Annotated in this window: 114 protein-coding genes (1 of these 114 cut by a window edge); 57 read left to right on the plus strand and 57 right to left on the minus strand. The window is 35.5% G+C overall.

Going from position 1 to position 115343, the window contains the following annotated elements:
- The 3 genes in view from IV494_RS06710 to IV494_RS06720 are tightly spaced (at most 49 nt apart) and all read left to right on the plus strand, a layout consistent with a single transcriptional unit that may run on beyond the window.
- Window positions 1–907: the 3' portion of a serine hydrolase domain-containing protein gene (locus IV494_RS06710; RefSeq protein WP_196079362.1), read on the plus strand. The gene continues 740 nt to the left of window position 1, outside the view; 907 of the gene's 1647 nt are visible here — the last part of the coding sequence; its start codon lies beyond the left edge, outside the window; the stop codon is at window positions 905–907.
- Window positions 908–956: 49 nt separating this feature from the next.
- Window positions 957–1481, plus strand: coding sequence for a hypothetical protein (locus IV494_RS06715; RefSeq protein WP_196079363.1), 525 nt, complete (start codon window positions 957–959; stop codon window positions 1479–1481).
- Window positions 1444–2076, plus strand: coding sequence for a pentapeptide repeat-containing protein (locus IV494_RS06720; RefSeq protein ID WP_230379925.1), 633 nt, complete (start codon window positions 1444–1446; stop codon window positions 2074–2076). Before IV494_RS06715 ends, IV494_RS06720 begins: the two co-directional genes overlap by 38 nt.
- Window positions 2077–2332: 256 nt before the next feature.
- Here the strand turns inward: IV494_RS06720 and IV494_RS06725 are convergent, their stop codons facing one another.
- Window positions 2333–2851, minus strand: coding sequence for an SRPBCC family protein (locus tag IV494_RS06725; protein WP_196079364.1), 519 nt, complete (start codon window positions 2849–2851; stop codon window positions 2333–2335).
- A gap of 235 nt (window positions 2852–3086) precedes the next feature.
- Here IV494_RS06725 and IV494_RS06730 point away from each other — a divergent pair, with 235 nt between their 5' ends.
- Window positions 3087–3500 (plus strand): fasciclin domain-containing protein, encoded by a 414-nt coding sequence (locus IV494_RS06730; protein ID WP_196079365.1) that lies wholly within the window; start codon window positions 3087–3089, stop codon window positions 3498–3500.
- A 484-nt stretch (window positions 3501–3984) separates the two neighbouring features.
- On the opposite strand, the gene IV494_RS06735 is transcribed toward IV494_RS06730, so the two are convergent.
- Complete coding sequence (locus tag IV494_RS06735; protein ID WP_196079366.1) at window positions 3985–4161, minus strand: histone H1; 177 nt, start codon at window positions 4159–4161, stop codon at window positions 3985–3987.
- 206 nt (window positions 4162–4367) lie between these two features.
- On the opposite strand from IV494_RS06735, the gene IV494_RS06740 reads away from it, so the two are divergent.
- The 19 genes from IV494_RS06740 (at window position 4368) to IV494_RS06830 (ending at window position 21766) form a co-directional block, all read left to right on the plus strand.
- Window positions 4368–5435 (plus strand): Gfo/Idh/MocA family oxidoreductase, encoded by a 1068-nt coding sequence (locus IV494_RS06740; RefSeq protein ID WP_196079367.1) that lies wholly within the window; start codon window positions 4368–4370, stop codon window positions 5433–5435.
- Between the two features lie 52 nt (window positions 5436–5487).
- Window positions 5488–6546, plus strand: a complete 1059-nt coding sequence (locus IV494_RS06745) for an alkane 1-monooxygenase (protein ID WP_196079368.1) — start codon at window positions 5488–5490, stop codon at window positions 6544–6546.
- A 304-nt stretch (window positions 6547–6850) separates the two neighbouring features.
- A complete protein-coding gene (locus IV494_RS06750) occupies window positions 6851–8077 on the plus strand; it encodes a SecDF P1 head subdomain-containing protein (RefSeq protein ID WP_196079369.1) in 1227 nt (408 codons plus the stop codon).
- An 81-nt stretch (window positions 8078–8158) separates the two neighbouring features.
- Entirely contained in the window at window positions 8159–8866 is a 708-nt protein-coding gene (locus tag IV494_RS06755; RefSeq protein ID WP_196079370.1) for an SH3 domain-containing protein, read from the plus strand.
- Window positions 8867–9040: 174 nt separating this feature from the next.
- Window positions 9041–10183 (plus strand): vWA domain-containing protein, encoded by a 1143-nt coding sequence (locus IV494_RS06760; RefSeq protein WP_196079371.1) that lies wholly within the window; start codon window positions 9041–9043, stop codon window positions 10181–10183.
- A gap of 81 nt (window positions 10184–10264) precedes the next feature.
- Window positions 10265–11719, plus strand: coding sequence for a sigma 54-interacting transcriptional regulator (locus tag IV494_RS06765; protein WP_196079372.1), 1455 nt, complete (start codon window positions 10265–10267; stop codon window positions 11717–11719).
- A gap of 424 nt (window positions 11720–12143) precedes the next feature.
- Entirely contained in the window at window positions 12144–12650 is a 507-nt protein-coding gene (locus IV494_RS06770) for a hypothetical protein (protein ID WP_196079373.1), read from the plus strand.
- A gap of 64 nt (window positions 12651–12714) precedes the next feature.
- Window positions 12715–13206 (plus strand): phosphate ABC transporter permease, encoded by a 492-nt coding sequence (locus IV494_RS06775; RefSeq protein ID WP_196079374.1) that lies wholly within the window; start codon window positions 12715–12717, stop codon window positions 13204–13206.
- A 93-nt stretch (window positions 13207–13299) separates the two neighbouring features.
- Window positions 13300–13752 carry a hypothetical protein gene (locus tag IV494_RS06780; protein ID WP_196079375.1) on the plus strand — a complete coding sequence of 151 codons (453 nt, stop codon included), beginning with the start codon at window positions 13300–13302 and terminating at the stop codon, window positions 13750–13752.
- Window positions 13753–13790: 38 nt separating this feature from the next.
- The gene (locus tag IV494_RS06785; RefSeq protein ID WP_196079376.1) at window positions 13791–14411 is read left to right on the plus strand and encodes a hypothetical protein; all 621 of its coding nucleotides are present in this window, start codon (window positions 13791–13793) and stop codon (window positions 14409–14411) included.
- 43 nt (window positions 14412–14454) lie between these two features.
- Complete coding sequence (locus IV494_RS06790) at window positions 14455–14718, plus strand: DUF3781 domain-containing protein (RefSeq protein WP_196079377.1); 264 nt, start codon at window positions 14455–14457, stop codon at window positions 14716–14718.
- 145 nt (window positions 14719–14863) lie between these two features.
- Window positions 14864–15178: an HPF/RaiA family ribosome-associated protein gene (locus tag IV494_RS06795; RefSeq protein ID WP_196079378.1), complete on the plus strand. Its 315-nt coding sequence runs from the start codon at window positions 14864–14866 to the stop codon at window positions 15176–15178.
- A 103-nt stretch (window positions 15179–15281) separates the two neighbouring features.
- Window positions 15282–15848 (plus strand): DUF421 domain-containing protein, encoded by a 567-nt coding sequence (locus IV494_RS06800; protein ID WP_196079379.1) that lies wholly within the window; start codon window positions 15282–15284, stop codon window positions 15846–15848.
- Window positions 15849–16098: 250 nt separating this feature from the next.
- The gene (locus IV494_RS06805; protein WP_196079380.1) at window positions 16099–16989 is read left to right on the plus strand and encodes a tetratricopeptide repeat protein; all 891 of its coding nucleotides are present in this window, start codon (window positions 16099–16101) and stop codon (window positions 16987–16989) included.
- 19 nt (window positions 16990–17008) lie between these two features.
- Entirely contained in the window at window positions 17009–17641 is a 633-nt protein-coding gene (locus IV494_RS06810) for a DoxX family membrane protein (protein WP_196079381.1), read from the plus strand.
- 51 nt (window positions 17642–17692) lie between these two features.
- Entirely contained in the window at window positions 17693–19153 is a 1461-nt protein-coding gene (locus IV494_RS06815) for an FAD-dependent monooxygenase (RefSeq protein WP_196079382.1), read from the plus strand.
- A gap of 194 nt (window positions 19154–19347) precedes the next feature.
- Window positions 19348–20202, plus strand: coding sequence for a phosphoribosyltransferase-like protein (locus IV494_RS06820; RefSeq protein WP_196079383.1), 855 nt, complete (start codon window positions 19348–19350; stop codon window positions 20200–20202).
- Complete coding sequence (locus IV494_RS06825; protein ID WP_196079384.1) at window positions 20199–20513, plus strand: hypothetical protein; 315 nt, start codon at window positions 20199–20201, stop codon at window positions 20511–20513. The genes IV494_RS06820 and IV494_RS06825 overlap by 4 nt, the downstream gene beginning before the upstream one ends.
- A gap of 170 nt (window positions 20514–20683) precedes the next feature.
- The gene (locus IV494_RS06830; RefSeq protein WP_196079385.1) at window positions 20684–21766 is read left to right on the plus strand and encodes a reverse transcriptase family protein; all 1083 of its coding nucleotides are present in this window, start codon (window positions 20684–20686) and stop codon (window positions 21764–21766) included.
- A 73-nt stretch (window positions 21767–21839) separates the two neighbouring features.
- Here IV494_RS06830 and IV494_RS06835 read toward each other — a convergent pair whose 3' ends face one another.
- The 3 genes from IV494_RS06835 to IV494_RS06845 all read right to left on the minus strand — a co-directional run bounded on the left by IV494_RS06835 (window position 21840) and on the right by IV494_RS06845 (window position 24306).
- The gene (locus IV494_RS06835; protein WP_196079386.1) at window positions 21840–22289 is read right to left on the minus strand and encodes a KTSC domain-containing protein; all 450 of its coding nucleotides are present in this window, start codon (window positions 22287–22289) and stop codon (window positions 21840–21842) included.
- A 248-nt stretch (window positions 22290–22537) separates the two neighbouring features.
- Entirely contained in the window at window positions 22538–23263 is a 726-nt protein-coding gene (locus tag IV494_RS06840; RefSeq protein ID WP_196079387.1) for a sterol desaturase family protein, read from the minus strand.
- Between the two features lie 119 nt (window positions 23264–23382).
- On the minus strand, window positions 23383–24306 hold the full coding sequence (locus tag IV494_RS06845; RefSeq protein WP_196079388.1) for a mechanosensitive ion channel family protein: 924 nt from the start codon (window positions 24304–24306) through the stop codon (window positions 23383–23385).
- Window positions 24307–24517: 211 nt separating this feature from the next.
- Between IV494_RS06845 and IV494_RS06850 the strand changes: the two genes are divergently transcribed.
- The 4 genes from IV494_RS06850 (at window position 24518) to IV494_RS06865 (ending at window position 29604) form a co-directional block, all read left to right on the plus strand.
- On the plus strand, window positions 24518–25747 hold the full coding sequence (locus IV494_RS06850) for a serine hydrolase domain-containing protein (protein ID WP_196079389.1): 1230 nt from the start codon (window positions 24518–24520) through the stop codon (window positions 25745–25747).
- A 278-nt stretch (window positions 25748–26025) separates the two neighbouring features.
- Window positions 26026–27321, plus strand: coding sequence for a tyrosine--tRNA ligase (gene tyrS / locus IV494_RS06855; protein ID WP_196079390.1), 1296 nt, complete (start codon window positions 26026–26028; stop codon window positions 27319–27321).
- Between the two features lie 108 nt (window positions 27322–27429).
- Entirely contained in the window at window positions 27430–28182 is a 753-nt protein-coding gene (locus tag IV494_RS06860) for an acyl-CoA desaturase (RefSeq protein WP_196079391.1), read from the plus strand.
- A gap of 234 nt (window positions 28183–28416) precedes the next feature.
- Window positions 28417–29604, plus strand: coding sequence for a threonine synthase (locus IV494_RS06865; protein WP_196079392.1), 1188 nt, complete (start codon window positions 28417–28419; stop codon window positions 29602–29604).
- Between the two features lie 125 nt (window positions 29605–29729).
- On the opposite strand, the gene IV494_RS14860 is transcribed toward IV494_RS06865, so the two are convergent.
- Together IV494_RS14860 and IV494_RS06875 are read right to left on the minus strand one after the other, a co-directional pair.
- Entirely contained in the window at window positions 29730–31106 is a 1377-nt protein-coding gene (locus IV494_RS14860) for a leucine-rich repeat domain-containing protein (RefSeq protein ID WP_317192995.1), read from the minus strand.
- The gene (locus IV494_RS06875; RefSeq protein ID WP_196079394.1) at window positions 31107–31547 is read right to left on the minus strand and encodes a leucine-rich repeat domain-containing protein; all 441 of its coding nucleotides are present in this window, start codon (window positions 31545–31547) and stop codon (window positions 31107–31109) included.
- Window positions 31548–31904: 357 nt separating this feature from the next.
- Between IV494_RS06875 and IV494_RS06880 the strand changes: the two genes are divergently transcribed.
- Entirely contained in the window at window positions 31905–32231 is a 327-nt protein-coding gene (locus tag IV494_RS06880; RefSeq protein ID WP_196079395.1) for a hypothetical protein, read from the plus strand.
- Window positions 32232–32411: 180 nt separating this feature from the next.
- Here IV494_RS06880 and folK read toward each other — a convergent pair whose 3' ends face one another.
- The 5 genes from folK to IV494_RS06905 all read right to left on the minus strand — a co-directional run bounded on the left by folK (window position 32412) and on the right by IV494_RS06905 (window position 35846).
- Window positions 32412–33173, minus strand: a complete 762-nt coding sequence (folK, locus tag IV494_RS06885; RefSeq protein WP_196079396.1) for a 2-amino-4-hydroxy-6-hydroxymethyldihydropteridine diphosphokinase — start codon at window positions 33171–33173, stop codon at window positions 32412–32414.
- Window positions 33174–33239: 66 nt separating this feature from the next.
- The gene (locus IV494_RS06890; protein ID WP_196079397.1) at window positions 33240–33959 is read right to left on the minus strand and encodes an SDR family oxidoreductase; all 720 of its coding nucleotides are present in this window, start codon (window positions 33957–33959) and stop codon (window positions 33240–33242) included.
- 79 nt (window positions 33960–34038) lie between these two features.
- Window positions 34039–34707, minus strand: coding sequence for an FAD-binding oxidoreductase (locus tag IV494_RS06895; RefSeq protein WP_196079398.1), 669 nt, complete (start codon window positions 34705–34707; stop codon window positions 34039–34041).
- A 108-nt stretch (window positions 34708–34815) separates the two neighbouring features.
- Window positions 34816–35286 carry a plastocyanin/azurin family copper-binding protein gene (locus tag IV494_RS06900; RefSeq protein WP_196079399.1) on the minus strand — a complete coding sequence of 157 codons (471 nt, stop codon included), beginning with the start codon at window positions 35284–35286 and terminating at the stop codon, window positions 34816–34818.
- Window positions 35287–35288: 2 nt separating this feature from the next.
- Entirely contained in the window at window positions 35289–35846 is a 558-nt protein-coding gene (locus IV494_RS06905) for a DUF4142 domain-containing protein (RefSeq protein WP_196079400.1), read from the minus strand.
- A 326-nt stretch (window positions 35847–36172) separates the two neighbouring features.
- Between IV494_RS06905 and IV494_RS06910 the strand changes: the two genes are divergently transcribed.
- Both IV494_RS06910 and IV494_RS06915 read left to right on the plus strand, forming a co-directional pair.
- The gene (locus IV494_RS06910) at window positions 36173–36811 is read left to right on the plus strand and encodes an alpha/beta hydrolase (RefSeq protein WP_196079504.1); all 639 of its coding nucleotides are present in this window, start codon (window positions 36173–36175) and stop codon (window positions 36809–36811) included.
- A gap of 63 nt (window positions 36812–36874) precedes the next feature.
- The gene (locus IV494_RS06915; RefSeq protein ID WP_196079401.1) at window positions 36875–38239 is read left to right on the plus strand and encodes an alpha/beta hydrolase-fold protein; all 1365 of its coding nucleotides are present in this window, start codon (window positions 36875–36877) and stop codon (window positions 38237–38239) included.
- A 73-nt stretch (window positions 38240–38312) separates the two neighbouring features.
- Here IV494_RS06915 and IV494_RS06920 read toward each other — a convergent pair whose 3' ends face one another.
- Window positions 38313–38768 (minus strand): Lrp/AsnC family transcriptional regulator, encoded by a 456-nt coding sequence (locus IV494_RS06920; RefSeq protein WP_196079505.1) that lies wholly within the window; start codon window positions 38766–38768, stop codon window positions 38313–38315.
- Between the two features lie 158 nt (window positions 38769–38926).
- Between IV494_RS06920 and IV494_RS06925 the strand changes: the two genes are divergently transcribed.
- From IV494_RS06925 to IV494_RS06935, 3 genes are all read left to right on the plus strand, one after another.
- The gene (locus IV494_RS06925; RefSeq protein ID WP_196079402.1) at window positions 38927–40129 is read left to right on the plus strand and encodes an aminotransferase class I/II-fold pyridoxal phosphate-dependent enzyme; all 1203 of its coding nucleotides are present in this window, start codon (window positions 38927–38929) and stop codon (window positions 40127–40129) included.
- Between the two features lie 365 nt (window positions 40130–40494).
- Window positions 40495–41121 carry a hypothetical protein gene (locus IV494_RS06930; RefSeq protein WP_196079403.1) on the plus strand — a complete coding sequence of 209 codons (627 nt, stop codon included), beginning with the start codon at window positions 40495–40497 and terminating at the stop codon, window positions 41119–41121.
- A gap of 6 nt (window positions 41122–41127) precedes the next feature.
- Window positions 41128–42528, plus strand: a complete 1401-nt coding sequence (locus IV494_RS06935) for an L-type lectin family protein (RefSeq protein ID WP_196079404.1) — start codon at window positions 41128–41130, stop codon at window positions 42526–42528.
- A 62-nt stretch (window positions 42529–42590) separates the two neighbouring features.
- Here the strand turns inward: IV494_RS06935 and purE are convergent, their stop codons facing one another.
- From purE to IV494_RS06950, 3 genes are all read right to left on the minus strand, one after another.
- Window positions 42591–43091, minus strand: coding sequence for a 5-(carboxyamino)imidazole ribonucleotide mutase (gene purE / locus IV494_RS06940; protein ID WP_196079506.1), 501 nt, complete (start codon window positions 43089–43091; stop codon window positions 42591–42593).
- 157 nt (window positions 43092–43248) lie between these two features.
- The gene (locus IV494_RS06945; protein ID WP_230380007.1) at window positions 43249–44415 is read right to left on the minus strand and encodes a BaiN/RdsA family NAD(P)/FAD-dependent oxidoreductase; all 1167 of its coding nucleotides are present in this window, start codon (window positions 44413–44415) and stop codon (window positions 43249–43251) included.
- Between the two features lie 142 nt (window positions 44416–44557).
- Entirely contained in the window at window positions 44558–45028 is a 471-nt protein-coding gene (locus IV494_RS06950; RefSeq protein WP_196079406.1) for a CYTH domain-containing protein, read from the minus strand.
- Window positions 45029–45219: 191 nt separating this feature from the next.
- Between IV494_RS06950 and IV494_RS06955 the strand changes: the two genes are divergently transcribed.
- Both IV494_RS06955 and IV494_RS06960 read left to right on the plus strand, forming a co-directional pair.
- Window positions 45220–46119, plus strand: a complete 900-nt coding sequence (locus IV494_RS06955; RefSeq protein ID WP_196079407.1) for a DMT family transporter — start codon at window positions 45220–45222, stop codon at window positions 46117–46119.
- Window positions 46120–46250: 131 nt separating this feature from the next.
- On the plus strand, window positions 46251–47240 hold the full coding sequence (locus IV494_RS06960; protein WP_196079408.1) for a YpdA family putative bacillithiol disulfide reductase: 990 nt from the start codon (window positions 46251–46253) through the stop codon (window positions 47238–47240).
- 178 nt (window positions 47241–47418) lie between these two features.
- Here the strand turns inward: IV494_RS06960 and IV494_RS06965 are convergent, their stop codons facing one another.
- Complete coding sequence (locus IV494_RS06965; protein WP_196079409.1) at window positions 47419–48531, minus strand: 5-(carboxyamino)imidazole ribonucleotide synthase; 1113 nt, start codon at window positions 48529–48531, stop codon at window positions 47419–47421.
- 2 nt (window positions 48532–48533) lie between these two features.
- Window positions 48534–49085: a DUF1543 domain-containing protein gene (locus IV494_RS06970; RefSeq protein WP_196079410.1), complete on the minus strand. Its 552-nt coding sequence runs from the start codon at window positions 49083–49085 to the stop codon at window positions 48534–48536.
- A gap of 109 nt (window positions 49086–49194) precedes the next feature.
- On the opposite strand from IV494_RS06970, the gene IV494_RS06975 reads away from it, so the two are divergent.
- Window positions 49195–50025, plus strand: a complete 831-nt coding sequence (locus IV494_RS06975; RefSeq protein WP_196079411.1) for a sulfite exporter TauE/SafE family protein — start codon at window positions 49195–49197, stop codon at window positions 50023–50025.
- Entirely contained in the window at window positions 50025–50402 is a 378-nt protein-coding gene (locus IV494_RS06980) for a DUF1634 domain-containing protein (RefSeq protein WP_196079412.1), read from the plus strand. The genes IV494_RS06975 and IV494_RS06980 overlap by 1 nt, the downstream gene beginning before the upstream one ends.
- 315 nt (window positions 50403–50717) lie before the next feature.
- Here the strand turns inward: IV494_RS06980 and IV494_RS06985 are convergent, their stop codons facing one another.
- The 8 genes from IV494_RS06985 to IV494_RS07020 all read right to left on the minus strand — a co-directional run bounded on the left by IV494_RS06985 (window position 50718) and on the right by IV494_RS07020 (window position 58477).
- Window positions 50718–51689: a chorismate-binding protein gene (locus IV494_RS06985; RefSeq protein ID WP_196079413.1), complete on the minus strand. Its 972-nt coding sequence runs from the start codon at window positions 51687–51689 to the stop codon at window positions 50718–50720.
- 47 nt (window positions 51690–51736) lie between these two features.
- Window positions 51737–52153: a PaaI family thioesterase gene (locus IV494_RS06990; RefSeq protein WP_039353505.1), complete on the minus strand. Its 417-nt coding sequence runs from the start codon at window positions 52151–52153 to the stop codon at window positions 51737–51739.
- 30 nt (window positions 52154–52183) lie between these two features.
- Window positions 52184–52750: a 1-acyl-sn-glycerol-3-phosphate acyltransferase gene (locus IV494_RS06995; protein WP_196079414.1), complete on the minus strand. Its 567-nt coding sequence runs from the start codon at window positions 52748–52750 to the stop codon at window positions 52184–52186.
- A 354-nt stretch (window positions 52751–53104) separates the two neighbouring features.
- Window positions 53105–54826: a PspC domain-containing protein gene (locus IV494_RS07000; protein WP_196079415.1), complete on the minus strand. Its 1722-nt coding sequence runs from the start codon at window positions 54824–54826 to the stop codon at window positions 53105–53107.
- Window positions 54827–54830: 4 nt separating this feature from the next.
- Window positions 54831–55202 (minus strand): PadR family transcriptional regulator, encoded by a 372-nt coding sequence (locus IV494_RS07005; protein ID WP_196079416.1) that lies wholly within the window; start codon window positions 55200–55202, stop codon window positions 54831–54833.
- A 303-nt stretch (window positions 55203–55505) separates the two neighbouring features.
- A complete protein-coding gene (locus IV494_RS07010) occupies window positions 55506–57104 on the minus strand; it encodes a T9SS-dependent choice-of-anchor J family protein (protein WP_196079417.1) in 1599 nt (532 codons plus the stop codon).
- 156 nt (window positions 57105–57260) lie between these two features.
- A complete protein-coding gene (locus IV494_RS07015; RefSeq protein ID WP_196079418.1) occupies window positions 57261–57563 on the minus strand; it encodes a chaperone modulator CbpM in 303 nt (100 codons plus the stop codon).
- Entirely contained in the window at window positions 57560–58477 is a 918-nt protein-coding gene (locus IV494_RS07020) for a DnaJ C-terminal domain-containing protein (RefSeq protein ID WP_196079419.1), read from the minus strand. The genes IV494_RS07015 and IV494_RS07020 overlap by 4 nt, the downstream gene beginning before the upstream one ends.
- Window positions 58478–58634: 157 nt before the next feature.
- Here IV494_RS07020 and IV494_RS07025 point away from each other — a divergent pair, with 157 nt between their 5' ends.
- Complete coding sequence (locus IV494_RS07025; RefSeq protein WP_196079420.1) at window positions 58635–59285, plus strand: hypothetical protein; 651 nt, start codon at window positions 58635–58637, stop codon at window positions 59283–59285.
- A gap of 89 nt (window positions 59286–59374) precedes the next feature.
- Here the strand turns inward: IV494_RS07025 and IV494_RS07030 are convergent, their stop codons facing one another.
- The 10 genes from IV494_RS07030 to IV494_RS07075 all read right to left on the minus strand — a co-directional run bounded on the left by IV494_RS07030 (window position 59375) and on the right by IV494_RS07075 (window position 69832).
- Entirely contained in the window at window positions 59375–61885 is a 2511-nt protein-coding gene (locus IV494_RS07030; RefSeq protein ID WP_196079421.1) for a M1 family metallopeptidase, read from the minus strand.
- A 41-nt stretch (window positions 61886–61926) separates the two neighbouring features.
- On the minus strand, window positions 61927–62151 hold the full coding sequence (locus IV494_RS07035; RefSeq protein WP_196079422.1) for a hypothetical protein: 225 nt from the start codon (window positions 62149–62151) through the stop codon (window positions 61927–61929).
- A gap of 2 nt (window positions 62152–62153) precedes the next feature.
- Entirely contained in the window at window positions 62154–63476 is a 1323-nt protein-coding gene (locus IV494_RS07040; protein ID WP_230379927.1) for a serine hydrolase domain-containing protein, read from the minus strand.
- A gap of 102 nt (window positions 63477–63578) precedes the next feature.
- On the minus strand, window positions 63579–64499 hold the full coding sequence (locus tag IV494_RS07045) for a hypothetical protein (RefSeq protein WP_196079423.1): 921 nt from the start codon (window positions 64497–64499) through the stop codon (window positions 63579–63581).
- Window positions 64499–65293, minus strand: coding sequence for a thymidylate synthase (locus tag IV494_RS07050; protein ID WP_196079424.1), 795 nt, complete (start codon window positions 65291–65293; stop codon window positions 64499–64501). The genes IV494_RS07045 and IV494_RS07050 overlap by 1 nt, the downstream gene beginning before the upstream one ends.
- A 77-nt stretch (window positions 65294–65370) precedes the next feature.
- The gene (locus IV494_RS07055) at window positions 65371–65811 is read right to left on the minus strand and encodes a GreA/GreB family elongation factor (RefSeq protein ID WP_196079425.1); all 441 of its coding nucleotides are present in this window, start codon (window positions 65809–65811) and stop codon (window positions 65371–65373) included.
- Between the two features lie 127 nt (window positions 65812–65938).
- The gene (locus IV494_RS07060) at window positions 65939–67285 is read right to left on the minus strand and encodes an alpha-amylase family glycosyl hydrolase (RefSeq protein ID WP_196079426.1); all 1347 of its coding nucleotides are present in this window, start codon (window positions 67283–67285) and stop codon (window positions 65939–65941) included.
- Window positions 67286–67399: 114 nt separating this feature from the next.
- Window positions 67400–67981, minus strand: coding sequence for an IS1096 element passenger TnpR family protein (locus IV494_RS07065; protein ID WP_196079427.1), 582 nt, complete (start codon window positions 67979–67981; stop codon window positions 67400–67402).
- Between the two features lie 129 nt (window positions 67982–68110).
- A complete protein-coding gene (locus IV494_RS07070) occupies window positions 68111–69145 on the minus strand; it encodes a sensor histidine kinase (RefSeq protein WP_196079428.1) in 1035 nt (344 codons plus the stop codon).
- A gap of 9 nt (window positions 69146–69154) precedes the next feature.
- Window positions 69155–69832, minus strand: coding sequence for a response regulator transcription factor (locus IV494_RS07075; protein ID WP_039353546.1), 678 nt, complete (start codon window positions 69830–69832; stop codon window positions 69155–69157).
- Window positions 69833–70014: 182 nt separating this feature from the next.
- Between IV494_RS07075 and IV494_RS07080 the strand changes: the two genes are divergently transcribed.
- Window positions 70015–72804 carry an outer membrane beta-barrel protein gene (locus IV494_RS07080; protein ID WP_196079429.1) on the plus strand — a complete coding sequence of 930 codons (2790 nt, stop codon included), beginning with the start codon at window positions 70015–70017 and terminating at the stop codon, window positions 72802–72804.
- A gap of 29 nt (window positions 72805–72833) precedes the next feature.
- Complete coding sequence (locus IV494_RS07085) at window positions 72834–74264, plus strand: hypothetical protein (protein WP_196079430.1); 1431 nt, start codon at window positions 72834–72836, stop codon at window positions 74262–74264.
- Window positions 74265–74404: 140 nt separating this feature from the next.
- Here the strand turns inward: IV494_RS07085 and IV494_RS07090 are convergent, their stop codons facing one another.
- From IV494_RS07090 to nadE, 3 genes are all read right to left on the minus strand, one after another.
- Window positions 74405–74710, minus strand: coding sequence for a barstar family protein (locus tag IV494_RS07090; RefSeq protein WP_196079431.1), 306 nt, complete (start codon window positions 74708–74710; stop codon window positions 74405–74407).
- A gap of 110 nt (window positions 74711–74820) precedes the next feature.
- Complete coding sequence (locus tag IV494_RS07095) at window positions 74821–75345, minus strand: ribonuclease domain-containing protein (RefSeq protein ID WP_196079432.1); 525 nt, start codon at window positions 75343–75345, stop codon at window positions 74821–74823.
- Between the two features lie 106 nt (window positions 75346–75451).
- On the minus strand, window positions 75452–76243 hold the full coding sequence (nadE, locus tag IV494_RS07100) for an NAD(+) synthase (RefSeq protein ID WP_196079433.1): 792 nt from the start codon (window positions 76241–76243) through the stop codon (window positions 75452–75454).
- 94 nt (window positions 76244–76337) lie between these two features.
- On the opposite strand from nadE, the gene gldB reads away from it, so the two are divergent.
- Window positions 76338–77318: a gliding motility lipoprotein GldB gene (gene gldB, locus IV494_RS07105; protein ID WP_196079434.1), complete on the plus strand. Its 981-nt coding sequence runs from the start codon at window positions 76338–76340 to the stop codon at window positions 77316–77318.
- Window positions 77319–77435: 117 nt separating this feature from the next.
- On the plus strand, window positions 77436–77762 hold the full coding sequence (gene gldC / locus IV494_RS07110) for a gliding motility protein GldC (RefSeq protein ID WP_039353668.1): 327 nt from the start codon (window positions 77436–77438) through the stop codon (window positions 77760–77762).
- A gap of 85 nt (window positions 77763–77847) precedes the next feature.
- Here gldC and IV494_RS07115 read toward each other — a convergent pair whose 3' ends face one another.
- Window positions 77848–79302, minus strand: coding sequence for a GLUG motif-containing protein (locus IV494_RS07115; protein ID WP_196079435.1), 1455 nt, complete (start codon window positions 79300–79302; stop codon window positions 77848–77850).
- Between the two features lie 197 nt (window positions 79303–79499).
- On the opposite strand from IV494_RS07115, the gene IV494_RS07120 reads away from it, so the two are divergent.
- The 3 genes from IV494_RS07120 to IV494_RS07130 all read left to right on the plus strand — a co-directional run bounded on the left by IV494_RS07120 (window position 79500) and on the right by IV494_RS07130 (window position 81724).
- A complete protein-coding gene (locus IV494_RS07120; protein ID WP_196079436.1) occupies window positions 79500–80639 on the plus strand; it encodes a cystathionine gamma-synthase in 1140 nt (379 codons plus the stop codon).
- 69 nt (window positions 80640–80708) lie between these two features.
- Entirely contained in the window at window positions 80709–81215 is a 507-nt protein-coding gene (locus tag IV494_RS07125; protein ID WP_196079437.1) for a DinB family protein, read from the plus strand.
- A 131-nt stretch (window positions 81216–81346) separates the two neighbouring features.
- Window positions 81347–81724, plus strand: coding sequence for a YchJ family protein (locus IV494_RS07130; protein WP_196079438.1), 378 nt, complete (start codon window positions 81347–81349; stop codon window positions 81722–81724).
- Between the two features lie 101 nt (window positions 81725–81825).
- Here the strand turns inward: IV494_RS07130 and IV494_RS07135 are convergent, their stop codons facing one another.
- Together IV494_RS07135 and IV494_RS07140 are read right to left on the minus strand one after the other, a co-directional pair.
- Window positions 81826–82071, minus strand: a complete 246-nt coding sequence (locus IV494_RS07135) for a VF530 family protein (protein WP_196079439.1) — start codon at window positions 82069–82071, stop codon at window positions 81826–81828.
- Between the two features lie 73 nt (window positions 82072–82144).
- Window positions 82145–83164, minus strand: a complete 1020-nt coding sequence (locus tag IV494_RS07140) for an LLM class flavin-dependent oxidoreductase (protein WP_196079440.1) — start codon at window positions 83162–83164, stop codon at window positions 82145–82147.
- A gap of 144 nt (window positions 83165–83308) precedes the next feature.
- Between IV494_RS07140 and IV494_RS07145 the strand changes: the two genes are divergently transcribed.
- The gene (locus tag IV494_RS07145) at window positions 83309–83857 is read left to right on the plus strand and encodes an L-threonylcarbamoyladenylate synthase (protein WP_196079441.1); all 549 of its coding nucleotides are present in this window, start codon (window positions 83309–83311) and stop codon (window positions 83855–83857) included.
- A 344-nt stretch (window positions 83858–84201) separates the two neighbouring features.
- Here IV494_RS07145 and IV494_RS07150 read toward each other — a convergent pair whose 3' ends face one another.
- Both IV494_RS07150 and IV494_RS07155 read right to left on the minus strand, forming a co-directional pair.
- Window positions 84202–86343, minus strand: coding sequence for a S9 family peptidase (locus IV494_RS07150; protein ID WP_196079442.1), 2142 nt, complete (start codon window positions 86341–86343; stop codon window positions 84202–84204).
- 110 nt (window positions 86344–86453) lie between these two features.
- Window positions 86454–87149 carry a phosphatase PAP2 family protein gene (locus tag IV494_RS07155; protein WP_230379929.1) on the minus strand — a complete coding sequence of 232 codons (696 nt, stop codon included), beginning with the start codon at window positions 87147–87149 and terminating at the stop codon, window positions 86454–86456.
- A gap of 112 nt (window positions 87150–87261) precedes the next feature.
- Here IV494_RS07155 and IV494_RS07160 point away from each other — a divergent pair, with 112 nt between their 5' ends.
- On the plus strand, window positions 87262–87771 hold the full coding sequence (locus tag IV494_RS07160) for a YceI family protein (protein WP_196079443.1): 510 nt from the start codon (window positions 87262–87264) through the stop codon (window positions 87769–87771).
- Between the two features lie 73 nt (window positions 87772–87844).
- Here the strand turns inward: IV494_RS07160 and IV494_RS07165 are convergent, their stop codons facing one another.
- Window positions 87845–88456 carry a hypothetical protein gene (locus IV494_RS07165; protein ID WP_196079444.1) on the minus strand — a complete coding sequence of 204 codons (612 nt, stop codon included), beginning with the start codon at window positions 88454–88456 and terminating at the stop codon, window positions 87845–87847.
- A gap of 15 nt (window positions 88457–88471) precedes the next feature.
- The gene (locus IV494_RS07170; protein WP_196079445.1) at window positions 88472–90100 is read right to left on the minus strand and encodes an acyl-CoA carboxylase subunit beta; all 1629 of its coding nucleotides are present in this window, start codon (window positions 90098–90100) and stop codon (window positions 88472–88474) included.
- A gap of 356 nt (window positions 90101–90456) precedes the next feature.
- Here IV494_RS07170 and IV494_RS07175 point away from each other — a divergent pair, with 356 nt between their 5' ends.
- From IV494_RS07175 to IV494_RS07190, 4 genes are all read left to right on the plus strand, one after another.
- Window positions 90457–91344 carry a DMT family transporter gene (locus IV494_RS07175; protein WP_196079446.1) on the plus strand — a complete coding sequence of 296 codons (888 nt, stop codon included), beginning with the start codon at window positions 90457–90459 and terminating at the stop codon, window positions 91342–91344.
- Window positions 91344–92426, plus strand: a complete 1083-nt coding sequence (locus tag IV494_RS07180) for a putative type IX sorting system protein PorV2 (RefSeq protein ID WP_196079447.1) — start codon at window positions 91344–91346, stop codon at window positions 92424–92426. Before IV494_RS07175 ends, IV494_RS07180 begins: the two co-directional genes overlap by 1 nt.
- A gap of 113 nt (window positions 92427–92539) precedes the next feature.
- Window positions 92540–93340, plus strand: coding sequence for a hypothetical protein (locus IV494_RS07185; protein ID WP_196079448.1), 801 nt, complete (start codon window positions 92540–92542; stop codon window positions 93338–93340).
- A 57-nt stretch (window positions 93341–93397) separates the two neighbouring features.
- A complete protein-coding gene (locus IV494_RS07190) occupies window positions 93398–93958 on the plus strand; it encodes a ribosomal protein L7/L12 (protein ID WP_230379931.1) in 561 nt (186 codons plus the stop codon).
- Between the two features lies 1 nt (window position 93959).
- On the opposite strand, the gene uvrC is transcribed toward IV494_RS07190, so the two are convergent.
- Both uvrC and IV494_RS07200 read right to left on the minus strand, forming a co-directional pair.
- A complete protein-coding gene (gene uvrC, locus IV494_RS07195; protein WP_196079449.1) occupies window positions 93960–95750 on the minus strand; it encodes an excinuclease ABC subunit UvrC in 1791 nt (596 codons plus the stop codon).
- Window positions 95751–95851: 101 nt separating this feature from the next.
- Window positions 95852–97699 carry a hypothetical protein gene (locus IV494_RS07200; RefSeq protein ID WP_230379934.1) on the minus strand — a complete coding sequence of 616 codons (1848 nt, stop codon included), beginning with the start codon at window positions 97697–97699 and terminating at the stop codon, window positions 95852–95854.
- A gap of 158 nt (window positions 97700–97857) precedes the next feature.
- On the opposite strand from IV494_RS07200, the gene hutH reads away from it, so the two are divergent.
- Window positions 97858–99348, plus strand: a complete 1491-nt coding sequence (hutH, locus tag IV494_RS07205) for a histidine ammonia-lyase (protein ID WP_196079450.1) — start codon at window positions 97858–97860, stop codon at window positions 99346–99348.
- A gap of 106 nt (window positions 99349–99454) precedes the next feature.
- Here hutH and IV494_RS07210 read toward each other — a convergent pair whose 3' ends face one another.
- From IV494_RS07210 to IV494_RS07220, 3 genes are read right to left on the minus strand one after another with little or no spacing between them, the layout of a single operon-like run.
- The gene (locus IV494_RS07210) at window positions 99455–100453 is read right to left on the minus strand and encodes an MlaD family protein (protein WP_196079451.1); all 999 of its coding nucleotides are present in this window, start codon (window positions 100451–100453) and stop codon (window positions 99455–99457) included.
- A gap of 3 nt (window positions 100454–100456) precedes the next feature.
- Window positions 100457–101209: an ABC transporter ATP-binding protein gene (locus IV494_RS07215; protein ID WP_196079452.1), complete on the minus strand. Its 753-nt coding sequence runs from the start codon at window positions 101207–101209 to the stop codon at window positions 100457–100459.
- A 3-nt stretch (window positions 101210–101212) separates the two neighbouring features.
- Window positions 101213–101995 (minus strand): MlaE family ABC transporter permease, encoded by a 783-nt coding sequence (locus IV494_RS07220; protein ID WP_196079453.1) that lies wholly within the window; start codon window positions 101993–101995, stop codon window positions 101213–101215.
- Window positions 101996–102201: 206 nt separating this feature from the next.
- Between IV494_RS07220 and IV494_RS07225 the strand changes: the two genes are divergently transcribed.
- The 3 genes from IV494_RS07225 to IV494_RS07235 all read left to right on the plus strand — a co-directional run bounded on the left by IV494_RS07225 (window position 102202) and on the right by IV494_RS07235 (window position 107159).
- Window positions 102202–102600: a hypothetical protein gene (locus IV494_RS07225; protein ID WP_196079454.1), complete on the plus strand. Its 399-nt coding sequence runs from the start codon at window positions 102202–102204 to the stop codon at window positions 102598–102600.
- A gap of 182 nt (window positions 102601–102782) precedes the next feature.
- Entirely contained in the window at window positions 102783–105221 is a 2439-nt protein-coding gene (locus IV494_RS07230) for a PIG-L family deacetylase (protein ID WP_196079455.1), read from the plus strand.
- A gap of 273 nt (window positions 105222–105494) precedes the next feature.
- Window positions 105495–107159, plus strand: a complete 1665-nt coding sequence (locus tag IV494_RS07235) for a sodium:solute symporter (protein ID WP_196079456.1) — start codon at window positions 105495–105497, stop codon at window positions 107157–107159.
- A 45-nt stretch (window positions 107160–107204) separates the two neighbouring features.
- Here the strand turns inward: IV494_RS07235 and IV494_RS07240 are convergent, their stop codons facing one another.
- The 4 genes from IV494_RS07240 to IV494_RS07255 all read right to left on the minus strand — a co-directional run bounded on the left by IV494_RS07240 (window position 107205) and on the right by IV494_RS07255 (window position 112141).
- Complete coding sequence (locus IV494_RS07240) at window positions 107205–108290, minus strand: response regulator (protein WP_196079457.1); 1086 nt, start codon at window positions 108288–108290, stop codon at window positions 107205–107207.
- A 6-nt stretch (window positions 108291–108296) separates the two neighbouring features.
- The gene (locus IV494_RS07245; RefSeq protein WP_196079458.1) at window positions 108297–110543 is read right to left on the minus strand and encodes a sensor histidine kinase; all 2247 of its coding nucleotides are present in this window, start codon (window positions 110541–110543) and stop codon (window positions 108297–108299) included.
- Complete coding sequence (locus IV494_RS07250) at window positions 110522–111760, minus strand: DNA cytosine methyltransferase (protein ID WP_196079459.1); 1239 nt, start codon at window positions 111758–111760, stop codon at window positions 110522–110524. Before IV494_RS07250 ends, IV494_RS07245 begins: the two co-directional genes overlap by 22 nt.
- 180 nt (window positions 111761–111940) lie before the next feature.
- Entirely contained in the window at window positions 111941–112141 is a 201-nt protein-coding gene (locus tag IV494_RS07255; RefSeq protein ID WP_090079727.1) for a helix-turn-helix domain-containing protein, read from the minus strand.
- A 301-nt stretch (window positions 112142–112442) separates the two neighbouring features.
- On the opposite strand from IV494_RS07255, the gene IV494_RS07260 reads away from it, so the two are divergent.
- The gene (locus IV494_RS07260) at window positions 112443–113174 is read left to right on the plus strand and encodes a hypothetical protein (protein WP_196079460.1); all 732 of its coding nucleotides are present in this window, start codon (window positions 112443–112445) and stop codon (window positions 113172–113174) included.
- Window positions 113175–113191: 17 nt separating this feature from the next.
- Here IV494_RS07260 and IV494_RS07265 read toward each other — a convergent pair whose 3' ends face one another.
- Together IV494_RS07265 and IV494_RS07270 are read right to left on the minus strand one after the other, a co-directional pair.
- The gene (locus IV494_RS07265; RefSeq protein WP_196079461.1) at window positions 113192–113542 is read right to left on the minus strand and encodes a hypothetical protein; all 351 of its coding nucleotides are present in this window, start codon (window positions 113540–113542) and stop codon (window positions 113192–113194) included.
- A gap of 66 nt (window positions 113543–113608) precedes the next feature.
- Window positions 113609–114475, minus strand: coding sequence for a DUF2911 domain-containing protein (locus IV494_RS07270; RefSeq protein WP_196079462.1), 867 nt, complete (start codon window positions 114473–114475; stop codon window positions 113609–113611).
- Window positions 114476–114912: 437 nt separating this feature from the next.
- Between IV494_RS07270 and IV494_RS07275 the strand changes: the two genes are divergently transcribed.
- Complete coding sequence (locus IV494_RS07275) at window positions 114913–115308, plus strand: hypothetical protein (RefSeq protein WP_196079463.1); 396 nt, start codon at window positions 114913–114915, stop codon at window positions 115306–115308.
- The last annotated feature ends 35 nt before the right edge of the window (window positions 115309–115343 follow it).

The following is a 115343-nucleotide window of genomic DNA, read 5'->3' on the forward strand; positions in this document are numbered from 1 at the left end:
AGACGTCACAAGCATTGTCGTTATTAAAAATAATCAACTTTTAGTGGAAGAATATTTTAACGGCGCGACCAGAAATACGCTTCACGACACAAGATCTGTGGGAAAATCATTTGCTTCAACAATATTGGGATTTGCGATAAAAGACGGTTACATTAAAAACGAAAACCAGACTTTAAAAGATTTTTACAACCTCAAAAAGTTTAAAAACTACGCTCCGGAAAAGGAAAATATTACCTTAAAAGATTTGCTGACGATGAGTTCAACTTTTGAAGGTTCCGACATCGATTCTGATTCTCCCGGAAACGAAGAAAATATGTATCCAACTGAAAACTGGGTCAATTTTACGTTAGATCTTTCCATTGATAAAACAAAGGTTGCAGAAAAAAGATGGGATTATTTCACCGCCGGAGTTGTACTTTTGGGCGATATCATTAATAAAAAAGTTCCGGATGGTTTAGAAAAATACGCCGACAAAAAATTATTTCAACCACTCGGAATCACAAATTATAAATGGCAACTGACTCCGCAAAAAGTCGCAAATACAGCAGGAAGTTTACAAATGCGCGCGCTGGATCTTGCGAAATTCGGACAATTATATAAAAATGCCGGAGTTTGGAAAGGCAAGCAAATTCTGCCAAAAGACTGGGTCGCAAAAAGTTTATCACACCAAATAATCATTTCTGAAAATGAATTTTACGGCTATCTTTTCTGGAATAAAACGTACAAAATAAATGGTAAAAACTATGAAGTGTATTACTCCAGCGGAAATGGCGGCAACCGGATTTTTATTTTCAAAGATGAGCGGATAGTCATCGTAATTACCGCAACTGCTTACAACACGCCAAACGGAGAAAAACAGGTAGAAAAAATGATGGAAAATTATTTGATCCCGGCAGTCGCTCAATGATCAAAAATTTTTAACCTCAACACTAAAATAATTTCCTAATTTTAATATCATGAAAAACTTACAATCCGTATTAATATTTAGTTTTACAATTTTGGTCGCAACAACTTTCAGCGCTCAAATTAATTCTAAAAATATAGTCAAAGACTTTGCAGAAGCCTGCGGAAACTGGCAAGGTTCCTTAACTTACCTCGATTATTCCTCCGGAAAACCTTTCACCATGCAAGCCGATCTGGAAATTGCGAGAATTGGAAAAAGCAATCAATTTATTTTTTCAAATCGCTATCCGAAAGAATCAAACGCGAATTCGAGTGATACAATTACCATTTCGAAAGATGGAAAACACATGAACCATGAATTGGTTATTTCGAGAAAAAAACTTTCAAATAAAAATATCGAGATCATTACCACAGAATCGGGGAAAGACGGCAACGACAATAAGCCGGCAACGATAAAACACATTTACACCCTTGGAAAAAATACTTTTGTCAATAAAAAAGAAGTTCAGTTTGAGGGCGAAAAAAACTGGATAAAACGGCATGAATATTCTTACACCAAAAATATCGCAAAAGAGTAATTCAGATTTTTTCTTTCTTAACTTTGCAGCCATTATGCAAGACCAAACCTTCGACAAAACAGACTTTACAAAAAATCCTTTAGAGAAAGGCGAATATGAAAACTGTACGTTCAAAAACTGCAATTTCAGCGAAAATAACCTTTCCGATTTCAAATTTTTAGAATGTGATTTCATCGATTGCAACTTAAGTTTAGCGCAAATTAACGACACTGCTTTCCGAAATATATCCTTTAAAGACTGCAAAATGCTCGGACTGCAATTTGAACGGTGCAACCAGTTCAATCTTTCATTTTCGTTTCAAAACTGCCAGTTAAATCATTCCTCTTTTTTTCAAATGAACCTTCGGAAAACGGTTTTCAAAGACTGTCAATTACGGGAGATCGAATTTTCAGAAGCCGATTTGAGCAACGCCAGTTTTATAGACTGCGATTTATCACAAACAATTTTTCAAAACACGAATCTCGAAAAAGCGGATTTTCGCAGCGCTTTTAATTATACGATCGATCCCGAAAACAACCGTTTGAAAGGTGCAAAATTTTCTTCTGCAGGCATTTCCGGACTTTTAGAAAAGTATCAGATCAAGATCGAGAATTAATTTTTTTATTTGGCCACCTTTTTCCATTCTCCACTCCCACTTTTTTTTCCTCACCAAAACCATCTTCAAAAGAAAGGAATCGTTCCAGGAAAAAAAGAGTTCCGTTCAGGCTGGGGCGGAGATTTTCGCCAGGAAACAAGACTTTTGCAGTACTATTTTAATCCTACAATTGAAGAAATTTTTTTTCAAAAAAAAACAAAAGTAAAATACAAATTAAGTAACTTTCTAAAGCTGTAAACTTTCCGATAAATAAAAATTATCGTTCCAGATTTTCCTTTAAACTCTCTAAGCTCGATGCAATATCATTTCCGATCAACTTTTCCAGATCAACAAAATAGATGATGATGTTTAAAGGAAATGGATAAACACTGCTGAAAGTCCAGGTCACTCTTGTTTCACTTTCATTGAGTGCAGTTAACTTAATCGAAGCTACCGACTTTAAGGGAAGTGGTTTTGTGAATTGAATATTGCATCGAATTTCTTCTCCTTCGATGATTTTTGAAATAGTTTGCATGCCCGTTCCAATGCTGTTTATTTTGCTTTTCCAGGTATAGGTAAAACCAACTTCGCCATCGGTTCCACTGTATGATTTTATGTTGTCCGGATCTTTTTTGTTGTAGTAACTGTATTCGTTTTGATTTTTCAGGAATTTAATGTAGCTGAAAACTTCTTGCTTTGGTTGAGCAATTGTTATTTCCCGAACAATCTGATACTCTTTTTTCAAGTAAATCCCTAAAACAATTAGGGCAATAACAATAACTAACAAGATGATCATAATTTTATTTATAAATTAAAAAAATGCTTTAAACTCATTTAAATATCGCGGCTGAAATTTCATCATTCGGAGCACCAAAAAAAAGAGCTAATTTCAATGTTCTCATTTAAAATTTTACCGTTTATGGATTGAACCTTTCTATTATAAATATAAAGGAAAATATACCATTTTATAATAATTAGTATGTAAATTTACCAAATGAGAAAACGAATTCTCAATTAAAAATATTATTATAATGGACAACGTAATGAAAAAAGACATCGTAGCAATCGCAAGTTCAGACTGTAAAACACTTGCTGCTGCAGTAACAGCTGCAGGTTTAGTAGAAACCTTACAAAGTGAAGGACCATTTACAGTTTTTGCACCTACCGATGCTGCTTTTGCAGACATTCAGTCAAGTGTAGACACTTTGCTAAAACCAGAAAACAAAGCGGAACTTGCGAAAGTTTTAACTTACCATGTTGTAAGCGGAAAAGCACACGCAGCAGATTTATCAGACGGACAGGAATTAACAACCGTACAGGGAGGAAAATTACTTGTAAGCATTAAAGACGGAAAAGTAATGATCGGAAATGCAACAGTTACAGCTGCCGATATCGAAGCTTCAAATGGAGTAATCCACGTTATTGACACCGTATTATTACCATAGCATTTAGCTTTTGTAAAAATTGGAACAAAGCCTCACCTCATCGTGAGGCTTTGTTTTTTTTGATTCTATAGTAGAATATTTCTCAAATTCTACAGTCGCTTTCTTCCAAGATCTTTGGCTACGAATAATAATTTTAAAATTCAGGAAAATTAATTTGAAAAACGACCAAAATTAATTCTGCATTTTAAACTTTGGTATTTTACAAGTCTCTTAGACATTCATTTATATTTGAAGCAACAATATTTTGTCTTTGAAGCGAATCAAGTCGTTCTTTCCACTTTAACTTTAGTTTCACTCCATTTCGAAAAAGTTTGCATTTACAAAATGAAAGCATGGTAGAAATCATTGATCAAGCGCCAAAAATAAAGGCTCCCGTTTAAAAAACGACAGCCTTTATAATGAAAATATAAGGTTAGAGTGATTAGAAAACGCTTACTAACCTATTTAAAAAGTTTCTTTATTTAAAAAAGAATCAATCAAAAAATTATTTTTTTGACTCTTCGATAGAAACTTTTCTAAATTCTTTTAATAATTTTTCAAGTTCCAAAGTTGCTTTTCTAGCTCTTGCTCCTGCAGCTTTCACTCCTTTTTCTGATAATGAAGTTGATTCAGTTGTAAATGTTTCAAATTCAGCGTTGATTTTTTCGATTAGGTCTTTCATAATAGTATATTGTAAATTTAGATTTCAAAAATACAATTTTATACGGATATACCAAGGTTTGGGGAAATAATTATTAAAATAAATCAGACTTAAACATTCTAGAAATTTTCATCTTCATTTTGATCTAGAATTTTAAATCTTTTTTTTAGAAAATCACAATCCGCAGATCATCAATTTTATAAATATATTTGTTAAAAATATAGATCATGCAACTCGTAAAAGTGGGACTTTGCGCCTTTGGGATGAGTGGAAAAGTTTTTCACGCGCCGTTTTTAAAAGAACATCCGGGATTTTTCATGGCGGCAATTGTAGAAAGATCAAATCAGAAATCCAAAACAAAATATCCGGAAACTACCATCTTCAGATCGGTAGAAGAAATGCTCCAAAATGCAGATATCACACTGGTCGTAGTTAACACACCGGTTCAAACCCATTTTGACTATGTAAAAAAAGCTTTGGAAGCCGGTAAAAATGTCATTGTCGAAAAACCTTTCACCGTAGATGTTTCGGCAGCTGAACAACTGGTTCAGTTGGCAAAAGAAAAAGATCTGTTTCTGAGCGTTTATCAAAACCGCAGATTCGACCGCGATTATCTTCAGGTTCAAAATATTTTGGAAGATGGAAAACTCGGAACTTTAAAAGAAGTCGAGATCCGATTCGACCGTTTCCGAACCGAACCGAGTGCAAAAGAACATAAAGAAAATCCACTGCTAAAAGGTTCGGGCGCGCTTCATGATCTCGGTTCTCATCTCATCGATCAGGCGACACAGCTTTTTGGCTTTCCCGAAAAACTTTTTGCCGATGTATTTTCTATGAAAGGAAAAGAATTTGCAAACGACTATTTTGAAATTATCCTTTACTATAAAAATAATTTGCGCGTTCGTTTAAAATCTTCCGTCTTTAGCAAAGAAGCCCATTACGCTTATATTCTCCACGGTGACAAAGGAAGTTTTCTACAGGAAAGAACCGATGATCAGGAAAGCGAATTGGTTTCCGGCGCCATTCCAACTTACAATGAAGAGTGGACAAAACCTTTAACGGAATATGATGGAATCCTTAATTATTTAAACAAAGATTTCGAGACCGAAAGAATTCTCACTTCAAGCGAACCTGGAAATTACATGAATTATTACCAGGATATTTATGAGCACATCGTTTTCGGCGCAGACTTACCTTCGCCTGCAACGGAAATTATTCAGAATATGAAAATCATTGAAGCTGCATTTGAAAGTTCACGAGAAGAAAAGGTTATTTTTTTGAATAATAATATTTAAGGCAAAATTATTCTACCGTTTTTCCTTAGATTTGATTAGCAAAACTAAGATCATGAATATAAAAGCTTTCAAATATTTGTCGCCTTTGATCATTTATATTTTAGCCTGGATTTCATTTACTCAATCGGGTTGGTTCGTTTGGATTCCACTTCTTTATGTCTGGATTTTAATCCCGATAATCGAATTATTTTTTAAACCTGACGAAAAAAATCTGAGTGCAACAGAAACAGAAATTGCAAAAAAAGATTCGACTTACGATTATATGCTTTACATCATTGTAGTTTTTCAATACTTCTCGCTTTTTAAATTTTTGTCTGTTATTTCTACACCCAATTCGCCGACTTTCGATGTGATTGGTAGAATTTTCACGATGGGATTATTGTGTGGTACATTTGGAATCAATGTCGCGCATGAGTTGGGGCACCGAAAAAATAAAATGGAACAATTCTTCGCGAAAGCTTTATTACTAACTTCCCTTTATATGCATTTTTTCATTGAGCATAACAAAGGACATCACAAAAATGTATCTACACCAAAAGATCCGAGCAGCGCACGAAAAAATGAAATTTTATATTTCTTTTATTTCCGCACAATTATTTTTTCTTATCTCTCAGCTTGGGAAATTTCCACGAAAGAAATACTTAAAAAAGGAGCTTCAAAATGGAGTCTTAAAAATGAAATGCTCCAGTTTCAAATCATCCAGATCGCATTCGTTATCTTAATTTATTTTGCATTTGGCGGATTGGCTACACTCTATTTTCTGGCAGCTGCAATCATCGGTATTACGCTTTTGGAAACCATTAATTATATTGAACATTACGGTCTGAGTCGCAAAGAAACAACCAGCGGAAATTATGAACGCGCAATGCCAAAACATAGCTGGAACAGTAATCATGCATTAGGAAGATTGATGTTGTTCGAACTAAGTCGTCACAGCGATCACCATTATTTAGCGAGCAAAAAATACCAGATTTTAGATCATCATGATGAAGCGCCACAATTACCGACAGGTTATCCCGGAAGTATGATTTTAGCGCTTTTTCCACCCGCTTGGTTTTATGTGATGAACCGGAAAATAAAAAATTTAGAAAATAATTCTCCAATTTCTTGACGAACTCTTGATAAGGAGCAAGAAGAAAATCTTTTCTTTTCAAGCATTTTCCCGCTTTCCGCTGTATCTTTTTCTCCACTTCGTTACGAAAAAGGATGCCGCTGCAATCGTGGCTAAAATAAAAAGTATTTTGTTTTGCAAAAGGATCAAAGTGTAAATAGATAGAAATTAATTCAAACGCTATTCTCCAAGTTTTACTATCTTTTGCTTTCCAAATTTAAACAGGTTGAAAAATTAGGAGTGATGAACAAGTGCGATCAATCTCAACAAAATTATTAATAGTATTCATCGAAAAACTTAAAATATGACAAAAAAATATGTGCTGTTCATCATTCTAACTTTCTTTCTCTCCAAAACAAATGCGCAGTTTGTGGGTTATTATAATTTACACGACGGCGTTGTCGACATGCCCAATTCGTCCGTCGCGGTTCTAGAAAATAACGAATTTTACTTTTTCTACTATGCAGGATATAAATCCGGAACGTGGAAAAAAACTGATAAAAATACGATCGAGCTCACCGAAATAAAGGCCGATTCCGAACCACTCAAAATTTACGCAAAAGGTGGAAAAGTAACAAAAGACCTCAAAATTAATGTTATCAATTTAAGCAGTTCTTACGCGAGGATCGGTTTTTCAAAAGATGCCGTAATTCCGCAGGAAATGAAACCGGTATTTAATGATGGAGTTAATTGCTTAGGTGATCATTATGTCATCACTAAAAAGAAAGACGGTAATAATTATTTAACCATTACCATTCCTACAAATCCTAATTTCGGACACGAAAAAACCATATATCCTTACGCAGCATTGATTTACACATTTCCTTTAGCTAAGAAATACAGTGTTTTTACGGTGATTCCCGATCCGGATGCTTTACAGGAAAAACTGGTTTTTACCCTGGAGAAAAAAAATGAAAAATATAGATTCAATGACCGTAAAGATTTAGAAAAGGAAGAGATAACACCTGAAATCCTGAATGCAGTAAGTACGGTGAAAAAAACCAATCCTGGTGTTCGCGACAACAGCGATTTAGGTGAATTGATCAAGAACAGTTCCGACTCAAAGACAAGTCAGAATGAGTCTAAACTACAACCCTATTTTACAAAATATTGTCCAGGCGACGAACCCGAAATTGCGGCTGCAAAAATTGAAAACTCAGAAAAACAAACACCAACAACAAGATCAAATGGGATTTATGCCGTTCTTAACTACGTAAAATACAACTACAATGTCTCAAAATATATACTGGCAAAAGAAGCCAGTGTTACTCCAAAAGATTTTCAAAGCGTAGAAAAAATAAAACCAAATTACGGCGGAACTGAACTGCAGATCACCTTTACCAAAGCCGGAGCATTAAAATTTGCCGCATTCACTAAAACAAACATTAATAAACCCATCGCCATTGTGATCAATAAATTCATCGTTTCGGCACCTATAATTCAGTCTGAAATTTCTGGTGGAAAAGCAAACATTGCCGGAAAATTTACCGAAAAAGAAATTGATGAATTAATTAAGAACCTGAAAAAATAATCAAATCAATTTTATCCGATTATATAGGACATACTTAAAAATACAACCTGATTTAGAAAAACAGAAATCACAATTTTGAAAATGAAAAAATTATTGCTGTGTCTTACCATTTTCATCTTCGTTCAAAATTTTGCGCAATTCGCTAAAATTGTTGATAAAGATGGTTCTGTAAATGTGAGAAATGCTGCAAATGTTAAAAGCAAAATCGTCGGAAAAATAAAAACAGGCGAAATTGTTTATATTTTCAATAAGGGAGATGATTATGGCAATTGGCTCATCGTAGATTATAAAGAACCAAACGGAAATCTGCTCACAGGCTATATTTACCAGTCGAGAATTAAACGCATCAGCAGTTATGAAGAAATTCCTTCGACCGTTACTAATGAAAATGGAGTTGAATTTATTTTGCGAGACATTCATGCAAAGATCAAGTCTGAAAAATTCAATTATCAATCTCATAAAAAGTATTTTACAAAAACGAAATACGGTGGAGTTGAAATTGAGGATAAATATAAAAAACAGCAAATTTGGGGAACCGATGGCACCATTCCAACAACGCACTACACCTCAATATCTGTAGAAATTGCTAAGCAAAAAATAGAAGTTCCAGAAAGGGAGATCGAAAACTTATTCAATATCAACAATGATAATGCAAACTGCTACTATGATATTGAAACGAAAACATTATATATTTCAGCGATGAATTCCGATGGTGCCGGAACTTATGAAGTACTTTTCATTCTAAAAAATGGCGCTTATGTTGGTCGTAAAATTTATAATTCTGATTAAATAAGCACTTATCAAATTTTAAAATAAAGACGGTCAAAACGCAAAATAAAATTGTTTTTCTGCGTTTATTCTATTGCTCGATTTACATCATAATGATAAGATTTTTCTATGCAGCAAAGCTTCATTTTGGAATGATATTTCTATACCTTGCAGTCAATAAATGAGAGACCGACAATGACGAATAAAGAATTAAATTTCACCAAAGGCTTTAAATTCACCAAATATACTCCCGAAGAAATTTCCCATTTCAATCGGGTTTTTGATGTTTTTAAAGATCTCCTCACGCACACTTCCGGCGATATTGAAGAAGCTTTCGAATGGCTGGAAATGCTCGATAAAGAGTATGATATTTTTACCGACGAATATACCCTCGAAAATTTTGAAGAAGATCTGAAAAAACGCGGCTATATTAAAGAAGAGGACAAAGACAAGGATGGAAACACCGGAACCGGCAAGGGAAAAAACATTCTCACCGCCAAACTCGAAGCAGCCTTAAGAGAATTCGCACTGGATCAAATTTTCGGGAAACTTAAAAAAAGCGGTATCGGAAATCACAACACTAAAAAAGTGGGCGTTGGAGACGAACGTGATGGAGAAAACCGTACTTTTCAATATGGCGACGATCTTTCCACAGTGAACATGACTGAAAGTTTGAAAAATGCCCAGATCAACAATGGGATTTCAGATCTGCATTTAACTGAAGATGACCTCATCGTAGAAGAAACAAAACACAAAGCCCAAATGAGTACGGTTTTGATGATCGACATCAGTCACTCCATGATCTTATACGGCGAAGACCGAATTACTCCCGCGAAAAAAGTCGCGATGGCGTTGGTAGAATTGATCAAGCGAAAATATCCGAAAGATTCCATCGATATTATTGTGTTTGGAAATGAAGCGTGGCCCATTAAAATTAAAGATCTACCCTATCTAAAAGTCGGACCTTATCATACGAATACCGTTGCAGGATTAGAATTAGCCATGGATATTCTGCGCCGAAAAAGAAATACCAATAAGCAGATCTTCATGATCACCGACGGAAAACCAAGTTGTATTCAATTGCCGAGCGGCGAATTTTACATGAACAGTAATGGATTAGATGAAATGATCGTTACGCAATGTTTAACGAAAGCGGCGCAAGCCAGAAAATTAAAAATTCCCATCACGACATTTATGATCGCGCAAGATCCTTATCTGCGAAAATTTGTGGAAGCTTTTACGGCTCAAAATCAAGGAAAAGCATTCTTAACCGGACTTTCCGGATTGGGAGAAATGATCTTTGAAGATTACGAAAAGAATAGAATAAAAAGAATTTAGAAATTTCAAAAATAATAAACTGATAGATCAACCATTTTCAATCAGACTATTTCAAAATAAATAAATCATCATAATAAATACATGAAAAAAGATATCACATTCAAAGAATTAAAAGATTCAGGTTACATCGATAAAAGCATCAATGAAGAAATTCAGGCAAACTTAATTGCAAAAATAAAAGCAAAGGATCCTGTTTTTGAAGGACTTTGGGGGTATGAAGACACCGTAGTTCCGCAATTGAAAAAAGCAATTTTGGCGGGACATCACATTAATCTTTTAGGCTTACGTGGACAAGCGAAAACAAAGATCGCAAGAAGCATGGTCAGTTTACTCGATGAATACATGCCCATCGTGAAAGGTTCCGAAATTAATGACAGTCCGTTTCATCCGATCTCTAAATATTCAAGAGATTTGATAGAAGAGAACGGCGATGAGACCATGATTTCCTGGGTGCACCGATCGAACCGTTTCTTCGAGAAATTAGCGACTCCAGATGTAAATGTGGCCGATTTAATTGGAGACATTGATCCCATAAAAGCGGCGACTTTAAAATTGCCATATTCCGATGAGCGCGTTTTGCATTACGGAATGATTCCCCGTGCTAACCGCTGCATTTTTGTTTTGAATGAATTACCCGATCTTCAGGCAAGAATTCAGGTCTCCTTATTTAATATTTTACAGGAAGGAGATATTCAGATCCGTGGATTTCAACTAAGAATGCCGTTGGATATTCAGTTTGTCTTTACCGCAAATCCGGAAGATTACACGAACAGAGGAAGTATTGTTACGCCTTTAAAGGACAGAATTGGCTCCCAAATTTTCACGCATTATCCAAAAACCATCGCTTTAGCGAAACAAATTACAGAGCAGGAAGCTAAAGTGTCAACAGAAGATAAAGCGCAGATCGAAGTGCCAAATTTAGCAAAAGATCTGCTTGAAGAAGTTGCTTTTGCCGCAAGAGACAGCGAATATGTCGATGCAAAAAGTGGCGTAAGTGCTAGATTAACCATTAGCGCAATGGAAAATTTAATGGCGGCTGCAAAACTACGTTTGATCGAATCAGATTCGAAAAAAACAAGCGTTCGATTGAGTGATTTTATGTCCATTATTCCATCGATCACCGGAAAGATTGAGTTGGTTTATGAAGGCGAGCAAGAAGGTGCAGATCATGTTGCCAAGATTTTGATCGACAAAGCAGTAATGACACAATTTGAAAGCATTTTCCCAAAAATCTCCAAACTGGAAAAAGAAGGTCGGAAAAACGCCTACACCGATGTCATTAATTGGTTTGACAAAGGCGTCATCGAATTAAATTACGAGGATACCGATGAAGAATATTTCAAAAAATTGAAAAAGATAACGCCATTAGGTGACGTCGTTGAAGAATATGCCTCTGAACTAAGCAAAGCCGACAAAAACTTCTGCAAGGAATTGATCTTATGGGCTTTGACCATCAGTAAAAAATTAGACAAGTCCGAAAGTGACAACACTTTCACTTTTGACTCTGCCGGAATTGGAAAATATTACAGCAATTAAAAGCTGAACTTTTATAAACATTGAAATAGATTGAGATAAAAAATACATCCAATCTTTCTTAGTTATTTAAGCAAAAGGCGCTCAGTATAATGAGCGCCTTTTTTATTGTAGAAAAATTCTAACTTAAATCGTATTCTTTCAAAAAATTAAAAAAGTGACGTTAAATTTACATATTTGAATAACTGCTGAAAAGTCAATTTTTACGATTTAATCTGCCGATAATTCCAGATTATTTTAAATGAGAAGATTTTAATGATCCACTTTTTTGCAGGTTAAAGAGAGTTTCGCCTCCTCTCTCACGCAGGATCGTTTTGAAAATAAAAGATTTGGTTTTTTTTATTAAGTTTCAAAAATTTTCTTGATTTTTTTTGATTAAATTTAGAGATCAGCAAGATTACACTACCTTTAATTTTTGCAGCTATTTATGAAAAACTACCTCATTTTACTTCTCCTTTATGCATTTTTTTCATACGCCTGTACTGAAAAAGAAGTGGTCGAAAATCAACCTTCACGATCCGCAGTAAAAATTCAGGACAGTTTTTTTCAACAAAACAATTTAAGCTCTAAAAATATTCCCTCTAAAGTTTTGCCGGTAAAGCTCAAGAAAACCATTAATTGCAAGGACAAAGGCGGAGATATGGCAATCGGTTTTAGCACCGAATGTCTGTACGAAAATTACACTTTGGAACAAGCTTATCAAAAATTTAAAGAAGAAAATAAAAACAACGACGACGGCAAATTTCTGGCAGATCACCTCCCGAAAAATAATATTGATATTCCTTTTGAAGAATATCCCATCTCTGCGAAATATTCAATTTTAAAGCAGGGAAATCTTAAAATCGAATTGCTTTTTCCGGGCGGTTTAACGTATATCACATTTAAAAAAATTGAAAATGGCGTAAAAATAACAACTGTTAATTCTCCTGACTAAATCAATTTTCAGACTTCTTAGACCTCTAAATTCTGCACCTCAAATTTTAAAATTATCACTGAAAATGAAAACTACATTTTTAAGCATCCTATTTATTTTCGCCATTAATTTATGCAATGCTCAGGAAATCAAATCGGATATTTGGTCGGGTTCATACGGAATTTATGCCCTCAACGGAAAAGAACTTCCCAGAATTGACACGATCAAAATGGTAAAAACGAAAGATGCTAAAATTGAGGATGTTGCAGCAAATCTAGAATCTGATTTGAAACGCTGGACCATCAGCACGAAACATGAAGACAGATCTGATCAAAAAGATGTTCGCAGATTTTTATTTGATTTGGAAGATGATCAAAACGAATACAAAGAATTTGGGTGGACCAATCTGCACAAAGAAGGAAAAATGAACTGCATCGACGGCGGAAATTTCTTCATTTGTCAAACTACGCCTGGAACCACAGTAAAGTTTGGTAAGGCAGATACTTTTGAAACGAAAAACGGCATATTTGGGATCTGGCTTCATGTTGGGATCGCGGAATTGAAAAAATTAGAATAAGAAAATAGTTTATTCCTATATTTGAAATGAGAAAAAATATGACAATTAAAAAAAATCTGTACAAGGCTGTCAACCTGCTTAAAAATATAAAAAATGGACTTACTCAATAACATAAAATGGACTTTTACAGATACAGAATACGATTCTAAAGATGACTTTAATGTCGCAATCTCTGAATTTCAAGTTGCATCAGCACCGGAAGAAACCGTCTGGAATCCTGAAGAGATTCTATTGGAAAGTCCAGCGGTTGATATTGTATTTCGAGCCTGGATCGGGGAAAATGATTTACTAGAAAATGAAATATTGCTGGAAGATCCTGATTTCTTTGATGACGAAACGAAGAGCGAATTTGGTTTATTTGAAGCCGATATTCAGGCACGCATCAAGGCAGACAATGGAAAAAACTTTTCCGTTGTGGAATTAATGTTTAAAATAAATGAGCAGATTCAGCCGAAAGAATTAGGAGACGATCTGCATTTTGAAGGTTTGGGTGGTTTAGAAAGCGACTCTGAAATTCCGAAATTTTATCTGTTTTGTGGAAGTTAGAATTAAGATTTTTAAATATTACAAATAAAGCTTTACTCATGAATAAACTCCTACTCTACTTTTCTTTGCCAATGATCTTTGCAATTTCCTGCAAAGAAAAAAAATCTCCTCCCATTTCGACCGAGATCATTAAAACACAATCAAAAACAGACACCGCTTTTATCACTAAAAACACCGACAGTATTTCAAATTCCGCCTCATTTATTATGGAAAGACTTCCTTTTTGGGTAACACAATCTGACAAAATCGAAGATCTGATCATCAATAAGAATTACAAAATTGAAAACCGCCTCAACCCGCTTTATCTGGAAGCTGATTTCAATGGCGACGGAAATTTAGATATTGCTTTACCCATTTTTGAGATCGGTACGAACAAAAAAGGTTTTGCCATTATTCACGGGAAGACGCATGAAGTATTTATTGTAGGTGCCGGGAAAATGTTCAAAAATGCTTTAGGAGATGATCAGGATTACATCAATATTTGGGTGGTTAATCACGAAAAAATTAATGAAGCCGGTGCAGAGGAAGAAACGGGAACGGGCGAAAATGGGAGCCTAATTTTAGAAAATCCTTCCATAGAGATCGCAGCCTCGGAAGTTGGCGGCGGACAAATTTACTGGAATGGAAAAAAATATGCCTATTTTCACCAAACATGTTAAATAAATTGTCTTTTTTGAAATATAACGGACTTTTAAAATGGAAATGAGCACTTACAAAAAGGAAATTTTAAATCATATTTGCTACACCGCTCTGGTTTATGGCAGGATCAATAAAAAACTAAATCTACAGTTATCAAATTGGGAAATTGAAAAAATGCTTCTCGAAATCATTCAAAACACCAAAGAAATAAATTTCGAAAAAAGAGGGAAGAATATTTACATTTCGAATGAAAGTGGAGATATCAGGATCACCATAAATTCCTTTACCATTCGAGTGATCACCGTAGATCGAATAAAGCAGAAATGAAAGTAAAAAGTTCAAATACATTTCTTAATTTAAAATTGACCGTTCTTCTCAAAATGTTAAACTGGTCATAAACACCCAATTTCATTCCCTGAATGAGAACAGAATAATTATCTTTATCAAACTAGAAACATTTAAAATATTAAAAATGGAAATCTTAATCAACACTGATAATAACATATCAGGAACCGCAGAAATGATCGCATACTTTAAAACTTCTATCGCAGAAGACTTCGAGAGATTCAGCGAACATTTAACGCGTATGGAAGTAAAATTAAGCGATGAAAATGGTGACAAAAGCACAGGCAACGACAAAAAATGTGTCATGGAAGCACGCATCAAAGGAATGCAGCCAACCGTGGTAACAAGCCACTCGACGACCGTAGAAAAAGCCGTAAAAGAAGCTTCAGATAAATTAAAAACTTCTCTCGATACCGTAATGGGACGATTGAGAAACCATTAAAAGCTAAAGAAATATTTTCTTTTTTACAAGGCGTTCATTAATTTGGGCGTCTTTTTTGCTTCTCCTATTTTTCTTCATTATCCCTAATTCTAAAAATACCGTTATGATAGAAGGCAGCGAATATATCTTTGATCTCAGCAAAATATTCTTTGGCGATTTCACATTTTACATTTATTTAGAAGTTATTTTGCGCGTCAGCATCATCATGCTGTATACCATTCTCATCATTCGGTGGATCGGGAAACGCGTTGTGGGTGGACTTGGCAGCGCAGATGTTTTGCTCATCGTTGCCATGGGAAGCGCAGTTGGCGACGCCATGATGTATCCTTCCGTTCCTCTTTCCGTGGCTTTAACAGTGATCACACTCATCGCCGCCTTTCAAAAATTGTACGTTTACATTGGCATTAAATACGAACCTGTTCGAAAAATTACAGATCCAAAAGTAACAAAACTCGTCGAAAATGGACAACTTCTAAAAGAAAATTTTACCGAAGACGACATCGATGAATTCGAAGTATATATGCTTCTCCGTCAACAGGGAATTAAATTTCTATCCGAGGTTGAGCACGCCTATTACGAACAATCCGGTGTTTTGAGCGTTTATAAATTCGACGATCCAAAGTTAGAATATTCCATTTTACCCGAACATTTAGATAATTTGAATAAATAATCAGACGCTCTTTTTCAGTATTTCTGCATTTTTTGGGCGCCTTTTTCCGCCCTCCGTTCCCGCTATTTTTTCCCATCGCTTTTTCCCAGGCAAAAAAAATGAGCTCCACTCAGGTCGGGGCGCAGATTATTTTGTAAAAGAAATGTAATTCTTAATTCAAAAAAAATTCTGCGTTTCAAAATAATTTCCTTTCTGTATATTTGAAATTCCTCAAGTCAAACTCATTAAAAATAAAAAAACAGTCACGGTTATGAAAAAATTGAACTTTTTAAAAATACTCGCTCTCCTTCTCCTTCCATTTACTGCTTTCTCACAAACCGATAATGCAGAACTTGCAAAAATGTACAGCGAAGATCAAGGCGCCAGAATGGTAAAAGACATCGACTGGAAAACACTCAGCATGAAAGATAAAGAACGGGAAAGTCGTGTTTATGAAATGATAAAAGCGGACCAGATCGTTACAGGAAAAGATTATTATCATTCTGCCATGATCTTCCAGCACGGCTCTGATTCTATCGCTTATGGAATGGCAGTGAAACAGATGAGAAAAGCAATTGACTTGGATCCAAAAATTAACCGCTGGCTTTTAGCAGCCGCCATCGACCGCAATTTACTCAGCAGAGATCAGCCTCAGATCTATGGCACTCAGTTTTCTAAAAAAAATGGCGAGAAATGGAAACGTTCTACAATGGACCCGACAAAAATTACTGCTGAAGAACGGAAATACTATGGTGTTGAGAGTCTTGAAGAACAAGTTCAAAAGGAGCGCGAAATGAACCTGACTCCGCTCGCTGAACTATATTCTAAATCAGATCCGATCGCAAAGAAGATCAAATTAATACAGGTAGAAAAAAAGAAAGGATTAAAATCAGACTATAATATAAGTGAAAACGAAATCAATAGTTTGGGTTATCAACTGCTATCTGATAAAAAAGAGGAGGACGCTCTGCAAATATTTACTTTGAATACCAGATTATATCCCAATGCATACAACACTTTTGACAGTTTGGGAGAATGTCTTCTGCTTTTAGGAAAAAAGGAAGAAGGAATAAAAGCCTATAAAAAATCTCTGGAACTGAATCCGAAAAATGAAAATGCAAAAACAGCAATTAGCAACAGTTTAAAAAAAGCTGCACACTAAACATTAGTTCTCAATTTGAATGACATTAGCATCTATAACTAATTCTAAATTTTTCGATTATTTGATCCTCGCCATAAGATTTCTTCTTGCGGCAACTTTCATTTCTTATGGCTATGGAAAACTAACAGAAGGTCAGTTTGGTCTAACTCCGCTGGAATTACAAAAGCCGATCGGTGAATTAAATTTGATGCAGATCGGATGGTATTTATTTGATCAACAACCTTTTAAATATTTTATTGGGATCAGTCAAATTATTTGTGGAATTTTATTGCTTATTAACAGAACAGTGTTGATCGGCGCAATCCTTTTTTTACCCATCGCAGTCAATATTCTCATTATCGATCTCACTATTATGCCCTCGGCTTTTGCAACAGCTTTTGCGCTAAGATTTACTTCTTATATTTTTTTAGATGGCCTCTTATTTTTCCATTATCGTAAACAATGTCTGGAAGGACTTCAAAAACTTCTGCAAAATGTAAAACCTAAATATAAACACCGGTTCTGGACTTTACTTTTCATCCCTCTCCTGGCTTTGATTCTGGAAATTCTGCCTTTTATTCCTAAAGTTTTATGGGGACTTATGCAGGATCCAAAAGGAATGCTGACCTGGATAAAAGAAATGACCGGTTTAATAATGCGAAATTTACAGTAAGAAATACTTCTTATTTTTGTAAAAACCAGGTAAAGAACATCAAACTAAAAAATGGAAAACAAAAAAACTTCTTTCACGATTTGTACCGATTGTCAAGGACTTGGCAAACAAAAGCGAAGGATCAAAAAGAGTTTGAGACTTCGTTACGAAGCTGCATTAGAAGCCTTTGAAAAATCAAATTTCGAAGGACCTGCACCAATTCGCCCGGAAGGAACTTTTATGATTTGCCCGGATTGTTTAGGCTCCGGCATAATTCCCTCAGAAAAAACACCAATTCCAGATCTAGAAAACCTTCCACACATTGCGATCATTGGAGCAGGAATTGGTGGCATCGCTTTAGCAATCGGCTGTTTGCATCGTGGTATTCCTTTTACCATTTTCGAAAAAGACGGTAGTTTTAATGAGCGCTCCCAAGGTTATGGTTTAACACTTCAACAAGCCAGAAAAACTTTAGAAAATTTCGGAATTTTTAATTTAGAAAACGGTATAATTTCCAATCATCATGTCGTGCATGCTCCAGATGGAAAAATTGTAGGACAATGGGGAATGCGAAAATGGCTGGGAACAGTTGAAAAATTTACGACCCAAAATAATATTCAAAGAAGCAATATTCATATTGCCCGTCAAAATCTGCGTTTGCAGTTGCTGCAACAGTTGGGCGGAGAAAATAAAGTACGGTGGAATCATCAATTTACCGGTTATAAAAAAGATTCTGACGGAAAATTGCATCTTCATTTTTTAGAAAATAATAGTCCGAAATTTTATCGTGCAGATCTTCTAGTTGGTGCAGATGGAATTAGAAGTGCCGTTCGAAAAACGATCATTCCCGAAGAAAAATTTCCCTTGAGATATTTAGGTTGCATGGTGATTTTAGGAATTTGCGAACTTTCTAAACTTCAACATTTAGAAAATTCTTTACTGGATTCTGAAACTGTTTTTCAAACAGCAAGCGGAAAGGAAAGAATTTATATGATGCCTTTCGACCAAAATTCAATCATGTGGCAACTCAGTTTTCCCATAGAAGAATCAGCCGCAAAAAAACTAAGTGAAGACGGAAAATTAGCCCTTAAAAATGAAGCAATTAAGAGGACTCCTTTTCACAGCCCCATTCCAGAGATTTTGCGAATGACAGATGATGATAAAATTACTGGTTATCCTGTTTACGACCGCGATTTGCTCAATCCTGAAATGCTCAAAAACGCAGATTCGGTAACCTTGTTGGGCGATGCCGCACATCCGATGAGTCCGTTCAAAGGTCAAGGTGCAAACCAAGCTTTACTCGATGCTCTATCTTTGGTTCGGGAAATTTTTAAAAATTGCAACCCTTTATCAAATTGGCGAAAGAAAGGAGTTAGAGAATGTGTATTAAATTCTTTTGAACAAGAAATGCTGGAACGAACTGCGACTAAAGTGAAAGATTCCGCCGCCGCTGCAAAATTCCTTCATTCCGAAATTGCACTTTTTGAAGGTGATGAACCGAGAGGGAGGGTTTTGAAGAGAAAGGATGCATAATCATTAAGTTTTTCAAACTTTAAATTATTAACACATATGTTCATTTTAAATTAAAAAATGTCAGGAATAATTTTAAGGTTATTTATAAATCATTACAATAACAAATTAATAATTATATTTGATTTATAATAAAGTTTTATTTTACCTTTAAATTATTTATACTAAATAATATTTTAATTTATGAACAATAATAAATGACAACCGTAGAATCAATATTAGTATTACATAAGATTTTTAAAAATAACAATTGGTATGAAAGAGACAGTGATGAATTTATTTTTAACAATTTTTGCAAACTTTTAGATAATTTAGATAGTAAGCAAAGGGTTTTAATAATTGAACTAGTGAGTAATTATAAATGGATTTCATACGGTGAATATCCGGAAAAAATTCTTTCAACATTAGATAATATTGAAAGTACGAAACTAAATATTTTAAAAAAAATCTATTTTTTCCCTGTCATTAAATTTGAAGATGAAGGTGAAATAAAAAGTGGAACTTTTCTGATGTATCCAATTAAAGCCTTCAAAAAAGATTTGAAGAATTACCAAAACATCAATTTCACGTTAAATACAAAATTCGAAACTTTTACAAATCCTGATTTTATATTAAAGGAAAATGAATTAATATTTTTAATTGATGATTACATTGGGTCAGGAGAAACTTTAGAAGCATGTTTAGGAATTATCCGACAAAATCCAAATATCACAAATGATAAAATAAAAATAATTGCTCTTGCTATACAGGCAGAAATTGCCGAAAATATTACTGGTCAAGGAATAGAAATTTTTTGTGAAAATATTTTACTTAAAGGAATAAGTGATTACAATTCACCGCCCGTAGTTGATGAAAAAATACAAATGATGTTAGAAATTGAAAAACTTATTCCAGGAGGAAGCCATTTTAGTTTAGGTTATAATAGAACTGAAGCTCTAATAACGTTATCTAGAACCCCAGACAATACCTTTCCAATATTTTGGAAAAAATATAAGATTGGAAATAAAAAATTTGATGCGCCATTCTCAAGAGAAGAAACAGTAGAATCATGAACAAAAAATACAAAGTCCTACTTCTTCACATAATTGAGGCTAACGGAAATTTAAATCAATTAGTCAGGGAAGGTTTATCATATAAAAGTATTTCGGAATTAACTGAAAGTTTAGTATTCGAAAATTTACTAATTTTCAAAGATGAAAAAATTAAGATTACAGAATTGGGATTGAATTTTTTGGAGACTGAAAAAAATATTATTAAAAAAGAAGATAAAGATTCCTGGATTGTGGAAGAAAGTAAAAGTAAAATTCCCAAAATAGAATTAGATTTTATATATTTACCAGACCAAAATAAATTAAATTTTTAATTTAATAAGGGCAGTGATTCACTCGTCCCTACCTTGGGAACAAAATTTCAAGCTTAACGAGCTTTAGCTCATTGAAATCTTCCCAAAACCTCAGAATTTCAATGAGCTAAATCTCATTTTTCCGTTTGGGAGTTTTAATTGCTCCCAAACATAAAGGAAATTTTAATCAAATGAAAGATTTCACAAAATATAAAAAAAAATTCCGGGAAAAGGCTGAGGATATCGGTTTTTCGGAGGACAATATTGTTAAATGTCTTAATTATAGTGAAAAATTATCAAATAATAATTTACCAATCATTTATGATTCATCACATTTAGCAGGTCTAGTAGGTTATCATCGCTCTTATCTCACAAGAGCTCTGATATCCACAGAATTCTTCTACAGAACATTCAAAATTCCAAAAAAAAATGGAAAAATTAGAATTATCTCAGAACCATTACCAAGTCTTAAAGAAATTCAATATTTTATTTTAAATGAAATATTATACAAACAAAAGGTTAGCAAATATTGTAAAAGTTATATACCAAAAAGAAAATTTCGAGAATATCTTAGATTCCATACCGATGAAAAACAAGTTTTAACATTAGATATTAAAGATTTTTTTCCATCAATAAAATTTAATCATATTCATGAGTATTTTTTGAATTTAGGATTCGCAAAAGATGTTTCATTATACTTAGCATGTCTGTCAACATATACACACAAGGAAAATGATTTTATAGAATTTAAAAGATTTCTTCCACAAGGGGCACCAACAAGCCCTTATCTTTCCAATTTAATTTTAACTCCTTTCGACGATAAGGTTGCTGAATTTTGCTTTGATAAAAAAATAAAATTTACCAGATATGCAGATGATATGGCATTTTCTGGTGAATACATCGATCAAGAAGAACTTCTTATATTTATTAAGAATGAACTAAATGTTTACGGTTTGGAATTAAATGAAGAGAAGATAAATTTTATGAAGCAGAATGTTCCTCAAATTATTTCTGGAGTAATTGTAAATAAGAAGCTGCAACTACCGAAAGCACAAAGGAATGAGATAAGAAAAGTCATGTATTTTATAAATGAGTTTGGAATTGATAATCATTTAGAGAAAACAAATGAAACTAGAGAATATTATCTTTCACATTTGTTAGGCAGAATACAATATGCATTAAATTTAAATCCTGATGATTCTGCGATGAAGGAATATAAAAATCAAATTATTGAAATTAAGAACGAACAAAATTTAAAATTTCTAATAGAATAAAATTTACACTTTAAACAAAAGCACAATCTCCCAAGGAAATTGTGCTTTTTTAAAATTATAAAACAAAAGGAAATTAATCCTCCATTGCTTCACCATTTTTTCTGTAGATGAAACCACCACCGTAAATGTGTCTTCTCGCAAAACGGCTTGGCGAATCTGCGTTGACCATTTTGATATACGTATTTCTTGGTACGCCGATATATTCGTACATTTTCCCATTCAAATGCTGAACTTTCAAAATAGATTTCTCGTAAAAGAAATCCTGAATATTAGATTTTGAAATCGTTTCGGTGTATTCTTCTTTGTATTTTTCCTGCGTTTCCGGGTTGATGCTCACCAAAAAATGGTAGGCTTCAATGACAGATTTGCTTTTTTCTTCTGCTTCCAGTTTCGCTTCTTCGTCATTCACGAATTTATCAGGATGCGAATCTTTCATCGTATTCCGGTAAATTGTCTTTAACTCTTTTAAGGTAGCGGTTTTATCAACTCCGAGAAGCTTTCTGTGTTCACCTATTCTTTTCATATTCTGAATCTTTTTTTGCGGGTGCAAAATTAAGCTTTTAAATTTTAACGACCATCAGAAAATAATTAATTCTACAGCGCTTTAAAAATCAAACATCCTGTCTGCCAACACAGTAATAGAAACGAATCTGAACAAAAAGATTTAAAAATGGAAAAATTTAGAAGAAAAATAAAAGATGAGAAAAATTAAATTTAATATTAATCCCTCAAAGATTCCGGGAAAAGTTTGAAATATTTTGATGACCGAAACTACATCTTCCGACTTTCTGTTCCCATCAGTTTATCCCAGAATGTAAAATACAATCCGTAATTCGTATTGAATTCTTTGTGATGAAAATGATGATGCGTCGCGTCGATCCATAATTTTCCGAAAACACTTTTTCGAAAAGATTCCGGATAAACCTCGATATCCAAATGGTTGATCATGCTGCTGAAGGTCATCAATATCAAATAGAAAAGCAAAACATAAATATTTACCGGAACGACCATTAAAATAACGGGTACAATTAAAGCTTCAATAATACTTTCCCAGGGATGGAAAGAAAAGGCAGTCCACGGTGTTGTGCTTAAACTTTGATGATGAACCTTGTGCACCACTTTGTAAATTTTTGGGAAATGCATGGCGCGGTGAACCCAGTAATAATAGGTTTCATGCAGTAACAAAACGATCAGTAAACTCAATGGCAAATACCAGATTCCATATTCAGCAGGACTCAGATAAATAGCGGTGAAATGATGCAAATAAAGCCAGTAGGTGATAGCGCCAAAAAATGCAAAAATACCGGATGAAATAATACTCCAGTAAATCTCCTTTTCTACCTGTTCTTTTTTTAGAGGTCTTTGACTAAGAATTTTTTTATCAGTTTTATTGTCCTTTACTTTAGAATAATAAGCATAGAAAAAGCCTGCGGTCGTAAAATAACGAATCAGCAGGATCGCGAAAAAAACGAATATATATCCTATGAAATCTCCCATTTTTACCTAAAAAGAATGATGAACCGTATGTAATAAGACAAAAAAATTAAGCTATTTTATATCTTTAAAGCTACCTATTATTTACCACTTTGCAGCAAAAATCGAACCCTTCATTTTGATTATCGCGCAACACCTTCAGGAAATTTGACTTTTTCGGGAGCTGCATTCAGTATTGGCAAGGCTAATTTTAAAATTCGGTTTCTGCGATCTGTCGTATCTGCAGGCTCCACCGGATAACTGATGACTGCTTCCATCCAGGCATAAATATTATTTCTGAAATAAACGGAAGGTTCCCATTGCGTATGTTTTTGCATCTCGTAGTGTGGGTATTGCGCTTTAAAATCTTTCCGCGCTGCTTCCAGTAAACAATCTTCCACAAATTGAAGATCGCTCGAAAACGCAATTTGAATCGCAGTTTCATTCCAGATAAAAGGAATCAGAGGTCCGGAATAATTAATGATCTCTTTACGCAAGATCAAACTGTTCGGAAACCGAATAATTCTGCCGCTTCGTCTGTCATTCCCCAGATAATCTCCGCTGCATTCCAAAATTGAGGTGTCGAGATAATTAATTTCTACCACATCTCCACGGAAACCTTTGATCTGAATTCGGTCTCCAACCAAATAAGAACGTCGGAAAACCAAGTAGATCCACGCAATAAAAGAGGCGATCGGCGCTTGCAAGGCAAATCCTAAAACCAGAGAAATCAAACCGAAACTTACGGCTGCAGCATATAAATTTTGAAATAAAAAGGACGCCGCAACGATCAAACTGAAAACAATGGCGAGAAACCTTACGATCCGCAAAAGGTTATAACGGTCACCTTCAATATGGTTTTGACTGTTGATGAGCCTTTCAATTAATTTACTGAGGAGGAAAATAACTGCAATTAAAAATAAACTCAAACTCAGCTTCCTTACAAATGGAATATAATGTTCCCAGGAAATAAAGATCGGCAAATTGACGAGATAATAGATCACGATAAGCGCAACCGCAACTGAGCCATAAATGGTGACCCATTTTTTATTATGTTGATTTTCCATAAAGTTTTATTCGGGGTTAAAGACAAAACGAAAATATACTCAAATACTTTGCCTAAGTGTTTGATCAATTTTGATCTTTACAATAATAGACATCAAAGATTCGATCCAAAAGTTATCGAATTGTAATTTTGAACAGGTCAAACCTTGAGCATTTAAAACAAAAGTAAGTTGCAGTTTTTTATTTAACTTTGAGTACTATAAAACACTAACGATGAATACTTTAAAAACACTTCTCTTCTCTTTTGCCCTTCTCACCGCACTCACGCTGACAAGCTTTAATTTAGTTCATAAAAACACTAAGCAGCAGAAATTAGATGATGCAATTTCTAATGTAAGAATCAGTTTAGAAAAAGAACTGGGACACGACGTTCCTTCGATCAGCATTCTTTTGCAAAGTCCAAAAGGCACTTATTTTACAAGTTCGCCCGGGAAAAACGGGAAAGCCATTTCTAAAGATACTTATTTTCGCTTTGCGAGCAACACCAAAAATTTTACCGCAGCTGCAATTCTAAATATGATGCAGGATGGCTGGCTTAATATCGACGACAAAATAATTTCCAAAATTCCAACCTCATCGGAAACTTACGTTCCCAATGCTGCAGCTTGGGCAATTCCTCACAAGGATGAAATTACCATCAAGCAGCTTTTGCAGCACAATGCCGGAGTTTATGATGTGAGCAACGACGATGTTCCTGGATGTGGCGATAATCCTTATGTCGAATATACGCTCAAAAATTCCCCAGATCATCAGTTTACTTCCACAGAATTGGTGAACCAAGTCACCATCAATAAGTTGAGTTATGGCGCACCGAATGTCATTTACCATTACTCCAACACCGGTTACACGATCCTGGGAGAAATTATTGCACGCGTTTACAGTGCCCGTTCCGGAAAAGCTAAAACCTACGGCGATTATTTGAAAGATAAAATATATGGCGCAAATGCAAAAGTTCCCTTAAATTTCAATTTTGTGGATCAAGATACCGATCAGCAACTACCTTCGCCTTATGTTACGGGAATGATTCAATACCCGACTAAGACCAGGATTACTGATAAGATCAATGCGTCGCCGCACGTTGCAGAAGGAAATGGCGTTGGAACTATGGATCAGCTCAACCGCTACATCAGAACCATGATGAAAGGCGAAAATGTTCTGACCAAAAAAATGGTTACGCTGATGCAAAACAGTGAAGGTCCTGCAAATACTGCTGAAACTCATTACGGATTAGGTTGTACGAACAACAAAATTTTGGGTTACGGTCACAATGGCGCAACAGAAGGTTATCTTTCATCAATGATGTATGATCCAAAAACAGATGTTTCTCTCATCGTCATGATTCCTTACTGGGATTTAACAGATGGCAATCAATCCCTCGGAAAATGTCTGCAAGCCCTCGTAAAAGCTGGGATTGTGGGAAGAGAAGCGATTGGTTATCCATAAAATAATAAGAGAAAAATTTTCAACATTGTATTGCATTTTTATTTTATTTTGGCGCCTTGATCCGCCCTCCGTTCCCTCCCGATTTTACATCGGGATCCACTCAGGTCGGGGCGTATATTTTCGCATCAAAAAAGATTTATTCTAAAATCAAGTTCATCTGATAATTAAACACCGAAAGAGATCGCGCGGAGTTATAATTCGTACTACTACATCCACAAACTCACTTAAAAAATTCCCGCCAAAATCCCTATCTTTGCACCTGAAAAAATTGCTAGATAATGAACGCTTTTATTGAAGAACTGAAATGGCGCGGCTTGTTTGCCGACATGATGCCCGGAACCGAAGAACAACTGAACAAGGAAATGACCACGGCTTATATAGGCTTTGATCCGACCGCAGATTCGTTGCACATCGGAAGTTTGATCCCCATCAAAGTTCTGGCGCATTATCAGCAGCACGGTCATAAACCTATCGCTTTAGTTGGTGGTGCAACGGGGATGATCGGTGATCCTTCCGGCAAATCTAATGAGAGAAATGCTTTAGATGAACATACCTTAAACCATTATGTTGATTGTTTGAAAGGACAACTTTCCAAATTCTTAAATTTTGACGGTACTGAAGCGAACAGCGCAGAATTAGTGAACAATTACGACTGGATGAAAGAAATTTCTTTCCTGGAATTTATTCGCGATATCGGTAAAAACCTTACCGTAAATTATATGATGGCGAAAGAATCGGTGAAGAAAAGAATCACCGGTGAAGGCGGCGCAGAAGGAATGAGTTTTACCGAATTTTCTTACCAGTTATTACAGGGTTACGACTTTCTGCATTTATACAAAGAGAAAAACGTACGACTTCAAATGGGAGGTTCTGATCAGTGGGGAAATATCACCACGGGAACAGAATTGATCCGACGAAAAGTTCAGGGCGAAGCTTTTGCTTTAACAGTTCCATTAATTACAAAAGCAGATGGTTCAAAATTTGGAAAATCGGAAGCCGGTGAAAATTACTGGTTGGATCCGAAGAGAACTTCACCATATAAATTCTACCAGTTTTGGGTGAACGCAACTGATGTTGATGCAGAAAGATTCATTAAATTCTATACTTTTTTAAGCAAAGAAGAAATTGACGCATTAATTGCAGATCATCAAACCGCGCCGCACGAAAGAAAACTACAGAAAAAATTAGCCGAAGAAGTGACCGTTTGGGTTCACGATCAGGAGGAATTTGAAAAAGCGGTGAAAGCTTCTGAGATCTTATTCGGGCGTTCAACCGCAGAAGATCTAGTGAACTTAGATGAAGCGACGTTCTTAGAAGTTTTCGATGGCGTTCCCCAAAAAGAGCTTTCAAAATCTGAAGTTCTAGGCAGCAATGTAATTGATTTGATCTCGGATAAATCAGGTTTCTTAAAATCAAAAGGAGAAGCAAAAAGAGAATTGACGAGCAACGCGATCTCCATTAATAAAGAAAAAGTAAACGAAACTTTTGAAGTCGCAGAAAAAGACCTCATCGACGGAAAATTTCTTCTTTTACAAAAAGGAAAGAAAAATTATTTCATCGTGAAAGCGATCTAAAGACACATAAAACATGATATAAATTAGTATGTAGAACAGCGTTAAATTTGTGCTATCAATCTAATTTCAGAGGTATTTCGTATATCTTTACACCAAATAATTACATCAATGACAATCATCATATTCATCATCGTTCTCTGGTATTCCGGACTGTTTTTCCAGACGTTTTTCCTGCACCGTTACGCGGCGCATCAATCTTTTAAAATGTCGAAATTCGGAGAAAAGTTGTGTTTCATTCTAACCTGGGTAACGCAGGGATCAAACTATCTTTCCGCGTACGGATACGGCGTAATGCACAGAATGCACCACGCTTTTGCAGACACCGAAAAAGATCCGCATTCCCCAAAATACGACGATAATTTATTTTCAATGATGTGGCGCACAAAGAAAATCTACGCTGATATCAACAGTCAGAAAGCAATTATAGAAGAAAAATTCACGAAGAATGTTCCTCAATGGGAAGGTTTTGACAAGTTTGCGAGTTCATGGATTTCCCGGATCGGTTGGGCAGTTGCTTACACCGCATTTTTCTACTTTTTCGCAACTGCTTGGTGGCAGTGGCTTTTGCTTCCGGTCGCTTACATGATGGCGCCGATCCATGGTGTGATCATCAACTGGTTTGCACACATTTATGGGTATACGAACTTCAAAGTTTCTGACACCTCGAAAAACCTGTTGAAGTTCGACTGGTTAATGATGGGTGAAGCTTATCACAATAATCACCACAAACACGGCGGAAGAGCTAATTTCGGTGGCGTAAGATGGCACGAAATGGATGTTACGTATCAGATCATGATCTTGCTGGACAAAATGAAACTGATCAGATTGAATCCAGTTGAGGTCGTAAGAAGAGAGCATTAAAAAATACAAACCGTTTCGTCATTATTGGCGGGACGGTTTTTTTTGATTTTTACATACGCTTCTTAAATCTAAAGTTTTCTCCCTACATCTAAATTGAAATAAATTATAAAAGTTTATGACTTCATTTTAAATAAAACGAAACATTTTCTGTTCTAAACCAATAGCTTTTCGTCTCATCGCAGGTATTTTAAACTTCGGTTTAATACCTTTGAATAATGAAATAATATTTGTGTCATGTTAAAAACCCTCACTTCCACCAATTCTCTTTTTGAAAATCTACAATGTCCTGCTTGCGGGGAACTCCACTCGGGCAGCGTCGTACAAACGGTCTGTAATCAATGCAGTTCTACTCTATTTGCAAATTATAAAATTGCGAGGGGTGCTGGTACTGATATTTTCGACCAGAATGATTCAAGTATGTGGAAATACAGCAGCGTTTTACCCGTAAAAAATTCTAAAAATATTATTTCTCTGGGGGAAGGTCAAACTCCACTTTTAAAATTCTCCAATTTAAAGCATAAGGAAAACCGACCGATTTTTTGGAAAGACGAATCCGGAAATCCCACCGGTTCTTTCAAAGCACGCGGAATCAGCGCAGCATTATCAAAAGCAAAGGAACTGGGAATTAGCGATGTTTCCATTCCGACTGCTGGAAATGCAGGTGGAGCTTTAGCAGCGTACTGTGCCAAAGGAAATTTAAAAGCGCATGTTTTTATGCCGAGAGATACTCCAAAAATTTTCAAAGATGAATGCCGGCTTTATGGTGCCGAACTAATAGAAGTTAATGGCAGTATTTCTGATTGTGGAAAAATGAACGATCAATATTCCCTTAGAAATGGATGGTTTCAAATCTCTACTTTAAAAGAGCCTTATCGCGCAGAAGGAAAAAAAACGATGGGTTATGAGATCGCTGAGCAATTCGATTATCAACTTCCGGACGTGCTGCTTTATCCAACCGGTGGCGGAACGGGAATTGTAGGAATCTGGAAAGCTTTTAATGAAATGGAAAAAATGGGTTGGATCGGGAATGAACGCCCGAGAATGGTTGCCGTGCAATCTACAAGTTGCGACGGGATTACGAAGGCTTTTCTGAATAAAAATATGGATTCTGAAGCGATCGATAATGGATTTACGATTGCCAACGGACTTCGCGTTCCAAAACCGTACGCCTCAAAAATAATTTTGCAAATTTTGCGCGAAAGTAATGGAACGGCTTTAAGCATCAATGATCATCTTATTGAAAAATCTTTAAAGGAAATTGCTTTACGAGAAGGGATTTTAGCCGCGCCGGAAGGTGCAGCGCTCTGGGAAGCTTACAAACAATTGTGCGATAAGCACTGGATTTTACCTGATGAAAAAGTACTGTTTCTCAATACAGGAACCGGTTACAAATATCTGGAAAATATCAAAATTGAAAGTTAGAAATATATATATTATTTCTAAGAGCGGGATTTTTATTTTTCATAGTAATCTCAAGTTCAAATTTGCTCCAAAAAAAGGTTCACATCACGCGAACCTTTTTTCTATTTAAAAACGATTGTTCTAGTTTACTTTTTAATGAACTTTTTTGTAATACTGTTTTCACCTGAAGATATTTTAATAAAATAAACTTCTGCAGGCAAACTGCTTGTATCAATGCTGTTTACTCCATTAATAATAGATTTTTGAATAATTATCTTTCCACTTACATCTGTGATCGTTATATCGGTTTTAGCAGCGCTGGTCACCTCTACAAACAAGTTATTTTCGACAGGATTGGGATAGAGTTTCAAATTATTTTTAGTATTGAAATTATCTGTATTTAAAACGCCGCAGGTGAATAGAAAATTTTTCCAGATTAGTGCCGACTGATAAGATGCAAAACTGGCTGCAGGAACTATTAAACAACATACAGATTGATTTACTGCCTGAAAAACAAGAGCATTGATCACCAAAGGAGTAACGATTGCGCAGGTTATAGAATTTAAATTTATACAATTGCTAAAAGCAAAATCTTCAATAGCAGTCACGGATTTTGGAATGGTAACGGAAAGCAGACCAGTACAATCTTCAAAAGCTCTTTCGCCAATTGAAGTAACCGAGTTTGGAATTTTTACGGCAGTTAACTGAGCACACCCTTTAAATGTACTGGGTCTGATCGAAACCACGGAATTCCCTATTGTAACCGTATTTAATTTAGTACACAGGTAAAAAGCAAAAGACCCCAGATTGGTAACAGAGTCCGGAATAATTACGGAGAGTAAATTACTACAACCACCAAAAGCATAATCGCCAACCGAACCAGCTGTATTTGAAATTTTTGCGGATTGTAAACTCACACAATCTGCAAAAGCACTGGCTCCAATAAAATTAACCGAATTTGGTATAACTACACCAGTTAAAGCAGCGCAATTGCTAAAAGCAGTCGCCCCAATATAAGTCACAGAATTAGGAATATTTACGTTCGGTAATTGAGTACAATAACTAAATGCACTTTCGCCAATGGAGGTAACCGTATTTGGAATAGTAACCGAAGTTAAATGAGTACATTGATTAAAAGTGAGACGTCTTATAAATTCAACATTAGTAGGAATAAGAACAGAAGTTAAATTTGTACAGAATTGAAAAGCGCCTTCTCCAATAACAGTAACAGCTGCTGGAATAGTAACTGCGGTAAATTTAGAACAATATGCGAAAGCATAATTTCCGATGGAAGTTACGGTATTTGGAATGATGATGGCGTTCAAATTTAAACAATTGTAAAACAGATTGTCACTAACTGATGTGAGTGTGTTTGGAATATTTGCCGAGGTTAATCCGGTACAATTATAAAAAACAGATATACCCAAAGAAGTAACCGTATTCGGAATATTGATGGAGGATAAACTGCTGCAAGCATTGAACGCACTCTCTCCTATTTTAGTAACAGTATTAGGAATATTTATCTAACTTAATAAAGGACAGTACGCAAAAGCAAAGGCACCGATCGAAGTCAGAGCATTCGGTAAAATAACTGAAGGTAAAATTGAGCAGTTCGCAAAAGCATTATCTCCAATAGAAAGCACAGAATTGGGTATTGTAACAGCGGTTAAAGCGATACAGCTGTAAAAAGTGTAAGACCCTATGGCAGTTATAGAATTTGGGATGACAACGGAAGTTAAATTTAAACACGAATTAAAAGCACTGCTTACTATAGAAGTTACAGCGTACGTTGTGCCGCCGTCACTTACGGTCGACGGCAGAATCAATGCGCCATTGTACCCTGCATTATTTCCAACCTCTACAGTTGTTGCACTGGTAATATTATAATTGACGCCATTCACCGTAAAAGCTGATGCTATACTAAAACTTAACACAGCAAATAACAAAAGTAATTTTTTATACATGATAATTAATTTTTGTGTTTTATAATAAGCAAAGCTAGGAAATAAAAGAATTAATTATTTAATAATGAACGCTTTATCTGAAATAAATTAACTTAGTTTAACAAACGATAAAAAACTTTTCCAATGAACTTAAAATCTACTTCGATTGCAGGGATTAGCAATTAATTCGGAAAACAAAATAAAAAACTCCGATGTCGAAGATTTGTGATTCAAATTTTAAGTATGCTTGGAAGCGTTGATTGACGAAATTTGAAAGAGTTCGATAAGCTGTTTATGTTAAACTTTAGTTAATGATAATATTAAAAAAGGTGTGGCTTGATTTGTGACAGATCATTATCAATAATTAAAAAATAAAGTATGAAAACTAAATTGTTATCAATAGCCGCCCTTATTCTACTATCAATTGGAGTTTCAGCACAGGAAACGCCAACTGTAAAACAGGAAGTAAAGAAAGATGCGAAAGCAGTAGGAGACGGTATTTCTGATGGTGCAGAATGGACCGCTAAAACTGCTGAAAAAGGCGCAACCGCTACCAAAAAAGGTGTTAAAAAAGGCGCAAAGTGGACAAAAAAAGCTGCCAAAAACAGCACAAAATGGACGAAGAAAGCTGCGAAAAATACAGGAAATGCTGTAAAAGACAGCTACGAAGACACTAAAGATTATGTAAAAAAAGAAACTAAATAAGTATTCTTAATTATTTTTCAAAAAAAATTCAACCCATATTTTGGGTTGAATTTTTGTTTGCAGTCTAAATATATTGATGATTTAATCTTTCGAAATCCTTATTACCAAAATAATTAACAAGTAAAAAACTAGAAGAAACAACTTTTTTAAACAGAATAAAAACGGTCATTCAAGTAATTTCTATAATTTAATTTCCGGTTGTAATTGCTGCACAAAGTCGATCAGAAAAGGAAATTCAGCCACATCTTCATCGATAACAAAACCGTTGTAAGTCGTAACATCCAGATCGATTTCACGCGGCGCATTTTTGTTTTCGGTTCTTACTCTTCCTAATAATGCTTCGATTTGTTTGAGATGCATTTTTAATTCAGATAAACTTTTTTTGGTATGAAAAAGGATTGCTCCATTTAGAAATTCCGGTTGGTCTTCAAATTTTAGCGGTTTGGTTTTTATAAAGGCCGAACGCTGCATGATAAAGCCAAATTGCTGCAGATGATCCAAAGCTTTATTAAAATTTTCTTCGGAGTTGATATTAGAACCGAGAGCAATAACTGAAGTATTGTAGCGATCTGTACCATCAATTTGAACCATCACATTATCGGCAAAGCGCAAAGCATTTGGCTTTTCTACTTTTACATAAATATCCTGCAAAGGAGCACCTGAAGTTTGGATATGATCGTATATCTTTTCCGCCAAAGCTTCGATCAAATGAAAACTTTTATGATCTACAAAATCAATAACTCCTTTCGTAATTTTCTTGTAATCAACGGCGTGCTTTACATCATCTGTTTCAGAAGCCATTGAAGTATCGTATTTAAAGGAATAAGAAATGATAACATCCTGCAACTTTTCAGTTTCCCAGTCGATGAAACCAATAAATGCTCGAAGACGTAGATTTTCTACGCGGACTATCGATAATTTCGGATTGTAATTTGATCCCATATTTTTCTGAATTATTATTTTTATTGCTGTTTTAAAAGCAAATTCGAATTTTTAAAATTTAATTTTTTAGACCAGATGATCGCCACCATCAATGTATAAAATCTGACCGGTGAAAAAATAACTGTCCAGTATAAATTGAAAAGCTTTTAAAATCTCCTCTAAATTACCCACTGTTTTCAAAGGAATATCTTTAGCCAAATTTAGTAAATAGCTTTCATCTTTTCCTGGTGGCGGCAGAATTAATCCCGGAGCAATCCCGTTCACTCTTATATTTGGCGCCAGTTCTAAGGCTGAAATTTTCGTGAAATCCTTCAATAATTTTTTACTCAAAATATAATCGAGATGAACCGTACTGTTTTTTGTCACTTTGGTATCTACGAAATTAATGATATTTCCTTTACCGAAAACACTCGCGAAGGCTTTGGTAAGAAGATAAGGAATTTTAAAATTGATCGTCATTTCCTTGTCAAAAAGTTCGCTTCCCGGCTCTTCAAAATTAGACGGAATAAAATCGGAAGCACAATTCACCAAAATATCGATGATGATTTTTTTCTTTTGCAGATCCTTGAAAATCTGATCAAAATCATTTTCTTTCAAAAAATTTATTTGCAGCAATTCCACTTTCAGATCGCTGTAGATAGATTCGATCTCATTTTTTAATTTTTCGGCTTTTTCTTTGGAAGAGTTGTAATGCAAAACCAAATTATAATCTTGCTTGGCCAGATGAATGGCAACGGCTTTTCCAATTCGGTCGGCACTGCCGGTTACTAGAGCATAATTTTTCATAATTATTTTTGGGGCTAAATAATGCTCAAGTTAAATTTTCTAACTTGAGCATCATGAAATTAAAAGACTAAAAATAGGTCTAAAAACCTTCTTTCACTATAAATTCTTCTGCGATCCCTAATGATTTTAATTGACCTTCAACCGCATCCATCATCGCTGGAGGTCCGCAGAGATAATAATATTTTAGATTTTCATCTGAATACTTTTTAATTAATTCAGCCGAAATATATCCGTGTTCATAACCGTCAATTTCCGCTTTTGATAAAACATTGATAAAATTTTTACCAAGAACGGAAGAAAAATAATCCTCTAAAATAATATCGCTTTTTTCCTTATTTGCAAAGAGCAGTTTATTTCCGTTCAGTTTATTTTGTTGTGCTAAATTTTTCACAATTGCGATAAACGGCGTCACTCCCGCTCCACCAGCAATAAAAATGCCAGCTCCTTTAAAATAAATATCTCCGAAAGGATCATAAACTAAAACCTCATCGCCCGGTTTTGAAGAAAGCAACTCATTGGTCATCCCATGATGCTCCGGATAGGTTTTGATCGTAAATTCGATATGATCATCGTCTGGTAAAGAAGTAAATGTAAAACAGTTTTTCTTCTCGCTCCATTCCGGTTTGTTCAGTGAAATATCCACCGCCTGTCCTGGAATATAATGTAATCCTTCCGGTTTGTCAAGAACCACACGCAAAACATCGTGGGTAAGATGTTCAATCGATTTAATATGGGTAATTTGCGACATGACTGCTTATTTAGTTATAAAAGTACAATAAAAATTCCTTTCGCAGGGCTACATTTTCGAAGTTCTAAAGTAAAGACCTTTGGTATGTATTGAAACATATGATGAGTATTAATTCACAATGATTTTTCCTTTCATCACAAGATGCACCGAACAATAATAATCTGAAGTTTTGTCGGGAGTGAAAGTCCAGGATTGTCCATTCTGCAAAAGTGGAGATGCCCACAACTTATTGATTTCCGTAGCGTTGTGTGCAACAATATCTTTGTTGACGAAGGTTACTTTTTCACCTTTTTTCACCGTAATACTCGCCGGATTAAACTTCATATTTTCTATCGTTACAAGATGATCTTCTGCTTTTGAATCAGCGCTTTCAGTTGAACTGGTTTTCGAATTTAATGCTGAATCAATTTTTGGTAAACTCTCTGTAGCATCGGTTTTTGTAGGAGTATTATCTGTTTTCAAGGCAGAGTTATCATTTGTTGGCGGAATCGAATCTTTCGACCCCAAATTACAGGCACTCACAATAAGTAAACCGACTGCAAGTGCTGTAAATTTTATTTTATGAACATATTTTAACATGATTACATTTTGTGTGATTTCATGTCTTTTTGAATCATTTTTGCGTGTTCAAGGTGCGTTTTAAAGATGGGCAAGGCTTTTTGCAATAATGCTTTCAATTCTGCATTTTGAGACTGTGGAATTAACATGTTTTCTACCGCGTTCACTGCAAATTCATGGTAAGCAACTTCGTTATCGACGTAAGCTTTGTCAAACGCTTTCCCTTTTTTAGAATTCAAAATTGATTTTTCTTTAACTGCTCCAGCTAAAATTGATTTTGAAACCGAATTGGTTTTTGGAGTTACTTTTAATTTGGTAACCAGATCTACAGCCATTTTTATGACTGCGCTGTGATCAGTTTTCATCGTCATTGCAAAGTTTTTTACCGCTTTGTTATGTGATTTTTTCAAGGCAATCGCTGCATATTCTACATCAACTTGGTTTGCGGTTACTGCAACAGATGCAATTTCAGGATCGGTAAGTTGAGGCGTTTTTTGCTCTTGTGCAGAAACTGCAGAGAAGGATAATAGTGCAGTCATAAAAACTGCTCCGGATAAAACTACGTTTTTTAGCGTTTTCATTTTGTTTATTTTTTAGGTTAATATTTAATTTAAAGGAAATTTGATTTGACATTCAAAAATTATTTTCTAATTTCAACATCATCATCGCGTCACCGAAATCCCTTCATATCTATAGAGTACACGAAACTAAAAAAGGTTACAAAAGATTTACAATGATCTATAAAAAGTACAAAAACATAGAGTTTAATATTAAAGGAAATATTTCCAAACCCTAAATATCGACTGTAATTCTTCTTATTTTAAAGGTCAAATATTTTCATTTGTCAGTTGCAACAGTTTTAGATTTTCTTCTAAAATTTTATACCGTAAAACATTATCTTTGCCTTATGGATTTAAAATATCTCATTCGGGAACCCGAAAATATCAGTTCAAAAACACCACTTCTCGTTCTGCTTCATGGTTACGGAAGCAATGAAGAAGATTTATTTAGTTTTGTCCCTACGTTGCCCAAAGACTGGTTGATCGTAAGTTTCAGAGGACCGCTCGATACTGCTTACGAAGGTTTTTCCTGGTACGACATCGACTTGATGAATGAAGAAAACCGCATCGATATTCCACAGGCTAAAAAATCACTCGACGGAATTCTGGAAAGTATCATGACAATTTCTAACCGGTATGGATTGACCGATAATGAAACGCACCTCGCCGGTTTTTCCCAGGGTGGAATTTTGACCTATGCTTTAGCGCTTCATCATCCGGACCTTTTTTCGAAAGTTGCCTGCATGAGTTGTTATCCGGAGGAAAAACTTTTAGAAAATATTATTAAAGACAAAAAAAAATTGGAGCGGATGCGCTTCTTTATTTCCCACGGGATCGACGACGCTGTGATTCCTTTGGATTGGGGAAAAAAAGGTGCAGAATTATTGTATGATCTGAGTTGTTATTTCAGTTTCCGGGAATACATGAGCGGACATGGCGTGAACCAAAAAAATTATATGGATCTGATGGAATTTTTTCAGAAATAAAAGTTCAATTTTTGACAGACAAGCAAGAATTTTATAGATAAAATAAAAAGCAAATTACAGACAATGAAAAAATTTCTCCTTTTATTAGTACTGATAACCGTACAAATCACAGCGCAGATCACGTTAAAAATTACGGCAATACCTGCAAATACGCCATCAGGATCTACCATTTATGTCGCAGGAACATTTAATAACTGGAATCCCTCTTTAACACCGATGGTATCGGACGGAAATGGAAATTATATTTACACTGTTCCAGAAGGAACCGGCGTTTTAGAATACAAATTTACTCGCGGCGCCTGGTCTTCAGTAGAAGGAAACGCGACCGGAAATGACATTCCGAACCGATCTGCGAATTTCACCGGAAGTGCGCAAACATTGAATTTAACAATTCAATCCTGGAAAGATTTAGGCGGCGCTGGAAATCCTAGTACAGCTGCTTCAAATGTTCATATTTTGAGCAATAATTTCGCAATTCCTCAATTGAACCGCACCCGAAAAATCTGGATCTATTTACCACCGGATTATGAAACGAGTACCAAAACTTATCCGGTACTTTACATGGAAGACGGTCAAAATTTGTTCGATAATGTTACTTCTTTTTCAGGAGAGTGGCAAGTTGACGAAACTTTGAACACCCTTTTTGCGCAAGGTGATTATGGTGCGATCGTCATTGGAATTGATAACGGAGGTGCAAACAGAATTGATGAATATACGCCCTGGAATAATCCGCAATATGGCGGTGGTGAAGGAGATCAATACATGCAGTTCGTTGCAGAAACTTTGAAACCTTATGTAGATGCCAATTACCGCACAAAACCTGCGAAAGAATTCAACGCTTTGATCGGAAGTTCTTTGGGCGCTTTAATTTCAAATTATGGTGGTGTAAAATACAGCCAGACTTTCTCCAAAATCGGATCTTTCAGCCCAGCTTACTGGATCGTAAATACTCAGTTTAATAATTACATCACGAATTCTACGGCCGATTTATCGGGAATGCGAATTTATTTTGTGGCAGGATCGGGAGAAAGTTCAACGATCGTGAATGAAATACAAACCGTAAAAAATAATTTACAGACAAAAGGATTAACTGCAGCCAACACTTTAGTTAAAATAGATTCTTACGGTCAACATAACGAAAATTACTGGAAAGGTGAATTCAGTGCTGTTTACAAATGGCTTTTTCAAACAACACCGCTGGCTACGAAAGATTTTTCTAAAAAAAAAATAGAAGCCGTGTTCGGAAAAAATCAAATCTTCATCAAAGGATTAAGTAAAAATTCTGAAGCGAAAATTTATGAGATGTCCGGCAGAATGGTAGAAAAAATTCAGCTTAAAAATGGTTCAAACGACTTAAAAAACGCTTTGCCAAAAGGGAATTACATCCTTCAAGTAGAAGCTGAATCCGTAAGATTTCTAGTTAAATAAATCGAGAACTTTCAGACAAAATGTAAAACGAAGTTATTTTTAGCTTCGTTTTTTTTATGGAAAATTTTAAATTCTAAGGTTCAATAACGGTAGAATTCTTAACTTCTTTGATCATAAAAGAACTTTGCGTACTCGAAATATGTTGCAGATTGGTCAATTTACTCACCATGAATTCGCGGTATTCCTGAATGTCCCGCACACAGATCTTCAGAATATAATCGGAATCGCCGGAAACATGAAAACACTCTAAAACTTCGGGAAACTGTGTAATTTCTTTTTCAAATTGAGAGATGTACTCTTTTCTGTGCTGCACGAGCTTCACCTGACATAAAACGATGAAATTTTTTTGGATTTTTTCCGGATTTAAGAGCGCAACATAACTTTTGATGATTTCCTGTTTCTCTAATTTTTTAATTCTTTCAAAAACTGCAGTAACCGACAGATCGAGCTCTGAAGCGAGTTCTTTCGTAGTTTTCTTCGCATCGTTTTGAAGTAAAATGAGGAGTTTTTTATCTTTTGGATCAAGCATGAGTAGATTTATTTTCGGTTTTGCCAAAGTTTAATTTTCAAATATAAATTTTAAATCTACTAATATCAAATTCTTTAGATTTATTTTCTGAATACTTTCAAATATATTGTTTTTAAGTTTGAAATAAAAGATATTTATCAAAATATAAAACAAAACTCATGGAACAATTTAATGCTGCAAATAACATTCAGGATCTGCAATATTTTGGGGAATTTGGTGGAGTAAATCCCTCAATTTCAGACAGTTCAACCTACACGTTTCTTTCTGCAAAAACAATGTTTGATACTTTTGAAGGAAACACTGAAGGTTGCTATCTGTATTCCCGACACTCAACGCCTAGCAACCTTTATTTGAGCGAGGCTTTGGCGCAAATGGAAGGAACAGAAAGTGCAAACGTAACCGCTTCCGGAATGGGTGCGATCACTTCTACCCTGCTTCAACTCTGCAAAGGTGGTGATCATATTATTTCAAGCCGTACAATTTATGGCGGAACGTACGCTTTTATGAAAAATTTTCTGCCCGGTTTTAATATTAAAACTTCATTTGTTGACATCACCGATCTATCAGCAGTTGAAAATGCAATTACTGAAAACACGAAAGTTCTGTTTTGCGAAACCGTAAGTAATCCACTTTTGGAAATTGCCGACCTTCGCGAGCTTTCAAAACTGGCAAAAAAATACGATCTGAAACTGATCGTCGACAATACTTTTTCGCCACTTTCGATTTCACCGCAAATGCTTGGAACCGATATTACGATTCACAGTTTAACCAAATTTATCAATGGAAGCAGTGACGCCGTTGCCGGAGTTGTTTGCGCGTCCTCTCAATTTATCAATGATCTGAAAGATGTAAATTCCGGCGCATGTATGTTGCTCGGACCGACTTTAGACAGTTTCCGTGCGGCAAGTATTTTGAAAAATCTAAGAACGCTTCATATCAGAATGAAGAAACACAGCGAAAACGCACAATATTTGGCAGAACAATTTGAAAAAGATGGATTGAACGTAAAATATCCCGGATTGCAAAGTCACAAACAACATGAACTTTTCAAAAGCATGATGAATCAAGAATACGGTTTTGGTGGTTTATTAACACTTGACGTACAAACCATGGAAAAAGCAAATGAGTTAATGGAATTAATGCAGAAAGAAAACTTAGGTTATCTGGCGGTAAGTCTTGGTTTCTATAAAACATTATTCTCCTGTTCCGGAAGTTCAACTTCTTCAGAAATACCGGAAGCTGAACAAAAAGAAATGGGACTTTCGCAAGGTTTGATCAGGATGTCAGTTGGTTTAGATCATGACATTAAAAGGACTTATTCAAAAATGAAATGGTGCATGGAGCAGGTTGGAGTTTTATAATTTTTTTGAGCAATCATTATAAGTCACAATAATATGAGATTCTCATCATTATTGTGACTTTTTGTTTAAGTTAATGAGTAATTGAAAAGCATTATTTTAAGATACTTATTTAAATAATACGATCTGATTTAATAGACGCCATTAATTAAAATCAGAAGATATATTTCTAAAAAATTAATCCAAAAAATTTTTAACCTTTTTACAATAAATTTCGATCAAAAACAAGACTTGAAATCTAAGCCCGTCTTTTGCTATGCGTCACATTGTTAATGACAATAAATATTTTGTATAACTGTTATTTAACATAATACGTAAAAGATTAAAATGTATTTTTGAAGATTAAATATAAATATTGGTTATTAGCAATGAAAAAGTTACTTTATCTTATCGGAATTAATTTATGCTTGTTCGTAAATGCGCAAGTTGGTGTTAACACTACAAATCCATCAACGACATTTGATGTCTCAAAATCTTCAGTATCAACTGTTGCCGATGGCGTGCTTGTTACAAGAATAAGTGGTGATGATCTGAAAGCAAAAGATGGTCTGTATCTCGCGAATCAAAACGCGACATTGGTTTATGTCACTGCTGTTCCTGCGACAACTTCGACAAAAACATCGAATATTAAATCACCCGGTTTTTATTATTATGACAACAGCATCAGCAAATGGGTAGGACTTATTAAAGATAATAATTTCCCCAAATTTTTCTATATGCCTTCAATCCTCGTGAATACCGCAACTTTAGGTCCGAAAACACTGGATTTGTATGCGATTTATTTTGCGCAGTTTAATTCACCTCCCGTAAAAAGTGCAGGATCGACAGGAAGTATCCCGACATTGCCAAAAACTCAGTTAGAATATTATGTGACCTACTACGATACTTCATTAATGAACACGATCACTATCGATGCAAACGGTTTGATGTCTTATAATGTGATCGGGAATGCTTCAGATGCAAGTTTTATGAATATTGTATTTGTTGTAAAATAATTGAAGATGACGAGAAAAATTTTAATAGCTTTTTGCGCAATCCTATTGTTCAGTAGCAATTTAGTAATGGCGCAATTTACCATTACCAATACGCTGAAAACGAATGACGCAACTGGTTTGAAAATCGGTGATGTGGCTTTTTTAACCGCTGCAAATGGAGTCGATCCAAATGGAAGTGGCTGGTTAAGATTGACTTCTGCAACAGCAAATCAAAAAGGCTATCTATATGTTAAGCAAACATTTCCAACCGCGTTGGGAGTTATTGCAGATTTTGAATATACAACCTGGAGATTTACTAATGACGGATATTCTGGAGCTGATGGATTTGCGGTCTTTCTTTTTGATGGTGCGGTAACAGAAGCCAATTTCAGTTTAGGAGGATATGGAGGTTCTTTAGGTTACGCAACTTACAGCAATCCAGCAGGAAAAACAGGTTTATCAGGAGGATACATTGGTTTAGGTTTCGATGAATACGGAAATTTTGCAACAGCAACTGAAGGCAGAAATGGTGGTCCAAGTGGAGCGCCAACAACAGTGGTCCCCAACGCAATTGTATTAAGAGGTCCTACTTCTCCAACTTATACCGCATCGAATATTTACTTAACACACAAAGCTTTAGGTGATCAAACTGGTGGTGCGGCTGCAATCCGTACTAGAGACGAAATTGATTACAACACCTTAACCGCAACAAGACCGACGGAAACTCAATTTTACAGAAGAGTTCAAATTTATTTAACAAAAGTTGGAGCAGATTATCTCATTACCGTAAAATGGAAAAAACAAGGCGACCTCGTTTTTAACACCGTTCTTTCTTATACCATGAATGGAACGGCTTATCCTTTGCCTGCAGACCTTCGTATCGGTTTTGCTGCTTCAACCGGAGGTGGATATAATTTTCACGAAATCCGAAATATTTTATTGACTACTCCCGGAAATATTCGCGTAGACAGTCGATCAGATACGGCTTTGCTCTGTAATGATACTGGTACAAATCCAGTGACTTTTAAAATTGAGGTTACGAATGATACCGCAGCAACTTTAAACAACATTGATTTTACGAATCAAATCCAGGATGCGGCCGGAAATCTTTTAGATATTTCTAAATTTAAAATTTCCAGTTTGTCCACAAGTGGTTTTACAAGCTCAAATTTACCAACATCCACTTTCCCTACGAATAGCATAAGCGGAAAAGTTGGTTTAGCACCAAACACTGCTGGGATCGTAACCATTACAGGAAATTATTTTAAAAGAAGTCTGCCAACAAATCAGAATTTTAAAAGTGTTTCTACGGTAAACTCTACCGAAATTACAGATACTGATTTAACAAACAATTCAGCAACGACCGTTGTTAACGTAAGAAAATGTAGTATTTTGACGAATCCGTCGATGCCATCGTACAATAAATAAGACAAAAATGTTTCAATAAAAAACCGCACCATTTAAAGTGCGGTTTTTTTTTAATATATTTTTTAATCAAATGAATTCGGATGATGCTTCTGAATTTCTTTCACCGTTCCCAAAACTTTATCCTTTAAAGAATTTTGATAAGTTTCTAATTTTTTCGAAACTTTTTCATCAGAACTCCCAATAATTTTTGCGGCTAAAATCCCGGCATTCATGGCACCATTTAAAGCAACCGTCGCCACAGGTATTCCGGACGGCATTTGTAAAATCGATAGAACAGAATCCCAACCATCAATAGAATTAGAGGACAAAATAGGAACGCCGATTACGGGTAAAGTCGTACAACTTGCCACCATTCCGGGAAGATGTGCTGCACCACCTGCTCCTGCAATAATCACTTTCAATCCCCGTGATTTCGCAGATTTTGCATAATCGAACATTCGTTCCGGAGTTCGGTGTGCGGACACCACTGTTAGTTCGTACGAGATTTCCAACGATTTCAGAAAATCCGCTGCCTGTTCCATAATTACCAGATCGCTCTGACTTCCCATTATTATTCCGACCATCATTAATGTAAATTTTAAGGTTTAAAGTTAAGAAAATTTCGATGTTTTAAAAGATAAACCGTCATTTCCTTCAGAAAGAAAACTGTAATTCACTTTTTTGATCTTTTAGAAATCTGAAAGAAAAATAAAACTTTTCTGACTTTTGTGGTTAAAGCAACTAAGAATTCGCAATTGCATTCGCAACCCAAAATCCTGTGCTGAAACAAGCTTGCAAAAGATAACCGCCAGTTGGAGCTTCCCAATCAATCATTTCTCCGGCGCAATAAACATTTGGGAATTTTTTCAATTCCAAATTCGAATTAAGTTCAGAAAAAGCAACACCGCCCGACGTAGAAATTACCTCATCCATCGGGCGGAAACTTAAAACTTCAATCGGAAATTTCTTGATGGTTTTTGCTAAATTTTCAATATCCAGATAACTTTCCTTATCGAGCGTTTTTATCAGATTAATGGCAGTTGTTGATAATTTTAAATTCCGTTTTAATATTGAACTTATTTTCTCTGTCCCTTTTAATTGCTCCAAAATTTCAGCTTCGGATAGGTTTGGTTTTAAATCAATATTTATCATCACAGGAAAATCATGCTTTCTGGTAAAACGGTTCATGTAATAAATCGGACTTCCTTCGATACCATATTTGGTGAAAACAATTTCGCCGATTTTTGAATTTTCCTCAAAAGAAACTTTAATATTTTTTAAATATTGACCTTGCAATTGATGAAATTTACCATCAGTATTATAACCTGAATTAGCTGATTCTAAAGGTGTTATTTCAATATTTTTCTGTGATAAAGTTTCTACCCACTTTGCATCAGAACCTGTTTTTTTCCAGGAACCACCGCCCATCGCCAAAATTAATTTTGAATATTTAATAGAAAAATTCTGATCATTACTTTTTAGATAAACTTCCGCAGCATCAAAATCAAGAAATGTATGATCGTAATGAATGGTTACTCCAAGCTTTTCTAACTCCTCCAACCAAGCTTTTAAAACATGAATCGGTTTGAAATTTTTCGTCGGAAATATTTTACCCGAACTTCCGACATAAGTTGTAATTCCCAGATCTGAAAGCCATTGAATCACTTTTTGATTATCATAACCTCTTACTATTCCCTGAATTTCTTCCGCTTCATATTTTTGGACAAAAGACGCTAATTCTTCATTGTGAGTCAAATTAAATCCGCCATTTCCTGCGACTAAAAATTTTCGCGCGGCCGCTTTATTCTGCTCATAAACGTGAACTTCAAAACCTTTCAAAGCCAATTGTTGAGCCGCCATTAATCCAGCCGGACCTGAGCCAATAATGATAATTTGATCTTCCTGCATAGGCTGCAAAAGTACGCATTTACTTTTTCGGTTCAGATAGAATCTTGAAACTACGCACTAAACCAGGAAAATATTAATTATCACAAATGCACGAATTTTCATCTACAAATATATTTTGACCTATTCCTGAATTCGTGACTCATCATTTCCAATTTTTAAAAGGTAAAAGCGTCAGATTTGAATTGTAATATTTGTCTTCTCCAGTTACTTCCTGCCCAATCCAATCCGGAATATTGAATTTTTCGTCTTCACTTCCCAATTCAATTTCGGCCACGATCAATCCTTCATTTTGTCCTGAAAACACGTCAACTTCCCAAATATGGTTTTCAACAGGAATTTTATACCTGACTTTTGAAAGTTCAGAAACCGCAAACTGATCCAGCAATTCTTTGGCTTCCACGCACGGAATTTCATATTCGTATTCTGCTCTGGTTGCGCCAACAGAAATTCCTTTTATGGTTAAAAATCCTTTATCAGAAGTTTGTCGCACCCGAATTGTTTTATGAGGCTCAGTCAACAAATAACCCTGTCTGTAAAAATCTCCCGCAGGTTTTTCGAAGTTTTCCCATTTGTCGTGATCGACTAAAAATTTTCTTTCTATCTCTACTCCCATTTTAATTTTTTACTGTGTTTCGTCGTAGCAAAATTATACATAATTGAAGAATATCCATTTTTAAATCAAAGAATTCCTCTAAAATATTTCCGCGATCTTAATTGGTCATTGCATTCATAAAATCTACCTTTGCCCCATTCTAAAAATCAGCAGTTTTCACCTGAAATTATCTCAAATTACGTCAATCTTTTATGTTCAAGGATCCCAAATTAGTTCTCGCCATCATCACCGTTGCTTTAGTTTGGGGCACCACTTTCCTGGGAATTCGCGTTGCAGTTGAAACAATTCCGCCTTGGTTTGTCGCCGGAATTCGTCAGTTTTTAGCCGGAATTATTTTATTGGTCGTTCTTCTATTTTCCAAAAAATTAAAATGGATCGGTTGGAAAAACTTCACAAATCAGATCATTCTCGCCTCTCTGATGCTGGTCGTTGCAAACGGAATGACAACCGTTGCCGAAAAACATTTAACGAGCAGTTTGGCATCTTTGATCAGTTCAACATCTCCGTTGCTCGTTTTTCTTTTGAGTATTCTATTCAGTATGCAAAAATTCAGCATTCGCGGATTAGTTGGAGTTTTAATTGGATTTTCCGGAATTTTATTGATTTTTAAAGATGGCTTAGAAGATCTCCTCAACGTAGAATACCGAATGGGAATCATTTTTATGTTCATCGCAATTTTCGGTTGGGCTTTCGGAACAATTTTCAGTAAAAAAAATCATCAGCACACTCAGAACATTTCCCTCAATCTCTTTTATCAATTCAGTTTCGCCGGGATCGTTCAGATCATTTTCGGCTTTCTTTTTTCTGATCAGATCAACTTTGCAATGTGGAGTTTCAAAAGCATGTTCGCAACGGTTTATCTCGCAATTTTTGGGTCTGTTATCGCGTTTTTCGCCTTTCATTTTGCGCTGAAAAAAATTACGCCGACGCAGATTTCCATCCTTTCTTATGTGAACACCATTATCGCGATTTTCCTGGGTTGGCTGATTCTGGACGAACCAATTTCAGTCACTTTTATCATGGCGACTGTTTTAATTATTTGTGGCGTTTTCATCACGAATTACAAACCGGGAATGTTTAAAAGAGTCTGATCCATTTTTATTTAGGTCCCTAATTTGTTCTGAACTTGTCGAATGACTCACGCTTCTTTTATTTCCCAAATTTCGGCTAGAAAAGACATACTACATTTTACAAATTCCCTTTTACATCGTACCTTTGTTCCATGGAAATTTTAGATATTCTCATCATCGGAGCCGGTCCAATCGGACTTAACTGTGCTCTTGAAGCCCAAAAAAATAACCTCACTTATTTAATTATAGAAAAAGGAACCATCGTTAATTCCCTTTATAATTATCCTTTGTATATGCGGTTTTTTTCCACCGCCGAAAAACTCGAGATCGCTGAAATTCCTTTCATCACAACCGCTCCAAAACCTGGGCGACAAGATGCTTTAGAATATTATCAGGGAATTGCACGACAAAAAGAATTGCACCTTAATCTTTACGAAAAAGTTCTGAACGTTACCAAAACCGACGATATCTTTGAAATTGAAACTTCAAAATCTAAGTATCTCGCGAAAAATGTAATTATTTCCACCGGATTTTACGACATCCCGAATATGATGAATATTCCGGGCGAACATTTAGATAAAGTAAAACACTATTATACTGAACCTTATCCTTACGCTCAACAAAAAATTGTAGTTGTTGGCTCCAGCAATTCTGCAGTTGATGCGGCTTTAGAAACTTATAGAAAAGGCGCAGAAGTCACGATGATCATTCGCCACGCAGAAATTTCAAAAAGTGTAAAATATTGGGTAAAACCTGATATTGAAAACCGAATTGCCGAAGGAAGTATCGCGGCACATTTTAATTCAGAACTTGTTGAAATTAAAGAAAACTCCGTCGTTTTCAAAGATGAAAAAGGAGAAACGCACGAAATTGAAAACGATTTTGTTTTGGCAATGACGGGTTATCTTCCCGATTTTAATTTCTTGAGAAACACCGGAATCGATCTGCAGGGAGAACATTTAAATCCTTTCTATGATCCTGAAACAATGGAAACGAATATTCCAAATCTCTATTTAGCAGGGGTTGTTTGTGGTGGAAAAGACACGCATCTTTGGTTTATAGAAACCTCCAGAATTCATGCAGATATTATTGTTAAAAATATTCTTGCTTCAAAAAACATGACTCAAAACATTACTAAGTAAACTGTTAAATCCGATGATAATACATGTATTATTCTCTTAACACATAAGTCACATAAGTTTTTGCTGATTAGAAAAGAGCACATTAGTTTGGATGAATTCAATTTCCGAAGGAAATCTTACTTATCTTAATTCCTTCATCAAAACTTAATATTTAAATTTAAAGTCATCGATAAGTATTCTATTCAGATATAACTTTTACCATTGATTTGATCGCAACCAATTGCTCCAAAAGTTCTTCGCGAGAACTGGATAATACATTAATATGTCCCATTTTTCTGCCGGGTTTTGTGTCGCCTTTTCCGTAAAGATGAACGTAAGTATTCGGTAATTTCAGAACTTCTTCTAAACCTTCATATATTACTTTTCCGGTGAAATTTTCTTCACCGACCAAATTCAGCATTCCGGAAAATCCAAATGAGGAAGTGTCGGCAAGCGGCAGATTTTTCAAAACACGGTAAAATTGTTCGAACTGGGAATTTGCGTTTCCTTCTTGCGATTGATGTCCTGAATTATGCAAACGTGGCGCAGTTTCATTGACCCAAACTTTTCCATTTTTATCCAGAAATAATTCGATGGCAAATAAACCTTCAGAATTGGCAGCTTTCATGAATTTTTCCGCAATGTCATCAATCTGATTTTGAATATCTTCAGAAATTTGAGTTGGCGAAATATTAAAATCGAGCAAATTCAATTTTGGATCTGCAACCATTTCTGTGACCGGAAAACTTTTGATTTCACCACGCTCATTTTTAGCAATGATTAAAGATAATTCTTTATCAATATCAACCAGATTTTCTAATACTGAAGGTTCATCCCACAAATTAATTAAATCACTTTCGTCCTTAATAACTTGAACACCTTTTCCATCGTAACCACCCGTATTCAATTTTTGAACAAAAGGAAAACCGATGACAATTTCCTCTTCTCTCGACAGAATGATCTGAAAATTTGGGCTTGGAATTTGAAACTCCTCATAAAATTGCTTCTGCAAAATTTTCTGCTGAATAATTTTAATGATCTTTGAATTTGGAATTACTTTTACGCCTTGATTTTCTAGAGCTTCCAAACCTGCAACACTCACATGTTCGATCTCGATAGAAACGACATCTTTGTCTTTTCCAAAATCGATAACATTCTGTTTATTGTTGAAATTTCCCTGAGTGAAATACGAAATGTTTGCGCAGGAACAATCTGCATTGGGGTCGAGTGTGTAAAAATCATCATCATATTTTAAAGCTTCCTGAATTAACATTCGCCCCAATTGTCCGCCTCCTAAAATTCCAATTTTCATATTTACTTTAATTTACTGATTGCTAAATATCCGATGAAGGTGAAATTTTGCTGATTTTCACTTTCTGCTTTTTCTAAAATGATGGAGTAATTTTCTTTCATTTTTAAAGGTAAAATATCATTTACTTTATAAATGTCATCAATATCAACTCCGTGTTTATCATCGATATGACTTACTGCTTCCGGAAATCCCATGGTTTTGTAGAATTCGGTTTTTTTGACTCTTCGAATAATTTTCGCCATCGACTGATCGACCATTAAAATTTGTTCATGAAGTTCCTCAAATTGTCCTTGCTTGTAACCGCCGAGATTTATAAAGAAAAGATGTTCTTCTGGAATGTCAGAATTTTTCTCCACAATTTTCACTTCAAAACCATCAACAAACTGAACTTCTTTGTAAGCGTCGATATGGATTTTTCCTTTCGCTTCCGGCCAGAATTTTTTCATATCCGGAATTAAATCCTTCAAATTTTCAGCAATGCCAAAGAAGACATCGTGTTGTTCGATATTTCTGCCGATCGGCGTTGCTCCGAGAATGACGTAAAATAATTTCATAGTTGAAAAAAACAAAAATACAATTTATAAAAATTCCAGATATCAGTTTACTCCTTATTTTTAATGCATAAAATTTCTTTAAACTATTCAAAATTCTTAAATTTGTGAAATGTCGGAAATATTAATTCTGTTCTTCGGAGCCGTTTCCGCCGGATTACTTGGATCCTTGACTGGATTAGGCGGCGGTGTAGTTATCATTCCTTTACTTACTCTTGGCTTTGGTGTTCCGATGCATTACGCGATCGGCGCTTCATTAATTTCGGTCATCGGTACATCATCCGGTGCAGCAGCAGCTTTTGTAAAAGAAGGTTTTACCAATGTTAGAATTGGGATGTTCTTAGAAATTGCCACCACAACTGGTGCTATTGTTGGTGCTTTAATCTCGGGTTTGCTGAATGCGAATACCATCGGAATTATTTTTGCGAGTATTTTAATTCTTACGGTAATTCTCAATTTGAGGAAAAAACCAGATCATCAAGAACCCTTGATTGAAGGAAGTTTGGAACATCGGCTTCAACTCTTCGGAACTTTTCCTGATAAAGGCATCATAAAAGCATATTCTGCAAGAAATACGATTCCTGGATTTTTTATGATGGCATTTGCAGGAGTAATGTCCGGACTTCTCGGAATTGGTTCAGGGGCACTGAAAGTTTTAGCCATGGATAATATGATGAAACTTCCCTTTAAAGTTTCTACGACGACGAGTAATTTTATGATCGGTGTAACTGCAGTAGCGAGTTCGCTTATTTATTTTCAGCGTGGCGAAATTATTCCTGTCATCGTAGCGCCGGTTTTAATTGGTGTTGTTTTAGGAAGTTTTATCGGGTCGAAAACATTAATGGTTTCACAGACTAAAAAATTAAAAGTAGTTTTTGCAGTAGTTGTTTCTATTCTGTCGATTTATATGATGTACAACGGTCTTAACCATAATTTTAAATAATGAAAAGACATTTCACAGATTTAGATCTTAACCGTTCCGTGGGAAATCTTCTGCGTTTGGGAGTCATTTTTTCAGTGATCACCTCATTTATTGGCTTCATCAAATTATTTTTTGAAGGATTTGAAATGCCAAAAGATTACGCGTCTCTAGAAGTTCCTGTAGGTACGATCTGGCAAAGTTTTTTTGCTTCTTTAAGTCGATTGGAAGGAATGGGGATTATTCAGCTTGGGATTTTATTGCTTATTCTGACTCCACTCGTTAGAATTATATTCGCGCTGGTTGGTTATATTAAAGAGAAAGATTATACCTATGTCATCGTTTCTGCAATTGTTCTGGGAATCATGCTGGTGAGTTTCTTGATGGGTTTTGCTCACTAAACAATCAGTTTTTTTCGACAAAAATTTATCAGGGTAATTTGAATTCGCCATTTCGCGGCTGGATTTTCTTTCGAAATTTTAATTTTTTATATTTTCCAAATTTTAATTTTTGAGATTTTCTTATATTATTCAAATTTCATATTGTTTTGTAATATTCATATTGTTCATAGGGCTTCACCCTATGCTATTGATGTCGCCACTTCGTGGCTTTTTCGTGGGAAATCTTAATGGTCTTAATTGCTTTATCACAAATTTAATGGTGAGAAAAATTTAGAAAAAGGATAAGGTTTTAGAAATCTGTAACTTGAAAATTGCTTATTTGAATGCAATGTTTTTGAGAATTGCTTCGGCTTTGAGTTCGGTTTCATTCCATTCTTTTTCGACAGAACTATCGGCAGTTATTCCGCCCCCGACATATATTAGGGCTGCATTTCTGAAAAATTCTGCACAACGTAAATTGACGAAATATTGAATGTAATCTTCGGTTTCAACCCGAATGTAACCCGCATATAAATTTCGCGAATGCATTTCAAACTGTCGAATTGCATTTTTGCAAAAATCGGTTGGAATTCCACAAACTGCAGGAGTGGGATGCAATTCTGAAATGATCTTTTCTAAATCTTCAGCTTTAATTTGCGCTTTGAAATCGGTGCGTAAATGTTTGATATTTCCGGAAATGTGATCGCAGGTTTCAGATTGCTCAATTTTTTCGGAAAATTCTTTTAAAACATCGTGAATAAAATCGGTAACCGGTTGCTGCTCTTCAATTTCTTTGGAAGTCCAATCTTCATTCACAGGTATTGTTCCGGCCAAACTCATGGTTTCAAACTGAGAAGTTTTCTTATTGAATTTTCCCAAAACTTCGGAAAAAGCGCCGATCCAACATTTGCCGTCTTTAATAAATAAATAAACAAAAGCATTTGGATAAGCTTCGCAGAGATTCAAAAATGTTTCGGATAAATTAATTTTTGAATCTTTGTAATTGACCAGTTTTCTTCTGGAAATTACCAGCTTTGAAAGGTCATTTTTTTTTATGAAATCAATAACTTCTACCAGTTTTTCCTCATATTCAGTTTGCTTTTTCTCCCAAAATTCCATGAGATTGGAGGACAACAAATCGGTACTAACTTCTTGCTTCGCAAAATCTTCGATAGTTATTTCTTCGATATCTCCTTCAAAATTGATGATTTCAGATTGATCGAAAGAAAAAAAAGACACGGGATTTTTATCTGAATTTTCATCAGTTGTGTTTATCTTTTCGGAAAAGGGAAATCTGAAATAGAGCATATCGAATTATTTATATTCCAAAAAAAAGATTCACAGTAATTCTACTATTATCGGGGAATGATATTGTTGGTCATTGTCGTATGATTGATCAACTCTCCTTTTTCGTCGCGAATTTCGATTTCGGAAACATGCATTGTTCTGCCTTTCCGGATGAATCTCGCCGTTCCTGTAACGATGCCATTTTTTTTACTTCGCAAATGATTGGAATTAATATTGGTTCCAACAGGCGCAAATTTTTCGGTATCGACATGCAAAACCGATAAGCTTGAGCCTAAAGTTTCAGCCAGAACACAACTTGCGCCGCCGTGCAGAATTCCGTACGGTTGATGAACTTTCGGAGTTACAGGCATTGTTGCAGTCAAGGTATCTTTCGTGACATCGGTAAAAATAATATCAAGCGTTTTACCCAAAGTTTCTTCGCCCCAATTATTGAGTTTCTCTAAAATCTGTTCTTTATTTTCCATTATAATTTGAGGTTGAGGTTGAGGTTGAGATTAAAAAATTTTTGGGTTCCAGTTTTCGGGAACTTTTGGTGTTCTTTTTTTGTAATATTCTTCCATTTCGCCCATGATATCTTCATACGTTCTGGTTTCTAAATCGTGTACAGAAATCATTTTGCCCAGATAAATCGCCTTATCCTTAAAATCTCCCGACGCAATAACAATAGGAACTTTTGCGGCTAAAGCCATGTGATAAAAACCTTTTCGCCATTTTGGTACCCAACTTCTGGTTCCTTCCGGCGTGATTACTAAACTGAAATCTTCTTTCGCAAATTTATCGACAACAAATTTTATCAAATTATTTTTCTGGGCGCGGTCAATTCCTACTCCACCCATTGCTTTTACTAAAAATCCGTACCAGGCTTTCGTATGAGCATCTTTGATGATCACTTTCAGGGGTTTTCCCAAAGACCAGTACGCAAGATTTCCCAACATATATTCTTCGTTGGCGGTATGCGGTGCTACAACTAGGATACAGCGATCCAAATTATTAACATCTCCTTCCAGAACGACCTTCCAACCGATTATTTTGAGGATTAATTTTGCGAGAAATTTTTTCATATTTAAGAGTATAAGGAGTGAATAGCAATAAGTTTAAACAAAAAAGTATAACCAAAAGACTTGGTTATACTTTTACAAATATATTGAAATTATTTTGTCTAAATTAAACTGCTGATGAAATCCATGATTTTCATTGCGATTTCGAATACGAACTGTACCATGATTTTGTATTTTAATTGTTAACTGATTTACTTCTCCATTTAACTGTACGAAATTACTCTAATTATAATGTAAAATACCTTCGTAAATGTTAAATTTTCTTTAAATTTTTGCCATCATGAACAAGCGAAAAGCGAATTATCATTAAACTTATTTTGTAAGATCACAATTTCGCTCTTGCTCATCCACTCTCATTTATTTGGTTTTGATGGAAATTTCTTTTTTACCGTTTTTGATTGAAATATCTACGTCTTTTATATTTCGTAAATTATTTTTCATAGAATCCATGATTTGATCTGCGGCTTCTTTCGGCATTTTCTTTCCATTGATGATCACGCTGTCTTTATCATTTTCATTATACTGAATCGTAGATCCATTGATCTTGATTTTGTTTTTACTGATCTCGATTCCATTGGAGTTGTCATTATCATTGCTGTTATCATTTGAAACGCTGCCATTTCCATTTAAATCACCTTCTAACTGAAGCACATTATCTCTCACTTTGAAGACTTGCATCTTCTGAGGAACTACCAGTTCATAATTTACATTATAATCTCTAAATCTGTGTTGATAAGGATATTTCATGTAATTCGGTAATAAGATCTTATTTCCCTGAATTTCTACGTCAACATTCATCTGCATCGGAAGATTGTACCCTTTTCCTTCTTTTTTAATGATTAAATATGGCTTTGTAATATTAGATTTTCTCGTCACATCTATGTTTGGATAATCTTCTTCATAAACCATTTTTCGGTCAGAATAAATATCATCGTCATACGCTATGAAATTTTGTGGAATGGTAACCTGCTTCATATCAACATATAAACTGTCGGATATGGTGTTGATGTCAACGTTTTCAGTGTCCTCTTTATGACCTTTCAAAAACGCTTCTTTTTTTGCCATACTTACTCCGAAGTACGCTCCAAGTCCCATTAAAATTATAAATAATGCACCGATCACCCAACCAATATTTCTCAATTTAGTCTTTGGGGAAAATATTTTGATACTTAATAAACTGAAGAGAATGGCAGGAATTAAAGAGCCGATAATGATGATCGCTGACAAAACATTGTATAATCCATCATCATTAAAATAGAATTTCATTTCGTTCGCTCCAGGAAAATTAGAATCTATACCGAACATTCCGAAGAGTACAAATACACCTATAATACTGCTTACCGCCATTAAGGCTAAAATTGCACCGACGAAATATTTTATAACATTCCAAAGGCCGCTTCCTGCATTGTTGATGTAAGGTTTATTTTCGGTATAAATTTCACCAACTCTTTGTGTAGATTCGTTGGCAAACTGCACCAATTTGTTCGATTCGCTTTTTAAATTATCGAAGTTCATTGGTTTTCCCTTCATTTTTAAGAAATCAGTCGCAGTTTCTGCTTTGGGTAAAACGATCCAAAGAATAACGTAAATTAAGATGATCAAAGTGGTTGAGATCGCGGCGGTAAATATTCCTAAAATTGCGATTCCTAACCAGATTGCACGCATCGCGCTTACATCCATTCCAACATAATGTGCTAAACCTGCACAAACACCCGCGATTTTTTGTTTCTCTGGATCACGGAAGAGTTGTTTTGAACCGCTGTAATTTGCAGAAGTACGCTGTTCATTTCTGGCTGTTTTTTCAGAAAAGTAAGCTTCTTCCTGCTCTTCGATCTGTTCTGGTCTTCCGATCTGGGAAATAACTCTTTCCACGTCGATGTCATTGATCACTTCGCGTTTTGCAAGAGAATCTTTGAAGATTTCAACCATTCTGATTTCAATATCATGCATTACTTCATCTGCTTCATTGGCATCTAAAGAATTTCTGAGTGCTGCAAGATAATCACTGAGTTTAATATATGCGTGTTCCTCGATCGTGAAAGAGAAACCGGCGAGTCCTATTGAGAGTGTCTTGTTCATGGTATTAAGAATTTGGTTGGAACGCGCTTTCAGGTGCGCCCGTCGGATTAGTGTTTTTAGTTATTTGGTTTACTGAGTCTGTCAGTTCGTTCCAGGTATTTCGAAGTTCGGCGAGAAACAACTTGCCTTTTTCTGTCATCTGGTAATATTTTCTGGGCGGTCCTCCTGTAGATTCTTCCCATCGGTAAGAGAGGAACTCTCCGTTTTTTAATCTTGTGAGGAGAGGATACAGCGTTCCTTCCACCACATCCAGTTTTCCTTTTTTAAGTTCATCAATCAAATCGGAAACATACATTTCTCTCTGGTCAATTAAACTCAAAATACAGAATTCCAGAATTCCTTTTCGCATCTGCGCTTTGGTGTTTTCTGTGTTCATTATTTTAGGGTTATTAATTAGTTTAATGATTAAAGTAAGTTTTTTGAGAAATTAATAATCATCGATTCATTACTCTTTCTCAATCTTACTATGCAAAGATATAAAATTAATTTAGTATTATGCAATACAAAGTAGTAATATTTTAATATTTTTTTTAAAAAGATTCTTAGTGATTGGGATCAAAATGAGGAAAATCCAGTTAACAAAGGCATTTTAGAAATATAAGAAGTGATAGTTTTAGATAAAAAAAATCCGCCTCATTGCTGAGGCGGATCCTTATTTAAAAGAAATATTCAGAAAATATTACTTTTTGATTGCTTTGATCGACTTAATTGTTCCGTCTTCCATAAGAAGATTAACAATGTATAAACCAGTTTTCAAATCAGAAACCTGAAGTTCAGTACTTGGTTTCATTGTTTTAACCTGTCTTCCAGAAACATCGCTGATCATAATCGATTTAACTCCTTTTACATCAGTAATATTCAATACATCTTTGAATGGATTTGGATAAACAGACAATGCTGAAGTTGCAGTATTACCTACGGCTAAAGTAAAGTCTTTGTAATCGATAGCATAATCTTCTACCTGACCATTAGACATTTCTTCACAAGCAGCTGTAAGTGGCAAATTAAGTGTAGTTCCGGAGAAATTATATTTCACTCTTACTCTCTTCACCCCAAACGTTGTTCCTGAAGGGATCGGTAAAGTTCCAGTTAGTGTTACTTTTCCAGCTGTTACTGTTGTGCTTCTTTTAATAGTTGCTGTAGTGTTAAAGTAGGATTCACCTGCATCTAAGAAATCACCATCATTATTCCAGTCAACAAAAACAGACATTGCCCAACCATTATTAGCAATACCAATACCTGTTAAACTAAATGGAATAGTTGTTAAGTTACTTAAAACGGTAATATTAGAACTTAGAAAAGTTTGGTTGACGTCATAAGTACCGATAGTTGTAGCGGTAGTATCAGAATTATTTGTAGTACCATTCAATGTGAATGAAGTAATTGGGGCAATCTGTGTTGGTACACTAGAACCTTGTGGACCACAATATGGTGCAATAGGATTAGGGCCAGTTGTGAAAGTAGTCTCTGTACAACCAGTTGCATCACCAATATTATTGAAAGCAATTACTTTTGCATAATACAATGTATTTGGCATTAAAAGTGGAGACGGACCAAATGGATACGATGTAGCAGCTGCAGACAAGACAACATTATTCAAAACATCTGTACCACCAGAGGTTGTTCCTAAAGAAAGTTTGTAACCACCATCAGCAAGAGGGGATAATGGCCAAGTTAATGTAGGTCTAACACTCACTCCTGTTGCAGCATTTGCAGGTGCAGAAAGCATTGTACAAGCTGGAATCGTTGATGGTGCTGAGTCACTTACCACATCATCAACATATAAATAAAACTGATCTGCATCTACTGCATGTATTGCAACGTAAACAGTAGTCCCAACATAAGCAGATAAATCAAAAGAAATTTTTGTCCAGGCATTTGGAGCTTTAGAAGTAGCTTTCAAAACAGTTGTTAAAGCTGCTTTTGTTGGAGCATTTCCTAATACCACTTCGTAGTTTTCTAAAAATGTAGAACTGTAACTCGCTACCCAAAAAGATAGTCTGTCATTCACACCTGCAGTTACAGCAATTCCTGGAGTTACCAAATAATCGTCGTGTGCAGCAGTATCATAGCGGATACTTGAAACATTAGCACCACTATGTGCCGGAAATGAAGCTCCTCCCGGAGGCGTACCAAATACAAAAGTTTGTGATGCAGGAACATCATTTATAACAGTCCACCCTGCAGGAGTTGCCGTTGAGGCATCAAAGTTTTGAGAAAATTGCGCACTTGCAAAAATTCCCAGTGCTAAAGAGCACGTTAGTAAAATTTTTTTCATAATAAATTTATATTGTTAAACTTGCCAAAACTAATGAATTATTATTACATAATTGAGAAAATAATTTAAAAAGAATCACTAAGATTCAAAAATATTTACAAAGTATTGAAAATGAGTTGAAGCTTTGAAACCTCAACTCATTTTAAAATTAATTTCTCAGAAATCTTTACCAGAAATGTTCTCATTACTTAAAAAATGACCTAACCTTCTGTTTTCTGCCTGCAACGCTTCCATTTTATTGAGGAGGCGATGAATGACTTCTAAACCGGGTAAATTTATTTCAAGATCGTAATGCCAGTTTGCAAAACGTTCAAAAGCCGGCAATTCATCATAAAGCAAATATTTTACTTCATTGTCATTCTCAGTTTTCAACAGTCCCGACTCTTCCAAAGAATCGAAAAAAGTGATTTCTATATCGTAAATTCTTACGAGTTCTTCGCGGGAAATTCTATCACTCATTTTTTTAAATCTTTTAATTGTTGAAATAATTCTCTTTCTTTCTCCGTCAAATTGGTCGGAATTTTTACGATGTACGTCACAAATAGATCTCCAAATTCACCGTCCTTCTTATAAACCGGGAAACCTTTTCCTTTTAACCGAACTTTAGTTCCGTTCTGAGTTTCAGGTTTTACTTTTAAATTTACGCTTCCATCCAAAGTTTTTATAGGAACTTCACCTCCTAGAACAGCCGTGTAAAAATCAATCTCAACCTCGGATGTTAAATTGTCGCCGTTTCTTTTAAATTCAGCATCTTCTTTAATATTGAAGGTTATAAAAAGATCGCCGCTTGGACCGCCGTTATGACCAGGATTTCCGTGGCCTTTTAATTTAATTTTCTGACCGTCTGCAACTCCGGCGGGAATTGTAATTCTTACTTTTTTGCCATTAATATCAAAAGTTTGCTGATGGGTTTTTGCGGCGTCGCGCAGGTTCAGGTTTAAACTTGCTTCTACATCCTGACCTTTAAATTTTCCGGAGGCACTTCCGCGCGAACTTCTACCCCCAGAACTTCCACCAAACATACTTTGGAAAAAATCTGAGAAATCGCCACCTTCCCCAAAATCTGCACCCGAATAGTTTCCATAATTTCCACCTTGCTGAGATTGATGCGATCTTTGCTGCTGTTGCGCTTTTTCATATTCTTCGCCGTGTTTCCAGTGTTCTCCATACTGATCGTATTTTTTCCTGTTCTCAACATTGCTAAGGACTTCATTGGCTTCATTGAGTTCTTTGAATTTTTTCTCAGATTCTTTATCTCCGGGGTTGACGTCTGGATGGTATTTTCGGGCTAACTTTCGGTACGCCTTTTTTATTTCTTCGGGAGTTGCTTTTTTATCAATGCCCAGAACTTTATAATAATCGATATATGCCATACAATAATGATTTACTCAAATTTAAAAAAACTAAAACGATTGCTGTTCTAAAGTTCTGTTAAAACTTTCTATTAATTTTTCTTAAATTTAATGAAAACTAATATCCTTCATACCTAATGGCAAATCAAAACCATTTCAATTTGTAATTTACTACCTGATGAAAAATTCTATTTACTTTCTATTCTTACTATTAATGGTTGGCTGCTCAAAAGAAAGCAAAACCAATTCTGAAATTTTACCTGAAGTTTCAACAACTGTGATCGCAAATGATTCATTGAAAAACTTTAAAAATGAATCAGAAAATTTAAGAAAAGAAGAAACTTTAAAAAGATTGAATAATGAAATTCTTTCCACTTTAAAATCTAAAGATTACGAAGGTTTTTCGAATTACATTCATCCAGAAAAAGGAATTACATTTTCGATGTATTCTTACATTAATTTAAAAAAAGACAAACATTTCAGTCGTGAAGAATTTGATCAATATATTGCAAAAGACACGCAATTCACCTGGGGACATCAAGATGGAACGGGTGACCTACTGGTTTTTCCAATCAAAGATTATCTCGCGGAATGGGTTTTCAAAAGAAATTTCAAGAACGCGGAGTTTTATTTTAATGAGTTTAAAGGTACCGGAAATACGATCAATAACATCAGGAAAACTTATCCAAACGCTCTATTTACGGAGAACTTTATTCCGGGAACAGAAATCTACAGCGGAATGGACTGGAACTCGCTGATCTTTGTTTTCGACGAATACAATGGCACCTATTATCTTATCGCTGTTGCTAATAATTCCTGGACCACTTAAATTCAAATTAAAAAGCATTACCTACTTTTCATAAAAATGCAACTCCGAAATTATTCGAAGTTGCATTTATTTTTAAGATCAAAAGGTGCTTATTTGTAAGCTTCAATTGTTTTATTTAGGAGATCAATTTGCTGATTAATCGTCGGACTAGAAGGATTTGCCTTTAAAACAAGCATTTTCTTCGCAAGACCATCTTTTAAAATTTGCACGATCATCATTTTTGCCTGTGGATTTTGACCGATTTGACCTTTAACCTGGTTCAAAACTTTCGTCACATTTTCCGTTGCTTTTAAATTATCAGAACTCATGATCCAGTTGAAACCATCTTCTGCAGACGCGCCCAATTCTGGTTTCTGGAACTTCAGGAAAGGATAAAACGCCGCCGTTGATGCAATTGCAGGCATTTGTTTTTCGATTTTATTTTTCACAATGATGGGTAAAAGTTCTGCGATCACTTCATCACCTGCACCTTCCAGATCAATTTTATCAGCCAAAGCTGCAATTTTTGAAGGATCAACCGCCGCAATTCCGGAAAGGGAATTGGCTTTCACCGAATTAGAAACCGCATTCATTCCTTTTTCGAAAAGCGGAAGATATTTTTTATCTTTTGTTTTTCCTAAAGCAGAAATTGCCGCCGCCTGAACCAAAGTTTTCGGATCACTGGAAGCCATTTTTTCAACTTCAGAAAGCGCTGCTTTTGCCTGATCAGGTTTAGAAAGATCTAATCCAGTCAATGCTTTCACACGGATTCTAAAATTTGAATCTTTCAAAGCTGCAACTACTGTTTTTAAAGCAGCCGGATTTTTAGCAACGTTCTCCATTGCATTTTCCAACGCTTTGTATCTGCTCAAAAATTCGGTTGAATTTTGATATTGCATTAAATACTGCTCCGGAGTTTTGGTGTCTGTAAACTCGGCCAGCAAAACGCCGTCTGCGTTTATATTAACTAAATCTGGACTTTTCCCTACTTGAAAAGTGAAGTCGTTTTTCTCTTTCGCATCTACCCAAACATTTTTTCGGGAAGGTTTTCCATTTTCGAAAACGTCGATTGCTAAAGGAAACTGAAAATTCTGCCCGATTTGATTTTGATTAATAGTAACTGTTACCTCTTTTTTGATCGGTTCAAAAGTAGTGGTGTAAGAAAGTTTTGGATTTCCGCTGCCAAAATACCATTGATTAAAGAACCAGTTTAAATCTTTTCCTGAAACTTTTTCTAAGGATAATCGAAGTTGATGTGCTTCGCCATTTCCGTATTCGTTTGTTTTTAAATAATCAGTTAAGCCTGCAAAGAAAGCGTCGTCGCCCAAATAATTTCTTAACATATGAAGAATTGCGCCACCTTTATTATAGGAAACACCATCAAACATGTCTTCGCGCGAGTGATAATTGAAACGCATCAAATCTTTCGTAATGTTCGAAGGATCCATCATATATCCTCTGGTTTCTTTCATCATACCGTAATCGGCGATATCTTTTCCGTATTTATGCTCATTCCAGAGATATTGGGAATAATTCGCGAAAGATTCATTTACAGTCAAATTGCTCCAACTTTCTGCGGTCACTAAGTCTCCAAACCAGTGGTGAAATAATTCATGAGCAATCGTATCTTCCCAGCGATTTTCATCGATCAGATCTCCCGGTTTTTGCTGTGCAGATTCCTGGTGAAGCGTTGCTGTTGTATTTTCCATTGCGCCAGAAACGTAATCTCTACCGGTAATTTGCGAATATTTCGACCATGGGTAATCGTAGTTTAATCTTTTGGAAAAGAACTCGATCATTTCCGGAGTATTTCCGAAGATCTGTTTTGCGTAAGGTTCGTATTCTTTTTCGACATAATAATCGACATCGATATTTCGCCATTTATCCTTCACGATCGCATAATCACCAACTCCCATGAAAAATAAATACGGTGAATGTTTTTTGTCCATTACCCAATGATCGGTTCGTAGACCATTGCTTTCTTTGGTTGAAGATTTCATGATCCCGTTGGATAAAGTCACATATTTATCGGGAACGGTCATGTAAATTTCTTCGGTAGTTTTTTGGTTGGTTTTATCAATGGTTGGAAACCAGGCTGAACTCGATTCAGTTTCACCTTGCGTCCAGATCTGCGTTGGTTTATCGGCTTCTTTTCCTTGAGCATTAATGAAATAAAGACCTTTCGCATCGGTAATTGCAGCACTTCCTTTTTGCGTTATTTCGTTCGGACGCGCTGTATACTTGATATAAACCGTATAATCCTGATTTTTGTTGTAAGTTTTATCAAGGTTTATTTTGAGCATATCGTTTTTGTACTCGTATTTTAAGGGACTTTTGATGCCACTTTTATCTAAAGCAACTTCATGGATCAGCATTCCTTTTGCATTGAGCACCAAAGAATCGGTCGGATAAAAGTACGGGGAAGCAGTGAGCCATTCTTCGCCACCCATTTGTTCTTTTTGGTAATCGAAATTGACTTTTAATTTGGTGTGTTTCAGTTCGGTCATTTTCGTGTGAGATCCACGATAAATTTCAGTTCTACCGGAAGTATCGGTTTGTGCAGCAAGATTTGCGGAGAATAAAATCCCGAGTAAACTGATGGTGATCAATAGTTTTTTCATATTTATATCAATGATTTTTGTAAGAATTTTCAGACTGGTTTTTATGATTTCTTATTAACGAATGTTTCGAAAAGGTCGTTAACAAACGATTCGTAGTCGCCACTTTTTAGTTGTTCTTTGCTTTTATTGACTGCCTTTTTCAGATCGCTTTCATCAGTATCATGATTAATTAATTCTACCGATTTAATGCCTTTAATTTGAATTAAAAGTTCAGTCAATTTGCCTAAATCGGCATTTTCTTCGAGATTTATTTTTAAAGATTTCATACTTATTCTTTTGTAAAAGTGAAGGTACTTCCTCCCTGGGTAAAGATCATTTCTTTTTTTTCCGGATTGAAAACCATCTTTATTGCGGCGGCATCAAATTTAAAAGTATTGTTTGAAACCGCTTCTAAAGGAAAAGCACTTTGTCCTGTTGCCTGACCTTTTAATTGACCGTTCTCTGTGAAAATATTAATTTTTAAAGGAATTGAAGCGGTAGCATAAAGTCCTTCTAATTTTTTCAGATCTAAAGCAGAAACCTGTATCATTTTGAAGTCTGGAACTTCGAAATCGATTCCATTTGCAGCTTTCAACGCGGTGATCGAAATTTGATTATTATCATAGTCGGATTGATTGGTAATCATTGCAAATGCAGTTTTACTTTCGGGGAAATAATACAAAACAGACCGATAATCATCAATACTTCCGTTATGTCCGAAACCTTTTTGATTATTGAAAGGAACAGGAAAAATTCCCAGTCCGTAATTTTCTTTGTATTGCTGCATCTTTTCTAAACTGGCTTTCGAAACTATTTTTCCGTTGGCCAAAGCGATGATAAATTTCAATAATCCAGAAGGCGTGGAAACCACATTCCCGGCTCCAATTGGAACTGACATGTCGGTTTCTTCACTTTTATTGTATTTTTTATCAAGTAAAACGTAGGAATTTGCTACGTTACTTTTAGAATTTATTTTTTCTCCAACTTTCGTGGAAGTCAAGCCTAAAGGTTTTGTAATTTTTTCTGAAAGAATTTGCGAGTACGATTTCTTATAAATATTCTCCAGAATCATTGCCAAGATCACGTAATTGGAATTGCTGTAAGTATATTTCGAATCAGGTTCAAAATCGCTTCCACCTTTCACAATTTTCGCAAGCAAATCAGGTTGCGATATATATTGAGTATTGTAGGAAAAATAATCTGGATCATCGGTAAAACTATGAATTCCACTTCGGTGCTGAAGAAGATTTTCGATCGTAATTTTTTCTGAATTTTTGATTTGAGGAAAATATTGCGACAACTTATTTTCCAGTTTAAGTTTTCCTTCTTCCGCAGCTTTCATCACCAAAACAGCCGTAAAAGTTTTTGAAATAGAGCCAATTCGATAAACGGTTTTATCATCAGCTTTGATTTTATTTTCAACATCTGCAAAACCAATTGCATTGGTATAAACGATTTGATCATCTTTTGCAATGGCAAAACTTCCCATTACTTTTTGATTACGGTCTAAAGCTGAAAAATAATCGTCCAGCTTTTTTTTATCGACGTTTTGGGAACAAGCAGTTCCAAAAACACCAATGAAAAACGAAAGTATAATTTTTTTGATCATCATCAAGCTTTTTTTATTGGTAGAAAATTTAGAAGGAAAGTTACAAAAAAAGTGAAGTTGTACAACTCCACTTCAATTCTAGATCTAATTCAGGAATTTAATTTTTTAAAGGTCTAAATAAATTCCATTTCGATCTAATAACCATCTAACCTCAACTCCGTTATCACCATAGTCCTTCCAGATTGTATCTTTCTTTAATTTAGAAAGTATAAAACTATTATTTTCGGGATTCTTAAAATCAAGAAGTTCTTTCAGATAATTGAAATATAAATAAGGTCTCAAAGAATCCTGCGACAATAATCCTTTTATCTCCTTTTGTAATCGATTTGAGTAAACAGCTTTATGCCAATTAGAAAGATAAAAAATTGCACCTTCATTATTTTTATTGAATGCTAAAAATTCAATTCTATTTCGATAATTAGCTGGATATAATCGATTCTGAAATGCATAATTTATAAGTTTATCATCAGAATGATCATTAAATATAATGATACTGTCAAACTTTTTAAGATTTACATCTTTTGGGATTTTCGTCTTTTCAAGTGCGTAAATGTACTTTGTATAAAAAGGAATACTTATGTTTTCATCTCCAACAATACAACCATTCTGAGTATAAACCGTTTTATTATTACTGATTAATCTATTGAAAATTTTATCTATTTGAGGATGATTTTTTTCTGCCAAAGCATTTGCAGCATATAAAGAAACCACCAAATTTTTATTACTAGTCAACTTTAAAAGTTCATCATCATTTGCGACTTTCTTAAGTTTTTCATAGTTATCAAAATTATGAGAAACTTCCTGGCCTTTGCCCAGAACTCCGGTTTCATAAGTATTTAACTCTGAAATTTCTTTAACTATTATTTTTAATTTTAACGGAACATTGATTGTATCAAAAATTGGTTTTCCTTTTGGTCCGAGAACATCTAAAATATTTACTTCATATTTCACCTCTTTTTCTTCTTGACACCCAAGAAGGTTGCAAATAATAAAAAAAGAGAATAATAGGGTAATTAATCTGAACATTATATCGCAACCGGCGCTTTAATTCCCGGATCTGGATTGTAATTTTCTAACGTAAAATCTTCAAAATCGAAATCGAAAATATCTTTGACCTCAGGATTTAATTTCATCGTTGGTAAATCTTTCGGCGTGCGGGAAAGTTGTTTATGAACTTGCTCGAAATGATTATTGTAAATATGAACATCGCCAAAAGTGTGCACATAATCGCCGACTTCTAGATCACAAACCTGGGCAACCATCATTAATAACAACGCATAACTCGCAATATTAAAAGGAACTCCCAGAAATACATCGGCACTTCTTTGATATAATTGAAGCGATAATTTTCCGTCTGCAACATAAAACTGAAACAAAGCGTGACAAGGCGCTAAAGCCATGTTGGGGATTTCTGCAGCATTCCAGGCGGAAACAATCAATCTTCGAGAGTCTGGATTTTTCTTGATTTGATCAATGACTTCAGTAATTTGATCGACAACTTTTCCATTTGCTCCGGTCCAACTTCTCCATTGTGCACCGTAAACAGGACCGAGATCGCCATTTTCATCGGCCCACTCGTTCCAGATTGAAACGCCGTTGTCATTCAAATATTTAATATTGGTGTCTCCTTTTAAAAACCACAATAATTCATAAATAATCGATTTCAAATGCACTTTTTTCGTCGTCACCATCGGAAATCCTTTTGAAAGATCGTAGCGTAATTGATAACCAAAAACACTTCGAGTTCCGGTTCCTGTTCGATCGGTTTTATCGGTTCCCTTGTCTAAAATATGTTGAAGAAGGTTGAGATAATTTTGCATGTTTTATAATGAGTAATTGGGAATTAGCAATGAGTACTGTTGAAAATTTATTTAATGATTTACAAAAGTAATAATTTTCACCAAAGATTCTGAATGATTTGTCTGATGTTATTCAATGAAATCTCGTCGCTTTTTTTCTTGCCGAATAATGCTTTACCTAAAGGACTTTCAGTTGAAATAACAAAGATTTTCTTTTGATTAAAAGTAATTTCACCCAACGAAACGGCGATATAAAATAATCCTTTATCGGTTTGTACTAAACTTCCTAAACCAACTATTTGGTGGAGATTTGAATTGATGAGTTTCAAGGAGTTTTTTGCCCGAATATTTTCATTGAGCTGAACCTGAAGATTATTAATTTCCTGCTGCACCATTTCGCGCGTGGTTTCATATTTGTCGCCCATCGAACTTTTGGTTTCGTTGTTGGAAGCGCGGGTTTCATTAATCAAACGTTCTAAATTTTCGATTTTTTCGGATAATTTAATTTGGATGATATTTAGGATTTCGGATTTGTTCATTTGCAATTTAAAATAAGTTTTGGCTAAAGCCATTTGATTATTTCATTAATTAAAAACGGGCTTTCTTCGACAAGCTCAGAATGACATTTCTCGTTCCTATTGATATTTCTAGTTTATCTCAAAAATTCTATTTTTCCATCACCGCATATCCACCAATCGGCAGGTAAAAACTTTTATCCTGTGCAAAATCTTTTACAGGACCGCTGAAAACATTTTTAAATATTCCGGAAACATTTGCATCATTGATGGTAAACGAAACAGCTTCTTTCGACATATTTAAAACAACCAACACCTCATCTTTCCCATTTCTACGAACATAAGCTAGAACTTTATCATCGGCGGAAGTCTTTAACAAATTAGTCGATGCAGCTGGATCGCCACCTCGCAAGGCAGGATTTGAAGATTTTAAATTCAATAAAGTTTTATAAAAAGGTGCCATTTGATTATTGCCGTTCCATTCAATTACATCTTTTTCAAAGAATTCGAGGCGTTTCATATTCGGTAATTCTTGTCCGGAATATAGAAGTGGGATTCCGTCCCAGGTTGCAGAAAAAACCGCTAAAGGTTTCGCGATATCACCATATTTTTCATATTCAGTTCCATTCCAGGTATTTTCGTCATGATTGCTTGTAAACCAAGCTCTCATTGATTGATCGCCAATTGCAGAATATTTTTGAATCAGATCTTTTAAGTCAGAAAGTGGCAAATTCTTTTTGTAGTAATCTTCCGTTTTATGCATCCAGGTCCAGGAATAACTGGCGTCGAATACTTTTCCATATTCTGGATTATCAAGTTCATCAAATTCTCCAATGAAGAAAAGTGGTTTTATTTTTTCAACTTCGGGTCTTGCCTGTTCCCAGAAATCAACTTCGACCCAACTTGCGAGATCGCAACGGAAACCATCAATATTGGTTTCTTTAACCCAAAATTTCATAGCATCGATCATCGCCTGTCTCATTGCCGGATTTTTATAATCCAATTCAATAATATCGTCCATTCCGGAAGCGATATGGAATTTTCCGTCAGCATCGTGAAGATAATAATCTGGATGAGAAACCGTCCAGACATGATCCCAACCGGTGTGATTTGCCACCCAGTCGATGATGACTTTGAAACCCATTTTGTGCGCTTCGTCGACCATATGTTTAAAATCTTCCATATTCCCAAATTCAGGATTGATGGAAACGTAATCGTGCGCTGCATATTGACTTCCCATACTTCCTTTTTTCACCTTTTGAGAAATCGGAGTAATTGGCATAAACCATAATGTTTTCACACCCATTTCCTGCAAACGCGGCATCTCTTTTTCGAATGCGCGGAAAGTTCCTTCTTTGGTATATTGTCTTACATTAACTTCATAGATATTGGTATCGTGTTTCCACTCGCTGGGTGAATTGCTCATTTTTGTCGTTTTTTGAGTCGTGCAGGAAAGAATTCCCAAACTGATGATTGCTAAGAGAAAAAGCTTTTTCATACTTACTGATTTGTGACAAATATATTCATTTTAAATTTCAATTGCGAAGAAAGGGTGCTTGCAATATTTCGATTTTGCGCACAAAAAAGCCTCTTAAAAAAGAGGCTGTATTTTTTAAATATCTTCGTTGTCACCTTCGTCGAAATCATCGTTGAAGTCTTCTTCTTCATCATCGAAATCGTCTTCATCTTCATCGGCAAAACTACTTGCATTAAATTCGTCTTCAAAACTTCCAAACTCATCATCCATCAAAGGCATTACCGAATTTTTACCGTTTTTCTTCGCTGTTTTACTTGGTGCTTTTAAAGGCATATTTCCGAATCTGAACATGGTGATCGGATAATTCACGGCGTGTTTCTCATCCAATTCTTCTACTTTTTCGCAGAAAAATTCCCAGAGATCCATAAAGCCATATTGAAAATGAAGTTTTGCACCTTCTTCCTCAAAAGCTTCCATCAAATAAACGTCGCTCATGATCTCGCCATCGCCATCATCGCTCATGTCTTCTAAAGGAACAGTTTTTACAATAACGCCGTCTTTATCTAATATATTAAAAACGGACAAATCATCGCCCATAAGACTAAATGCGCTCTTTATTCCCAAGTGCAGATTCCAGAGTGTTTGCTTTTCTCTGATCTCGATGTCTCGAAAAACATCATCTTTGGTGTCTAAAATTACACGGACCTTATAAATCATCTTTCCTTTAAATTTTGTGATTACTCTGTTTAGATTTATTTTCGGGTACAAATATAAAACAATTGCATTTTGACAAAAAAAATATGAGACCTTATTTATTAAAAAGTTTTGCTTACATTTTGCCGTTTTCTAAATGCTTTTTTCCAGTAAAAAACTGAATTGAGTTCCCTCCAAATATACACTTTGTACAGAAATATTCTCCCCATGTGCTTCGAGAATGTGTTTTACAATTGCCAAACCTAATCCAGAACCGCCATCTGCTCTATTCCTGCTCGTTTCTACGCGGTAAAATCTTTCAAAAATCCGCGGTAAAAGTTCAGGTTTGATTCCCATTCCGTTGTCTTTTACTTCGACCAGAACTTTATTTTTTAAGATATTGGTATGGATGGTAATTTGCGCTTTATTTCGATTGGCGTAATGAATAGCGTTTGAAATTAGATTGATGAGAACCTGCGCGATCTTGTGTTTATCGGCTTTCACCATTATTTGTGGAGAAGAAGTTTGAAGCTGAACTTTGGAATCTTTTCTTTGAGCCTCCAAATCGAGAAGGTCTATAATTTCTCTGACTAAAGCATTGATGTCGAAAGTAGTAATGTTTAAAGTAATTTCGCCCGATTCATACTGATTGATCATATCGAGATCTTTCACGATCGTAAGTAATCTTTCAACAGATTTATCGATTCGATCCAGATATTTATCGCGAATTGCAAGATTTTCTACGCCTCCATCAATTAAAGTTTCTACATAACCCTGAATGGAAAAAAGCGGCGTTTTGAGTTCATGAGAAACGTTGCCGATATATTCTTTCCGATAGATCTCCATTTCTTTCATGGTATCCAGTTCGGTCGCATTTTTCTGGCTGAATTGCGAAACTCTTTCTCCAAGTTCCTGAAAATTTAATTCATTATCGTCTTCTGTGCTGAATTCATCAGGCAAAATCGTAGAAATTCTGCGGATTTGTTTTTTACCGTAAACATTGAAAAGAGAATCGAGAATGATATAATTGAGAACAAAAATTAACACCACGCAACAGATGAATACGAGATAAAAAGTACGTTGATCATGAACAATAATATCTTTCGTATAATCGAAGATCAGCGCAATAAGAGACATTGCAACCGTGAGAAAAATCGAAGCCAGTAACGTTAATTTATGAAACCTCATCTCACAAATTTACACAACTAATTTGTAACCGATCCCTTTGAGCGTTTGAATGGTATTGATCCCTAATTTTTCGCGCAGTCTTCGAATGTGAACATCAATTGTTCTTTCACCCACGATGACGTCATTTCCCCAAACTTTTTCGAGAATTTCGTCGCGTTTGAAAACTTTATCGGTATTTGAAGCCAATAAATAAAGCAAATCGAATTCTTTTTTCGGAAGCATGAATAATTGTCCAGCTTTTGAAACTCTGAAAATATCTTTGTCGATAATTAAATCACCGATTTCTATATTTTTTGAAGAATCGGAAACCTGCGAAGTCAATTGCAGAAGCGCATTCACTTTAGAGATCAAAACTTTAGGCTTAATGATTTTCACGATGTAATCATTCGCACCGGCCTGAAAACCAGCAAGCTGAGAAAATTCTTCGCTGCGTGCGGAAAGAAAAACGATCAGCGTTTTCTGTAACTCTTTAATTTTTCTTAGATCCTGACAAGTTTCAATACCATCTTTTTCGGGCATCATCACATCTAAAAGAATCAAATCAGGAATGATCTGTTTTGCTTTTTCTATGCCTTCATTCCCATTGGAAGCGGTGAAAACTTCGTAGCCTTCTTTCTCCAGATTATAGGAAAGAATCTCCAAAATATCTTGTTCATCATCAATTAAGAGAATTTTTTTCTGTTTCATTTTTACTTTTTAACCTCTCAAAATTAATCAAATTTAATATTGGAAAACGAGGCTTTTTAAATGTTCATAAATAATTAACACAGACCCTGATCTGTTAAAAATTTCTTAAAGTAAAGTTAAAGCTATGGCAACACCGAATCATAGTCGTATTCATTCCTTTGCAGAGAAAATAAACGAAAATAATGAATCACAAAATTCGGAAAGCCACCCTATTCTTTACTTTATTCGCAAGCGGATTTATCTACGCTCAATCTCATATCTTAGAAGGAAGAGTTCTCGATGAAAATGATAATTCGCCGTTGCAAGGTGTAAAAATTAAAGTAAACAACACAGAATATGTAACTGACTTATCTGGATATTACTCCATTACTTTAGATGCAAATAAAAGCTACACACTTGTTGTAAGTTCAAATGGTTATCAGAGTAAAGAAATTGGTGATGTGACCATGAAACCTGAAGAAAATACCCATTTGGATATTATTTTAGGAAGAGCCAGTCGTGAAAAAGAAATTGAAGGCGTTATTATAAAATCGAGTGCAAAAAAAGAAACGATCGCTTCTACCATTGGTTTACAAAAAAATGCTGGCGTTGTTTCCCAGGTTATCGGTGTTGAAGCCATTAAAAGAAGTCCGGATAAAAATACGGGTGAAGTTCTGAAAAGAGTTTCCGGAGTAAGTTTGGTCGATGGAAAATATATCGTCGTAAGAGGTTTATCAGATCGTTACAATCAAGCAATGCTGAACGGAATTCAACTTTCGAGCACAGAACCGGATCGAAAAACATTTTCTTTCGATTTATTTCCTGCAAGTGTTATCGAAACTTTGGTCATCAACAAAACATTTATCCCCGAATATACCGGTGAATGGGGAGGTGGATTGATTCAGGTGAATACGAAAGACATTCCGAGTAAGAAATTTTTTAATGCTCAAATCGGCGTTGGTGGAAATACGATCACAACGAATCACGAATTTTTAACGAATAAAGGTGGAAAACTTGATTTCCTAGGAATTGATGATGGTTACAGAAATTTACCAGCAGGTTTCCCCGCAAAAAATCAGTTCAATATTTTGACTCAAGATCAAAAAACAGATTTCGGTAAAAAATATGTGAAGAATTTTGGATACGGAACAATTGGTTATCCTGAAAATTTAAGCTTACAGTTGGATGGCGGATTTAACACCAAAGTTTTCGGTAAAGATTTGGGCGTGATTGCAGTTTTAAATTACAGCAACAATAAAAGAAGAACCGAAACGAAGAATAGATTCTTCACCATCAATGATCTGAATGCAGATGTCAATTTCGATTACAAAACAGAAAAATATAGCAATGACGTCATCTTAGGCGGATTATTGAATTTATCTTTTAAATTTAATGACAAGAATAAAATTTCCCTCAAAAACATTATCACGAATACAGGAATCAACAGCGTTTCAATGAGAACTGGAAAAGATTTTGAATTCGATCCGGTGAATGGAACCAATATTAAGGCAAGAGAATTAAGCTTTAAAGAAACCATTTTTTATAATTCTACTTTGACCGGAAATCACAAATTAGATCTTTTGGGTGGTTTGAATTTCAACTGGTACGGAAGTTTTGGAATTTTAGATCAATATGTTCCACAACTGCAGAGACTTCAGTATAATGAATATCCGAATTTAACGGGAAGTCCGTATATCGCACTAGTTTCAAGTGGATTATCGCAGAAATCAGGAAGTTTCTTCTACTCTACATTAAATGATTATTTATACAACGCAGGTGGCGATCTATCGAAAACATTTGATCTATTCTCTCAAAAACAAACCATTAAAGGCGGATATTTATTTCAGGTAAAAGACAGAATTTATAATTCCAGACCTTTCTCCGCGCAGATGAACGGTTTTAACCAAAGTATTTTAACGCAATCTTTCGAAACGATTTTCAATCCTGAAAATTTCGGTCCAAATTCAGGTCAATTTTCTTTCAATGAAATCTCAGGAAACCAATACCGATACATTGCAAACACTATTTTAAATGCAGGTTACATTCAATTCGACAATAATTTCACTTCCTGGTTAAGAGCAATTTGGGGTTTGAGAGTTGAAAATTTCAATCAGTTGGTTGGAAGTACGAAGATGAGCGATAACCGATACGTGAATTCAGAAGTTACCGATTTCATGCCGGCTGCAAACTTTACGATCAAATTAAATAATAAGATGAATCTTCGTCTTGCGGGATCTCAAACCGTGGTTCGTCCGGAATTTAGAGAACTTTCGCCTGTTGCTTATTATGATTTTGATCTGGGAGCAACCGTTGTTGGAAATAAAGAGTTGCAACGCACTAAAATTACGAGTGCCGATATTCGCTGGGAATTTTACCCAAGAAATGGAGAATTAATTTCACTCGCAGGTTTCTACAAAAACTTTAAAAATCCGATCGAATTATACTTCAATCAATCCGGTGCGGGAACGAGTAATACTTTTAATTTCCTGAATGCTCAAAAAGCAAATGCTTATGGTCTTGAAGTAGAATTACGTAAAAAACTCGATTTTATTTCAGCTTTGAAAAACTTCACATTTGGTGGGAATCTAGCCTTGATCGATAACAAAGTGACCGACGAAGCAACGCAAACCAATCGCCCAATGCAGGGACAATCTCCTTACACCGTAAACTTCACCCTTCAATATGATGGGGAGAAATCAGGTCTTTCTTCAACCTTACTATTCAATATGATCGGCAGAAGAATTCAGTACGTTGGGAATGATCAAATTCCTCCGATCTGGGAAGCGCCGCGACCTTTGTTAGATTTTCAAATTGCTCAGAAAATCTGGAACAAGAAAGGAGAAATCAAGTTAAATGTTTCTGATATTTTAAATCAGACCGCAAAATATTACCACGATTTAAACAACAATAAAAAATATGATCGTGCAGATGCTTTAGCAATAGAAAGAACAACGGGAACCAATATCAGCTTAACAATTGGTTACAACTTTTAATACAAAACAATAAATAAATACCTAGTAAAATGAAATTAAAACATGCTTTTTTGTACCTCTTAACAGGGAGTTTAGCACTTGCATCTTCGTGCAGACAGATTGAAAAAGATGGAGACATCATTAATTCCGGACCTGGAAATAACACCGGCGGAAACACAGAAAATTTAATATTATCCGGAAAAATCTCTTCCAGTATTACTTTAAAAGCCAACAATATCTACAAATTGAGAGGTTTGGTTTATGTAACGAACGGCGCAACTTTAACCATCGAACCGGGCACGAAAATCGTTGGGGAAGCCGATAAAAACGGTGGTTTGATCATTACAAGAGGATCAAAAATCATGGCGCAGGGAACGGCAACGAATCCGATTATTTTTACCTCAGAAAAACCAAGTCCGAAACGGGGCGACTGGGCTGGAATCATTCTTTTAGGAGCTGCACCAACCAATGCTTCATTTAATGGAAAAGCTGGAGTTGGCGAAATTGAAGGCGGCGTAAATGATGCCGACGGAAGCGGACTTTATGGTGGAACTAATGTGAGCGACAACAGTGGCGTTTTGAAATACGTAAGAATTGAGTACGCAGGTTACGCTTTTTTACCGGACAAAGAAATCAACGGACTTACCTTCGGTGGCGTTGGTAACGGAACAACGATCGATTATGTTCAGGTTGCGTATGCAAACGATGACAGTTTCGAATGGTTTGGTGGAACCGTAAATTGTACCCACCTCATCGCTTACAAAGGTTTAGATGATGATTTCGATACTGATAACGGATATTCAGGAAAAGTACAGTTTGCGATTGGAGTTAGAGATCCTTTGGTAGCCGACGTTTCCGGATCGAATGCTTTTGAATCTGACAATGATGCAAATGGTTCATCGTTACTTCCACAAACTTCTGCGATCTTTTCTAATGTTACGATCATTGGTCCAATTCAATCTTCGGCAAGTGGTACGAATGCAACAGGAATTAATTCTTTGTTTCAAAATGCTTTGCAAATCAGAAGAAATTCTTCGATCTCAGTTTTCAATTCGGCGTTTGTTGGTTATCCAGTTGGCTTATTTATCGATGCCTCAAAAGGAACTGCTACCGATAATAATATTGGAACAGGAAAATTAGTTTTTCAGAATAACGTGATCACCGGCTGTACGACAAACTTCAAATATGCAGCTTCCGGAAGTGCTCCTACAGGTTGGTCTACAACAAATGTTCAGGATTGGTTTAATCTTCCTGCCAATGGGAACTCTGCTTTAGCATTTTCTTCGGACATGAAACTTGCAGGAGCTTATGCACCCTCAGGAACGACGCCAAATTTTTCCCCAGCTTCAGGGTCACCTTTGTTGACCGGCGGTTTATTTACAAATCCACTTCTAGCCGGTTTTACACCAGTTACTTACAGAGGAGCTGTGAAAGATTCCAATGACTTCTGGTACGCAGGCTGGACCAATTTTAACTTATAATCTTCAAATATCTTATTAAATTTTTCATTAAAAAGAGACTGTCAATTTTGGCAGTCTCTTTTTATTTATCGCATTTTTAAATTCACTTGAAAAAATTCACTCTTTAGAAATTCACTTTTAGAAATTGACCTAAAAGATATTTATTCCTCCGAAGACCCTTCGTCCTCATCCTCATATTGCACCAAGAAATAAGCAAAAGTAAAATCTTCCAATTCCTCTTCTGCATCTTCTAACGTAACGAGCAAATCTTCGAAAGTTTCTAATTGTTCAACGTTCATATTTACAAATTCCATGTGAAGTGGCATTTCTACAAATCCGGTTAAGGAATCGTAAAGTGCATCTAAATTATCACCGAAAGTTTCGGGAAGTTTTAGTTTTTCTTTGAGTTGAGCGTAGAAATCTTCGTAATCTCCGAGATCTGTAAAGTCGATATATACTGTTTTCATGTTTGGATGTTGGATGTTTGGTGTTTGGTGTCGGATGCCCTTAATTTATATTTTAAAAAAGTTCAGCAAAAATTAACTTGGTTCTTTTTCCTTTTTCCTTTGCTCTTCTATTACTGTTTTTGAAATGATTTGTAATGATCTTTGGTAAGAAAAACATCACCATTTTCTGTAAAGACAATTCGGTCTGCATTTCGGTTTCCACAGTTGTAATTAACGTCGGCTTCATAATACTGCTCATTTCCCGGAAGATTTTTTTCCCGATTGCTAAAGCGGTCTCCACCAATTGCTTTTCCGGGCAAAACGTCGCACAAATTTCCTTTCGATGGAACCCAGCCACTTTTCTTCGCCTCAGATTTGGTCACATAGTAATCTGGAAGACGGCGCGTCGCTTTCACATAATTGATCACTTTTTTTTCATTCGTCAGTTCGTCGATGCCCTCTGTATTTTTGGAAGGAGAAGCATTAACATCTACGGAATTGCCTTTATTATCTTTGTTGTTGGACGCGACTTCTGTATTTGAGGAAGCATCATTTTTCTTTTCAAGTCGATAATTCTGAAAAAAATACATTACAAGAAAAGCCGTGAGCAATCCGATGATAAAAAAAAGTCCGAGTTTGATATTCTGTCTGTTCATAATTTCAATTTGAAAATGGGTTTATGTGCTGATTTGAATGAGATATTTGAAATTGAAAAATAAACAATCACAAATTCTCAAATTAATGAATTCTCAAATTTTCAAATTAATTTCGCCATTCTTCCGGGATATCGCAAACCGGGATCGGTTGAATTTTATGTTGAGCTGCTTTATTCATCCGACTGAAAATTTTAAAAACCTCCAAATCACGTCCTGAATAATCGCTTTCTGTTTTAGTTCCCCACTCTTTTTGAATTTTCTCAAGTTCCGGATAAGTTGCACCGATCTGCTGTTCATCGGTTCTGGCTTCGTCCCACAATCCATCTGCTGGAATTGCGTTTTGAATAGATTCTACGAGATCTAATGATTTTGCCAAAGCATAAACTTCGGTTTTATACAAGTCTGCAATTGGGGAAACATCTACTCCGCCATCGCCATATTTGGTGAAAAATCCTACACCAAAATCTTCTACTTTATTTCCGGTTCCCCCAACCAAAAGTCCGTTGATCTGGCCGTAATAATATAAAGTCAGCATTCTTAATCTCGCACGTGTATTTGCAAAAGCCAATTTTTCCGCAGGAAATTCTTCATCCTTAACATCGAAGGTTTTGTACAATTCTTCAAAAGCCGGACTTAAATTAACCGAAATCGCTTCTACATTTGAAAAACGTTCTTTTAAATGTTCCATGTGTTCCCAAGCTCGGTTTACTTCATCTGCGTTCTGGCGAATTGGCATTTCAATTAAAAGTGTTTTTAATCCTGTCATCGCGCATAGTGTGGAAACCACGGCAGAATCTACTCCACCCGAAACACCCACAACGTAACCTTTTACATTGGCTTTTACCGCGTAATCTTTAAGCCAGGAAACTATTCTTTCTGTTATTTTTTCTGTTTGCATGAGATATAAATGGTTTTTAAAGCTTTCAGGATTTAAATTATGTGAATCCTTAAAATTGCTTATTTTTGCAGTTCTTAAATCTGATGTAAAAATAATGAAGTTTTTTAAATATTTACTCGTTTCAAGCGTTTTCGTTTTCGGAGTTTTTTCCTGTAAAAAAGATCCGAAAAATCAATGGAAAGTTGAAATCACAAATCCCGCACAAAAAGTAGAGGCTGTTGATATTTCTAAGGAATTTTATTCCGCGAATGTTCCTTTAGAAGATTTCAAAAAAAAATATCCCTGGTTTCAAGGAACTGTTCCCGATGAAGATTTCGCAGGAAGAAGAGCAGATCCTGATGAAGCCAAAGTTTACAAAGAAGCCATTTCTAAAATCGATATTGCAAAACTGAATACGGAACTCACCGATCTGTTTTCGCACGTGAAATATTATTTTCCTCAATTTAAAGATCCGAAAGTTTTTCTTTATTCATCGGCACTTCAAGGCGTGATGGAACCGGTTTTTTATCAAACAAAGGAAAATATGGTTTTTATAGATATTACGGGTTTTATGGGAGAAAATAATCCCAATTATAAAGGTTTGGAGCAGTATTTTCAAACTTCGATGAATCCGCAGAATATTGTTCCGAAAGTTTCTGAAATACTGGCTGAAAATTTTGTAGCACCGAATACCGATCATCAGAAATTTATCGATGAATTGATCTATAACGGTAAAATTATGACGTTGCAAGATGCTTTTCTGCCGAATTTTCCGGACTATTTAAAAATGGATTATACTCAGAAACAATATGAATGGGCAAAAGAAAATGAGGTGAACATCTGGAATTTCTTTGTAGAAAATAACTTGGTTTTCAGTGATGACATTCGGTTGAATGATCGGTTCATTAAACCTGGACCGTTTTCAAAATTTTACACAGAAATTGATAATGAATCTTCGCCACAAGTTGGAATTTATATCGGATGGCAGATCTGTAAAAAGTTCTTTAAAGAAAAACCTGAGGCAAAACTCACCGATTTTTTAAAGTTGAGCGCTCAGGAAATCTTTAATCAAAGCCATTACAAACCTAAAAATTAATTTTAAAAACTAAATCTGGTTAAGCATAACACTTTCCAGCCCGACTTGAACGGAGCTCTTCGACAGGCTCAGGATAAATTAAGGCGAAAAAAGCTGGCCAAAAAAAATAAAAATAATATGAAAAAGACTCAAATTACGATAGACATTGAACTGGATGAAAACAATGTTCCCGAAAAAATGACCTGGAATGCCGAAGATGGTGGCGTAGAAAAAGAAGAAACCAAAGCAACCATGATTTCCGTGTGGGATGATAAAAAAAAGGAAGCGTTGAGAATTGACCTCTGGACGAAAGATATGCCGGTTGATCAAATGAAAATGTTTCTTCACCAGATCCTGATTTCTATGGGAAATACTTACGAAAGAGCGACTGGCGAAGAGGATGTCGCATTCTGGCTGGAACAAATGGCAGAGGAATTTGCACAGAAAGCTGCGATTAAAATGTAACTCAGTTTTAAAAAAAAAGATAGTACAAAAAGAAAAACGTCGTTTCCAAATCGGAAACGACGTTTTGTTTAACAAAAAACTAAACTTATTTTTTGATGAACTTATGACTGCTCATTTCACTTCCATTTTGAAGCACCAAGATATAATTTCCTTTTTCTAATTGAGAGAAATTTACTTTGCCATCATTTACAGCACCGGACTTAATCATTCTTCCAGAAAAATCCATCACTTTGTAAGTCATGTTTGTTTCTTTTGAATTAATGGTCATAAAGTCTGTTACAACTGTTGGATAAACCTGAACTTTAGAACGTAGGGAACTGTTTGATGTTGCTAAAGCCTGTTCAAAATCAAGCGTTGGATAGCCATCATTTTTAGAAGCATCAAAATACCAAACTGCCGTTGATCTTCCTGCATTCAAAGAAGTCGCAAGATTTTGAGTTTTCATTTGTTCTGAAGTCCACGCATTAATACCCGTCACTGGAGGTCCCATTAACATTCCGACAGGATCCAAAGGAGCGATGGTAAAATCATAATAAACATTTTGAGCTACGGTCTGCGCAACAAAACCGCCAAAACCGCCGCTGGCAAAAACATTATTTACCGTTCCTGTGGAATAAACATTGGTTGTGATCGCATTACTTTCAGGTCCACCATAAAAACCGCCTACTCTTTCTAAAGCAGCGTAAACATTTGAACGTGTGTAAGAATCTGAAATTTCGTTATTTCTGTTTGGTCCAAACGCCATGGTGCTATAACCTGCGAAACCACCGATAATATATTGTCCTGAAACGGTTCCTTTCGCATAAGTTTTTGTGATAGAAGTTTTATCCCAAACCGTTCCAACAATCCCACCAACTTGGTTTACACCGCTCACATCACCTTCCGCAGAAGAATTACTGATGCTGGAATTGGTTAGAAGACCACCAACTAAACCACCAATATTAAAATCGGTTCCGGAAATATTTACGTTTTTTGCGTGGCAGTTATTCATTGTACTGTTGGTGGATAGATTCCCCACAATACTTCCAACGGTGTCGTGTCCGGAAACGGTAACATTTTCTGCTGTAAGATTATCGATTTTTCCATTAAACATTTGACCTACAAATCCAACGAAATCTCCTGCCGGAAGATTGATCTGAACATTCAGAATTTTCTTGTTATTTCCTTTAATAATTCCAGAGAAAGGAAACTGATAGCCTTTTCCGATCGGCATCCAAAGGTGCGCACCAAAATCCATATCATTTCCGAAAATCACGGTCTTACCTGCAAATGAGTTTCCTGCATTTACAATTTTCGCAAGTCCTGCAACTTGAGCAGGTATTGTAAGGGTAAATTCTGTATCAGTTGCATTGTACCAACTTTCATCTGCATTATCCTGCCATGAAGTAGTAGGAGCTTTTAGAAAAAATGCTGCGTTAGACGGAGCAACAGATCTTAAGAAGGTTACTTTTTCCCCCTCGTTCGGAGCTTTAATTAACTGGGCAGAAACGCCATGACCTGAAGCGGCAAAAAGCGCTAAAAGGATAATTCTTTTTTTCATAAAACTTTTTTAAATTAGATGCATAAATACAAACTTTTGATACTTTTTACACAGCAAAAACATTTAAAAGCTTTTGAAATTCGTGAATTTTGCAAAAACAAAAATTGAAAATCGCCTATTTAAGGCCTTTTCAGATTTTAAGAAAGAATAAGCTTTCGTATCTTTGTCCTTTATAAATAAATCTAATTTTCACAATAATGAATTTTAATACCAAAGTAATTCACGGTGGGCAACACCACGAATCAGCAACAGGATCTGTAAATGTTCCTGTATTTTTAACTTCCACATTCGCACAGAAATCTCCGGGAATTCATTCCGGATATGAATATTCCAGAGCAGCAAATCCGACAAGACAAGCTTTGGAAGATAGTTTAGCCTCCATCGAAAATGGAGCAAGAGGTTTGGCTTTCGGTTCTGGTTTGGCAGCGATCGACTGTGTTTTAAAATTATTAAATCCAGGTGATGAAGTTGTTGCAGTTGATGATCTGTACGGCGGAACTTACAGAATGTTCACCAGATTATTTGAAAAATATCAGTTGAAATTTACGTTTGTGAGTTTTGATGATGTTTCAAAAATTTCAGACGTGATCACTGACAAAACAAAGTTGATCTGGCTGGAAACTCCGACCAATCCTTTGATGAAACTGGTTGATATCAAAGCAGTCACCGATTTGGTAAAAGGAAAAGATATTATGGTTGCGGTAGATAATACTTTCGCATCTCCTTATATTCAGCGTCCAATTGATTTGGGAGCAGATATTGTGATGCATTCAGCGACGAAATATTTAGGCGGACATTCCGATGTTATTGCCGGAGCTTTAGTTGCAAATACTGCAGAATTAGGAGAAAAATTACACTTCATCCAGTTTGCAAGCGGCGGAATTTTAGGACCTCACGATTCTTATTTGGTTTTAAGAGGAATTAAAACTTTGGCTTTAAGAATGCAGCGACATTCTCAAAATGGTTTAGAAGTAGCGAAATATTTAGAAAGTCATCCTGCAATCGATAAAGTTTTTTATCCGGGATTAAAATCTCATCCACAATACGAATTGGCTCAAAAACAAATGAGAGAACCGGGCGGAATGGTTTCTTTCACCTTTAAATCTGGAAAAAAAGAAGATGCCATCAAGTTTTTAGAAAAATTAAAAGTGTTCACTTTAGCTGAATCTTTGGGCGGCGTAGAATCTTTGGCGAATCATCCAGCTTTGATGACACACGCATCTATTCCTGCAGAAAAACGTGCAGAATTAGGAATTACCGATGATTTGGTAAGACTAAGTGTTGGGATTGAAGACCAGGAAGATTTGATCGCAGATTTAGAAAAAGCGTTCGGTTAATCAAAAAATACTTTAAAATAATAACCTTCAAGTTTCGAAAAGCTTGAAGGTTTTTTTATACTTTTGAATATGACAGAATTTCAAAAATATATTCAAAGATATCTCGATCTTATTCCGAGTGCGAATTGGTTGGATGAATTGAAAAATTCGGGAGAAAAAACGCTGAAAACTTATACAAATCTTTCAGAAGAACAATCTAATTTCGCTTATGCAGCAGGAAAATGGACGTTGAAAGAATTGCTTCAACATTTGATCGATGCAGAACGAATTTTCATTTATCGTGCCTTAAGATTTTCCAGAAATGACCAAACCGAACTTTCCGGTTGGGATGAAGAATTATACGCGAAAGAATATTTTCTGGATGAAGTTTCTTTGAAAAATTTAATGGAAGAATTTGACTTTTTGAGGAGATCTAATATGTTATTTTTCAGCAATTTAAATAACGAATTCTTTTCCAGAGAAGGTGTTGCAAATGGAAATGAAATTTCTGTGGAAACTTTGGGGAAATTAATTGTTGGTCATAATATTCATCATTTGAATATTATTAAGGAAAGATATTTAATTCATTTAAGGTGATATTCTTTATAAAATCAAATTAAAAAATCAATAGAAACGGGCTTTAGCCCGTTTTTTTATAAAACAATTCCATTGGCTTTAGCCAAAACTTAAAAAAGAATTAATTTTACAACTAATAAAAATAGCAAAAAATGAATTGTCCTTGTTGCTCCGGAAAATCTTACGAAGAATGTTGCAAACCTTTCCACATCGGGGAAAAACACGCTCCAACCTCGGAAGCTTTGATGCGTTCCAGATTTTCTGCATTTGCAATTCCCAATGGAAACTATTTAATGGAAACAACTTTACCAGCAACTCGAAAATTTCACAACAAAGAAGATCTGCAAGAATGGGGCGAAATTAATGAATGGACAAAACTGGAAATCATCCAAAAACCAACTTTAAAACAAGTTGAATTTAAGGCATATTATAAAGATGAAAAAGGAAAAATGCAGCTACACCACGAACTTTCAGATTTTGAAAAAATAGATAATCGATGGTATTACGTTTCCGGTAAATTTTTGGACTAGAATTTAAAACCACAAAAGGCACAAAACCTTTTTTTTAGAAATAGAATTACAAGTTTAAAATTGATTACATCAAAAAACTCATTCATTTGTTGTAAGTAAAACTAGAAATTTTGCTCGTTCTGTTTTTTCTTCCGCAAAACGTAAACGTACAAACTTTCAACTTTCGCTCTCGCCCAATCTGTTTTCCGCAAAAATTTCAAAGATGATTTGATGCTCGGATTATCGGTAAAACATTTGATATTGATTTGCTTTCCCAACTCTTCAAAACCATCGTAATAATCGACCAATTCTTCTAAAATGGTATCGAGGCGCTTTCCGTGAAGTGGATCCATTGCTTTTTCGTACATAATTGGTAAAATTAAGTAATTCGAATGTAAAGCAGAAAAAAATTCCACCGAAAAATTTCGATGGAACAATAAATTATCTTATTTCTGACGCTATTTTTTCTCCAAATAATTCGATGGATTTTGACATCACGTCATTTTCCGGCGCTCCAACATCCATATGACCGATAAATCGGGTAATTCCGAAAATCTCTTTCATGTAATTGATTTTGTCAGCAACTTCATTTGTATTTCCGATGAATAATGCTCCATCTTTTGCTTTTCCGCCTTCATACTGCATTTTGGTGTACGGCGACCAACCTCTTGTTGCACCGATTCGATCCATTTGAGATTTATAATTATGAAAATAGCCTTCGATCACATTTTGATCGTCGCTTACAAAAGTATGAGAATGAATTGCGATCTGCATTTCTGCTTCGTTGTGACCGGCTGCAAGATATTCCTGTTTATAGAAATCGATTAAACTTTTGAACTGAATTGGCATTCCACCAATAATTGCAACAACTAAAGGCATTCCTAATTTTGCAGCACTTAAAACAGATTGTGGCGTTCCACCAACTGCCCTCCAAATTGGAAGTTTTCGATTATTTTTTGCTCTAGGATAAACAGTTTGATTGTCCATTGACGCACGGAGTTTTCCTTTCCAGGAAACGTTTTCTTCTGAATTTATTTTCAGCAATAAATCTAATTTCTCCTCAAAAAGCTGTTCGTAATCATTCAAAGAATATCCATACAAAGGAAAAGATTCGATAAAACTTCCACGACCGACGAAAATCTCGGCTCTTCCGTCGGAAATTAAATCTAAAGTAGCAAAATCCTCATATACTTTCACCGGTTCTGAGGAACTTAAAACCGTGACGCCACTTGCCAATTTTATATTCTTCGTAATGGTTGCTGCAGCTGCTAAAATCATCTCAGGAGACGAAACCGCATAATCAGCACGGTGATGTTCTCCCATTGCAAAAACATCGATTCCGACCTCATCCATTAATTTGATCTGTTGAATAATTTCACGGATTTTAATTCCTGCGTCTTTGTGTTTTCCTGTAGTTTGGTCGAAAGCGAGATCACCAAACATTCCTATTCCTAATTCCATTTTATTACCATTTTTGATAGCGCAAAATTAAGGAAATCGATATTTAAAAGCATTGATCAATGATAAGAACATCTGTTCAAATACTTTCTATTTTTAATTACTTTTGCATGGACAAATTGTCTTTGAAAAATATTTAAACAATTCATGGAAAAAATCATAGAAACATTGCAATCCGGCGGAACTATTCTTTACCCGACCGACACCATTTGGGGAATTGGTTGCGACGCGACAAATGTTGAGGCCATCAACAAAATTTTTGAAATTAAAAAGCGAGATAAAAATAAATCGATGATTATTCTGGTAGAATCAGCGAAACGTTTGCAGGATCTGGTTGAAGTTCCTGAAATGGCGTGGGAAATTATGGATCTGTCAGAAAAACCCGTGACTTTAATTTATGATAATCCGAAAGGTTTGCCAAAAGAAATATTAGCGGAAGACGGCAGCATCGGAATTCGGATGGTCGACGATCTGTTCCTGAAAAAAATAATTACCAAACTGAACAAACCCTTGGTTTCGACCTCAGCAAATTTTAGCGGAGAAAAATCACCGATGAAATTTTCGGATATTTCGCAGGATATTGTTCGAGCAGTAGATTTTGTAGTGGAAGAAAATCATGATAAAGTTTCAGAGTTTTCGGGTTCTTCGGTTATTAGAATTTGGAATGACGGAAGAATTAAAGTGCTGCGGGAGTAACTTTTTAAACCACAAACGGCGTAAATAATTTTGACAAATTTTTCAGACAAATACTTACAGAGATAATATAAATAAGTTAACAAAATATTCAAAGGTGTTAAGTCTTAGATTTTCTTTTTGGACTTTCATACATCACATCTAGAAAATTATTAAAAAAATTCCAGGAAATGTTTCCTGGAATTTTTGTTTTACTGAATCTTAATTCTGTGCGAAACTTGCAGCCCGACCTGAGTGAAGCTCTTTTTAGTTGTTGACTGAGCTTGTCGAAGTCAGCAACTAAAAAAGCGGGAATACTTCGACAAGCTCAGTATTAATTCCAGGCGGAATTGTCTGCCCAAAAAAAATTATTTCTTCAAATATTCGTCAAAATAATCGGTTACTTTTTGCATTAAATGAACGCGGTCTTTTCCTAAAACATTGTGTTCGTGGCCTGGATAAACAAAATAATCCATCTGAACGCCATTGTCAACTGCTGCTTTCACAAATTTGATCGAATGCTGCCAAACTACAACATTATCCTGCGTGCCATGAATCATCAGCAAATGACCTTTTAAATTCTGAACTTTATCTAAAAGATTCGCCTGTTTGTAACCTTCAGGATTTTTTTGCGGCGTGTCCATATATCTTTCGGTGTACATAATTTCGTACAAATTCCAGTCAATTACGGGTCCACCTGCAACGCCTACTTTGAAAACTTCGGGATGTTTGAGCATAAAACTGGTGGTCATAAATCCGCCGAAACTCCAGCCATGAATCCCGAGTTTATCGGCATTTACATAAGGTAAAGATTTTAAATATTCAACACCTTTGAGCTGATCATTCATTTCGACATCTCCCAAATGGCGGAATACGGCCTGTTCAAAATTTAAACCACGGTTTGAAGAACCTCGTCCATCCATGGAAAAAACAATGTACCCTCGTTGCGCCATATATTCGTACCACAAATTGCCGGAAGCCGGGAATGAATTGGTAATCAACTGAGCATGTGGACCATTGTATAAATAAACAATGACGGGATATTTTTTATTAGCGTCAAAATCTGTGGGCAGAATAATTTTTCCGTAAAGCGGCGTTCCATCGTCTGCTTTTAGCGTAATGTTTTTTATTTCTGGTCTTTGATAATTTTTCAAAGGATTTTCCGCCGTCAGAATATTTTTGGATTTATCGGTTGATGTATTAATTATATCAATGACTCTCGGCGTCGTCGCATTGCTGTAAACGTCGTAAAGATGAGTTCCGTCTTTGCTCAAAATTCCGGAATGCATTCCTGGATCGGTATCTAATTTTTTGGTTTGAAAAGTAAGCCAGTTGATTTTATATAAATGCCTTTCCAATGGAGTTTCCTGCGTCGAAACATAGTAAACTTCTTTCTTTTTTTCATTGAAACCGAGGAGATCGGTAACTACGAAATTTCCTTTTGTCAACTGAGAAACCAGCCCTGTTTCTAAATTATAATGGAAAAGATGATTATAACCGGTGCGCTGACTTTGCCAGATAAAATCGGTATTAGAATTCGGAAAAAAAGTAAGTTGATGTTGTGGTTCAACGTATTTTTCAGATTTTTCCTCAAAGATCGTTTTGAGAAGATTTCCAGTAACCGCATCGTATTGATTGAGTTGCATATCATTCTGATCACGGTTTAAAACGCCTACGAAAATCGATTTCGAATCTGGACTCCAGGTCACTGAAGTCAAATACTGTTCTGGATCGCCTTCGATATTCAGGAATATTTTTTTATTCGTTTTAGTATTAAAAACACCTAAAGTCACATGATGAGAAGGCGTTCCCGCCATTGGATATTTAATGTTTTTATTCACTGCAGGAATTACGCTCCAGTCAATAATTGGGTAATCTTTGACCATACTTTGATCCATTCGGTAAAAAGCGATCTGGGAATTATCGGGTGCGATAAAAATTCCTTTCGTGATGCCAAATTCTCTCTGGTGAACGGCTTGTCCGTTGACAATATCTTCGTTTTTATCATCGGTGATCGCAGTGACTTTACCGTTCTTATTGACAAAAAGATTGTTCTTCACGGTATACACAAATCCTTGATTATCACTGAATATTTCGGTATTATCTGCGTCGTCCTGTAACTTGATCCAATCCTTTACGTTCCACTCTTTTCCGCTTTTTTCTATCCAGAAATATTTAGAGTTTTGGGTGAAATACCCTTTGTCTTTATTGATAAAAGTAATTTGAGGAAAAGTTTTTAGAAGATTTTCCCCGGAAAGATTTTTATTTAATTGGTAAAGAGAAACTAAGGTGTCCTGTTTTAAACTTGGAACTTCGGTGATGAGATATCCGTTTTTAGTTCCCTGATAAAATGATTTACTATCATCGCTCCAGGAAAACTGAGCAATATTTTTCACCGCCAAATTGCTTCGAAGTCCATTTACGGATTCGGCAATGGTAAATTTTTGTTGTTGAGCAAAGAAAAAACTTCCTGTAAGCAGGATTAAGTAAGTAAATTTTGAAAATTTCATTTCTTAGATTTAAGTGCTTAAAAGTAAGAAATAAAACTGAAACTGTTAAGGAAATGTTAATTTAAAAAATCAACCATTAGTATTACCAAAAAAAGTAACCTTCTTTTCTGCTAGTAAATATTTCCGGCGAAAGGATCGTGCGCAGATTTTGTCGCATTCCACTTATATTGATGCGTCCAGTATGCAACTTTCATCGATAAGATCCCCAAACCTGCACCGAATAAGACGTCGGAAAGGTAATGTCTGTTATTGGCGATCCTCAAAACACCGACTGTAGATGCAACTCCGTAAGCAGCATAAGGAACCCATTTGTAATCTTTTCCGTATTCGATGGAAAGCATCGTAGCGCCGGCAAAAGCATTTGCAGTATGACCGGAAGGAAAAGAGAGCGCAGTTCCATCGGGGCGGGTTTCTTTCAAAGTATTTTTTAAAATGAGCACCAATCCGAGATTAATTATTTGTCCTTTTATTAGAATCGCAGTTCTATTTTTCCAGTCGGTTTTCGGTTTCATTCCCGCGAACTCAAAACCGTAAACTGCGACAAAAGGCGCAAACTGTAAATAATCGTCGGCGTGATTCTGGAAATTTGAAAAATTCTTATTCCGCTCTGCCGCTACCTGATTATTCCAGGAATTTTTACCATGACCTCCTGCAATAACTCCCGTCATCATTAATCCCACAGGAACATACATTTTTTTATACTGAAATTCGAAACGACTGTTATGTAATTGTAAAGAATCTTTTTGTTGCGCAAAAAGTACATTACCGAACATTATCATTACAAAAAACAGCTGTATTTTTTTCATGGTAGAGAATTGAGACAAATATAAAAATTTATCATTTACTATCCTACATCAAGAATAATCAATTCTGAACAACCTAAATTTGCTATTCATTAACCAACTAAAAAACAACAAAATGACAACAAAATGGAATTTAGATCCGACTCACAGTGAAATTACTTTTAAAGTAAGACATATGATGATTTCTAATGTTAAAGGAAACTTTAATAATTTTACAGCAACACTGGAAACGGAAGACGATACTTTCAAAAATTCAACCGTCAAAGCAACGCTGCAGACTGATTCGGTGGATACTAATAATGCAGATCGCGACACTCATTTAAAAAGTGCAGAGTTTTTTAATGTGGAAGCAAACCCTGAAATCACTTTCGAAAGCGATTCATTAAACAACGAAATTACAGGAAATCTAATGATCAACGGAGTGACAAAACCCGTAAAACTGGACGTTGATTTCGGAGGAATTAATATTGATCCATGGGGAAATACAAAAGCAGGTTTCTCTTTTGAAGGAAAAATTAATCGTAAAGATTTTGGTCTGAACTGGAATGCTGCTCTGGAAACTGGTGGTGTAATGGTTTCAGATGAAGTGAAGATCGCAGGAGAACTGCAGTTTGTAAAAGCTTAAGTTTTCTACGCTCAAAAATAAAAAGTTCACCTTATTCGGGTGAACTTTTTTTATGAATACGATCGACTTTTTTTTAGAAAAAATACCAGAAATTAGAGTTGTACGATTTCGAAATTTTTGTGGAACATCGGTTGAGAAAAACCTCCATGTCTACTTTATCGATCACATGCTCATTGGAATAATCAAACTGCGGTCTTTTTTCAGCAGATTTCTTGATTTCACCATTTCTATAGGTAACGGTCCAGATGTAAGACAGATTAGTCTCCGCAGTTTCCGGTTCAAATGCCACTTTTTTATCTGTTGCTCTCACTTCCTTAAAAGCATTGACTCCAATATCACATTTTACATTATCATTGGTAAGACTATTTGAAGTCGGCGCAATTACTTTGATCAACTTCTCACATTTCGACTTTCCATCTTTCGTTTTAATTTCTAAAGATAAAAGCGCCGATCCAGGAACAGCACCTTTTACGGTAAGATCATTTTTTTTCGTGTCGCTTTCTAAAAGTATTTTTTGGTCTAAATACGTCCATTGATAACAATCTAAACATTCCGCCGCGTCACTATTTGTTGCGGTATAAATCTGCCTTTCTCCGACCTGAAGCTGATCTGCACCAGTGATTGTACATTGGGAAAAAGCTAAACCAAAGTTCAGCAATGCGAAGATGAATAGAATTTTTTTCATGGTTTGTGTTTTTAATTATACTTGAATGACTCCTAAATTAAATTTTTCGGTGATCGGCGAATGATTTGCCGCTTCAATTCCCATAGAGATCCATTTTCTGGTATCAATCGGATTAATGATCGCATCGGTCCACAATCTTGCCGCAGCATAAGTTGGTTCGGTTTGTTTCTGATATTTTTTCGAAATAGTATCCAGAATTTCCTGATGTTCTTCTTCTGAAATTACTTTTCCCTGCTTTTTTAAGGTTGAAGTTTGAATTTGTGCCAAAACTTTCGCAGCCTGACTTCCGCCCATTACTGCCAATTCTGACCACGGCCACGCTACGATCAATCTTGGATCATAAGCTTTTCCGCACATAGCATAATTTCCGGCACCATAAGAATTTCCAGTGATTACCGTAAATTTTGGCACTATAGAATTTGCTACAGCATTTACCATTTTCGCTCCGTCTTTGATGATTCCGCCATGTTCAGATTTTGAACCGACCATAAATCCGGTTACATCCTGTAAGAAAAGCAATGGGATTTTTCTTTGGTTACAGTTCGCAATAAACCGTGTTGATTTATCTGCAGAATCCGAATAAATTACACCACCAAACTGCATTTCTCCTTTTCCGTTTTTTACTAATTTTCTCTGGTTCGCTACAATTCCGACACTCCAACCATCGATTCTTGCCGTTGCACAAATGATGGATTTGCCATAATCTCCTTTATATTCTTCAAATTCAGAATTATCAACTAAACATTTGATGATATTAAAAGTATCGTATTGATCACCTCGGGAAACCGGCATGTGTCCAAAAATATCTTCTATTTTTTCTTTCGGTGGAAAGCTTTCGGTTCGGTCGAAACCTGCTTTTTCATAATCACCGATCGATTTCATTATCGTCCTAATCCGATCAAGCGCATCTTTATCGTCTTTGGCTTTATAGTCTGTTACTCCAGAAATTTCGCAATGCGTTGTCGCGCCGCCTAAACTTTCATTATCAATGGTTTCGCCGATTGCAGCTTTTACCAGATAACTTCCCGCCAAAAATATAGATCCTGTCTTGTCAACGATCATCGCTTCGTCGCTCATGATCGGGAGATATGCGCCACCTGCAACACAACTTCCCATTACGGCAGAGATCTGGATAATTCCCATTGAACTCATTTTCGCGTTATTTCGGAAAATTCTGCCAAAATGTTCTTTATCAGGGAAAATTTCGTCCTGCATCGGAAGAAAAACTCCTGCAGAATCTACCAGATAAATGATCGGCAATCTGTTTTCCATAGAAATTTCCTGCGCACGAAGATTTTTCTTCGCAGTAATTGGAAACCAGGCTCCAGCTTTTACGGATGCATCATTCGCAACTACCAAACATTGCTTCCCGGAAACGTAACCCATTACGACTACAACTCCTGCACTTGGACAACCACCTTGTTCTTCGTACATTTCATAACCGGCGAAAGCACCAATTTCTATAGAATCTGAATTTTTATCCAGCAAATATTCCACTCTTTCACGAGCCGTTAATTTGCCTTCATCGCGCTGTTTTTGCAAACGTTTTTCGCCACCGCCTTTTTTGATTTCGGTGAGCAAACTGTTGATCGCGCTGAGTTTTAATTTATTTTGATCTTCTCTTTTATTAAATTCTAAATCCATTGTTAAAAAAAATTTTCCTAAAGGTAAGATTTTTAATCCTATTTCCTTTAGACCCAAGGCTTTGCGGTAATCATTTGAATTTCAGAAAATTAATTGAAGATTTTTAACTTCTAAGCCGCTTTTCTACCAAAATAAAATTTCTGTTTTTCCGTTATTGAAATAGAAAAGTGATCATCGATTGATGAGATTTTAAAATTTAGTTCCTCGTTTTTTTAATAGTTTATTATTTGAAGACCCCAAAAATTGCGAAGATTTTTGGGGTTTTTGTGTAAATTCTCTGGAAATCAGCCTGATCTTTCGCCATTAATTTAAAAGGGAATTGTAGATTTGCAGAAGTTTAAAAAAAGTATATAATAGTGTTCAAAAATTCCGCACTTTTCCGACTGCATCTCATCGTATTTTTGTGGGGTTTTACCGCAATTTTAGGAAAACTCATTCATGCCAATGCACACATTCTGGTTTTTTACCGAATGGCTTTTGCTTCAGTTTTTCTTTATATTTTCATTCGATTTATTAAAAGAGAAAGCTTACATGTTCCTAGAAAACTCCTGATTCAGCTGGCTGCGATCGGCGGATTTATGGCAGCTCACTGGTTTTGCTTTTTTTACTCCATTAAGGTTTCCAATGTTTCAATCGCATTGAGTTGTCTTTCGCTTTCTACCCTATTTGCTGCGATTTTAGAACCAATTATTTTCAAACGGAAAGTCGATCTCTCCGAAGTCATTATGGGAATCGTCATCGTAATTTGCATGGCTTTAATTTTTAAAACCGAATTCCATTATAAAGAAGGGATCTTTTATGGAATTTTAACCGCACTTTTCGGTACCGTATTTTCTGTTTTTAATGGCAAGATCTTTGGCAAAACAAGTTCGGGAAATATTATTTTCTATGAAATATTTTCGGGTTTCCTTTTACTAAGTCTATTTTATTTGGCGACGGGAGAAATTTCGCAAGTCAATGAAATAAGTTATCGTGATTTAGCGTTAGTCATATTACTGGCAAGTTTTTTTACAGCTTTCCCAATGTTAGAATCGGTGAAACTGATGAAATATATTTCGCCTTTTACCCTGATTTTAACAGTTAATCTGGAACCTGTGTATGGGATCATTCTTGCTTACTTTATCTTTGGTGATTCAGAACAAATGAGTCCTATCTTTTATGGTGCATCTTTAATTATGATCTTAGCGATCGTTGCCAACGGAATTATTAAGTCCAGAAAAATGGCGAAAAAAGTAGAAGTTTGATGAAAAAAATATTCTTTACCCTTTTTATCTTTTACGGAATTTTTTCTGAGGCACAGATCGTCCGAAAATATTCTAATGAATTTCTAAACATTGGAGCCGGCGCAAGAGGTCTCGCAATGGGCGGTGCAGTAATTTCAAGTCAAGGCGATGTGTATTCTCCAATGTGGAATCCCGCAGGATTAATTGGTATTGACCGTGATTGGCAAGGTGCGGCGATGCACGCAGAATATTTCGAGTCGATCGCCAAATATGATTATATCGCTTATGCAAAACCTCTGGATAATAATGGCGGCGTTTTCGCGGTTTCCGTGGTGCGTCTCGGCGTAGATAATATTTTAAATACCACGCAACTTATCGATGCAGAAGGAAATATTGACTACGATAAGATCACCAGTTTTTCCCAGTCAGATTACGCTGCTTTGCTTTCTTACGCATTTCGTCCGGGAGGTGATCAACATCTTGCGGTCGGAATTAATGCTAAATTAGTTTACAGAAATGTAGGAAAATTTGCGAGTGGATATGGTTTCGGATTCGATGTCGGGGTTTTGTATAAAACAGATACTGGCTGGAATTATGGCGCAATGTTGCGTGATGCTACAACCACTGTCAATTTCTGGACCGTGAATCAAAGCGAACTTTCTGCAATCGTGAATGGCGAAGAATTTAATCCCGCTCCAAAAGATAAACTGGAGATCACCATGCCAAAACTGAATATCGGCATCAGTAAAAATTTTGAGATCAGCCGCGATCTAGAATTACTGCCGGAAGCTGGTGTAAATATCGATTTTGCGAAAACGGCGGCTCTAGTCTCAACAAGTTTCGCAAGTATCACGCCGTACGCAGGAGCAGAACTGAAATTTCAGGATATGATCTTTGTCAGACTTGGGGTGAACAGATTTCAAACTATTACTGACATTGAGGATTTAAAAAGAAAAATATCCTTTCAACCCAGTGCCGGAATCGGTATCAAATACCAAGGTTTAACTTTAGATTATGCGATCACCAACTCGGGGATCGGCGGTTCTAATTTCTACTCTAATTTCTTTTCTTTGAAATTAGATATGGGCGATTTTAGGAATTAATAAGGATTAATTTAGAAGAACTCCTCTTTCTTCAAAATATAGTTGACGTTCATGTCGATTAATTTCATTTATTTACTTTAGAAAAATTCATAACTTCACTTCAAATTTAATTAATGAAAAAATTCCTGCAAATTTCAGCGCTATTTCTTATTACTTTCTTTTATGGCCAACAAATTTCGGCCTATCAATATATTCGTGTTCCGGAAAAATTCAAAGATGCAAAGTCAAACAAATATGGTCTTAACGTCCTTTTGGGCAAGAAATTGAAAGCGAAAAAGTTCGTTATTCTTAGCGAAAATCCGCAAAACAGCATGACGGAAAATAATGATCCATGTGAAGTTTTAAGTGCAGAAATTATCGATGTCAGCAATATGTTTACGAATAAAGTGCGGCTCGATTTCAAAGACTGCAACGAAAAAAGTGTAGCAAGCTTCGAAGGTAAATCTAAAATAAAAGACTTTGAAGAAGGAATGAAGGATGCGCTGCAAGACGCCATGATGAAAATAGCAGTATCAAATCCTGTAAAAGGTTTAGTTGCAGTTCAAAAAGAATCAGTTCCCGTAACTATTCAAAAAGAAGAAAAAGTAAGAGAAACTGTAAAAGTTGTAAGCAGTAAAGTTCCGACGGCAATTACGAATAAAGCAGAATCACCAACGATCCAAAAGGCAGAAGTTTACACCAATGGAACTTTAACTTTAAATAAAATTGTTCTTTTAAATGGTGAATTTATTCTGGCGAATCCGAACAGTTCTGTTCCTTACGGGATTTTCAAACCTTCCTCCAAAAAAGATACTTATCGTGTGCAATTGAGCGACGGAACAACAACTTTGGGATATTTGGAAGACGGCAAAATATTGGTTGAAGTCCCTAATTCTGATGGAACTTTCAAAAATGAAGTTTTTTCGAAAAAGTAAAATCTTTTTATGGTCATGCAAAATGAATAATTAAGTAAACCATCAGTAAAATAATACATGGAAAACATTATTATTAATGGAAAAGAAATAGATCTTTCCCATATTCACACTTTAATTGCTGAAAACCGCAAACTCGAAGCCGTGAAATTCATCATGGATAATGCCAGGATCGGACTTTCTGAGGCTAAAAATTTTGTAGATGATCTCATAGAAAGTAAGGAACCAGTAAGTGCTGCTGATGAGATTTTAGGAGAGATCAAAAATCTTTTAAAAAATAATCAAAAAATTGAGGCGGTAAAATTAGCGAAATCTGCAACCGGACTGGGTTTAAAAGAAGCAAAAGATCTGGTAGAAAGCATTGATGACATGACTCTGGACCAATTGCTCGCCTCTTTCAACGGTAAATCTGTAAGTCGTTTTTCTTCAAAAATTCAAACTTTAAATAATGAAGGAGAATTAAAAAACATCCACTCGTTTGAAAAAAACTGGGAAACCAGCGATAATAAAGAAAAAAACAAACCAGACTTTGAGGATAATTCTTCCGCTAATAAAACGAAAGCAATAATTCTGATTCTGGCGGCAATTGCTGCAGTTATGTTTTATTTTTACTACCGATAGGTTACAGATTAAAATATTCCCAAACCAGTCCACCCCGACTTTTTCCTAAGATCTCCTCCAAAGTTTCTCTGGATGATTCTCTGACTCTTTTGACCGATTTTAATTTTGAAAGTAACAATTCTATTGCTTTTTCGCCGATTCCCGGAATTTCTTCGAGTTCTGATTTGATAGTCGAATTTTTACGGCGCGTTCGGTGATGTTTCACGCCAAAACGGTGAGATTCATCGCGAACTCTTTGCAGAATTTTTAGCGTCTCCGATTTTTTATCCAGATACAAAGGAATCGGATCTTCCGGAAAATAAATTTCTTCCAGGCGTTTTGCAATTCCGATAATGGTTATTTTTCCGTACAATCCAAGCAACTTCAAACTTTTTACGGATGAAGAAAGCTGCCCTTTTCCACCATCAATTAAAATAAGTTGTGGCAACGGTTCGGCTTCGTCCAGCAATCTTTTGTACCGGCGATAAATCACTTCTTCCATGGTCTTATAATCATCGGGACCAACGACCGTTTTCGGATGAAAAATTCGGTAATCAGCTTTGCTCGGTTTTCCATCTTTAAAAACAACACACGCCGAAACGGGATTTGTTCCCTGAATATTCGAGTTATCGAAACCTTCAATATGTCGAGGCTCCGTCGGCATTCGCAATAATTTTTGCATCTCTGCCATAATTCGGTTGGTATGTCTTTCCGGATCTACAATTTGCACCGCTTTCAATTTTTCAATGCGGTATTCTTTGGCGTTTTTCTCAGAAAGTTCTACGATTCTTTTTTTATCACCGACTTTTGGAACGATCAATTTTACATTCGGAATCTCTAAGGATAGATGAAACGGAATTAAAATTTCTTTGGAATCCGAATCAAATTTCTGCCGGATCTCGATCATAGCTTCTTCCAAAATATCTTCGTCAGTTTCCTCCAGAATTTTCTTGATCTCTGTCGTAAAACTTTGAATAATATTTCCGTTCTGAATTTTAAAATAATTAATGTACGCCGCAGTTTCATCACTTGTCATTCCGAAAACATCAACATCATTGATACTCGGATTTACGACGGTATGTTTATGCTGGTAATTTTCGAGCAGATCGATTCTTTCTTTGACCATCTGCGCGTTCTCAAACTCTAAATTCTCCGCAAAAGTCATCATCTGATTAGTCAAATATTCTTTTGCAGTACGGAAATCTCCTTTGATAATACCACGGATTGCCTCGATTTTTTTGTCATAACGTTCCTTCATTTCGAGCATTTCGCAGGGACCTTCGCAATTTTTGATATGGTATTCCAGACAAACTTTGTATTTTCCCTCTTCAATTTTTTTCGGAGAAAGATTCAAATTACATGTTCGGATTTTATACAGATGTTTTATGGTGTCAAGCAAAACTTTGGCGGGTCGAACTTTAGCATAAGGACCGAAATATTCTGAACCATCTTTGATTTTAGTTCGGGTCAGAAAAATTCTTGGGAAATCTTCGTTTTTAATACAGATCCAGGGATAGGTTTTGTCATCTTTGAGCATCACGTTATAAAACGGTTGATGTTCCTTAATGAGATTATTCTCCAGCAAAAGCGCGTCATATTCACTGTTAACAACGGTAGTTTCGAGCCGGAAAATCTTTGCGACCATGATTCTGGTGCGATAACCTGCCTGATTTTTATTGAAATAGGAAAGAACTCTATTCTTTAAATTCTTCGCTTTACCAACGTACAATAAATTCGAGTTTTTATCATAATATCGATAAACTCCAGGATCGGACGGTAAAGTTTTAAGTTGAAGATCAAGATCAGCATTCATGTTGCAAAAATAAGGATTTTGCTTTGTAAATAAGAACTTCTTCAAATAAAACCAGCCTGCCAAAATTGACAGACTGGTTTAAAATTATATTTATAAAAGTATTATGCTTTCACATTTTCAGGAATTTTAATACCGATTATTTTATTTTTATAATCAGCCAATTGAACCTCAACGATTTTTACATTAGTCTTGAAAAAAGAAGTTTCCGCAAATAATTTTTCGTAATAATTTACACCTTCTATTAAATTGGTTTTAAAGGCTTTCCATTTTTTAGTCTGAGCATTGGTGAAACTTTCAGAATATTCTTCGATCTCGTTTTTGAGATATTCGACATACATTTTCAACTCATTTACAAAAATATTTGGACGGTTTGTTTCGGGCATTACATTTTCGTTTCCGTAAATATGCTTGACCATATCAGAAAGCGAAACTTCTTTATCAAAATATGCGAGGTTTGGACCGGGACAAACGACTACGCCTTGCTTTTCTCCTTTAATAGGAATTTCACTTTCGAGATAAGAGGAGTTGACCAATCCCACGCAAAGGCAAGATTTCTCCGTAATTTTGGTTTTTCTTTTATCGTATTCTTTTAATGAAATTTCTTCTTTAACCTCTTCCAGATCATTAAGTTTAACGCTTTGATATTTTCTGGAAGCCATACAAATTCCTTCCGGTCCAAATTCTTTACTTAAAGCCAAATACTTTTTCGGACAAGAACTTCCTGCTTTTTCTTTATTAATTTTTTCCTGTTTGAAAAACTCATTCGTGCTTCCTTTAATGGTGTTAAAAGGAATTCCGAGTGGAGAAATATTGCTCAAATAGAAATCTTCTTCTTTTGATTTCTGCAATAATTCGCGCGTTTCTTTATCCACAGAAGTCGCTTCGGGAACCAATAAAAACGGCGAACCCCAACCAATACTGTCGACTTCATAATTCTCCAGTAAAAACTCATGTTCTTCCGCAGTTCCTACTCCACCTTGCACGGTGATTTTCATTTCTAATGGTTGTGCCGGAACAGGAATTTCCTTTTGAGTCAACGCATTTACCATTAATTCATGAGCAGAAGCGATCAATTCGTTTTTCTTTTGTTTGAATTCTTCCATGATCGGACCGAGCAACAAACCATCAGTTGCAAAAGCGTGACCGCCACAGTTTAAACCCGATTCTACACGGTATTCAGAAACCCAAAGTCCTTTTTTTGCCAGGAAATTTCCCTGAATCATCGCCGAACGGAAATCACTGACTTTCAAAATAATTTTCTTTTTCAATTCTCCGTTTTCGTTTGGGAAGAAATCCGGGAAAGATTCAAAATAACTGTACAATCTTGGATTCATTCCGGCAGAAAGTACGATCGATGACGAAAGTTTACTGTTCGCAAAACCTCTCAAAGAAACGTGAGCATCATTGAAAACAACAGGTAATTGCTCACCTTTCACAAAATTATCTTTATCTACTTTGGTCATGACATTTACGTCGATACTTCCGGGAGCAAGGTGTGTTTCCAGAAATTTCCACACATTTTCGGTGAAATTTTCTTTTTGCTCAACCAGGTTTTCCAGTCCTTTTTTGATATCCGATTTATTCGGGAGAATATCAATGTATTGCTGAAGTGCTTCTTTGCTTTTACTCAATTCTTTCTTGAAATTTTCGAACTTTAAATTCACGACATCATTCACCATATTAAGGTAAGCTGTAATTCTTTTGGCGCGGTAATCTTCAATTTTGTTTGAAATTTCTGTATAGGTGAAATTATTTTTTTTATGGTACAAAATGTTCATTTTCTCAATGATCTCATCGTCGATAATTGAGATCACTGAAGAGATTCCGTATTGCGCAACTCTGATCGGACTGTCGATGGTATAAGCCAATCCCATTACCGGAATGTGAAAATTGTGTACGGGTTTTTTCTTGTTCATATTTTTCATGGGTCTCATTATTAACTTGATCATTTTAAATAACCATCAAAATTAAAATTAAATTTTTAATTATGCATTGAATACTACATTTATTAAGGTTCTGATATTATGACTTTTATCAGTGAATAAAAAAGGCTTCGACTGTTCCCGCATATTTTTAAAAAAGTGTATTTTTAGGCAAATTCTAATTAATGAAAATCTACGGCGTCGATACTTTTACGATTACTGATATAATGGCGATTTTGAAAGATCCCAAAGAAGCAAAACTGAACAAAGAAGCGAAACAGAAAATTCTGAAATCACAAAGCAATGTTCAGAAAATAGTCGCTTCTGACAAAACAGTTTACGGTATCAATACGGGTTTCGGACCACTTTGCGACGTGAAAATCTCGGAAGAAGAAACGGCGCAACTTCAATATAATTTAATCATTTCGCACTCAGTTGGCGTTGGAAAACCTATTGCTAAAGATTATTCGAGAGTCATGATGATCGCAAAGATCCATGCTTTGTCAAAAGGATTTTCTGGAGTTTCTCTGGAAGTGATCGAGCGACTGATCGAAATGCTGGAAAAAGATATCATTCCGGTGGTGCCGGAACAAGGTTCTGTTGGTGCTTCAGGCGATCTTGCTCCTTTGGCTCATTTAGTTTTACCCCTTTTAGGTTTAGGAAAAGTGTGGCAACAGGATGAAATTGTAGAAACTGGAAAAGTTTTAAAAAAATATGGTTTAAAACCCCTGCAACTGGGACCAAAAGAAGGATTAGGTTTAATCAACGGAACTCAGTTTATTTTAGCACACGCCATTTTAGGTTTAAATAAATTTGAATACTTATTAAATTTAGCCGACTTAACTGCAGCAGTAAGTTTAGAAGCCTATCGAGGTTCATCAAGTCCATTTAAAAAAGAACTTCATGACATTCGTCCGTTTGACGGAAGTAGAAAAGTCGCTACGAGAATGCGCAAATTTCTAAAAGATTCCGACAATTTAAAAAGTCATGAATTTTGCGATCGTGTTCAGGATCCGTATTCAATGAGATGTGTGCCGCAAGTTCATGGCGCGAGCAGAAATGCTTACGAACATTTGAAAAATTTAGCAGAAACAGAACTGAATTCTGTGACCGATAATCCGATTATTTTAAGTGCTGAAGAATCGATTTCAGGTGGAAATTTCCACGGACAATTATTAGCTTTACCTTTGGATTACGCAACTTTAGCGGTTGCGGAACTTGGAAATATTTCTGACCGAAGAAGTTATCTCTTACTGGAGGGAAAATATGGTCTTCCAAGATTATTGACGGAAAGTTCAGGATTAAATTCCGGATTTATGATCCCACAATACACCTCTGCGGCGTTGGTTACTGAAAATAAAACCTTGTGTTTTCCCGCTTCTGCAGATTCTATTCCGACGAGTTTGGGACAGGAAGACCACGTTTCCATGGGAAGTATTTCTGGCAGAAAATTCAATCAGGTTTTAGGGAATTTAGAAAATATCCTGGCGGTAGAACTCATGTTTGGTGCGCAGGGATTAGAATTCCGTCGACCTGCGAAATGCTCGAAATATGTCGAAACTGCTTATGCTTTGATCCGAACCAAAGTGGCAAAATTAGAAGAAGATCGGCTGATCGGCGAAGATATGCTGGCGATCGCAGACTTAATAAGAGAGCGCAAGTTTGAAGTGGAATAGTTGTTTGGAAAAGCGATCATTAATCCAGCTTTTCATTCAACCCAATCATAAAAAATTCCATCGAAATTAATTGATGGAATTTTTTATTTTACAGCTCTAAAATGGTTTAAAGCTTCACTTCATTTTTTTTCAGATCTTTCTCTTTCTGTTTTTCAAGCTTTTTAAAATAACCACGGAAAAAGAAATTATGTTTTAATGCTTCCATATTTTGATTCAGTTTGTCGGCTGCTTCTTTAACACTGACCACGGTAGAGTCGATATTTTTAACCAGAACCGGATCTTTGGTGATATAATTTAAAGTTCCTTTTCCATTTTTAATTTCATTTACATACTCGTTCAAACTTATAGTTGCCTTGTTAATTTCCTGACCAGATTTTTCTAAGCTGGCAAAAACATCCTGAATTTGCTTGCGGGATTTTGGATCACTCAAGAGAACTGCAGCTGCACTTTGATCGTAATTTATTTTAGAAACGATACCGTTTATTTGAGCCATCGCAATGTTACTGCCTTCCGCGGTTCTTTTCAATGCAGCAAATGACCGACGCAAATCATGTTCCAATAAAGAGTCACTTAATATCGCACCCAAAGCTCCTTTTCCACCCACCACTTTATGCGTTATTTTCGCAAGGTCGGAAGTGATCAAAGCTGCGCTCTCATTGGTTTTGCTAAAGGTCTCCAGAATTTCATCTACGGTTACCTTTGTTTTGATTTGAATTTGATCTCCTGAAACCACCATTTTTGCGGCTTTATTTTCTCCGGGAACGATATTGACGACCATGCTTCCAACCAAACCGTCTGAAGCAATTGATGCAATAGCATCTTTTTTAATAAATCTCGCCGCTTCTTCATCCACCGACATTTCCACCCTGATTTTTCCTTCATCTTTCATTTCTATTTTGCTCACAGTTCCTACATTCACGCCGGAGTACCGAACATTATTCCCAATCTGCAAACCACTTACATCGGTAAAAACGGCAGATAACTGAATATTTTTGCTAAAAAGGTGTTGGCGTTTCCCTACAAAATACAACGCGGTAACCAGAAGAATTGTTCCGAGTACGACGAAAATGCCGACATTCATTTTTTTTGAGGTAGATTTTTCCATAATTTAATTTTTGAAGAAGGCCTGAACTTGTGGATCTTCAGATTTTAAAAGTTCCTCATAAGTTCCTTCGGCATAATTAATTCCATCAACCAACAAGATCATGCGGTTCGAAATAACTCGGGCGCAATCTACGTCATGCGTGATGATGATGGAAGAAGTTTTATATTTCAACTGAATATTTCTTAACAGTTCGATGATTTCTTTTGAAGTGATCGGATCCAAACCTGTTGTAGGTTCATCATACATGAGAATTTTAGGTTTCAGGATCAAAGCTCTTGCAAGCGCAACTCTTCTCTGCATTCCACCGGAAAGTTCAGAAGGCATTAAATCGATGGTTTTTCCCAGACCAACATCATCTAAAGCTTCTTTTACTAAAACTTCCGTTCCTGCAAAATTTTTAATTTTGTCCTTATGTCTTCTTAAAGGAAATTCCAGATTTTCACGAACCGTCATGGAATCATACAATGCGCTTCCCTGAAAAAGAAATCCAATTTCAGTTCTTAAAATATCGAGTTCCTTTTGTCCCATCTTCGTAATATCTTCGCCATTAATGGTGATGCTGCCACCATCGGCTTGAATTAATCCGACCAGACATTTTACCATGACCGATTTTCCGGAGCCCGATTTTCCCATGATGGTCAAATTTTCACCTTCATAAAGTTTCAAATTAAAACCTTTTAACACCTGATTGTCGCCAAAACTTTTGGTGATATTTTTCAGTTCTAAAACTACTTTTTTAGAATTATTTTCTTCCATTTCTTAAATATCAAAAATAATATCAGTTACAAATACGGCGATAAAGTCGATGATAAAAATCAGCATTGAGGTGTAGACAACCGCTGCATTAGAAGCTTCACCAACGCCGACGGTTCCCTTCGCACAATTATAACCTTTAAAACATCCAATTAAACCGATCGCGAATCCAAAGAAAAATATTTTGATCGTAGCGGGAATAATGTCCCCAAATGCGATTGCCTTGAAAACTTTACTAAAATATAACGTATAGGAAACATCTGATTTTAAATTTTCCACCAATGCAGAACCGAAAAGCGCGATCGCATCTCCGATAACGACCAAAAGCGGAAGCATCAAAGTTGCAGCTGCGATGCGGGTTACGACTAAATATTTAAAAGGATTCGTGCCGGAAACTTCCATGGCATCAATTTGTTCTGTAACTCGCATAGAGCCTAATTCTGCACCGATCCCGGAACCAATTCTTCCCGCACAGATCAACGCAATAATTACGGGCCCAATTTCCCGAATAATAGAAATGCTGATCATAGAAGGAATCCAGGATTCTGCGCCAAACTGTTCCAGAGTTGGCCGCGATTGCAGCGTAAAAACCAGGCCCAAAATAAATCCTGTTACCGAAACCAGCAACAGAGATCGATTGCCGATATTATAACATTGACGGATCAATTCTTTAAACTCAAACGGTGGAAAAAAAACTTCCCGAAAAAATCGTCCTGCAAAGAAGGTAATATCTCCAATTTCAGCGAAAAAAGATTTGGTACTATCCAGTAAATGGGAATTTTTAAACATACAATTCGGTGTTACTCAAATGTAGTCATATTTAAAGCGAATACAATATTATAAAATGAGGTGCAGTCTGGAGATTTTGATTTCCTAAAATGATGAACTCCCTATTTTTTACGTATTAAAAATTTAGAACTGCATAAAATTGGGTTTAATCACCCGAAATTTAATTTGCTGAAAATCTAAATTTGCTAGTATTTAAAAACCAAAAAATGAAAACAACAATCAAAATTTTCTTACTTGCCACTTCCTCAGTTTTGCTAAACTGCAAAGAAACAAAACCGGTGAATCCTATCTATAACACTTCATGGGCAGGAGTTGCTAACATTCCCACCGCTCAAAATATCGTTCTTAAATTTACAGGCGATGACATCGATGTTATGGTAAAGGATAAAATTGTAGAGCAAATGAAATTTACAGTGTCCAATGATACGCTGCAGATTGAAAAAACCATGGGCGGTTCACCTTGTCCTGTAAAGAGTAAAGGGGTTTACAGATATGAAATTAAACAGGATGAACTCAGTTTAAAATATGTTTCAGATGAATGCGATTCCCGGCAATATAATATGACGGTTTCTGATTTTAAGAGAGTCGCAGCAGCGAAGGATTAATTTTAGAATAAATGAATTCTTCAATTAAATTACACATAAACAATCACTATTTCAACATCGTACAAAAAAGCCTCCATCGGAAATGATTGAGGCTTTTCGAAAATCACTGGAATCACATAAATTCTGCTAAAGGTTTCAGCTTTTATGCAACTCATTTTAGAATAACTTTTTATCTTTAGCCTATGATTAAATTTTTCGGCGGGATTTGTCTTTTCATATCCCTTTTATTTTCCGCACAATCCATTCCACACCCTTCTTCAGAGCTCTACGATGATTTACTTCGTCTGCAAAATAATACCACAGTCATGTATTTGGCGGCACATCCTGATGATGAAAACACCCGAATTATTTCCTGGTTGACGCATGAAAAACATGTTGATGCGGTTTATCTTTCCCTAACGCGTGGCGATGGCGGACAAAATCTGATCGGTACCGAAAAAGGAGAATTGTTAGGATTGCTTCGTACACAAGAACTTCTGGAAGCGAGAAAAGTCGATAAAGGACGACAATGGTTTACGCGAGCCTTAGATTTCGGCTACTCTAAAACCGCGACAGAAACTTTAAAATTCTGGGATAAACAGAAAATTTTAGGCGATGTCGTTTGGGCAATTCGTAAAAATAAACCCGAAATTATCATTACCCGTTTCGATCCAAATTCTAATGGAGAAACGCATGGTCATCACACGGCTTCGGCACTTTTAGCCATGGAAGCATTTGATTTAGCCGGAGATCCAACTGCATTTCCGGAACAGTTGAAATATGTAAAAGTTTGGAAACCGAAACGCATGTTTTACAATACAAGTTGGTGGTTTTTTGGCAGTAAAGAAAATTTTGACAAAGCGGACAAAAGCGATTTATTTTCTATCAATGTTGGAAATTATTACCAAACGCTCGGAATATCCAATAACGAGATTTCCTCTAAAGCAAGAAGCAAGCACGCTTGTCAGGGATTTGGGATGGCTTTGGAAAGAGGTTCAGATCTGGAATATTTAAAATTTTTAAAAGGCGACAAACCAAAAACCAATGATATTTTTGAAGGTATAAAATTATCTTCAGAAAGCGGAACTCTTAAAACTCAACTGGATAAAGCTGTTTCTGAATTTAATTATAGCAATCCGCAGCTTTCTTTAACTCATCTACTTCAGGTTTATGACCTTTTGAAAAAAAATAATGGAGATAATTTAAAATTAAAACAAGTCAAAGATTTGATTTTAAAAACACAGGGAATCTATTTTGAATGGACCACAAAAAATGCATTTGGAACTTTCAATCAGGAAATTTCAACCAACTTAGAAATTACGAATAGAAGCGATGCAGGAATAAATATCTCCATTTCCGGAAACACTAACAAAGAAATTTTAGCCAACGAATCTTATAAAGCCACAGAGAGATTAAAACTGGATGATGTGAAATTATCCAATCCGTATTGGCTTCAGGAAACGCCGAAAAATAATTTATATGTGGTCAATGATCCACAAGATATCGGACAACCGGAAATTTTAAATCCTGTAAAAAAAGCAATTACGATCAATTTTGGTTCTACAAAAATTGATTTCAATATTCCTTTGAAACAAAAAACAGTCAATCCTTCTATTGGTGAACGGTACGAACCATTTTATATCGTTCCTGCTTTTGTCGCAAACTTTGACCAGGAAAATTTTATTTTCAGCAATCAGCCAAAACAAATAACGGTTGAAGTCGAAAGTTTCGTGGCAAATTCTTCCGCAAAAGTTTCCTTGAAATCAAGTAGAGACTGGAAAGTTTCGTCACCGCAAACAATTAATTTCAAAGAAATTGGGGAAAAGAAAAAAGTGCAATTTACCGTAGAACCAATTTCAAAAAATGCCAATTCTTTAATAGAAGCCATCGTAGAATCAACTGGGAAAATCTATGATCAATCTTTAAATGTGGTCGATTATCCGCATATCGACCGACAAATTTGGATCAAAAACGCGCAGGCAAAAATTCAAAATTTAGATCTAAAAATCCCGGATGTCAAGATCGCTTATCTGAAAGGTTCGGGCGACGAAATCCCGTCTTCATTAAGAGCAATTGGTTTGCACGTTGATGAGTTGGATTTAAAAAACTGGAATCCTTCATTACTAAAAAATTATGATGTTTTAATTTTAGGGATCAGAATTTATAACACGCAGCCCGAAATGGCTTTGATCAATAAAGACCTTTGGAAATTTGTAGATAACGGCGGTTTGGTCATTAATCAATACAATGTTAATCGTGGTTTACTGACGGATGAAATTGCACCTTTCCAATTAAAACTCGGAGGAAATCGAATCTCAGAAGAAGATGCAAAACTGAAATTCCTGGTTCCGAATCATCCTGTATTTAAAATTCCCAATACAATCACAGAAAAAGGGATGGACCATTGGGTTCAAGAAAGAGGATTATATTTCGCTGATAATTATGATCAAAAATTAATTCCGCTTTTAGAAGGAAATGATACGGGAGAATCTCCACAAAAAGGAATTTTATTGGCTGGAAAATACGGAAAAGGAACTTATGTTTATACGGGTTTATCGTTCTTCCGAGAATTACCGGCAGGAGTTCCGGGCGCGTATAAATTATTTATGAATATCCTGGCGCTGGGAAAAACGAAAAAATAAGCGCACAGATTTTAACTGAAGTTTGCACACAGATGACATAGATTTGCACAGATTTTTTTAAGTCTGCAGATACTGAAATTGATTAGCTTTTTTTAAGAATTATAAAAAATTCATCCGTGAAAATCTGTGAAATCTGTGCGCCAAAAATTTAAAATAAATGTGCTAAATTATGAATCAGGAAAAAAATACGAATTGGAAAACGCTCTACACGGCGCTATTGATCATTACGGTTTTAATGATCGTCGCCATGCTCATCTTTCAAAACTACTATAAATGAAAAGTTTAGATTGGGCAGTTCTCATTTTCGTGCTGCTATTCATCGTCATTTACGGGATTTATAAATCCAAAAAAGTAAAAACCTCAGAATCCTTTTTAGGCGGAAAAACCAATCCGTGGTGGATGGTCGGCTTAAGCATCATGGCGACACAAGCGAGTGCCATTACGTTTTTATCCACGCCCGGACAAGCCTACCACGACGGTTTGGGATTTGTGCAATTCTATTTTGGGTTGCCGATTGCGATGGTAATTCTCTGCGTTTGGGTACTTCCGAAATTTTTCAAAATGAACGTTTTAACCGCCTACGAATATTTAGAAAAACGATTCGGACTTTCTACCAGGATTTTAACAGCGATCCTGTTTTTAATTCAAAGAGGTTTAGCCGCCGGAATTACCATTTTTGCGCCCGCCATTATTCTGTCCACCATTTTAGGCTGGAATCTGATCTTAACCAATATTGTGATCGGAAGTTTGGTCACGATTTATACTTTAGTTGGTGGTACCGAAGCGGTGAGTCAGACGCAGAAACAACAGATGTTTGTGATCTTCATTGGGATGTTTTTGGCCTTTTTTCTGATCGTGCAAAAATTACCTTTAGATTTAAATGACGCGCTCCTCTACTCCGGAAAAATGGGGAAACTCAATGCCGTAAGTTTTGAATTTAATTTGAATAATCGCTATAATATTTGGTCAGCATTTTTGGGTGGAACATTTTTGTTTCTGAGTTATTTCGGCACAGATCAAAGTCAGGTTCAAAGATATCTCACCGGAAAAAGTTTGAAGGAAGCGCGACTTGGTTTGCTCTTTAATGGCTTGTTCAAAATCCCGATGCAATTCTTCATTCTATTTATCGGAGTCATGGTTTTCGTTTTCTTTCAGTTTGAAAAGACGCCATTAAACTTTAATCCACTTTCTCAAACCCTTAAAAACAATACAGAATACAAAGCTTTGAATTCTGACTATGATCAAATTCACGAAGAGAAAAAACAAAAAATTGCAGTCTGGAAAACCGATCATTCCGAAAAAGTAATGTCGGAACTGAAGGATCTTCAGGCAAAAGAAGTCGTCATCAGAGAAGATGTTAAAAAGTTAATTAAAAAAGATGCTCCGGAAATTGAATCCAATGACAAAGATTATGTATTTATCTATTATATCTTAAATTATCTCCCGACCGGAATTGTCGGCTTATTGATCGCGGTTATTCTCTCTGCAGCCATGAGTTCTACTTCTTCAGAACTGAATGCTTTGGCAACAACGACCGTCGTCGATATTTATAAGCGAAATTTCGCCCCCGATATTTCAGAGAAAAAATATTTGAATGCTTCCAGATTGTTCACCTTACTATGGGGAATGGTCGCCATCTTCTTTGCGGTGAATGCGAGTTTGTTTGAAAACTTAATTCAGGCCGTGAACATTATTGGCTCCTTATTTTATGGAGTTATTCTCGGCGTATTTGCCATCGCCTTCCTCTTTCCAAAAATCGGTGGGAAGGCAACCATGTGGAGTATTTTAATCGTAGAACCTGTGATTATATTACTGTACTTTTTAGATGTAAAAGAGGTTATTCAGTTAGAGTTTTTGTGGCTGAATCCGATTGGGTGTTTGCTGATGATTTTGAGTGCAGGAATTTTAGAAGGAATGTTTAAGAAATTATCAATTTAAATATATTATTTTAATACATTTTGTTTTGATTTATTATGTTGCTGATTAATTTGAAATAAAAATAGAATTGTATAATTCATCTGACTCAAAGTCAGGGGAACCTTGTCGTGAATAATAATTTGAATATCTTGAAATTATATCCTTTAAAAACGGCTGAGAAATAGTTGCTATTCTTATAATTTTATCTGCTTTCAGTAATTCATTCACTTCCGAATTCTTAATGGTGAATTTATCTTGAAAATCAACTAAGCCAGGTTCAATTGATTCCGCTTTTGGGATGAAGTGATAGCGTTGATTGTTGTTTTGAAAAAAACCAGCGATTCTTTTTCTATCCTCATTATTTGTTGTAGTCTCTGGAGTCAACTTATCATAATTTTTTACAACTTCAACTAACCCTTTTATTTTGCAAAATAAAATAAACTGTGCGCTTCTTTCTCCGTCTTTACGAAGAACAATATCGCAAGAAGGTGTAAGAATTAAATATCTACTTTTTTCCAACTCAACAATATCACCTGTAAATATGTTTTTCTTAATTGGCTTTGTAATATAAAATTCACTTGGATGATATTTTTCCAATGCTTCATCTATATATTCTTGCATATGCAATAATGTATATCGAAGAAGTGAGTTTTCTTTCTCTATTGGAGTTCTGGTTGTGTCATTAATCCATAAATCCATAGAATTTGACATATGATTCCAAAAAATAGAGTTTAGATATTCCTCAATTGTTCCTTTTCTTCCTAAAATATTTGTAACTCCAGTTTTATATATATCTGTAATTTCAGTGAGAATTTCTTTAAAATTTCCATCTCTAGAACGTTTCTTAAAAAAAGCACTTTCTTTTTGTTCAATTTGACCTAAACTTCCAGAAACAATAAACATTGGAAATCGTAATTTATTTTGAATTTCATCTACGATTTCCAAACCTTCTAAATCGACAGAATTTGATGATAGCTTTAAATCAATTATGGCAGCATCATAATCAGGACTAATCAGAGAATTTTTCGCATCTGCTAAATTTTCTTTAACATCAGCTGTAATTTGCACATCTGATTTCTTATTAAATGACTCAATATTGTCTAAGTAAGTTTGAATCGTTGCCTTGTCGTCTTCTACTATTAATAAATTCATAAATTTTTATTGTAATGTTATTTCAACTTTAAAAAACGCACCTGTTTCAGAATAAATAGCTTTTAAATCACCATCATTTCTGCCGATTGCTTCACCTGCAATTGCTAAACCTAATCCTGTTCCACCACCAATTTTATTGCTAAATTCTGGCTCAAATATAATTTCGCTTTCTATTAGATGTTTTTCAATTCCAGATCCATTGTCTCTATATTCGATAATTAATAAATCATCATCTTCATAGACCTTAAAAGAAATTTTTTTTTGTCTATCTGTAATATTTTGAAACCAGTATAGACTATTGTCCACTAAGTTGGTAAAAACAATATAGAAGTCTTCTTTCCATCCGAATGATGATAAATTAATATCGCAGTCAATATCAAATTCTATGTTTTGAGAATTGAGTTCTGACAGGAAAACATTTTTAACATTCTCAATAACTTGCCTTACATTAAAATCTCTCTTATTTGTTCGTTTTTTAGCTGATAACGGGTCTAGCTTACCAAAAAGATTAATAAATATTTTACCTTGTTCATCTATAACAGAAAGTCTGTCTGATATTTTATCTAATAATTCTTGGCTAAAAGTACTTTGTAATTCTTCACTCCATTCTTTGATTAATGGAATTTGATTTTTGAAATATCCTAAAGGCTTCCTTCCTTCGTGAAGTACAACATTTATGATTTTCCCAACCGTCGCTTGACCTTGGTATAATGCAATCACTTGCTTTAGTTCATCTGCAATTTTGTTATTCTTTTTTTCTTTATCAGAAATTAATTTATTTATATTTTCTCTTTTAGACTTTTCTATTCCAAGTGAGTCGAGTTCTTTATCAATTTTTTCTTGTAAGTCTACAAAATTGTAAAGTACTTTTATTTTTTCATCGATATCTCGATTGCTTCGACCTAAACCGACACTTTGACGATATGCATACCTCCTATTTTCTAATTCTTTAAGTACATTTTTTGCTATTTGAATTAATCCTGAATATTGAGCATTTTCTTTCAATCCATCTCTTGCACTTTTTTCTATTAAACCAGATTCATCTTCTGATCCTATATGAATAAATCCAATTACTTGGTCACTACCTACTTTCAGGGAAGGATTTTGAACTCTTTGTTTATCAAGTTCTAACCAATCAAATCCAGCATCACCCAAAGGGCGAATTCTAAATCCATTTCGATAAACGCCAATTCCGTTGAATTTGTCTAAAATAATTCTAGCCTCTCTTCTTCCAACATATTGCCCTGTAGTCGGATCTTTTAAACCTCTCTCAATTAATCCATCAATCGAGCTAGCATCCCTATCAAATACCCTGAAATCAAATTTTACATTGCCACAATAAAATCCTTTGCTTCTAGAATCATCTGAATCAATATTTAAGGAAATCTCGAAACTATTTAAATTTTCTACTGGTGCATTCTTTATTCTTTTATTTTCAAATTTAAGAGAAGCTAATCCTTTCTTATCAACACTGCCAGATATCCTGTAATCAAAAAAATCAAATAAAGGGTAAGGTTCAATGGTTTCCGTATAGTTGCAATAACCTTCACCAAATGAAAAATCACCAATCTCTAATTGAATTTCGAAATCATCGGTTTTTTCTACCAAAAATTCATCCTCATCTTTAGGAGGTATTAATTTTTTTAATTCAAATTTTAAGTTCTGAATCTGTTTTGTTGTCCATTCATTCAGGTGATTCTCATCACCAACAATAATTATTTCCGTTCCACTAGATTTCGATGTTCTAAAATTTTCTATTAAAACATCAACATCACTTAAATACTTCGCTTTTTCAAAGTGATCCCAAATTAGATATAGAGTTGTTAAATCTCCAGTTTCATCAATTGTTTGCAAAACCATATCATCACCAATCACAGAGGCAGAATATCGTCCGATACCTTTCTTCCCTTGCATAATTCTACCTCCAGGACTTGTTTCTCTATATAGTTTATCATCAGTAGAAGGTACCATCCATTTGTCGGTAACTGTTTCGAACGACATACCATGTCCTTTATCTTGAATTATAACTTTAATACCTTTAAGTAATACAACTTCTTCACCTTTGACAATTTCTCTTTCATACGGCAGGAGTGAAACTTTACAATATGGGGAATCGGCATCATATGAATTCTTTACTAATTCTACGATCGCAGCATACTTATCTTTTATTAAATCTCTTCCAATTGTTATTATATGCCTTCCGGCAGGACGTATCTTATATAAGCCATCTTTTATTTTAATTTCTTCTGACATAATAATTTATTTATAGATTTAGCTATGGCAAAAGCCATCAGTGGAGGTACAGCGTTACCAATTTGTTTGAATGCTGCAGAACGAGAGCCTTCAAAAAAGAAGTCATCTGGAAAAGATTGCAATCTGGCTGCTTCTCTAACGGAAATTGAGCGACATTGCTCAACATCTGGATGAATATAATAGTGTCCGTCTTTCGCAATATGGGCTACAACAGTATGTGAAACTCCATTCCCATTGACAACTTTGTACCTGTCAGAAAATGATGTTTCATTTTTATGAGTTTTCAATTCGGTTGGTAAGTCGGGATATTTTAAACGTTCCTCATTTTTATTCCACTTTGTAATTGCGGTTTTGTAGATCATTAAATCTCTTTCGTTATGTGGACGTGCAATATGTTGAGTAACGAAATCAACACCGTTTCTCAACTCAAATTTGCTTAAGTATTCGTTTTTGTCATTAATATATTTGGCAACTTGCAGTACGTCACCAGGTTTTAATTTAGGTAAATCTTGAAAGATATCATTTACGGTAAATTCTTTGACTATTTTTCTTATTTCTGGAAAACCATAATTATTATTCTTTTTCCAGCCAACAATAATTATTCGTTTTCTCGCTTGGAGAACACCGTAATCAGCTGCGTTTAAAGTCTCATGATAAACTTCGTATCCAATCTTTCTAAAATAAGTTTTAAGGTTTTTGAAATGCTGTCCTTTATTTGCACTCAATAATCCCGGCACATTTTCAAATACAAATCCTGTTGGTTCATACTTCTTCAAGAATCTTCCGTACTGAATGTATAACTTATTTCGTGGATCATTTTCTATATTTTCCTGATGTCTCCCTAATAAAGAGTAAGCTTGACAAGGCGGTCCTCCAATTATTAAATCTATCTTTTTGCCATCTAATGTCTCATCTATTTTTGAAAATATTGATTTTATAGAATCATCTGTAATTTCAATATTTAAGACGGAATCTAAAATTCCTTTAGGAACATGTGTATATAATTCCTGCCTCGAAATATCTCCACGTAAATATTCTGTGTAGTATTTTTCCTTTTTATTTCCAACTAAATAGTGGTAAGCAGACCGTGTTTTTATAGAGTCACAAGCGTCTTTATCCATTTCAATATGTGAAATCGGATTTAGCCCTGCTCTAATGAAACCTTCTGACATTCCAGAAGCTCCGGCAAATAAATCTATAAAATTAAAATTCTTCATTAAAATTAAAATGTTTTTACAGTAATTGCATTATTATTAAAATTCAAAAACATCTGAAAAACAACTTGCTCAAATCCGTATGATAAGCCAAGACTTTCCGCCAATAAATCGAGTAATAATATTTTACCATTCATTTTACAATCCTTTTTTAGACCTTGACACGTTCAAAAAAGATCGTACTCAAAAAAGATCTTTAATATTTATCTCCAAAGCAATTGCTATCTTTTCAATCAACTCTATTGAAACATTAGTCTTACCTTTTTCAATTAAATGCATGTAAGCTCTGTCTATGTTTGCTTTCAATGCGAGCTTTTCCTGCGATAATGATTGTTCTCGTCGCAGTTCACAAATCCGCTCTCCTAGCTTTTCCTTAACATTCATAAATATATATTTGAAGCCTTTGTAAATTTTAAATTTTGTTGTCAATACTACAACTGGCAATAAGCCACATTTCTAATTTTAATTAAATAATCTCAATGCATGATAGATGAACCTATGACAGAAGAATTTTTGCAAAAAAAATCCCCGTTAATCAATAGATTAACAAGGACTCCAATTATTTTTACCAATTCTCTCTCAGATATCTTTATTAATTAAACATAAAAAAGGGTTTTTTAACGGTCGTTAATAAACCCTTCTTTCTTTAATTTCACACCTAATTAATCCATTAAAAACTAATACCATGGCATCTACATCCGAAACAGGCCACGCCAAAAACGTCGCCAACTTCCAAGACCTTATCGAATTCGTTACTGCTTACGGCGCAACGTACAACCCTTCAAAAAACAATCTCCAGCTTCCCCAGCTTATTACGCTAAAAGCTGCCGCCGACAATAGCGTCGCAGAGGTAATCCCCAAAAACACTGCCTTCAACACCAAAGTTAATGAACGCGTTGCCGCCTTTAGCGATGTCAAAATTCTTGCGACTCGACTCCTTGCCGCGCTTCAAAGCACAGATGCTTCCGCCGAAACCATCGCCGATGCCAAAACTTTTAATAATAAAATTCAAGGAAAAAGTTCTTCCTCACCAAAAACTCCGCTGGATCCAAATGCACCACCTCCCGACACAATATCTACGAGTCAGCAATCTTACGATCAACTCATTCAGCATTTATCAGGATTAAAATCAATCTTAGAAGCCGATCCTTCTTATGCTCCAAATGAAGTTGACCTACAAATTGCCACCCTCGACACAAAAATTGCTGACCTTATTCAAAAAAATGATGCCGTAGCAACAGTCTATGCCGCCGTAAGCAATTCCAGAATCGCAAGAGATAAAATCCTTTACACCAACGAAAATTCCCTCTTCGAAACCGCAAAAGACGTTAAACTCTATGTCAAAGCAATTTTCGGTGCCACAAGTCCGGAATTTGCGCAGGTAAAAGGAATTCAAATTAGAAAACCAAAACTCTAACACACTCTCGCTAAAAATCAAAGATTAGCGAGTTTGTTTATTAAAAAAGATAATGCAATTACTCCCTCTCCTTTGGAGAGGGTTGGGATGAGGAGAATACTACCACCTTCAAAGAGAATACTACCACCCGCAAAGAGAATACTACCACCCGCAAAGAGAATACTACCACCTGCAAAGAGAATACTACCACCCGCAAAGAGAATACTACCACCTGCAAAGAGAATACTACCACCCGCAAAGAGAATACTACCACCCGCAAAGAGAATACTACCACCCGCAAAGAGAATACTACCACCCGCAAAGAGAATACTACCACCCGCAAAGAGAATACTACCACCCGCAAAAACAATAAACCTCCATACAAGCAATTGATAAACAGCTAAGAATGATCACCAAAAAAAAACGGACACTTTTACAAGTGCCCGTTTTCTATTTTAGTTAGAAACTTTGTACTTAGTGTTACTCCATTTCTCGATATTATCAGTATTTATTTTCACGTAATCTTCATTTCCCTCCTTCTTTGCAAGCGCTAGAGATTGATTCGCAGTAGCAATCGCCACTTTCTTCATTCCATTCGCAGCTTCAATTTCAGCCTTCAATTTCAGCATGTAATACGTATCGGGCTGAAGCGAATTCGCCTTCTTCGTATATTCCAGCGCTTTCCTCAGATCTATTCCTTCCTGAAGATAATAATTCGCAGCCTGGTGATAATCTCCCGCTTTAGCATCCTTCTTTTTAAGAGTCGTCTTGATCGATTCCAAAACTTCCTTCCTTGAATCCATAAAGATCGGAACTTTCACCATCGTGTTTTCCCAGTTCATCACGAGATTCGCTTTATCCGTTTTCAGATCATCAAAACCGATGTTAAAAGTTTCAAAGGTCGTTACACTTTTCTCTGCTTTCACTTTCGTTCTTGCCGCAACCAGATCCGCTTTCAATTCTTTTGGCGCACCCCATTGTTCCGTATCCTTATAAAGAATCACTTCCCACTCGTTCAGTGAAGGAATGGTGTATAGCGCATACTTCCCAGCCGGAACAGCGATCCCGTTAAAAGTTGCATCATTTTTAAAAGTGATATCGGTAGACCCATTAGCACCCGTTCGCCAAACTTGATTCATCGGCACCAGATTACCAAAAACCTTTCTGCTGTTCGCAGACGGTCGGGAATATTCTACCGTAACTTCAGAAAGTCCAATAGTTTGCATCACCGTTGCAGCCGGACTCGCTTGCGGAGTTTTCACCTGTGCATTGCCCATTGCAACTGCTCCAAGGAATAATAAAGATAAGATACTTTTTTTCATGACAGATTTAATTAGATTATCAATAAGTTTTAAAGATACTTCAAATTAGAATCAGTCACAAGTCTCTACAAAGACTTTAATACTTTTACTGACTGTAAAACGATGAACCAGTATTTATCGTTAAATAAATACTTTTTCAATGAGGAGCACCCAGATTTTCCCTTCTTCCAACCAACAACCAGCTTTCCGCTCTATCTTTTTTGCTTCCAACATTGAGGTTCAAAAATCAAATCATTGCCGGCAAAAAAGGATGCCGCTCCCATCTGGGCTAAAATAAAATTTCACTCCCATTTCGAAAAAATAAAGTTTTAGAATGATAAAAAATTAATAATGGGTGATAAGACGGGGTAATTTCCCAAAGAAAAGAAAGACCTTTACTCCAATAAATTTTATACAATGAAAACACTAATCAAATTACTGACAATAAGCTTTATTGTATGGTGCACTGCGTCAATCAACGCGCAGGAAAAAATAGTAGCAAATATATTCTTGAAAACACACAATGGCAAGGAATAGCAAACATTCCATCTCCCGAAACGGTGATCTTACAATTCTCAAAGGATGTTTATACGGTGATGTGGAACGGTAAGACGATCGAACAGATGAACTACACTGTACAAGGTGATAGCATCACGGTGGTAAAAACCAGTGGAGCATCACCATGTCTCATGCTTTCACAAGGAACCTACAAGTTTACCATCGCCAATGATAAACTCAGTTTAGTAGTAATTTCAGATTCTTGCAGCCAACGGATAAGTGCGCTGGGAATAAACACTTACACAAAAGTGTTACCATCAGAACACGCTATTGATCCAATAAAATCTTTACAATAATATTTATCAGGTAATTTATAAAAGTAGGTAGATAA

The organism is Kaistella gelatinilytica (assembly GCF_015679325.1).
Classification (GTDB): domain Bacteria; phylum Bacteroidota; class Bacteroidia; order Flavobacteriales; family Weeksellaceae; genus Kaistella; species Kaistella gelatinilytica.

Coding starts and splice junctions, on each gene's coding strand:
- IV494_RS06715 (WP_196079363.1), top strand. CDS start 957: ATGAAAAACTTACAATCCGTATTAATATTTAGTTTTACAATTTTGGTC.
- IV494_RS06720 (WP_230379925.1), top strand. CDS start 1,444: ATGAATATTCTTACACCAAAAATATCGCAAAAGAGTAATTCAGATTTT.
- IV494_RS06725 (WP_196079364.1), bottom strand. CDS start 2,851: ATGATCATCTTGTTAGTTATTGTTATTGCCCTAATTGTTTTAGGGATT.
- IV494_RS06730 (WP_196079365.1), top strand. CDS start 3,087: ATGGACAACGTAATGAAAAAAGACATCGTAGCAATCGCAAGTTCAGAC.
- IV494_RS06735 (WP_196079366.1), bottom strand. CDS start 4,161: ATGAAAGACCTAATCGAAAAAATCAACGCTGAATTTGAAACATTTACA.
- IV494_RS06740 (WP_196079367.1), top strand. CDS start 4,368: ATGCAACTCGTAAAAGTGGGACTTTGCGCCTTTGGGATGAGTGGAAAA.
- IV494_RS06745 (WP_196079368.1), top strand. CDS start 5,488: ATGAATATAAAAGCTTTCAAATATTTGTCGCCTTTGATCATTTATATT.
- IV494_RS06750 (WP_196079369.1), top strand. CDS start 6,851: ATGACAAAAAAATATGTGCTGTTCATCATTCTAACTTTCTTTCTCTCC.
- IV494_RS06755 (WP_196079370.1), top strand. CDS start 8,159: ATGAAAAAATTATTGCTGTGTCTTACCATTTTCATCTTCGTTCAAAAT.
- IV494_RS06760 (WP_196079371.1), top strand. CDS start 9,041: ATGACGAATAAAGAATTAAATTTCACCAAAGGCTTTAAATTCACCAAA.
- IV494_RS06765 (WP_196079372.1), top strand. CDS start 10,265: ATGAAAAAAGATATCACATTCAAAGAATTAAAAGATTCAGGTTACATC.
- IV494_RS06770 (WP_196079373.1), top strand. CDS start 12,144: ATGAAAAACTACCTCATTTTACTTCTCCTTTATGCATTTTTTTCATAC.
- IV494_RS06775 (WP_196079374.1), top strand. CDS start 12,715: ATGAAAACTACATTTTTAAGCATCCTATTTATTTTCGCCATTAATTTA.
- IV494_RS06780 (WP_196079375.1), top strand. CDS start 13,300: ATGGACTTACTCAATAACATAAAATGGACTTTTACAGATACAGAATAC.
- IV494_RS06785 (WP_196079376.1), top strand. CDS start 13,791: ATGAATAAACTCCTACTCTACTTTTCTTTGCCAATGATCTTTGCAATT.
- IV494_RS06790 (WP_196079377.1), top strand. CDS start 14,455: ATGAGCACTTACAAAAAGGAAATTTTAAATCATATTTGCTACACCGCT.
- IV494_RS06795 (WP_196079378.1), top strand. CDS start 14,864: ATGGAAATCTTAATCAACACTGATAATAACATATCAGGAACCGCAGAA.
- IV494_RS06800 (WP_196079379.1), top strand. CDS start 15,282: ATGATAGAAGGCAGCGAATATATCTTTGATCTCAGCAAAATATTCTTT.
- IV494_RS06805 (WP_196079380.1), top strand. CDS start 16,099: ATGAAAAAATTGAACTTTTTAAAAATACTCGCTCTCCTTCTCCTTCCA.
- IV494_RS06810 (WP_196079381.1), top strand. CDS start 17,009: ATGACATTAGCATCTATAACTAATTCTAAATTTTTCGATTATTTGATC.
- IV494_RS06815 (WP_196079382.1), top strand. CDS start 17,693: ATGGAAAACAAAAAAACTTCTTTCACGATTTGTACCGATTGTCAAGGA.
- IV494_RS06820 (WP_196079383.1), top strand. CDS start 19,348: ATGACAACCGTAGAATCAATATTAGTATTACATAAGATTTTTAAAAAT.
- IV494_RS06825 (WP_196079384.1), top strand. CDS start 20,199: ATGAACAAAAAATACAAAGTCCTACTTCTTCACATAATTGAGGCTAAC.
- IV494_RS06830 (WP_196079385.1), top strand. CDS start 20,684: ATGAAAGATTTCACAAAATATAAAAAAAAATTCCGGGAAAAGGCTGAG.
- IV494_RS06835 (WP_196079386.1), bottom strand. CDS start 22,289: ATGAAAAGAATAGGTGAACACAGAAAGCTTCTCGGAGTTGATAAAACC.
- IV494_RS06840 (WP_196079387.1), bottom strand. CDS start 23,263: ATGGGAGATTTCATAGGATATATATTCGTTTTTTTCGCGATCCTGCTG.
- IV494_RS06845 (WP_196079388.1), bottom strand. CDS start 24,306: ATGGAAAATCAACATAATAAAAAATGGGTCACCATTTATGGCTCAGTT.
- IV494_RS06850 (WP_196079389.1), top strand. CDS start 24,518: ATGAATACTTTAAAAACACTTCTCTTCTCTTTTGCCCTTCTCACCGCA.
- tyrS (WP_196079390.1), top strand. CDS start 26,026: ATGAACGCTTTTATTGAAGAACTGAAATGGCGCGGCTTGTTTGCCGAC.
- IV494_RS06860 (WP_196079391.1), top strand. CDS start 27,430: ATGACAATCATCATATTCATCATCGTTCTCTGGTATTCCGGACTGTTT.
- IV494_RS06865 (WP_196079392.1), top strand. CDS start 28,417: ATGTTAAAAACCCTCACTTCCACCAATTCTCTTTTTGAAAATCTACAA.
- IV494_RS06875 (WP_196079394.1), bottom strand. CDS start 31,547: ATGTATAAAAAATTACTTTTGTTATTTGCTGTGTTAAGTTTTAGTATA.
- IV494_RS06880 (WP_196079395.1), top strand. CDS start 31,905: ATGAAAACTAAATTGTTATCAATAGCCGCCCTTATTCTACTATCAATT.
- folK (WP_196079396.1), bottom strand. CDS start 33,173: ATGGGATCAAATTACAATCCGAAATTATCGATAGTCCGCGTAGAAAAT.
- IV494_RS06890 (WP_196079397.1), bottom strand. CDS start 33,959: ATGAAAAATTATGCTCTAGTAACCGGCAGTGCCGACCGAATTGGAAAA.
- IV494_RS06895 (WP_196079398.1), bottom strand. CDS start 34,707: ATGTCGCAAATTACCCATATTAAATCGATTGAACATCTTACCCACGAT.
- IV494_RS06900 (WP_196079399.1), bottom strand. CDS start 35,286: ATGTTAAAATATGTTCATAAAATAAAATTTACAGCACTTGCAGTCGGT.
- IV494_RS06905 (WP_196079400.1), bottom strand. CDS start 35,846: ATGAAAACGCTAAAAAACGTAGTTTTATCCGGAGCAGTTTTTATGACT.
- IV494_RS06910 (WP_196079504.1), top strand. CDS start 36,173: ATGGATTTAAAATATCTCATTCGGGAACCCGAAAATATCAGTTCAAAA.
- IV494_RS06915 (WP_196079401.1), top strand. CDS start 36,875: ATGAAAAAATTTCTCCTTTTATTAGTACTGATAACCGTACAAATCACA.
- IV494_RS06920 (WP_196079505.1), bottom strand. CDS start 38,768: ATGCTTGATCCAAAAGATAAAAAACTCCTCATTTTACTTCAAAACGAT.
- IV494_RS06925 (WP_196079402.1), top strand. CDS start 38,927: ATGGAACAATTTAATGCTGCAAATAACATTCAGGATCTGCAATATTTT.
- IV494_RS06930 (WP_196079403.1), top strand. CDS start 40,495: ATGAAAAAGTTACTTTATCTTATCGGAATTAATTTATGCTTGTTCGTA.
- IV494_RS06935 (WP_196079404.1), top strand. CDS start 41,128: ATGACGAGAAAAATTTTAATAGCTTTTTGCGCAATCCTATTGTTCAGT.
- purE (WP_196079506.1), bottom strand. CDS start 43,091: ATGGTCGGAATAATAATGGGAAGTCAGAGCGATCTGGTAATTATGGAA.
- IV494_RS06945 (WP_230380007.1), bottom strand. CDS start 44,415: ATGCAGGAAGATCAAATTATCATTATTGGCTCAGGTCCGGCTGGATTA.
- IV494_RS06950 (WP_196079406.1), bottom strand. CDS start 45,028: ATGGGAGTAGAGATAGAAAGAAAATTTTTAGTCGATCACGACAAATGG.
- IV494_RS06955 (WP_196079407.1), top strand. CDS start 45,220: ATGTTCAAGGATCCCAAATTAGTTCTCGCCATCATCACCGTTGCTTTA.
- IV494_RS06960 (WP_196079408.1), top strand. CDS start 46,251: ATGGAAATTTTAGATATTCTCATCATCGGAGCCGGTCCAATCGGACTT.
- IV494_RS06965 (WP_196079409.1), bottom strand. CDS start 48,531: ATGAAAATTGGAATTTTAGGAGGCGGACAATTGGGGCGAATGTTAATT.
- IV494_RS06970 (WP_196079410.1), bottom strand. CDS start 49,085: ATGAAATTATTTTACGTCATTCTCGGAGCAACGCCGATCGGCAGAAAT.
- IV494_RS06975 (WP_196079411.1), top strand. CDS start 49,195: ATGTCGGAAATATTAATTCTGTTCTTCGGAGCCGTTTCCGCCGGATTA.
- IV494_RS06980 (WP_196079412.1), top strand. CDS start 50,025: ATGAAAAGACATTTCACAGATTTAGATCTTAACCGTTCCGTGGGAAAT.
- IV494_RS06985 (WP_196079413.1), bottom strand. CDS start 51,689: ATGCTCTATTTCAGATTTCCCTTTTCCGAAAAGATAAACACAACTGAT.
- IV494_RS06990 (WP_039353505.1), bottom strand. CDS start 52,153: ATGGAAAATAAAGAACAGATTTTAGAGAAACTCAATAATTGGGGCGAA.
- IV494_RS06995 (WP_196079414.1), bottom strand. CDS start 52,750: ATGAAAAAATTTCTCGCAAAATTAATCCTCAAAATAATCGGTTGGAAG.
- IV494_RS07000 (WP_196079415.1), bottom strand. CDS start 54,826: ATGAACAAGACACTCTCAATAGGACTCGCCGGTTTCTCTTTCACGATC.
- IV494_RS07005 (WP_196079416.1), bottom strand. CDS start 55,202: ATGAACACAGAAAACACCAAAGCGCAGATGCGAAAAGGAATTCTGGAA.
- IV494_RS07010 (WP_196079417.1), bottom strand. CDS start 57,104: ATGAAAAAAATTTTACTAACGTGCTCTTTAGCACTGGGAATTTTTGCA.
- IV494_RS07015 (WP_196079418.1), bottom strand. CDS start 57,563: ATGAGTGATAGAATTTCCCGCGAAGAACTCGTAAGAATTTACGATATA.
- IV494_RS07020 (WP_196079419.1), bottom strand. CDS start 58,477: ATGGCATATATCGATTATTATAAAGTTCTGGGCATTGATAAAAAAGCA.
- IV494_RS07025 (WP_196079420.1), top strand. CDS start 58,635: ATGAAAAATTCTATTTACTTTCTATTCTTACTATTAATGGTTGGCTGC.
- IV494_RS07030 (WP_196079421.1), bottom strand. CDS start 61,885: ATGAAAAAACTATTGATCACCATCAGTTTACTCGGGATTTTATTCTCC.
- IV494_RS07035 (WP_196079422.1), bottom strand. CDS start 62,151: ATGAAATCTTTAAAAATAAATCTCGAAGAAAATGCCGATTTAGGCAAA.
- IV494_RS07040 (WP_230379927.1), bottom strand. CDS start 63,476: ATGATGATCAAAAAAATTATACTTTCGTTTTTCATTGGTGTTTTTGGA.
- IV494_RS07045 (WP_196079423.1), bottom strand. CDS start 64,499: ATGTTCAGATTAATTACCCTATTATTCTCTTTTTTTATTATTTGCAAC.
- IV494_RS07050 (WP_196079424.1), bottom strand. CDS start 65,293: ATGCAAAATTATCTCAACCTTCTTCAACATATTTTAGACAAGGGAACC.
- IV494_RS07055 (WP_196079425.1), bottom strand. CDS start 65,811: ATGAACAAATCCGAAATCCTAAATATCATCCAAATTAAATTATCCGAA.
- IV494_RS07060 (WP_196079426.1), bottom strand. CDS start 67,285: ATGAAAAAGCTTTTTCTCTTAGCAATCATCAGTTTGGGAATTCTTTCC.
- IV494_RS07065 (WP_196079427.1), bottom strand. CDS start 67,981: ATGATTTATAAGGTCCGTGTAATTTTAGACACCAAAGATGATGTTTTT.
- IV494_RS07070 (WP_196079428.1), bottom strand. CDS start 69,145: ATGAGGTTTCATAAATTAACGTTACTGGCTTCGATTTTTCTCACGGTT.
- IV494_RS07075 (WP_039353546.1), bottom strand. CDS start 69,832: ATGAAACAGAAAAAAATTCTCTTAATTGATGATGAACAAGATATTTTG.
- IV494_RS07080 (WP_196079429.1), top strand. CDS start 70,015: ATGAATCACAAAATTCGGAAAGCCACCCTATTCTTTACTTTATTCGCA.
- IV494_RS07085 (WP_196079430.1), top strand. CDS start 72,834: ATGAAATTAAAACATGCTTTTTTGTACCTCTTAACAGGGAGTTTAGCA.
- IV494_RS07090 (WP_196079431.1), bottom strand. CDS start 74,710: ATGAAAACAGTATATATCGACTTTACAGATCTCGGAGATTACGAAGAT.
- IV494_RS07095 (WP_196079432.1), bottom strand. CDS start 75,345: ATGAACAGACAGAATATCAAACTCGGACTTTTTTTTATCATCGGATTG.
- nadE (WP_196079433.1), bottom strand. CDS start 76,243: ATGCAAACAGAAAAAATAACAGAAAGAATAGTTTCCTGGCTTAAAGAT.
- gldB (WP_196079434.1), top strand. CDS start 76,338: ATGAAGTTTTTTAAATATTTACTCGTTTCAAGCGTTTTCGTTTTCGGA.
- gldC (WP_039353668.1), top strand. CDS start 77,436: ATGAAAAAGACTCAAATTACGATAGACATTGAACTGGATGAAAACAAT.
- IV494_RS07115 (WP_196079435.1), bottom strand. CDS start 79,302: ATGAAAAAAAGAATTATCCTTTTAGCGCTTTTTGCCGCTTCAGGTCAT.
- IV494_RS07120 (WP_196079436.1), top strand. CDS start 79,500: ATGAATTTTAATACCAAAGTAATTCACGGTGGGCAACACCACGAATCA.
- IV494_RS07125 (WP_196079437.1), top strand. CDS start 80,709: ATGACAGAATTTCAAAAATATATTCAAAGATATCTCGATCTTATTCCG.
- IV494_RS07130 (WP_196079438.1), top strand. CDS start 81,347: ATGAATTGTCCTTGTTGCTCCGGAAAATCTTACGAAGAATGTTGCAAA.
- IV494_RS07135 (WP_196079439.1), bottom strand. CDS start 82,071: ATGTACGAAAAAGCAATGGATCCACTTCACGGAAAGCGCCTCGATACC.
- IV494_RS07140 (WP_196079440.1), bottom strand. CDS start 83,164: ATGGAATTAGGAATAGGAATGTTTGGTGATCTCGCTTTCGACCAAACT.
- IV494_RS07145 (WP_196079441.1), top strand. CDS start 83,309: ATGGAAAAAATCATAGAAACATTGCAATCCGGCGGAACTATTCTTTAC.
- IV494_RS07150 (WP_196079442.1), bottom strand. CDS start 86,343: ATGAAATTTTCAAAATTTACTTACTTAATCCTGCTTACAGGAAGTTTT.
- IV494_RS07155 (WP_230379929.1), bottom strand. CDS start 87,149: ATGAAAAAAATACAGCTGTTTTTTGTAATGATAATGTTCGGTAATGTA.
- IV494_RS07160 (WP_196079443.1), top strand. CDS start 87,262: ATGACAACAAAATGGAATTTAGATCCGACTCACAGTGAAATTACTTTT.
- IV494_RS07165 (WP_196079444.1), bottom strand. CDS start 88,456: ATGAAAAAAATTCTATTCATCTTCGCATTGCTGAACTTTGGTTTAGCT.
- IV494_RS07170 (WP_196079445.1), bottom strand. CDS start 90,100: ATGGATTTAGAATTTAATAAAAGAGAAGATCAAAATAAATTAAAACTC.
- IV494_RS07180 (WP_196079447.1), top strand. CDS start 91,344: ATGAAAAAAATATTCTTTACCCTTTTTATCTTTTACGGAATTTTTTCT.
- IV494_RS07185 (WP_196079448.1), top strand. CDS start 92,540: ATGAAAAAATTCCTGCAAATTTCAGCGCTATTTCTTATTACTTTCTTT.
- IV494_RS07190 (WP_230379931.1), top strand. CDS start 93,398: ATGGAAAACATTATTATTAATGGAAAAGAAATAGATCTTTCCCATATT.
- uvrC (WP_196079449.1), bottom strand. CDS start 95,750: ATGAATGCTGATCTTGATCTTCAACTTAAAACTTTACCGTCCGATCCT.
- IV494_RS07200 (WP_230379934.1), bottom strand. CDS start 97,699: ATGATCAAGTTAATAATGAGACCCATGAAAAATATGAACAAGAAAAAA.
- hutH (WP_196079450.1), top strand. CDS start 97,858: ATGAAAATCTACGGCGTCGATACTTTTACGATTACTGATATAATGGCG.
- IV494_RS07210 (WP_196079451.1), bottom strand. CDS start 100,453: ATGGAAAAATCTACCTCAAAAAAAATGAATGTCGGCATTTTCGTCGTA.
- IV494_RS07215 (WP_196079452.1), bottom strand. CDS start 101,209: ATGGAAGAAAATAATTCTAAAAAAGTAGTTTTAGAACTGAAAAATATC.
- IV494_RS07220 (WP_196079453.1), bottom strand. CDS start 101,995: ATGTTTAAAAATTCCCATTTACTGGATAGTACCAAATCTTTTTTCGCT.
- IV494_RS07225 (WP_196079454.1), top strand. CDS start 102,202: ATGAAAACAACAATCAAAATTTTCTTACTTGCCACTTCCTCAGTTTTG.
- IV494_RS07230 (WP_196079455.1), top strand. CDS start 102,783: ATGATTAAATTTTTCGGCGGGATTTGTCTTTTCATATCCCTTTTATTT.
- IV494_RS07235 (WP_196079456.1), top strand. CDS start 105,495: ATGAAAAGTTTAGATTGGGCAGTTCTCATTTTCGTGCTGCTATTCATC.
- IV494_RS07240 (WP_196079457.1), bottom strand. CDS start 108,290: ATGAATTTATTAATAGTAGAAGACGACAAGGCAACGATTCAAACTTAC.
- IV494_RS07245 (WP_196079458.1), bottom strand. CDS start 110,543: ATGTCAGAAGAAATTAAAATAAAAGATGGCTTATATAAGATACGTCCT.
- IV494_RS07250 (WP_196079459.1), bottom strand. CDS start 111,760: ATGAAGAATTTTAATTTTATAGATTTATTTGCCGGAGCTTCTGGAATG.
- IV494_RS07255 (WP_090079727.1), bottom strand. CDS start 112,141: ATGAATGTTAAGGAAAAGCTAGGAGAGCGGATTTGTGAACTGCGACGA.
- IV494_RS07260 (WP_196079460.1), top strand. CDS start 112,443: ATGGCATCTACATCCGAAACAGGCCACGCCAAAAACGTCGCCAACTTC.
- IV494_RS07270 (WP_196079462.1), bottom strand. CDS start 114,475: ATGAAAAAAAGTATCTTATCTTTATTATTCCTTGGAGCAGTTGCAATG.
- IV494_RS07275 (WP_196079463.1), top strand. CDS start 114,913: ATGGTGCACTGCGTCAATCAACGCGCAGGAAAAAATAGTAGCAAATAT.